112 protein-coding genes, 2 tRNA genes and 1 riboswitch (2 of these 115 only partly in view) are annotated in these 113,781 nt (G+C 69.8%); of the genes, 44 read left to right on the top strand and 70 right to left on the bottom strand.

The window, feature by feature from the left end; translation table 11 throughout:
• Positions 1–894, bottom strand: partial view of an NAD(P)H-dependent glycerol-3-phosphate dehydrogenase gene (locus tag ABZX02_RS04720; RefSeq protein ID WP_355294809.1) — the 5' portion only. Its footprint begins 117 nt before the window's first position; 894 of the gene's 1,011 nt are visible here — the first part of the coding sequence; it begins with the start codon at positions 892–894; its stop codon lies off the left edge, out of view.
• A 2-nt stretch (positions 895–896) separates the two neighbouring features.
• Positions 897–1,604, bottom strand: a complete 708-nt coding sequence (locus ABZX02_RS04715) for a lysophospholipid acyltransferase family protein (RefSeq protein WP_355294808.1) — start codon at positions 1,602–1,604, stop codon at positions 897–899.
• A gap of 71 nt (positions 1,605–1,675) precedes the next feature.
• On the opposite strand from ABZX02_RS04715, the gene cofC reads away from it, so the two are divergent.
• From cofC to ABZX02_RS04690, 5 genes are all read left to right on the top strand, one after another.
• The gene (cofC, locus tag ABZX02_RS04710; RefSeq protein WP_355294806.1) at positions 1,676–2,299 is read left to right on the top strand and encodes a 2-phospho-L-lactate guanylyltransferase; all 624 of its coding nucleotides are present in this window, start codon (positions 1,676–1,678) and stop codon (positions 2,297–2,299) included.
• A gap of 45 nt (positions 2,300–2,344) precedes the next feature.
• Positions 2,345–3,316, top strand: coding sequence for a hypothetical protein (locus ABZX02_RS04705; RefSeq protein WP_355294804.1), 972 nt, complete (start codon positions 2,345–2,347; stop codon positions 3,314–3,316).
• Positions 3,317–3,487: 171 nt separating this feature from the next.
• A complete protein-coding gene (locus tag ABZX02_RS04700) occupies positions 3,488–4,648 on the top strand; it encodes an acyltransferase (protein ID WP_355294802.1) in 1,161 nt (386 codons plus the stop codon).
• 371 nt (positions 4,649–5,019) lie between these two features.
• Positions 5,020–7,314 (top strand): RNA degradosome polyphosphate kinase, encoded by a 2,295-nt coding sequence (locus tag ABZX02_RS04695; RefSeq protein WP_355294800.1) that lies wholly within the window; start codon positions 5,020–5,022, stop codon positions 7,312–7,314.
• Complete coding sequence (locus ABZX02_RS04690) at positions 7,314–8,231, top strand: NUDIX hydrolase (protein WP_355295013.1); 918 nt, start codon at positions 7,314–7,316, stop codon at positions 8,229–8,231. Before ABZX02_RS04695 ends, ABZX02_RS04690 begins: the two co-directional genes overlap by 1 nt.
• 535 nt (positions 8,232–8,766) lie before the next feature.
• Here ABZX02_RS04690 and ABZX02_RS04685 read toward each other — a convergent pair.
• From ABZX02_RS04685 to leuC, 3 genes are all read right to left on the bottom strand, one after another.
• Positions 8,767–9,447, bottom strand: a complete 681-nt coding sequence (locus ABZX02_RS04685) for an HU family DNA-binding protein (RefSeq protein WP_355294798.1) — start codon at positions 9,445–9,447, stop codon at positions 8,767–8,769.
• A 187-nt stretch (positions 9,448–9,634) separates the two neighbouring features.
• Positions 9,635–10,237, bottom strand: a complete 603-nt coding sequence (gene leuD / locus ABZX02_RS04680; RefSeq protein ID WP_355294796.1) for a 3-isopropylmalate dehydratase small subunit — start codon at positions 10,235–10,237, stop codon at positions 9,635–9,637.
• 2 nt (positions 10,238–10,239) lie between these two features.
• A complete protein-coding gene (gene leuC, locus ABZX02_RS04675; RefSeq protein WP_355294794.1) occupies positions 10,240–11,646 on the bottom strand; it encodes a 3-isopropylmalate dehydratase large subunit in 1,407 nt (468 codons plus the stop codon).
• 73 nt (positions 11,647–11,719) lie between these two features.
• On the opposite strand from leuC, the gene ABZX02_RS04670 reads away from it, so the two are divergent.
• Entirely contained in the window at positions 11,720–12,421 is a 702-nt protein-coding gene (locus ABZX02_RS04670; protein WP_053736944.1) for an IclR family transcriptional regulator, read from the top strand.
• Between the two features lie 1,298 nt (positions 12,422–13,719).
• Here the strand turns inward: ABZX02_RS04670 and ABZX02_RS04665 are convergent.
• From ABZX02_RS04665 to ABZX02_RS04655, 3 genes are all read right to left on the bottom strand, one after another.
• Positions 13,720–13,792, bottom strand: a tRNA-Glu gene (locus ABZX02_RS04665).
• A 137-nt stretch (positions 13,793–13,929) separates the two neighbouring features.
• Positions 13,930–14,001: transfer RNA gene (locus ABZX02_RS04660), tRNA-Gln, on the bottom strand.
• Between the two features lie 151 nt (positions 14,002–14,152).
• Positions 14,153–14,890: an HAD family hydrolase gene (locus ABZX02_RS04655; RefSeq protein ID WP_355294791.1), complete on the bottom strand. Its 738-nt coding sequence runs from the start codon at positions 14,888–14,890 to the stop codon at positions 14,153–14,155.
• A gap of 379 nt (positions 14,891–15,269) precedes the next feature.
• Here ABZX02_RS04655 and ABZX02_RS04650 point away from each other — a divergent pair, with 379 nt between their 5' ends.
• Positions 15,270–16,526, top strand: coding sequence for an FAD-dependent oxidoreductase (locus ABZX02_RS04650; RefSeq protein WP_355294789.1), 1,257 nt, complete (start codon positions 15,270–15,272; stop codon positions 16,524–16,526).
• Here ABZX02_RS04650 and ABZX02_RS04645 read toward each other — a convergent pair.
• The 6 genes from ABZX02_RS04645 to ABZX02_RS04620 form a co-directional block, all read right to left on the bottom strand.
• Entirely contained in the window at positions 16,516–17,175 is a 660-nt protein-coding gene (locus ABZX02_RS04645) for a response regulator transcription factor (protein WP_355294787.1), read from the bottom strand. The genes ABZX02_RS04650 and ABZX02_RS04645 overlap by 11 nt on opposite strands.
• A gap of 67 nt (positions 17,176–17,242) precedes the next feature.
• Positions 17,243–18,001: a fumarylacetoacetate hydrolase family protein gene (locus ABZX02_RS04640; RefSeq protein WP_355294785.1), complete on the bottom strand. Its 759-nt coding sequence runs from the start codon at positions 17,999–18,001 to the stop codon at positions 17,243–17,245.
• A gap of 17 nt (positions 18,002–18,018) precedes the next feature.
• Positions 18,019–19,602, bottom strand: coding sequence for a citramalate synthase (cimA, locus tag ABZX02_RS04635; protein WP_355294783.1), 1,584 nt, complete (start codon positions 19,600–19,602; stop codon positions 18,019–18,021).
• Between the two features lie 202 nt (positions 19,603–19,804).
• The gene (locus ABZX02_RS04630) at positions 19,805–20,785 is read right to left on the bottom strand and encodes an ABC transporter substrate-binding protein (protein ID WP_355294781.1); all 981 of its coding nucleotides are present in this window, start codon (positions 20,783–20,785) and stop codon (positions 19,805–19,807) included.
• Positions 20,782–21,522, bottom strand: coding sequence for an ABC transporter ATP-binding protein (locus ABZX02_RS04625; RefSeq protein WP_355294779.1), 741 nt, complete (start codon positions 21,520–21,522; stop codon positions 20,782–20,784). Before ABZX02_RS04625 ends, ABZX02_RS04630 begins: the two co-directional genes overlap by 4 nt.
• Positions 21,522–22,544 carry an iron ABC transporter permease gene (locus ABZX02_RS04620; protein ID WP_355294777.1) on the bottom strand — a complete coding sequence of 341 codons (1,023 nt, stop codon included), beginning with the start codon at positions 22,542–22,544 and terminating at the stop codon, positions 21,522–21,524. The genes ABZX02_RS04625 and ABZX02_RS04620 overlap by 1 nt, the downstream gene beginning before the upstream one ends.
• Positions 22,545–22,576: 32 nt before the next feature.
• A riboswitch (cobalamin riboswitch) is annotated at positions 22,577–22,715 on the bottom strand.
• An 89-nt stretch (positions 22,716–22,804) separates the two neighbouring features.
• Here ABZX02_RS04620 and ABZX02_RS04615 point away from each other — a divergent pair.
• A complete protein-coding gene (locus ABZX02_RS04615; RefSeq protein ID WP_355294775.1) occupies positions 22,805–23,224 on the top strand; it encodes a YciI family protein in 420 nt (139 codons plus the stop codon).
• Between the two features lie 66 nt (positions 23,225–23,290).
• On the opposite strand, the gene ABZX02_RS04610 is transcribed toward ABZX02_RS04615, so the two are convergent.
• From ABZX02_RS04610 to serA, 3 genes are all read right to left on the bottom strand, one after another.
• Complete coding sequence (locus ABZX02_RS04610) at positions 23,291–24,328, bottom strand: 3-isopropylmalate dehydrogenase (RefSeq protein ID WP_355294773.1); 1,038 nt, start codon at positions 24,326–24,328, stop codon at positions 23,291–23,293.
• Positions 24,329–24,606: 278 nt separating this feature from the next.
• The gene (locus tag ABZX02_RS04605; protein ID WP_355294771.1) at positions 24,607–27,936 is read right to left on the bottom strand and encodes a S8 family serine peptidase; all 3,330 of its coding nucleotides are present in this window, start codon (positions 27,934–27,936) and stop codon (positions 24,607–24,609) included.
• A 185-nt stretch (positions 27,937–28,121) separates the two neighbouring features.
• The gene (gene serA, locus ABZX02_RS04600) at positions 28,122–29,711 is read right to left on the bottom strand and encodes a phosphoglycerate dehydrogenase (RefSeq protein ID WP_355294769.1); all 1,590 of its coding nucleotides are present in this window, start codon (positions 29,709–29,711) and stop codon (positions 28,122–28,124) included.
• A 721-nt stretch (positions 29,712–30,432) separates the two neighbouring features.
• On the opposite strand from serA, the gene ABZX02_RS04595 reads away from it, so the two are divergent.
• Positions 30,433–30,999 (top strand): AAA family ATPase, encoded by a 567-nt coding sequence (locus ABZX02_RS04595; RefSeq protein WP_355294767.1) that lies wholly within the window; start codon positions 30,433–30,435, stop codon positions 30,997–30,999.
• Here ABZX02_RS04595 and ABZX02_RS04590 read toward each other — a convergent pair.
• The 4 genes from ABZX02_RS04590 to ABZX02_RS04575 form a co-directional block, all read right to left on the bottom strand.
• Positions 30,932–31,195 (bottom strand): DUF397 domain-containing protein, encoded by a 264-nt coding sequence (locus tag ABZX02_RS04590; protein WP_090066479.1) that lies wholly within the window; start codon positions 31,193–31,195, stop codon positions 30,932–30,934. The two genes, ABZX02_RS04595 and ABZX02_RS04590, sit on opposite strands and share 68 nt — an antisense overlap.
• 113 nt (positions 31,196–31,308) lie before the next feature.
• Positions 31,309–32,322 carry a ketol-acid reductoisomerase gene (ilvC, locus tag ABZX02_RS04585; RefSeq protein ID WP_086660705.1) on the bottom strand — a complete coding sequence of 338 codons (1,014 nt, stop codon included), beginning with the start codon at positions 32,320–32,322 and terminating at the stop codon, positions 31,309–31,311.
• 22 nt (positions 32,323–32,344) lie between these two features.
• Positions 32,345–32,851: an acetolactate synthase small subunit gene (gene ilvN, locus ABZX02_RS04580; RefSeq protein ID WP_030467896.1), complete on the bottom strand. Its 507-nt coding sequence runs from the start codon at positions 32,849–32,851 to the stop codon at positions 32,345–32,347.
• On the bottom strand, positions 32,851–34,593 hold the full coding sequence (locus tag ABZX02_RS04575) for an acetolactate synthase large subunit (protein ID WP_355295011.1): 1,743 nt from the start codon (positions 34,591–34,593) through the stop codon (positions 32,851–32,853). Before ABZX02_RS04575 ends, ilvN begins: the two co-directional genes overlap by 1 nt.
• Before the next feature lie 322 nt (positions 34,594–34,915).
• On the opposite strand from ABZX02_RS04575, the gene ABZX02_RS04570 reads away from it, so the two are divergent.
• The 3 genes from ABZX02_RS04570 to ilvD all read left to right on the top strand — a co-directional run bounded on the left by ABZX02_RS04570 (position 34,916) and on the right by ilvD (position 37,725).
• Positions 34,916–35,380: a PH domain-containing protein gene (locus ABZX02_RS04570; protein ID WP_355294764.1), complete on the top strand. Its 465-nt coding sequence runs from the start codon at positions 34,916–34,918 to the stop codon at positions 35,378–35,380.
• Positions 35,377–35,802, top strand: a complete 426-nt coding sequence (locus ABZX02_RS04565; protein ID WP_355294762.1) for a vitamin K epoxide reductase family protein — start codon at positions 35,377–35,379, stop codon at positions 35,800–35,802. The genes ABZX02_RS04570 and ABZX02_RS04565 overlap by 4 nt, the downstream gene beginning before the upstream one ends.
• A 78-nt stretch (positions 35,803–35,880) precedes the next feature.
• Positions 35,881–37,725 (top strand): dihydroxy-acid dehydratase, encoded by a 1,845-nt coding sequence (gene ilvD, locus ABZX02_RS04560; protein WP_355294761.1) that lies wholly within the window; start codon positions 35,881–35,883, stop codon positions 37,723–37,725.
• On the opposite strand, the gene ABZX02_RS04555 is transcribed toward ilvD, so the two are convergent.
• From ABZX02_RS04555 to ABZX02_RS04545, 3 genes are all read right to left on the bottom strand, one after another.
• Positions 37,722–37,964 (bottom strand): hypothetical protein, encoded by a 243-nt coding sequence (locus ABZX02_RS04555; protein WP_355294759.1) that lies wholly within the window; start codon positions 37,962–37,964, stop codon positions 37,722–37,724. The two genes, ilvD and ABZX02_RS04555, sit on opposite strands and share 4 nt — an antisense overlap.
• Positions 37,965–37,973: 9 nt before the next feature.
• Positions 37,974–38,702, bottom strand: a complete 729-nt coding sequence (locus ABZX02_RS04550) for a DoxX family protein (RefSeq protein WP_355294757.1) — start codon at positions 38,700–38,702, stop codon at positions 37,974–37,976.
• A gap of 69 nt (positions 38,703–38,771) precedes the next feature.
• Positions 38,772–39,686 carry a 2-hydroxyacid dehydrogenase gene (locus tag ABZX02_RS04545; protein WP_355294755.1) on the bottom strand — a complete coding sequence of 305 codons (915 nt, stop codon included), beginning with the start codon at positions 39,684–39,686 and terminating at the stop codon, positions 38,772–38,774.
• A gap of 28 nt (positions 39,687–39,714) precedes the next feature.
• Here ABZX02_RS04545 and ABZX02_RS04540 point away from each other — a divergent pair, with 28 nt between their 5' ends.
• Both ABZX02_RS04540 and ABZX02_RS04535 read left to right on the top strand, forming a co-directional pair.
• Positions 39,715–40,593: an alpha/beta hydrolase gene (locus tag ABZX02_RS04540; protein ID WP_355294753.1), complete on the top strand. Its 879-nt coding sequence runs from the start codon at positions 39,715–39,717 to the stop codon at positions 40,591–40,593.
• Positions 40,594–40,629: 36 nt separating this feature from the next.
• On the top strand, positions 40,630–41,790 hold the full coding sequence (locus tag ABZX02_RS04535; RefSeq protein WP_355294751.1) for a PQQ-dependent sugar dehydrogenase: 1,161 nt from the start codon (positions 40,630–40,632) through the stop codon (positions 41,788–41,790).
• Here ABZX02_RS04535 and ABZX02_RS04530 read toward each other — a convergent pair.
• Positions 41,787–42,734 (bottom strand): LysR family transcriptional regulator, encoded by a 948-nt coding sequence (locus ABZX02_RS04530; RefSeq protein WP_355294749.1) that lies wholly within the window; start codon positions 42,732–42,734, stop codon positions 41,787–41,789. The two genes, ABZX02_RS04535 and ABZX02_RS04530, sit on opposite strands and share 4 nt — an antisense overlap.
• A gap of 146 nt (positions 42,735–42,880) precedes the next feature.
• Between ABZX02_RS04530 and ABZX02_RS04525 the strand changes: the two genes are divergently transcribed.
• The 3 genes from ABZX02_RS04525 to ABZX02_RS04515 are packed head-to-tail and all read left to right on the top strand — an operon-like array spanning position 42,881 to position 44,135.
• On the top strand, positions 42,881–43,405 hold the full coding sequence (locus ABZX02_RS04525; RefSeq protein ID WP_355294747.1) for a hypothetical protein: 525 nt from the start codon (positions 42,881–42,883) through the stop codon (positions 43,403–43,405).
• On the top strand, positions 43,402–43,770 hold the full coding sequence (locus tag ABZX02_RS04520; RefSeq protein WP_355294745.1) for an SgcJ/EcaC family oxidoreductase: 369 nt from the start codon (positions 43,402–43,404) through the stop codon (positions 43,768–43,770). The genes ABZX02_RS04525 and ABZX02_RS04520 overlap by 4 nt, the downstream gene beginning before the upstream one ends.
• Complete coding sequence (locus ABZX02_RS04515) at positions 43,767–44,135, top strand: VOC family protein (RefSeq protein ID WP_355294743.1); 369 nt, start codon at positions 43,767–43,769, stop codon at positions 44,133–44,135. The genes ABZX02_RS04520 and ABZX02_RS04515 overlap by 4 nt, the downstream gene beginning before the upstream one ends.
• Before the next feature lie 101 nt (positions 44,136–44,236).
• Here the strand turns inward: ABZX02_RS04515 and ABZX02_RS04510 are convergent, their stop codons facing one another.
• The 7 genes from ABZX02_RS04510 to gatC form a co-directional block, all read right to left on the bottom strand.
• Positions 44,237–46,591 (bottom strand): M14 family zinc carboxypeptidase, encoded by a 2,355-nt coding sequence (locus ABZX02_RS04510; RefSeq protein ID WP_355294741.1) that lies wholly within the window; start codon positions 46,589–46,591, stop codon positions 44,237–44,239.
• 333 nt (positions 46,592–46,924) lie between these two features.
• Complete coding sequence (locus ABZX02_RS04505) at positions 46,925–49,507, bottom strand: CHAT domain-containing protein (RefSeq protein WP_355294739.1); 2,583 nt, start codon at positions 49,505–49,507, stop codon at positions 46,925–46,927.
• 84 nt (positions 49,508–49,591) lie between these two features.
• Positions 49,592–49,885, bottom strand: a complete 294-nt coding sequence (locus ABZX02_RS04500; RefSeq protein ID WP_355294737.1) for a hypothetical protein — start codon at positions 49,883–49,885, stop codon at positions 49,592–49,594.
• A 184-nt stretch (positions 49,886–50,069) separates the two neighbouring features.
• A complete protein-coding gene (gene gatB, locus ABZX02_RS04495) occupies positions 50,070–51,572 on the bottom strand; it encodes an Asp-tRNA(Asn)/Glu-tRNA(Gln) amidotransferase subunit GatB (RefSeq protein ID WP_355294735.1) in 1,503 nt (500 codons plus the stop codon).
• The gene (locus tag ABZX02_RS04490) at positions 51,569–51,766 is read right to left on the bottom strand and encodes a hypothetical protein (RefSeq protein ID WP_237048299.1); all 198 of its coding nucleotides are present in this window, start codon (positions 51,764–51,766) and stop codon (positions 51,569–51,571) included. The genes gatB and ABZX02_RS04490 overlap by 4 nt, the downstream gene beginning before the upstream one ends.
• Complete coding sequence (gatA, locus tag ABZX02_RS04485; RefSeq protein WP_355294733.1) at positions 51,763–53,247, bottom strand: Asp-tRNA(Asn)/Glu-tRNA(Gln) amidotransferase subunit GatA; 1,485 nt, start codon at positions 53,245–53,247, stop codon at positions 51,763–51,765. Before gatA ends, ABZX02_RS04490 begins: the two co-directional genes overlap by 4 nt.
• Positions 53,244–53,543, bottom strand: coding sequence for an Asp-tRNA(Asn)/Glu-tRNA(Gln) amidotransferase subunit GatC (gene gatC / locus ABZX02_RS04480; protein ID WP_189154510.1), 300 nt, complete (start codon positions 53,541–53,543; stop codon positions 53,244–53,246). Before gatC ends, gatA begins: the two co-directional genes overlap by 4 nt.
• Positions 53,544–53,773: 230 nt before the next feature.
• Here gatC and ABZX02_RS04475 point away from each other — a divergent pair, with 230 nt between their 5' ends.
• Positions 53,774–54,427, top strand: coding sequence for an ACT domain-containing protein (locus ABZX02_RS04475; RefSeq protein ID WP_355295009.1), 654 nt, complete (start codon positions 53,774–53,776; stop codon positions 54,425–54,427).
• A 120-nt stretch (positions 54,428–54,547) separates the two neighbouring features.
• Positions 54,548–55,186: a hypothetical protein gene (locus ABZX02_RS04470; protein ID WP_355294730.1), complete on the top strand. Its 639-nt coding sequence runs from the start codon at positions 54,548–54,550 to the stop codon at positions 55,184–55,186.
• Between the two features lie 70 nt (positions 55,187–55,256).
• On the opposite strand, the gene ABZX02_RS04465 is transcribed toward ABZX02_RS04470, so the two are convergent.
• A complete protein-coding gene (locus tag ABZX02_RS04465) occupies positions 55,257–55,940 on the bottom strand; it encodes a 3-keto-5-aminohexanoate cleavage protein (RefSeq protein WP_355294728.1) in 684 nt (227 codons plus the stop codon).
• A 60-nt stretch (positions 55,941–56,000) separates the two neighbouring features.
• On the opposite strand from ABZX02_RS04465, the gene ABZX02_RS04460 reads away from it, so the two are divergent.
• Positions 56,001–56,123, top strand: coding sequence for a hypothetical protein (locus ABZX02_RS04460; RefSeq protein ID WP_355294726.1), 123 nt, complete (start codon positions 56,001–56,003; stop codon positions 56,121–56,123).
• Positions 56,124–56,185: 62 nt separating this feature from the next.
• Positions 56,186–56,419, top strand: coding sequence for a hypothetical protein (locus tag ABZX02_RS04455; RefSeq protein WP_355294724.1), 234 nt, complete (start codon positions 56,186–56,188; stop codon positions 56,417–56,419).
• Here ABZX02_RS04455 and ABZX02_RS04450 read toward each other — a convergent pair.
• A complete protein-coding gene (locus ABZX02_RS04450) occupies positions 56,416–56,850 on the bottom strand; it encodes a GNAT family N-acetyltransferase (protein ID WP_355294722.1) in 435 nt (144 codons plus the stop codon). The genes ABZX02_RS04455 and ABZX02_RS04450 overlap by 4 nt on opposite strands.
• Positions 56,851–56,888: 38 nt before the next feature.
• On the opposite strand from ABZX02_RS04450, the gene ABZX02_RS04445 reads away from it, so the two are divergent.
• Positions 56,889–57,305, top strand: a complete 417-nt coding sequence (locus ABZX02_RS04445; protein ID WP_355294720.1) for an SWIM zinc finger family protein — start codon at positions 56,889–56,891, stop codon at positions 57,303–57,305.
• On the opposite strand, the gene ABZX02_RS04440 is transcribed toward ABZX02_RS04445, so the two are convergent.
• From ABZX02_RS04440 to ABZX02_RS04415, 6 genes are all read right to left on the bottom strand, one after another.
• Entirely contained in the window at positions 57,294–57,812 is a 519-nt protein-coding gene (locus ABZX02_RS04440; RefSeq protein ID WP_355294718.1) for a hypothetical protein, read from the bottom strand. The genes ABZX02_RS04445 and ABZX02_RS04440 overlap by 12 nt on opposite strands.
• A gap of 72 nt (positions 57,813–57,884) precedes the next feature.
• Positions 57,885–58,385, bottom strand: coding sequence for a GNAT family N-acetyltransferase (locus ABZX02_RS04435; RefSeq protein WP_355294716.1), 501 nt, complete (start codon positions 58,383–58,385; stop codon positions 57,885–57,887).
• Positions 58,378–60,495, bottom strand: coding sequence for an NAD-dependent DNA ligase LigA (gene ligA / locus ABZX02_RS04430; RefSeq protein ID WP_355295007.1), 2,118 nt, complete (start codon positions 60,493–60,495; stop codon positions 58,378–58,380). Before ligA ends, ABZX02_RS04435 begins: the two co-directional genes overlap by 8 nt.
• A gap of 24 nt (positions 60,496–60,519) precedes the next feature.
• Positions 60,520–61,173, bottom strand: coding sequence for a hypothetical protein (locus ABZX02_RS04425; protein ID WP_355294714.1), 654 nt, complete (start codon positions 61,171–61,173; stop codon positions 60,520–60,522).
• A gap of 5 nt (positions 61,174–61,178) precedes the next feature.
• Positions 61,179–61,736, bottom strand: a complete 558-nt coding sequence (locus ABZX02_RS04420; protein ID WP_355294712.1) for a YdeI/OmpD-associated family protein — start codon at positions 61,734–61,736, stop codon at positions 61,179–61,181.
• Positions 61,733–62,248 (bottom strand): hypothetical protein, encoded by a 516-nt coding sequence (locus ABZX02_RS04415; RefSeq protein WP_355294710.1) that lies wholly within the window; start codon positions 62,246–62,248, stop codon positions 61,733–61,735. Before ABZX02_RS04415 ends, ABZX02_RS04420 begins: the two co-directional genes overlap by 4 nt.
• A gap of 63 nt (positions 62,249–62,311) precedes the next feature.
• Between ABZX02_RS04415 and ABZX02_RS04410 the strand changes: the two genes are divergently transcribed.
• Entirely contained in the window at positions 62,312–62,791 is a 480-nt protein-coding gene (locus ABZX02_RS04410; RefSeq protein ID WP_355294708.1) for an N-acetyltransferase, read from the top strand.
• Here ABZX02_RS04410 and ABZX02_RS04405 read toward each other — a convergent pair.
• From ABZX02_RS04405 to ABZX02_RS04395, 3 genes are all read right to left on the bottom strand, one after another.
• Positions 62,778–63,914, bottom strand: a complete 1,137-nt coding sequence (locus tag ABZX02_RS04405) for a hypothetical protein (protein ID WP_355294706.1) — start codon at positions 63,912–63,914, stop codon at positions 62,778–62,780. The two genes, ABZX02_RS04410 and ABZX02_RS04405, sit on opposite strands and share 14 nt — an antisense overlap.
• A 38-nt stretch (positions 63,915–63,952) precedes the next feature.
• Positions 63,953–65,809 (bottom strand): glycoside hydrolase family 9 protein, encoded by a 1,857-nt coding sequence (locus tag ABZX02_RS04400; RefSeq protein ID WP_355294704.1) that lies wholly within the window; start codon positions 65,807–65,809, stop codon positions 63,953–63,955.
• Positions 65,810–65,901: 92 nt separating this feature from the next.
• Complete coding sequence (locus tag ABZX02_RS04395) at positions 65,902–66,903, bottom strand: methionine synthase (protein WP_355294703.1); 1,002 nt, start codon at positions 66,901–66,903, stop codon at positions 65,902–65,904.
• Between the two features lie 192 nt (positions 66,904–67,095).
• Between ABZX02_RS04395 and ABZX02_RS04390 the strand changes: the two genes are divergently transcribed.
• Both ABZX02_RS04390 and paaI read left to right on the top strand, forming a co-directional pair.
• Positions 67,096–68,430: a cellulose binding domain-containing protein gene (locus ABZX02_RS04390; RefSeq protein ID WP_355294701.1), complete on the top strand. Its 1,335-nt coding sequence runs from the start codon at positions 67,096–67,098 to the stop codon at positions 68,428–68,430.
• A gap of 236 nt (positions 68,431–68,666) precedes the next feature.
• Positions 68,667–69,053 carry a hydroxyphenylacetyl-CoA thioesterase PaaI gene (gene paaI / locus ABZX02_RS04385; protein WP_355294700.1) on the top strand — a complete coding sequence of 129 codons (387 nt, stop codon included), beginning with the start codon at positions 68,667–68,669 and terminating at the stop codon, positions 69,051–69,053.
• On the opposite strand, the gene ABZX02_RS04380 is transcribed toward paaI, so the two are convergent.
• Together ABZX02_RS04380 and ABZX02_RS04375 are read right to left on the bottom strand one after the other, a co-directional pair.
• Positions 68,992–69,390, bottom strand: coding sequence for a hypothetical protein (locus ABZX02_RS04380; RefSeq protein WP_355294698.1), 399 nt, complete (start codon positions 69,388–69,390; stop codon positions 68,992–68,994). The two genes, paaI and ABZX02_RS04380, sit on opposite strands and share 62 nt — an antisense overlap.
• A 38-nt stretch (positions 69,391–69,428) precedes the next feature.
• Positions 69,429–70,571: a hypothetical protein gene (locus ABZX02_RS04375; RefSeq protein WP_355294696.1), complete on the bottom strand. Its 1,143-nt coding sequence runs from the start codon at positions 70,569–70,571 to the stop codon at positions 69,429–69,431.
• Between the two features lie 36 nt (positions 70,572–70,607).
• Between ABZX02_RS04375 and ABZX02_RS04370 the strand changes: the two genes are divergently transcribed.
• Both ABZX02_RS04370 and ABZX02_RS04365 read left to right on the top strand, forming a co-directional pair.
• Positions 70,608–71,111, top strand: coding sequence for a DUF6584 family protein (locus ABZX02_RS04370; RefSeq protein WP_355294694.1), 504 nt, complete (start codon positions 70,608–70,610; stop codon positions 71,109–71,111).
• Positions 71,108–71,959 (top strand): serine/threonine dehydratase, encoded by an 852-nt coding sequence (locus tag ABZX02_RS04365; protein WP_355294693.1) that lies wholly within the window; start codon positions 71,108–71,110, stop codon positions 71,957–71,959. The genes ABZX02_RS04370 and ABZX02_RS04365 overlap by 4 nt, the downstream gene beginning before the upstream one ends.
• Before the next feature lie 213 nt (positions 71,960–72,172).
• On the opposite strand, the gene mnmA is transcribed toward ABZX02_RS04365, so the two are convergent.
• The 9 genes from mnmA to ABZX02_RS04320 form a co-directional block, all read right to left on the bottom strand.
• The gene (mnmA, locus tag ABZX02_RS04360; protein ID WP_355294692.1) at positions 72,173–73,255 is read right to left on the bottom strand and encodes a tRNA 2-thiouridine(34) synthase MnmA; all 1,083 of its coding nucleotides are present in this window, start codon (positions 73,253–73,255) and stop codon (positions 72,173–72,175) included.
• Positions 73,252–74,421, bottom strand: a complete 1,170-nt coding sequence (locus tag ABZX02_RS04355; protein ID WP_355294690.1) for a cysteine desulfurase family protein — start codon at positions 74,419–74,421, stop codon at positions 73,252–73,254. Before ABZX02_RS04355 ends, mnmA begins: the two co-directional genes overlap by 4 nt.
• A complete protein-coding gene (locus ABZX02_RS04350; protein ID WP_355294688.1) occupies positions 74,421–75,764 on the bottom strand; it encodes an MFS transporter in 1,344 nt (447 codons plus the stop codon). The genes ABZX02_RS04355 and ABZX02_RS04350 overlap by 1 nt, the downstream gene beginning before the upstream one ends.
• Positions 75,721–76,593, bottom strand: a complete 873-nt coding sequence (locus tag ABZX02_RS04345) for a lysophospholipid acyltransferase family protein (protein WP_355294686.1) — start codon at positions 76,591–76,593, stop codon at positions 75,721–75,723. The genes ABZX02_RS04350 and ABZX02_RS04345 overlap by 44 nt, the downstream gene beginning before the upstream one ends.
• The gene (locus ABZX02_RS04340) at positions 76,590–77,363 is read right to left on the bottom strand and encodes a GNAT family N-acyltransferase (protein ID WP_355294684.1); all 774 of its coding nucleotides are present in this window, start codon (positions 77,361–77,363) and stop codon (positions 76,590–76,592) included. The genes ABZX02_RS04345 and ABZX02_RS04340 overlap by 4 nt, the downstream gene beginning before the upstream one ends.
• Positions 77,364–77,492: 129 nt before the next feature.
• On the bottom strand, positions 77,493–77,822 hold the full coding sequence (locus ABZX02_RS04335) for a hypothetical protein (RefSeq protein WP_355294682.1): 330 nt from the start codon (positions 77,820–77,822) through the stop codon (positions 77,493–77,495).
• A 96-nt stretch (positions 77,823–77,918) separates the two neighbouring features.
• Positions 77,919–78,335 (bottom strand): Imm10 family immunity protein, encoded by a 417-nt coding sequence (locus tag ABZX02_RS04330; RefSeq protein ID WP_355294680.1) that lies wholly within the window; start codon positions 78,333–78,335, stop codon positions 77,919–77,921.
• A gap of 127 nt (positions 78,336–78,462) precedes the next feature.
• Positions 78,463–79,416: an electron transfer flavoprotein subunit alpha/FixB family protein gene (locus ABZX02_RS04325; protein WP_355294678.1), complete on the bottom strand. Its 954-nt coding sequence runs from the start codon at positions 79,414–79,416 to the stop codon at positions 78,463–78,465.
• A 13-nt stretch (positions 79,417–79,429) separates the two neighbouring features.
• The gene (locus ABZX02_RS04320) at positions 79,430–80,212 is read right to left on the bottom strand and encodes an electron transfer flavoprotein subunit beta/FixA family protein (protein ID WP_355294677.1); all 783 of its coding nucleotides are present in this window, start codon (positions 80,210–80,212) and stop codon (positions 79,430–79,432) included.
• A gap of 215 nt (positions 80,213–80,427) precedes the next feature.
• Here ABZX02_RS04320 and ABZX02_RS04315 point away from each other — a divergent pair, with 215 nt between their 5' ends.
• Together ABZX02_RS04315 and ABZX02_RS04310 are read left to right on the top strand one after the other, a co-directional pair.
• A complete protein-coding gene (locus ABZX02_RS04315; protein ID WP_355294675.1) occupies positions 80,428–81,270 on the top strand; it encodes a DegV family protein in 843 nt (280 codons plus the stop codon).
• A gap of 64 nt (positions 81,271–81,334) precedes the next feature.
• Positions 81,335–81,484, top strand: a complete 150-nt coding sequence (locus ABZX02_RS04310) for a hypothetical protein (RefSeq protein WP_355294674.1) — start codon at positions 81,335–81,337, stop codon at positions 81,482–81,484.
• Here the strand turns inward: ABZX02_RS04310 and ABZX02_RS04305 are convergent.
• The 4 genes from ABZX02_RS04305 to ABZX02_RS04290 all read right to left on the bottom strand — a co-directional run bounded on the left by ABZX02_RS04305 (position 81,481) and on the right by ABZX02_RS04290 (position 84,412).
• Complete coding sequence (locus ABZX02_RS04305; RefSeq protein WP_355294672.1) at positions 81,481–82,290, bottom strand: isocitrate lyase/phosphoenolpyruvate mutase family protein; 810 nt, start codon at positions 82,288–82,290, stop codon at positions 81,481–81,483. The two genes, ABZX02_RS04310 and ABZX02_RS04305, sit on opposite strands and share 4 nt — an antisense overlap.
• A gap of 75 nt (positions 82,291–82,365) precedes the next feature.
• Positions 82,366–82,899: a hypothetical protein gene (locus ABZX02_RS04300; protein ID WP_355294670.1), complete on the bottom strand. Its 534-nt coding sequence runs from the start codon at positions 82,897–82,899 to the stop codon at positions 82,366–82,368.
• Between the two features lie 11 nt (positions 82,900–82,910).
• Complete coding sequence (locus ABZX02_RS04295) at positions 82,911–83,465, bottom strand: hypothetical protein (protein ID WP_355294669.1); 555 nt, start codon at positions 83,463–83,465, stop codon at positions 82,911–82,913.
• Entirely contained in the window at positions 83,462–84,412 is a 951-nt protein-coding gene (locus tag ABZX02_RS04290; RefSeq protein ID WP_355294668.1) for a hypothetical protein, read from the bottom strand. The genes ABZX02_RS04295 and ABZX02_RS04290 overlap by 4 nt, the downstream gene beginning before the upstream one ends.
• A gap of 315 nt (positions 84,413–84,727) precedes the next feature.
• Here ABZX02_RS04290 and ABZX02_RS04285 point away from each other — a divergent pair, with 315 nt between their 5' ends.
• Positions 84,728–85,570, top strand: a complete 843-nt coding sequence (locus ABZX02_RS04285) for a DegV family protein (RefSeq protein ID WP_355294667.1) — start codon at positions 84,728–84,730, stop codon at positions 85,568–85,570.
• Here ABZX02_RS04285 and ABZX02_RS04280 read toward each other — a convergent pair whose 3' ends face one another.
• Positions 85,571–86,206, bottom strand: coding sequence for a TetR/AcrR family transcriptional regulator (locus tag ABZX02_RS04280; protein ID WP_355294666.1), 636 nt, complete (start codon positions 86,204–86,206; stop codon positions 85,571–85,573).
• A 120-nt stretch (positions 86,207–86,326) separates the two neighbouring features.
• Between ABZX02_RS04280 and ABZX02_RS04275 the strand changes: the two genes are divergently transcribed.
• Genes ABZX02_RS04275 through ABZX02_RS04255 form a run of 5 tightly spaced genes read left to right on the top strand, consistent with a single transcriptional unit; the run spans position 86,327 to position 90,953 of the window.
• Complete coding sequence (locus ABZX02_RS04275) at positions 86,327–86,674, top strand: hypothetical protein (protein ID WP_355294665.1); 348 nt, start codon at positions 86,327–86,329, stop codon at positions 86,672–86,674.
• Between the two features lie 10 nt (positions 86,675–86,684).
• Complete coding sequence (locus ABZX02_RS04270) at positions 86,685–87,413, top strand: class I SAM-dependent methyltransferase (RefSeq protein ID WP_355294664.1); 729 nt, start codon at positions 86,685–86,687, stop codon at positions 87,411–87,413.
• Positions 87,410–88,876, top strand: coding sequence for a glycoside hydrolase family 57 protein (locus ABZX02_RS04265; RefSeq protein WP_355294663.1), 1,467 nt, complete (start codon positions 87,410–87,412; stop codon positions 88,874–88,876). Before ABZX02_RS04270 ends, ABZX02_RS04265 begins: the two co-directional genes overlap by 4 nt.
• A gap of 4 nt (positions 88,877–88,880) precedes the next feature.
• Positions 88,881–90,128 (top strand): glycosyltransferase family 4 protein, encoded by a 1,248-nt coding sequence (locus ABZX02_RS04260; RefSeq protein WP_355294662.1) that lies wholly within the window; start codon positions 88,881–88,883, stop codon positions 90,126–90,128.
• A 48-nt stretch (positions 90,129–90,176) separates the two neighbouring features.
• The gene (locus ABZX02_RS04255; RefSeq protein ID WP_355294661.1) at positions 90,177–90,953 is read left to right on the top strand and encodes an SGNH/GDSL hydrolase family protein; all 777 of its coding nucleotides are present in this window, start codon (positions 90,177–90,179) and stop codon (positions 90,951–90,953) included.
• Here the strand turns inward: ABZX02_RS04255 and ABZX02_RS04250 are convergent.
• Positions 90,950–91,702, bottom strand: a complete 753-nt coding sequence (locus ABZX02_RS04250) for an acyltransferase (RefSeq protein ID WP_355294660.1) — start codon at positions 91,700–91,702, stop codon at positions 90,950–90,952. The two genes, ABZX02_RS04255 and ABZX02_RS04250, sit on opposite strands and share 4 nt — an antisense overlap.
• Before the next feature lie 106 nt (positions 91,703–91,808).
• On the opposite strand from ABZX02_RS04250, the gene ABZX02_RS04245 reads away from it, so the two are divergent.
• From ABZX02_RS04245 to ABZX02_RS04230, 4 genes are all read left to right on the top strand, one after another.
• A complete protein-coding gene (locus ABZX02_RS04245; protein ID WP_355294659.1) occupies positions 91,809–92,663 on the top strand; it encodes a nucleoside hydrolase in 855 nt (284 codons plus the stop codon).
• A gap of 58 nt (positions 92,664–92,721) precedes the next feature.
• Entirely contained in the window at positions 92,722–95,979 is a 3,258-nt protein-coding gene (locus tag ABZX02_RS04240) for a GH92 family glycosyl hydrolase (protein ID WP_355294658.1), read from the top strand.
• A 64-nt stretch (positions 95,980–96,043) separates the two neighbouring features.
• On the top strand, positions 96,044–97,846 hold the full coding sequence (locus ABZX02_RS04235; RefSeq protein ID WP_355294657.1) for a hypothetical protein: 1,803 nt from the start codon (positions 96,044–96,046) through the stop codon (positions 97,844–97,846).
• 24 nt (positions 97,847–97,870) lie between these two features.
• Positions 97,871–98,596: a nucleotidyltransferase domain-containing protein gene (locus ABZX02_RS04230; RefSeq protein WP_355294656.1), complete on the top strand. Its 726-nt coding sequence runs from the start codon at positions 97,871–97,873 to the stop codon at positions 98,594–98,596.
• On the opposite strand, the gene ABZX02_RS04225 is transcribed toward ABZX02_RS04230, so the two are convergent.
• Positions 98,532–98,921 carry a DUF4267 domain-containing protein gene (locus ABZX02_RS04225; protein WP_355294655.1) on the bottom strand — a complete coding sequence of 130 codons (390 nt, stop codon included), beginning with the start codon at positions 98,919–98,921 and terminating at the stop codon, positions 98,532–98,534. The two genes, ABZX02_RS04230 and ABZX02_RS04225, sit on opposite strands and share 65 nt — an antisense overlap.
• Positions 98,922–99,009: 88 nt before the next feature.
• On the opposite strand from ABZX02_RS04225, the gene ABZX02_RS04220 reads away from it, so the two are divergent.
• Positions 99,010–99,597: a TetR/AcrR family transcriptional regulator gene (locus ABZX02_RS04220; protein WP_355294654.1), complete on the top strand. Its 588-nt coding sequence runs from the start codon at positions 99,010–99,012 to the stop codon at positions 99,595–99,597.
• On the opposite strand, the gene ABZX02_RS04215 is transcribed toward ABZX02_RS04220, so the two are convergent.
• The 4 genes from ABZX02_RS04215 to ABZX02_RS04200 are packed head-to-tail and all read right to left on the bottom strand — an operon-like array spanning position 99,556 to position 103,266.
• Positions 99,556–100,716, bottom strand: a complete 1,161-nt coding sequence (locus tag ABZX02_RS04215; RefSeq protein ID WP_355294653.1) for a class I SAM-dependent methyltransferase — start codon at positions 100,714–100,716, stop codon at positions 99,556–99,558. The genes ABZX02_RS04220 and ABZX02_RS04215 overlap by 42 nt on opposite strands.
• Entirely contained in the window at positions 100,717–101,673 is a 957-nt protein-coding gene (locus ABZX02_RS04210) for a class I SAM-dependent methyltransferase (RefSeq protein WP_355294652.1), read from the bottom strand. It abuts the gene before it with no gap.
• Positions 101,663–102,442, bottom strand: coding sequence for an enoyl-CoA hydratase-related protein (locus ABZX02_RS04205; protein WP_355294651.1), 780 nt, complete (start codon positions 102,440–102,442; stop codon positions 101,663–101,665). Before ABZX02_RS04205 ends, ABZX02_RS04210 begins: the two co-directional genes overlap by 11 nt.
• A gap of 56 nt (positions 102,443–102,498) precedes the next feature.
• Positions 102,499–103,266, bottom strand: coding sequence for an ABC transporter ATP-binding protein (locus ABZX02_RS04200; RefSeq protein ID WP_355295006.1), 768 nt, complete (start codon positions 103,264–103,266; stop codon positions 102,499–102,501).
• A gap of 164 nt (positions 103,267–103,430) precedes the next feature.
• Between ABZX02_RS04200 and glgX the strand changes: the two genes are divergently transcribed.
• From glgX to ABZX02_RS04180, 4 genes are all read left to right on the top strand, one after another.
• The gene (glgX, locus tag ABZX02_RS04195) at positions 103,431–105,545 is read left to right on the top strand and encodes a glycogen debranching protein GlgX (protein WP_355294650.1); all 2,115 of its coding nucleotides are present in this window, start codon (positions 103,431–103,433) and stop codon (positions 105,543–105,545) included.
• 244 nt (positions 105,546–105,789) lie between these two features.
• Positions 105,790–106,377 (top strand): cysteine dioxygenase family protein, encoded by a 588-nt coding sequence (locus ABZX02_RS04190; RefSeq protein ID WP_355294649.1) that lies wholly within the window; start codon positions 105,790–105,792, stop codon positions 106,375–106,377.
• Positions 106,374–106,763 (top strand): rhodanese-like domain-containing protein, encoded by a 390-nt coding sequence (locus ABZX02_RS04185; protein ID WP_355294648.1) that lies wholly within the window; start codon positions 106,374–106,376, stop codon positions 106,761–106,763. The genes ABZX02_RS04190 and ABZX02_RS04185 overlap by 4 nt, the downstream gene beginning before the upstream one ends.
• Positions 106,764–106,806: 43 nt before the next feature.
• On the top strand, positions 106,807–107,919 hold the full coding sequence (locus tag ABZX02_RS04180) for a hypothetical protein (protein WP_355294647.1): 1,113 nt from the start codon (positions 106,807–106,809) through the stop codon (positions 107,917–107,919).
• A gap of 71 nt (positions 107,920–107,990) precedes the next feature.
• Here the strand turns inward: ABZX02_RS04180 and ABZX02_RS04175 are convergent, their stop codons facing one another.
• The 5 genes from ABZX02_RS04175 to ABZX02_RS04155 form a co-directional block, all read right to left on the bottom strand.
• Complete coding sequence (locus ABZX02_RS04175) at positions 107,991–108,308, bottom strand: hypothetical protein (RefSeq protein ID WP_355294646.1); 318 nt, start codon at positions 108,306–108,308, stop codon at positions 107,991–107,993.
• A gap of 240 nt (positions 108,309–108,548) precedes the next feature.
• Positions 108,549–109,094: a hypothetical protein gene (locus ABZX02_RS04170; protein WP_355294645.1), complete on the bottom strand. Its 546-nt coding sequence runs from the start codon at positions 109,092–109,094 to the stop codon at positions 108,549–108,551.
• 301 nt (positions 109,095–109,395) lie between these two features.
• Positions 109,396–111,984: an alpha-glucan family phosphorylase gene (gene glgP, locus ABZX02_RS04165; protein WP_355294644.1), complete on the bottom strand. Its 2,589-nt coding sequence runs from the start codon at positions 111,982–111,984 to the stop codon at positions 109,396–109,398.
• Positions 111,985–112,060: 76 nt separating this feature from the next.
• Positions 112,061–112,486: an Imm10 family immunity protein gene (locus ABZX02_RS04160; protein WP_355294643.1), complete on the bottom strand. Its 426-nt coding sequence runs from the start codon at positions 112,484–112,486 to the stop codon at positions 112,061–112,063.
• A 2-nt stretch (positions 112,487–112,488) separates the two neighbouring features.
• On the bottom strand, positions 112,489–113,781 hold the 3' portion of the coding sequence (locus tag ABZX02_RS04155; RefSeq protein WP_355294642.1) for a protein kinase. It continues 288 nt past the right edge of the window; the window shows 1,293 of its 1,581 coding nt (coding positions 289–1,581); its start codon lies beyond the right edge, outside the window; its stop codon occupies positions 112,489–112,491.

Below are 113,781 nucleotides of genomic sequence, written 5' to 3'. Positions count from 1 at the left end.
CGCGGCGGCCAGCTCGCGGATCGACGAGCAGGACTTCACGCCCTCGGCGACCTGCCCGTGCGCGGCCTCCTGCGCCTGCGCGAGGGTGTCGCCCTTGCCGAGCCGTTCGCCGAAGGACCGGTTGCGCGACAACGGCGACGCGCACGTCGCGACCAGGTCGCCGAGGCCGGCGAGACCGGCGAACGTCAGCGGGTCGGCGCCCAGCGCCGCGCCCAGCCGCGCCGTCTCGGCGAGACCGCGGGTGATGATCGACGCCATCGTGTTGTCGCCGTAGCCCATGCCCGCCGCCATGCCGCACGCCAGCGCGATGACGTTCTTGCACGCCCCGCCGAGCTCGCAGCCGACCACGTCGGTGTTGGTGTACGGGCGGAAGTACGAGTTCGAGCACGCGTGCTGCAGGTCGACCGCGCGGTCGTGGTCCGTGCACGCGATGACCGTCGCGGTGGGCTGCTCGACGGCGATCTCCTTGGCCAGGTTCGGCCCGGACACCACGGCCACCTGCGACTCGTCGACGCCCGCGACCTCCCGGATCACCTCGCTCATCCGCTTGAGCGTGCCGAGTTCGACGCCCTTGGACAGCGACACGAGCGTCGCGTCCGGCGGCAGCAGGTCCTTCCAGCCGGACAGGTTGGCGCGCAACGTCTGCGACGGCACGGCCAGCACCACCGCGTCCGCCCCGTCGAGCGCCTTGGCCGGGTCGGAGGTGGCCGCGAGGTTGGCGGGCAACGAGATGCCGGGCAGGTAGCCGGAGTTCACGCGGGTCTCGGTGATCTCCGAGGCCACCTCCTGGCGCCGCGCCCACAGCACGACCTCGGGTCCGGAGTCCGCGATGACCTTCGCGAACGCCGTGCCCCACGAACCGGACCCCAGCACCGCAACGCGTTCGATCGCCATGGTCAGGCCTTCCTCGGTCCGTAGAAGCCCTCGGGGGCCGGCTCCTGGCGCAGCTCGGCCAGGTGGCGCTTGACCTCGCCCATCAGCAGGTCCGTCACCTCGCGCAGCAACGGGAGCGTCTCCTCCTTGCCGCGGTACGCGGAGAGGTCGACCGGCTCACCCACGAAGTGCGTGATCGTCTTGCGCGGGAACGGCCGGAACTTCTTCTGATAGTGGTTGTAGAGGTCGAGCGTGCCCCAGCGGGCGATGGGGATGACCGGGCCGTCGTGCTGCAGGGCGAGCCTCGCCACGCCGGTGCGCGAGTTCGCGGGCCAGCCGTCGGGGTCCTTGGTGATCGTCCCTTCCGGGTAGATCACCACGCACTTGCCGTCCGCCAGCGCCTCGTGCGCCGCGCGCAGGCTCTGCTGGGCGTCCGCGGTGCCGCGGTAGACCGGGATCTGCTTCGCGCCCTTCAGGATGGCGCCCATGATCGGCACGTTCCACAGGCTGTGCTTCCCGAGGAAGCGCGGCACCCGTCGGTTCTTGTGCACGAACATGGCGTCGTAGCACGGGTCGAGGTGCGAGATGTGGTTCATGACGAGCAGTGCGGCACCTTCGCGCGGGATGCGCTCGCCGTGCACCATCCGGTGCCTGCCCAGCACGAACGACAAGGGGTAGACGATCGCCGCGGCGACCCCGACCCAGAAGCCGCCCTTCTCCCTGTTGGCCACGAGGCCTCTCCTTACCTGCGTAGATCTGCGCCCGGGAGCACAGTAGTCGTCAAATCGTGGACTATGGCGAGGTGCGAGACGAAGTTGACCTCGTTGTCCCGGTCAAGACGCTGGACCGGGCCAAGACCAGGCTGACCAGCGCGACCGGCGGCGATCCGGTGTCCCACGCGGCGCTGGCGCTCGCCCTCGCGCTCGACACCGTGAGCGCGGCCCTGCGCACGCCCGGCGTCCGCCGAGTGGTGACCATCACATCCGACCCGGCGGTGGCGTCCGAGATGGCCGCGCTGGGCGTCGAGTCGCTGCCGGAACCGTCGCTGCCCGGCCTGAACGAGGCGCTGCGCCACGGCGCGCGCACGCTCCGCTCGTCCCGCGTCGGCGCGCTGCAGGCCGACCTGCCCGCTCTGCGCCCGGACGAGCTCGCGGCCGCGCTCGGGGCCGCGGCCGGGCGGCGCGCGTTCGTCCCGGACCGCCAGGGCACCGGCACGACGCTGCTCCTCGCCGCGCCCGGCGGAGAGCTCGACCCGCGCTTCGGCGTCGGATCGGCGGGACACCACCGGCTCTCCGGCGCGCTCGCGCTCGTCGGGCCGTGGCCTTCGCTGCGCTGCGACGTGGACACGGAAGAAGACCTGCGCCTCGCGCTCTCGCTCGGCCTCGGCGAACGCACCGCGAACGCCCTGCCCGCCTGGACAACCTGAGCACGCGCCACGCGTCTTCCGGGGTGATCACGACTTGGGAGACTGATGCGAGCGCTCATCGCGCTGGCGGGGATCACGGCCGTCGCGGGCTGTGTGGCCGCCTTTCCGATCGACCGGCCGTCCGACTACACGGCGGAGAGCAAGCTCGGCACGTGCCGGGTGGACTTACCCCAGAGCTGGAAGGACCTGCTGTCGCGGGACAGCACGGAGGCGGGCCCGCACGAGAAGGTCACCGTCGTGGCGGCGAACGGCGACGGCGGCACCACGCTCGTGAAGACGAAGCGCAACCGCACGACCGAGCTCGTGCTGCACGACCACGGCAAGCGCCAGCAGGTCATGGCGGTGCAGAACGACGGCCAGCTCTTCGGCGTCGAGTTCGACGGCCGCTGGGTGACGTTCTCCACGACGCCCGGTCCGTCCGACCAGACGACGACGTACGCGTGGGACGCGCGCGACGACGGCGCCCCGGTGCGGATCGGCGGCAGCGGTGCCGTGGTGCACAACGGGAAGGCGGCCTGGTCCGACAGCGCGGGCGTGCACCTCTTCGACCTGGCGCGGAAAAAGGACAGGGTCGTCGGACAGGGCAAGCGACCGGTCTTCCTCGGTGACGCGGTCCTGTGGCAGCAGGACGGGAGGTTCCGCTCGGAGAGCGCGGTGCCCGAGCAGCTGCGGAACGCCGAACCCGGTGACAGCGTGGCCTCGGACGGCCGCACCGTGGTGTGGGCGCAGGGCGAGAAGCTGATGGGCTGGCGGGAGGGCTGGCCGCAGCCCCGTGAGCTGGCGGCGATCAGGTCCGTGCCGCTGACGGAGGGCATCGTCTTCCCGCGGGTCAGCGGTGACTTCGTGTCGTGGCAGTCGGAGTCGTCCTACGTCACCGACATCCGCAGCGGCGCGACGACGCACACCACCGAGGGCGGTTACTGGCTCGAGGTGCACGGCGGTGCGCTGACCCGGCAGGGGTGGCGCGTCGCGGCCGCAGCGCCGCTGGAGAAGCTTTCTCCGCTTTATCGCTGCTGACGCGAGGTTTTCGCGATTTCCCTTCTCGCGGAGGGCGTGACGAAGACCACGAAAATGTTGGTTTGAGCAACGCAACGGGGAACCCCGGCACCTTTACATCCGTATCCCCCTGTACCGAAGGCGTTCCCCCAGCGCCGCATCCCCGACGCGTTGCCCCTGAGGTGTTCCTGCATGAGTTCATTGACGCACGCCGACTACCTGGCGTTGCGCCGCTTTCCCGCTCTCGACGGCCTGCGCGCCATTGCCGCGGTTCTCGTCGTCTTCTTCCACTACGGCGGTCCCGACTGGCTGCAGGGCTGGGCCGGGGTCCAGATGTTCTTCGTCCTCAGCGGATTCCTCATCACCACGCTGATGCTGCGCGAGGAACGCCGCACCGGCCGGATCTCGCTGCCCGAGTTCTACCTGCGGCGGGCGTTCCGGATCCTCCCCGTCTACTTCGTGCTCCTGCTCGTGACGGTCGTGGCGTCCGCGATCGCGGGCACGTTCCTGAGCAACGGCATCGGCCCCGCGCTGCCGTACTTCTTCTCGTTCACCAACGAGTTCGCCGGCGCCAGCCCGTACGGCCAGTCCTGGTCGCTGGGCATCGAGCAGAAGTTCTACCTGGTCTGGCCACTGGTCGCGATCGCACTGGGCACCGTCGTGCTGCGCCGCCGCGCCGGTGCCGCCGCCCTCGGCATGCTGCTCGCGCTCGTCGTCGTGAACTTCACGTCGTCGCACAGCAACCCCGGCTGGCCGTTGCACTACTTCTCGATCCTGACCGGCGTGCTGCTCGCGACCGCGCTGCACAGCCCGCGCGGATTCGCGCTGCTGCGCCCGCTCACCAGCCGGTTCGCGCAGATCCTCGCGTGTGCCGGATTCGTCGCGGTGCACCTGAGCGTGAAGCCGATCGCGAGTTCCCTCGACGGCCTCAACGGAATTCCCGGTCACGTGCTGGTCATTCCGGTCTACGCGCTCGCGACCGCGCTGTTGCTGACCTCGTTGATCGCTCCGGGACCGGCCACGACTTTCCTGTCCGTGAAACCGATGCAGTTCGTCGGTGAGCGTTCGTACTCGCTTTATCTGGTGCAGACGATCGCCGCGACGATCATCGCGTTCTTCTGGCCCGCTTTGTCCGGTGTCGGACAGTCCGTCGTGGTCACGGCGCTGGGATTGGCGCTCGCGAGCGTTCTCTACGTGACGGTGGAGATCCCGATGATCGACCTCGGCCGGAGGGTGATCACCCGCCGGCGCGCGAAGGCCGCGGTCCGGGCCGGCATCGCCGAGCAGGACCAGGCCCGGCAGGCTCCCGCCGAGCAGCCGCGGCTGGCCGCCACCGCGCAGTCGCCGCGCTAGCCGCAGTCCGGGGCGGGCGGACCACCGCTCGCCCCGGACGGGTGTGACCGGTGTTCCGCCTGGGGCCGCTGGGGTTCCGGCGCGGTCCACAGCGGACGCGGGCCACTAAGGTTCTGCTCCGTGCAGGCGACTGTGTCTACTTTTAACAGCGACGGTTCCGCCGCGGTCCTCCGAGATGACGGCGTTCTCGTCGACGTGAGTGCCGAAGCGGTCACGGCGGGTGGCTGGCGGATGCTGCGTCCGGGTCAGCGGGTGACCCTCGAACGTAGTCCCGACGGAGTCGTTACCGCTCTTCGCATGCCTGTTCTGTGACGAGGAGTTCACCAGACGGTCGTCCTGGTTGGGGGCGCTCACGGCGATAGTGCGACACAATGCGTGACGTGAGCACGGACGACAACGACGGCAAGGCGACACCCTCCCGACGCCGCTCCACGCGCGGCAGAACGGCGGCCACCCCGCGCACGGCGGCGCCGAAGAGGCAGCCTCGCGCGGCCACCAGGCGGGCGTCCAACCCACGGACGAAGGCCGAACCGCCCCAGGAGCCGGTCGCCGCGCCCACGCGCGGTGTGCCCTCCGCCCCGCCCGCGGTGACGCCCAGCTCGTTGCCCACGGACCTCCCGGACGACCGGTACTTCAACCGTGAACTGTCCTGGTTGGACTTCAACGCCCGCGTGCTCGCACTGGCCGAGGACTCCTCGCAGCCGCTGCTGGAGCGCGCGAAGTTCCTCGCGATCTTCGCGTCGAACCTCGACGAGTTCTACATGGTGAGGGTCGCGGGCCTGAAGCGGCGCGCGGAGACCGGGCTCACGGTGCGCAGTGCGGACGGGCTCACGCCGCTCGAGCAGCTCGTGGCGATCTCCAAGCGCTCGCAGGAACTCGTGGAGCAGCACGCCCGCGCGTTCCTCGACCACATCCGGCCCGGCCTGGAAGAGCACCGGATCAGCATCGTGACGTGGGGCGACCTCACGGACTACGACCGGCTGAGGCTCTCCAACTACTTCAGCGAGCAGGTGTTCCCGGTCCTCACGCCGCTCGCGGTCGACCCGGCGCACCCGTTCCCCTACATCTCGGGGCTGTCGCTGAACCTCGCGGTGACCGTGCGGGACCCCGAGGGCGGCGGCGAGCGGTTCGCGCGGGTGAAGGTGCCGGACAACGTGCCACGCCTGGTTCGCGTGGAAGCGGACCGGTCGTCCTCTTCGGCCACCTTCCTGCCGCTGGAGGAGCTCATCGCCGCGCACCTGGGCGAGCTGTTCACCGGCATGGAGGTCATCGAGTGCCACGCGTTCCGCGTGACGCGCAACGCGGACCTCGAGGTCGAGGAGGACCGCGACGAGGACCTGTTGCAGGCGCTCGAACGCGAGCTCGCGCGGCGCCGGTTCGGTCCGCCGGTCCGCCTCGAGGTGGCCGACGACATGACCGAGCACATGCTCGAACTGTTGTTGCGGGAGATGGACGTCGACCCGCACGACGTCGTGACGGTGCCCGGCCTGCTCGACCTGTCGTGCCTGTGGCAGCTCTACGGCATCGACCGCAAGACGTTGAAGGACCCGGCGTTCGTGCCGGCGACGCACCCGGCGTTCGGCGAGCGCGAGACGCCGAAGAGCGTGTTCGCGACGCTGCGCGAGGGCGACGTGCTGGTGCACCACCCGTACGACTCGTTCTCGACGTCGGTGCAGCGCTTCATCGAGCAGGCCGCGGCCGACCCGCACGTGCTCGCCATCAAGCAGACGCTGTACCGCACCTCGGGTGACTCGCCCATCGTGGACGCGCTGATCGACGCGGCCGAGGCGGGCAAGCAGGTCGTGGCTCTCGTGGAGCTCAAGGCGCGCTTCGACGAGCAGGCGAACATCAAGTGGGCGCGGGCGCTGGAGAAGGCCGGCGTGCACGTCGTCTATGGCCTGGTGGGCCTGAAGACGCACTGCAAGACGTCGCTGGTGGTGCGCCAGGAGGGCTCGACGATCCGCCGCTACTGCCACATCGGCACCGGCAACTACAACCCGAAGACCGCGCGGCTGTACGAGGACGTCGGCATCCTGACCGCCGAGCCGACGATCGGCGCGGACCTCACCGACCTCTTCAACGTGCTGACCGGGTACGCGCGCCAGGACGAGTACCGCTCGTTGCTGGTGGCGCCCTACGGCGTGCGCAAGGGGATCGTGGACCGGATCAACGACGAGATCCAGCACGCGCAGGCGGGCAAGCCGTCGGGCGTGCGCATCAAGGTGAACTCGCTCGTGGACGAGCAGGTCATCGACGCGCTGTACCGGGCGTCGCAGGCGGGTGTGCCCGTCGACGTGGTCGTGCGCGGCATCTGCGGCCTGAAGCCGGGCATCAAGGGGTTGTCGGAGAACATCCGGGTGCGTTCGATCCTCGGCCGGTTCCTGGAGCACTCGCGGGTCTTCCACTTCGTGGCGGGCGAGGAGTACTGGATCGGCAGCGCGGACATGATGCACCGCAACCTGGACCGCCGCGTCGAGGTCGCCGTGCGCGTGGCCGACCCGCGCCTGACCAAGCAGCTGGGCGACATGTTCGACTCCGCGCTCGACCCGCACACGCGCTGCTGGGTGTTGCGTTCTGACGGAGAATGGGAAGCCTCGCCGTCGGACGGCACGTCCGTGCGCGACCACCAGATGGAACTGCTGCACAAGCACGGAGCTCTTGGGTGATCAAAGCTGCTGGGGCGGTGCTCTGGCGTGACGCCGACGGTGACGTCGAGGTCGCGGTCGTGCACCGCCAGCGTTATGACGACTGGTCCCTGCCGAAGGGCAAACTCGACCAGGGCGAGACGATTCCCGCCTGCGCGGTGCGGGAGATCGAGGAGGAGACGGGGTTCTCCTGCGTCCTCGGCCGCCACCTGCGGCAGGTGTCGTACTCGGTGAAGGACGTGCCGAAGACGGTCGACTACTACGCCGCCCAGGCCGTCTCCGGCTCGTTCGTCCCGAACGAGGAGGTCGATCTGCTGCGGTGGCTGCCGGTCGACGAGGCCTCCGCGCTGCTGACCTACGAACCGGACCGGGACGTGCTGGCCGAGTTCGCCCGCCTGCCCGCGGACCTGCTGGTCGTGCTGCTGGTGCGGCACGCGAAGGCGGGCAAGCGGTCCGAGTGGGAGGACGACGACGACCTCCGGCCGCTCTCGGACGCCGGCTGGCGTCAGGCGGCGGCGCTGCGCGAGTTGTTGCCCCTGTGGTCACCTCTGCGGGTCCACACGGCGCCCAGGGTGCGGTGCGCGGACACCGTGCGGGCGGTGGCAACGGATCTGGCCGTCGACATGGTCGAGGAGCCGCGGCTGTCCGAGGAGGGCTACTGGCCCGACCCGGACGCCGGTCTGGTGCGGCTGCTGGAGGTGGCCGCCCTCGAAGGCCGTGCCGTCGTCTCCTCGCAGGGCGGCGTGATCCCGTCCGTCGTCGAGTCGCTGGCCGGACTGGGTGGTCTGAGGCTCGACGAGATCCCCTGCAAGAAGGGCAGCACGTGGGTGCTGGCCTTCACCAGGCCGTTCGGCACCTGGTCCACTTCGGACTCGCCTTCGCGCTGGCCAACGCTGGTGTCGGCGCACTACCTGGCCTCGGCGCTGCCGCGTCCCTGAGGCCGTCCGCACCGCCTTTCCCACCGCCGTCCGACGGCTCCGACGAAAGTTCGCCTCTGGCAACCAAGTCGGGCCGGAAGGCGGCGGTTTCGCTTGTGCCGGGGGCGTTCACCGGCGCGTGGGCGTTATTTCTATTGGCGGAGTGCGGGTTCGGTGAGTCGGTTCGGGCATTCGCCCCGGGCTGTTCCGGAATTGCGGCGAGTGGCCCGGGAGCCTTGCCGGCGCGCTCGCGGCGAACTCCCGCGCTATGCCCGCCGCACTTCCCAGCGAGCCCGTCCGCTCACTCGCCGGGCGCGGCCGCCGCGCATTCCCCAGTCCCCCGCCACGCATTCCCGACGCCCCAAGCGGACTTTCCCCCACCCGCCCCAGCCTTCAGGTGCCCCAACCACCTCAGCGGCGCTCTGACGCGCTTTCCTGCAGGCCAACGATGTTGCGCCGCCCATCCGGCCCCAGGCACGCGGAAGGCCCCGGTGTGCGCACACCGGGGCCTTCCGCGTGGTTCTGAAGTGACGCAGCCTCCCTCAGGAGGCCCGTCTCACTTCTTCTTGGCAGCCGTCTTGCGAGCAGCCGGCTTCGCAGCCGCGGTCTTCGCAGCGGGCTTCGCCGCAGCCGTCGTCTTGGCGGCGGGCTTGGCCGCGGCCGTCGTCTTGGCAGCAGCGGTGGTGCGCTTCGCCGGAGCCTTGGCAGCCGTCGTCTTGGTGGCGGCGGCGGTCTTCGTGGCGGTCGCCTTCGCGGGCGCCTTGGCAGCGGCGGGCTTCGCAGCGGCCGTCGTGGTGCGACGGGTCGCGGGCGCCTTGGTGGCGGCCGCGGCCGTGCGGGTGCGCGTCGTGGTCGCGCGGGTCGTCGCGGCCTTGGTCGCCGGAGCCTTGGTGGCCGCAGGCTTCGCAGCGGCGGCGGCCGGCTTCGCGGCAGCCTTGGCGGCAACGGCCTTCGGCAGCTTCTTCGCACCGCTGATGACGTCCTTGAACGTCGAGCCGGGGCGGAACGCGGGCACGTTGGTCTTCTTGACCTTCACGGTCTCGCCCGTGCGCGGGTTGCGCGCGGTGCGAGCCGCACGGGCACGCTTCTCGAAGACGCCGAAGCCCGTGATGTTGACCTTCTCGCCCTTGTTGACGGAGCGCACGATCACATCGACGAGCCCGTCAACAGCAGCACCGGCAGTCTTCTTGTCTCCCAGGCGCTCGGCGAGCGCCTCGATGAGCTGGGCCTTGTTCACCTTCAGTCCCTCCCAGGACGCTCACGGCCCATAAGCGTCGGGCCGACTAGAACGCAACGGTAGGCCCAAATCGCGAGAAATACCAATCGCCACGCCAAAATTTTCGTTGTGGCGTGGCTAATTGCGCCCCTTCGAGGGACAGGAGGCGCCGGATTCGCCCCTCTCAAGGGGAGAATCCGGCCCCCTCTCAGACCGCCGGAAGCGGATCCGTTGTGGGCAGCCAAGTCTGGCGATTGCCCTCGAAATCGCTGATCTCGGCCTCGTGGCGCAGCGTCAAAGCGATGTCGTCGAGGCCCTCCAGAAGGCGCCAGCGGGTGTAGTCGTCGATCTCGAAGGGGGCGACCAAGTCCTTGGCGCGAACGGTCTTGTCGGTGAGGTCGACGGTGACCGATGTGCCGGGCTCGGACTCCAGCAGCTTCCACAGCAGCTCGACATCGGACTGGCTGCACTGCGCCGCCACGAGGCCCTGCTTGCCCGCGTTGCCCCGGAAGATGTCCGCGAACCGGGACGAGACGACGACCCGGAAGCCGTAGTCCATCAACGCCCAGACGGCGTGCTCCCGAGAGGACCCGGTGCCGAAGTCGGGGCCCGCGACGAGGACGCTGCCCGCCTTGAAGGGCTCCTGGTTGAGGATGAAGTGCTCGTCACCGCGCCAGGCGGCGAAGAGCCCGTCCTCGAACCCGCTGCGGGTCACGCGCTTGAGGTAGACGGCCGGGATGATCTGGTCGGTGTCCACGTTGGACCTGCGCAGCGGCACACCGACGCCGGTGTGGGTGGTGAAGGCGTCCATGGTCAGTTCTCCAGGTCTGCGGGGGCCGACAGGGTGCCGCGCACGGCCGTGGCGGCGGCGACGAGCGGGGACACGAGGTGCGTCCGGCCGCCCTTGCCCTGCCTGCCCTCGAAGTTGCGGTTGGAGGTCGAGGCGCTGCGCTCGCCGGGCGCGAGCTGATCCGGGTTCATGCCAAGGCACATCGAGCAGCCGGCCTGCCGCCACTCGGCGCCCGCGTCGAGGAACACCTTGTCGAGGCCCTCGTCCTCGGCCTGCTTGCGCACCCGCATCGAACCGGGGACGACCAGCATCCGTACTCCTGAAGCGACGTGCTTCCCCTTGATGACGTCCGCCGCGGCGCGCAGGTCCTCGATGCGCCCGTTGGTGCAGGAGCCGAGGAACACCGTGTCCACGCGGATGTCGCGCAGCGGCGTGCCGGGCTCGAGGCCCATGTACGTCAGCGCCTTCTCGGCGGCCACGCGCTCGTTCTCGTCCGCGATCTGCTCGGGGTCCGGGATGGCCGCGCCCAGCGGCAGACCCTGGCCGGGGTTGGTGCCCCACGTGACGAAGGGGGTGAGCTCGGTCGCGTCGATGGTGACCTCGGCGTCGAACGTCGCGTCGTCGTCGGTGCGCAGCGTCTTCCAGTACTCGACGGCCTTGTCCCAGTCCGCGCCGGACGGCGCGTGGTCGCGACCCTTGATGTAGTCGAAAGTCGTGTCGTCCGGTGCGATCATGCCGGCGCGGGCACCCGCCTCGATCGACATGTTGCAGACCGTCATGCGCGCTTCCATCGACAGCTTCTCGATGGCCGACCCGCGGTACTCGAGCACGTAGCCCTGCCCGCCACCGGTTCCGATCTTCGCGATGACCGCGAGGATGATGTCCTTCGCCGTGACGCCGGGACCGAGGTCCCCGTCGACGTTGATCGCCATCGTCTTGAACGGGCGCAAGGGCAACGTCTGCGTCGCCATCACGTGCTCGACCTCGGACGTGCCGATGCCGAACGCCAGCGCGCCGAAAGCACCGTGGGTGCTCGTGTGGCTGTCGCCGCACACCACCGTCATGCCCGGCTGCGTGAGGCCGAGCTGCGGCCCGACCACGTGGACGATGCCCTGCTCGAAGTCGCCCATGGGGTGCAGACGGACCCCGAACTCGGCGCAGTTGCGCCGGAGCGTCTCGACCTGCGTGCGCGACACCACGTCCGCGATCGGCTTGTCGATGTCGACGGTCGGGACGTTGTGATCCTCGGTGGCGATCGTGAGATCGGCCCTGCGCAGCTTGCGGTTCGCGAGCCGGAGCCCGTCGAACGCCTGGGGGCTGGTGACTTCGTGGAGCAGGTGGAGGTCGATGTAGAGCAGGTCCGGCTCCGCACCACTTCCGTGGCGCACAACGTGTGCCTCCCACACCTTCTCCGCGAGCGTGCGGCTCATCGCGACATCTCCCACAGTATGGACGTGCCGACAGATCTGGACTTCTCACTGCTTGGGAAGTTAGTATCGGCTTGTGGGACAGCATAGCGGGATCGGCGTGCTGGACAAGGCAGTGGCCGTGTTGAACGCCGTGGCAAAAGATCCTTGTGGCCTGGCCGAGTTGTGCAACCGCACCGGCCTCCCCCGAGCAACCGCACACCGCCTGGCCGTGGGCCTCGAGGTGCACCGGCTGCTGCGCCGAGGCTCCGACGGCCGCTGGCGTCCAGGTGCGGCACTCGCAGAACTGGCAGGCGGCGCAACGGACCCGTTGCTGGACGCCGCTTCCTCGGTCCTGCCGCGCCTGCGCGACATCACGGGCGAGAGCGTGCAGCTCTACCGCCGCGACGGGATGCAGCGAGTCTGCGTCTCCTCGGCGGAACCCCCGTCAGGCCTGCGGGACACGGTCCCCATCGGCGCCCGCCTCCCCATGACGGCGGGCTCGGGCGCCAAGGTCCTGGCCGCGTGGTCGGACCCGGGCACCCAACGAGCAGTCCTGGCCGACGCCGTCTACGGCGAACGCACCCTCCTGGAAGTCCGCCGCCGCGGCTGGGCTCAGTCGGTGGCAGAACGAGAGCCAGGAGTGGCCTCGGTCTCAGCCCCAGTACGAGACTCTTCAGGCGCCGTAGTGGCAGCAGTCTCCGTGAGCGGCCCCATCGACCGCATGGGCCGCCGCCCGGGAGCCCGCTGGGCAGCAGACCTACTGGCAGCAGCAGAAGCCCTGCAAAGCCGCCTCTAAAGCACCAACCACCCGAAGGCCGCCCACCCTCTCCAGGGACAGGGCGGCCTTTCGCATGCCCCCGACACGCCGCCCCTTCCCCCCGCGACACGCCCTCACCGTCTCAACAGGCACACCACCAACCGGCCGAACGCCGCTCACGCCGAATCCCGCCCAGCGACGGGAGAAGGTCGAACTCGAGCTGCGAGCAGACGGTTGCCGAGGGGTGGCTGGCGCGCGGCCGGAGGGACGGGGCCGAGGGGGCGACGGATGGGGGCGGCGAGTTGGGAGGGCGGGGCGGGCAAGGGCGAGGGAAGGGGGCGGCGGGCGAGGGCCGAGGGTGAGTGCCGGCGGGCGCGGAGGCGGCGGAGGGCGGCGAGAGCCAGGGACGAGGGCCGGAGCGAGGGCAGTGGGGGCGGCGGGCGAAGAGGCGGCGGGTGGGGACGGTGGGTGGGGACGGAGGCGGAGGCGCGGAGGCGGCGAGGGCCAGGGGTGAGGACAGGGTGGTGAGGGCCGAGGCGAGGGCGGGGGCGGTGGGTGGGGGCGGGACAGAGAGATGGGTTGGGGGCTCAAAGCAGGCGGAGCGGCGGGTGGGGACGAGAAAGCGGCGTGCGGGCGGTGGTGACGGGGCGGCGGGCGAGGGCGGCGGGCGAGGCGGGACAGAGGAATGGAGCGATGGATTGGAGGCGAGGAGGGGCGGGGCTGCTGACGGGGGTGAGGGCGGGCTGGGGGCGGCAAGGAGAAGGGCGGAGGTGAGCACGTGGGGGCGAGGGGGCGAGGGGGCGAGAGCGAGTTGAGGAGGCCGAGAAGGCAAGGGGCAGTGGGCCGGCGAGGGGCGGAGCGAGGCGGCAAAGGGCCTGGGCCTGGTTGGGGTGAGACGGCGAGACCTGGGGGCCGTGGGCGCAATGGATTGAGCCGCGGAACGCAGGCGCGGGCGCGGCACGAAAGGTGCGGCGCGGTTCGCGCGCAGTGGGTTCGAGGTCGAGACCGCACAGGCAACTCAAGATATGGACACAAGCTGCCCGGCGCACTAAAAACCGCCCGGAGGCGAACCCTCACACGAATGCCGCCGACGCGAAGCGAGGCCACCACGATTACTCGCCAGGTGATCCCCAGCACAATTCCCGCCCCCCGACGCGAAGCGAGGGCAGCAAGCCATTCGCGAGCGAAGCGAAGCCAACACCGAGCGACCCGGGTCAGCCACTACCGGGGGTCCGGGGGCGGAGCCCGCCAGCCGGGGGTCTGGGGGCTTGGCCCCCAGAGGACAATGCGAAAGAGGCCCGTCTGCGCTTTCCGCAGACGGGCCTCTCCCACCTCTGTAGCCCCGAAGGGATTCGAACCCTCGCTACCGCCTTGAGAGGGCGGCGTCCTAGGCCGCTAGACGACGGGGCCCTAGAACTTCTTGCTGGAGTGAACCTTATCAGATCTCTCTGTCCGGTCCAAATCCGGCTATTCAGTTCGTTTTCTTGCTGGGTCTTGCATTTTCAGCAGCTCCGGAAGCTTACCCTGAGGTAGTTCTTCCTTCGCAGCTGGGGTACCAGGACTCGAACCTAGACTAACTGAACCAGAATCAGTCGTGCTGCCAATTACACCATACCCCATTGGCTTTCACGATTGACTTCGTCTTCCCAGCGGGAGTTCCGAGGTCCTCGTTGCTGCCGAGAGAAATACTAGACCACGCCCCCACCAGAAGTGAAATCGGCCCCCACCTCAACGCATACGCGCAGGTGGGGGCCGGTCTCGGAGCCCAGATCAGGCGTGGGCGGTGGAGAGCTCGCACACGAGGAGCTCGGGCAGTTCCGCGAGCGTCGTGATGGACGAGAGGCCCGCGGGGAGGGTGCCGCCGGTCGGGCCGATGCGGTTGATCCACACGCCGTGCATTCCCGCGTCCCTCGCGCCGATGGCGTCCGCGTGCAGGCGGTCTCCCACGTGGACGGTGTCGCCGGGCGGGACGCCCAGGGCCAGGCACGCGGTGTGGAAGATCACGCGGTCCGGCTTGGCGCAGCCCACCTCGCCCGCGATCAGGACGGCGTCGAAGTACTCGGAGAGGCCGAGCTGGGCGATCTTCACGCGCTGGTGGTGGCCCGATGCGTTGCTGATCGCGGCGATCGGCAGTCCGGTCGCGCGCAGCCAGTCGAGCATCGGGATCGCGTCCGGGAACAGGCACCAGCCGGCGGTGAGGACCTCCTGGCGGCCGAGCTCGCGGCGGGTCGCCTCCTCCAGCGACAGGTCCTCGCCGAGCGCGGCGAAGAAGGCCTGCGTGCGGATGTTGCGCATGTCCTGGTACTGGAGCTCGCCGGCGAGCTGGCGGGAGACGTGGTCGTCGGTGATCCGCTGCCACAACGACCAGGCGTCGGCGTTACCGACCATCGAGGCCAACGCGGCTCGCGAAGAAGAGCTGTAGTCGACAAGTGTGTCGTCGACGTCCAGGCACACAGCGCGGATCTCGCCGGTTCTCTTACGCGTGAAAGTCGGGGACGCAGTTGTCACCCCGGAAGGTTAGGTGCGAGGGGGCCTCGTCCGATTCGGCTAACGAGGTGATTCCTATAGGTCCTTGCACGATCAAGCGGACCTTGAGGCCCCGAACGAACCAGTCAGACTCCTCCGGCCGCCGAAAGCAATCGCCCGGTCGAGTGTTTTCCCGCGAATCCGCGTCCGCCAGTTGAAACGCCGGTTCCGCGAGCGCGACACCCTAGCTCGCACAACGACATTTCGCACCAGCCGCAACCTTTTCGAGGCCTGGTCCACCAGACCGTCCACATTGGACGGACCCGAACGAGAGCCACGCCACTCGGAACTCCGCTTGACGGGACGGGCGATCACGAGCATGCTGAGTTTATTCAACACGAGTTGAAAAGAGGGGATCGACATGGAGAGGACGACCTGTCTCGTCGTCGGCGGCGGACCTGCGGGAATGGTGCTGGGGCTGCTCCTGGCGCGCGGTGGCGTCGAGGTCACGGTGCTCGAGAAGCACGGCGACTTCCTGCGCGACTTCCGCGGTGACACGGTGCACGCGTCGACGCTCACGCTGCTGGACGAACTGGGGCTCGGCCCGGCCTTCGCGCAGGTGCCGCAGCAGCGGGTGGACAAGATCGAGTCACTGCTGGAGGACGGCGGGAAGGCCGCCATCGCGGACCTGAGCCGCCTTCCCGGCGCCCACAAGCACATCGCGATGGTCCCGCAGTGGGACTTCCTGGACCTGCTCGCGGACGCGGGCAAGGTGGAGCCGACGTTCTCGCTGCGGATGAACACCGAGGTCACCGGGATCACCAAGCAGGGCAACAAGATCACCGGCGTCACGTATCGGGACAGGACGGACGGGCGCACCGGCGAGTTCGCCGCCGACCTCGTCGTGGCGGCCGACGGACGCGGCTCGATCCTGCGCGACGCCGTCGACCTGCCCGTCCACAGCTTCGGGGCGCCGATGGACGTGTGGTGGTTCCGCTTGCCGCGCAAGGAGAGCGACGACGTCAAGGGTGGCGCCGGCCGGTTCAGCTCGGGCAGTGCGCTGGTGCTGATTCCACGTGGCGAGTACTTCCAGTGCGCGTTCCTGATCCGCAAGGGGTCGGACCGGCAGCTGCGCGCGGAGGGCGTCGAGAAGTTCCGTGAGCGCGTGACCACGCTGGTGCCGTGGCTCGCCGACCGCGTCGACCACATCGAGAGCATGGACGACGCGAAGCTGCTCGACGTGAAGCTGGACCGGTTGAAGCGCTGGCACGTCGACGGACTGCTGTGCATCGGTGACGCGGCGCACGCGATGTCGCCGATCGGCGGCGTCGGCATCAACCTCGCCGTGCAGGACGCGGTCGCCACCGCCCGGCTGCTCGCGAAACCGTTGCGGGAGGGCACCGTGAACGGCGCCGGGCTCGCGAAGGTGCGCCGCCGCCGCTGGTTCCCGACCGTGCTGATCCAGACGATGCAGCGGGTCATCCAGGGCCGGTTCCTCAAGCGAGTGGTGGAGGGCGACGCCGCGGTTGCGTCGAGCGGGGTGCCCGCGCCGCTGAGGCTCCTGCAGCGCTTCCCGCGGTTGCAGGCGATCCCGGCCTACATGGTCGCGATCGGGCCACGGCCCGAGCACGCGCCGGACTTCGCGCGCAGGGCACCGCAGACCATCGTCAGGTCGTGACGAACGCCTCGGCGTTCTCGCCGAGGACCATCGCCACGGCGTGGGCGCGGTCACGGGCGCCCAGCTTGCGCAGGATCGCCTTCACGTGGGTCTTCACGGTGTCGTTGCTGATGAAGAGCCGCTGGGCGATGCGCGCGTTGTCCATTCCCTTGGCCATTTCGGCCAGGACGTCGAACTCCCGCGCCGAGAGTCGGCCGAGCGACGCGGGAGGCGGCATCCGCGCGGGCAGGCGCGCGAGCGAGCCCACCCGCGCGTCGATCGTGGCGGGAGCCCCCCGCACCGCGGCCGCGATCAGCGGCAGCAGCTCGGCCACGGGCGAGGTCTTGAGCAGGTAGGCCACCGCGCCGGCGTCCAGGGCGGCGCGGGCCCAGCTCGGACTGTCCGCATTGGACAGGACGACGACGCGGGCGTTCGGCCGGTACTGCGCCGTGTCGCGCACGGTGCGCAGCGGTCCGGCGCCCGGTACGTCGAAGTCCGTCACCACCAGGTCCACGAGTGTGCCGCGCAGGCTGCGCGCAGCGTCGGCCACGGTGTGGGCGATCCCCACAACGCGGAAGCAGTGCGTGCGGTGCAGCGAGATCCGCAGCCCCTCGGTGATGAGCTGCGAACCGTCGACCAGCAGCACACGCGTGGACGCCTGGTCCGTCATGACACCGGGAAGTTACTCGCGGGTACCCGGGTGCGTAAGCTGCCGGACGCCGGATTGCTCCGTACGGCTACCTATTTGCGACCGGATTGGTGAGCGTGCCGAGGCCGTCCACAGTCACGGACACCGTCTGTCCGGCCGTCATCGGGCCGACACCGGCCGGGGTGCCGGTCAGGATCAGGTCGCCCGGCAGCAGCGTCATGATGCCGGACACGTACTCCACGAGCGACGGAATGTCGTGCACCATCAAGGAAGTACGTCCGTCTTGTTTGACTTCCCCGTCGAGCTCGGTGACGACGCGCACGTCGGAAGGGTCGAACTCCGTCTCGATGAACGGGCCCAGCGGGCAGAACGTGTCGAACCCCTTGGCCCGCGTGAACTGCACGTCCTTCTTCTGCAGGTCGCGCGCGGTGACGTCGTTGGCGATCGTGTAGCCCATGATCACGCTGGTGGCCTTCGCGCGCGGCACGTCGCGGCACGGCTGGCCGATGATGACCGCGACCTCGCCTTCGAAGTCGACGCGCTCGGACGCGGCCGGGAGCTTGATCTCCACGTTCGGGCCGATCACGGACGTGTTGGGCTTGAAGAACAGCAACGGCTCCTCGGGAACCTCGTTGCCCATCTCCTTCGCGTGGTCGGCGTAGTTCCGGCCCACCCCGATGATCTTGGTGGGGAGGATCGGGGCGAGCAGCCGCACGTCGGCGAGCGGCCACTTCCGGCCGGTGAACGTGGGGGTGCCGAAGGGGTGTTCGGCGATTTCCGCGGCCTCGTCGCCTTGGACGGCGACGAAGGCCACGCCTGCGGGATGAGCAATTCGGGCGATGCGCACGACCCCAGCTTACGAGGTCAGCCGCTCCTCATGCTCTTGTGGACGAGCGCATCGCACAGCGCGAGCCACGAGGCCTCGACGATGTTGCCGTGCACGCCGACGGTCGTCCACTCGCGCTCGCCGTCGGTCGACTCCACGAGCACGCGCGTCACGGCGTCCGTGCCGGGGTGCTCGGTGAGGATGCGCACCTTGTAGTCGGCCAGCTCCACGGTGTCCAACCAGGACAGGTGCGGCAGCAACGCCTTGCGCAGCGCGGCGTCGAGCGCGTGCACCGGACCGTTGCCCTCGGCGGTCGCGATGACCCGCTCCCCCGCCACGTGCACCTTGACCGTGGCCTCGGACACGATCTCGCCGTCGGAGCGGTGGTCGAGCACGACCCGGTACGACTCCAGCGTGAACGGCGGAGTGTCCAGTTCGGACAGCTCGCCCCGCAGCAGGAGCTCCAGCGACGCGTCGGCGGCCTCGAACGACCACCCCTTGGACTCCAGGGACTTCACGCGCGCCAGCGCGCTCCCGACTTCGGATGACCGGCCGGCCAGGTCGAGCCCGAACTCACGTCCCTTGAGTTCGAGGCTCGCCCGACCGGCCATCTCGGTGACCAGCACCCGCATGTCGTTGCCGACGATGTCCGGATCGATGTGGTTGTACAGCTCCGGATCCACCTTGATCGCGCTCGCGTGCAGACCCGCCTTGTGGGCGAATGCTGACGACCCGACATAAGCCTGGTGGGTGTCGGGTGCGATGTTCGCGATCTCGGCCAACGCATGGGAGACACGGGTGAGCTCGGCCAGCGCCCCGGTCGGGAGCACCTCCATGCCGAGCTTGGTCACGAGGTTTCCCACGACGGCGAACAGGTCCGCGTTGCCTGCTCGCTCGCCATAACCATTGGCGGTGCACTGCACGTGAGTCGCCCCGGCCTGCACGGCCGCGAGCGTGTTCGCCACCGCGCAGGACGTGTCGTCCTGGCAGTGGATGCCCACCCGGAAGCCCGTCTTCGCGACGACCTCCGCCACGGTCTCCGCGAGTCCCAGCGGCAGCTGCCCGCCGTTGGTGTCGCACAGCACCACCACGTCCGCCCCACCCTCCACAGCGGACTCCAGCACGCGCAGGCTGGTGTCCGGGGAGAAGGCGTAGCCGTCGAAGAAGTGCTCGGCGTCGAGGAAGACGCGCCGGCCGTGGTCCTTCAGGAACCGGACGGTGTCGCGCACCATCCGGAGGTTCTCGTCGGTGTCCGTGCGCAACGCCCGTTCGACGTGCCGCAGGTCCGACTTGGCCACCAGCGTCACCACCGGTGCCTGGGAGTCGAGCAACGCCTTGACCTGCGGGTCTTCCTCGACCCTGACCCCGGCCTTGCGCGTGGCGCCGAACGCGACGAGCTTGGCGTGCTTGAGCTCCAGGTCCCCCGCCGCGGCCCGCGCGAAGAACTCCGTGTCCTTGGGCAGAGCGCCGGGCCAGCCGCCCTCGATGAACCCGACGCCGAGCCCGTCCAGCAGCCGCGCGACCGCGAGCTTGTCCGTGACGGAGTACGAGATGCCCTCACGCTGTGCACCGTCGCGCAACGTCGTGTCGTAGACGTGGAACTCGTCGGTAGGGCCGGCCATCGGGGTCATCTCCTCATCCGGGCAAACAAAAAGACCCCCCGCGGGATGCGAGAGGTCTGCGCGTCGGGTGCCAGGGGCGGCAACTACCCGACGCGCTCGTCAATAATGATGGCGGTGAACTGAGCCATGTCCGGGATGGTGCCACAGCTCAGTTCGACGTACCAAGCCACGGGAGGAAATCTCCCACTATCTGGTCACGGGTTCACGCCTGTGACAGGAACTTCGCGAAGGCCTCGATGGACGCCGCGTTGCGCGGCGACTCGACCAGAGCCGCGTACGGGAGCGAGTAGAACCGCTTGTTCCTGACCGCCGGCGAGTTGGCCAGAGGCGCGTAGCCCTCCAGGAAGCGCTGCTTCTCCTCGGGCGTGTTCGCCTCGCCGTCCGCGTAGTCCACGATCAGCACGACGTCCGGGTTCCGCTGCACCACGGTCTCCCAGTTGACGGTCGTCCAGCTGTCGTTCAGGTCCCCGAAGAGGTTGTCCCCGCCCGCCTTCGAGATGACGTCCTGCGGCGCGGCGTTCTTCCCGGACGTGAACGGCTGGTCCTGCCCGCTGTCGTACAGGAACACCTTCGGCCGGGGCTTGCCCTCCATCAGCTTCGCGGCGCGGGCGATCTGCTCCTGGTACCCCTTGATGAGCTCCTCGGCCTTGGCCTCGACGCGGAAGATCTTCCCGAGGTTGCGCAGGTCCGTGTACAGCGCCTCCAGCGCCGGCATGATGCCGCGCTGCTTGCCCACACCGTTGCGGCACGCCTCGGTCAGCAGGTAGCTGCCGATGCCGAGCTCCTTCAACGCGTCCGGGGTGAAGCCCGTGCTCTCGCTGAAGCCGTAGTTCCAGCCCGCGAACACCAGGTCGGCGTTGGCGCCCTGCACGACCTCCTTGGAGATCTTGTCGGCCAGGTGCTTGCCGCTCTCGAAGTCGGCCTTCCACGGGGAGGTCTGCACGTCGACGGTCTTGAGGCCGTTCACCACGTACCCCGCCATGCGGTCCTTGAGGCCCAGCGCGAACATCATCTCGGTGATGCCGGTGTCGTTGGTGACCACTTTGGACGGCACGCGGTCGAACGTGACCTGCTGACCGCAGTTCGTGACGGTCACCGGGTCGGTGGCGGAGGTGTCCTGGGCCACCGTGGCGCCGCAGCCGGAGACGAGCAGCAGGGCGGCTGTGACGAGTGCGGTTCTCAAGGGGTGACCTCCTGGTCGAACAGGAGCTGGGGAACTCCCGTGGTCGGGTGCCGCACGACGTGCGCGGTGACGTGGAAAACCTTGGCGACCAGCTCGGGGACGAGGACCTCCGACGGTGTGCCGGAGGCGACCAGCCGCCCCTCGTCGAGCACGTGCAGGCGGTCGCAGTAGGACGCGGCGAGGTTCAGGTCGTGCAGGACGGTGAGCACCGTGACGCCCAGGTCGCGCGCGAGAGCCAGCACCTCCAGCTGGTGCCGGATGTCGAGGTGGTTGGTGGGCTCGTCCAGCACGAGCACGCGGGGTTCCTGGGCGATCGCGCGGGCGATGAGCACGCGCTGGCGTTCACCGCCCGAAAGGCTCAGGAAGCTGCGCGGAGCGAGGTGCGCGACGTCCACTGTGTCCAGTGCGTCGGTCACCACGCGGCGGTCGCGGACGGAGTCGCGTTCGTGCGGCAGGCGGCCCATCTCCACCACCTCGGCGACGGTGAAGTCGAACTCGACCTGGGACTCCTGCGACAGGGCCGCGAGGTCGCGGGCGACGTGCTGTCGCTTGTGGACGGCGACGCCGTCGAGCAGCACGGCGCCCACGTCCGGTTTCAGGGCGCGGTAGACGCAGCGCAACGTCGTGGACTTACCGCTGCCGTTCGGGCCGACGATCCCGACGACCTCGTCCTCGGCGTGCAGCGTGATGTCCGTGATGATGCCGCGGACGGTGACCTGCTCGATGTCGACGCGCATCAACGTCCTCCGAACACGTAGCTCTTGCGGCGCATGAGGAAGATGAAGCACGGCACGCCGATCGCGGCCGTGATGACGCCGAGCGGGAGCTCCTCGGGTGCCGCGAGCATCCGCGCGGCCACGTCGACCCACACCATGAACGACGCCCCGGCCAGGGGCGCGAGCGGGAGGACCTTGCGGTGGTCCGCGCCCACGACCATGCGGGTGAGGTGGGGCAGCATCAGCCCGACGAAGCCCACCGCGCCGCTGACGGCCACGAGCACGCCGGTGATGCCGGCGGTCACGACGAAGAGGTGCGTGCGGAACCGGTTGACGGGCACGCCGAGCGTCGTCGCGGTCTCGTCGCCCATCGCCAGCGCGTTCAGCTGCCGGGCTCTGGTCATCAGGTAGGCGATGCCCAGCACCGTCACGGCGGCGGCGATCGGCAGTGCCGTCCACGTCGCGCCACCGAGGCTGCCGAGTAGCCAGAACATGGCCGCCCGCGCCGCCTCCCCGTGCGGCGCCTGGAACACCAGCAGCATCGCCACGGCGGAGAACCCGTACGCCAGCGCGGTCCCGGTCAGCACCAGCCGCAGCGGTGTGAGCCCTCGGCTCGTGCGCGCGGTGATGTAGACCAGGGCCGTGGCGCCGAGTCCGGTGGCGAACGCGCCGACCGACAGCGCGTAGACCCCGAGGCCGGACAGGATCCCCATCGTCGCCACGGCCGTCGCGCCGACGCTCGCGCCCGAGGAGATGCCGAGCACGTACGGGTCGGCGAGCGCGTTGCGAACCATCGCCTGGATCGCGACGCCGACCGCGCTCAGTCCCGCGCCCACGACGGCGGCGAGCAGGACGCGGGGCAGCCGGATGTCCCAGACGATGTGGTACTGCCCGGCGAGGTGGGCGGGGACGGTGCCGCCGGTCAGCGCCTCCCACAGCAGCTCGGTGGTGACACCGAACGGCACGGAGACGGGGCCGAGCGCCACGCCGGCCACGATGCTGACGACGAGCACGCCCACGAGCGCGCTGATCTTGGAGATCACTTGGTCCTTCCCGCAGTCCACGGCGGAATCGGAGTTCCTGGGGCATCGCACGCGGGTGTTCGGGCTCGTCCCCCGGCTCGGGGGACCTACCGTTGCGGGTCAGCGCCGGACTCAGACCGGTCTTCCCCCACGCACGACTTCAGTGACCCTACCTGCGAAAACAGAAAGTTCGGAAATTTCTCGGGTGTGATGTCGATCCGGCACCGCGCCCGTTCGACCTGTGGACGACACCGAACGAGAGACATCCAGGGAGACACACCGTGAAGTACATGCTGATCATGCGCGCCACCGACGAGGCCTTCGCCAACATGGGCGAGTTCGACTTCGACAAGATGCTGGAGGAGGTCGGCGCGTACAACGAGGAGCTGATCCGCGCCGGCGTGCTGCTCGCCGCGGAGGGGCTCTCCGACACCTCCGAGGGCGTCGTCGTCGACTACTCGCAGGAGCCGCCGGTCGTCACGGACGGCCCGTACGGCGAGACCAAGGAGCTGTTCAACGGCTTCTACCTGCTCAACGTGTCCTCGATCCAGGAGGCGGTCGAGTGGGCGAAGCGGATGCCGATGACCGGCCCCGGCTTCAAGACCGAGATCCGGCGCGTGCCGACCATCGACGAGTTCCCGCAGGACAACGAGTGGATCCAGAAGGAGCGCGCGTGGCGTGAGGCCAACGGCCAGCTCTGACGCACCTCCGGAAACACCAAGGCCCCGGTCGACTCGACCGGGGCCTTAGTACGTGCCTTGGAGAACTCAGCCCGTGCGCACGTTCGACGACACGAGCGCCGCGAGCCGGTCACCGATCGCGTAGGTCGCGCCCGGCGACTGGTGGTCGCGCGTCGCCAGGTCGAACGCCACGGAGGCCTCGATCCGGCGCGACGCCTCGTGCTCGCCCAGGTGGTCGAGCAGCAGCGCCACCGACAGCACGGCGGCCGTCGGGTCGGCGATGCCCTGGCCCGCGATGTCGGGTGCCGACCCGTGGACCGGCTCGAACATCGACGGGTTGCGGCGCGTGACGTCCATGTTCCCGGACGCGGCCAGGCCGATGCCGCCCGTGACGGCGGCGGCGAGGTCGGTCAGGATGTCGCCGAACAGGTTGTCCGTGACGATCACGTCGTAGCGGCCCGGGTCGGTGACCATGTGGATGGTCGCCGCGTCCACGTGCTGGTAGGCCACGGTGACGTCCGGGTGCTGCAGCGAGACCTCCTCCACCACGCGCGACCACAACGAGCCGGCGTGCGTGAGGACGTTCGTCTTGTGCACCAGCGTCAGGTGCCGGCGCTGGCGGTTCGAGGCACGCGCGAAGGCGTCCCTGACCACGCGCTCGACGCCGAACGAGGTGTTCAGCGAGACCTCGGTGGCGATCTCGTGCGGCGTGTCCTTGCGGAGCAGGCCGCCGTTGCCCGCGTACGGGCCCTCGGTGCCCTCGCGCACCACCACCATGTCGATCTCCGGCGGGTCCGCGAGCGGGCTGCGGACACCGGGGTAGAGACGAGCAGGGCGGAGGTTCACGTGGTGGTCGAGTTCGAAGCGCAGCCTGAGCAACAGGCCCCGCTCCAGGATTCCGCTCGGCACCGACGGGTCGCCGACCGCGCCGAGCAGGATCGCGTCGTGCTGGCGAAGCTCCCCCAGCACCGACTCGGGCAACAACTCTCCCGTGGCGTGCCAGCGCGCCGCGCCGAGGTCGTAGCGAGTGATCTCGGCCGCCGGAACGACCTCACCGAGGACCTTCAGGGCCTCAGCGATGACCTCGGGCCCGATCCCGTCTCCTGGGATCACTGCGAGCCGCATCCACACACCTCCCAGGTGTCAGTCCCCAATTGGTGGGACTATTTTCCTCACGCGAAAGGCTACCGGCATCGCGGCCGTCCGCCGCATGCCGGACACCCCATCGGGGTGTTATCTCCCGTACTGCGGGACACCCACACGGCCCATACCAAACTTTCGAGTGTCACTCGACCGCAGGAACGGTGTCGCGTCAAGGGGTGACGGCAGGCAGTTCCGGGCCGTGACAGACCGAGAGGCCCGGTCCCCTGGCGGAGAACCGGGCCTCTCGTGAAACATCCGATCTAGTAGGCGCCCCGCCCACCGGACTTCACCAGGACGACCGACGCGCGGTCACCGTTGGCGTTGTGGTGGTTGAGCACCAGCAGGCCGTCGGACCTGTCGGCCTTCAGCGAGGCCTCGTCCTTGTTGACGACGAGCGCGGTGCCCGGCTTCGCGAGGTACGAGAGCGCCGCGTCGCCGCCGCCCTGCGCCCACAGACCCGGCTTGAGCGGGTCGAAGGACAGCTTGCGGTCGACCACGTCGATCAGCTTGTTCGCGTTGCCCGGCGCCGGGTAGTAGCCGGCGGTGCCGACCGTGTACGAGACGCGGGCCGTGTCCTTCGTCGCGTCGATGCCGAGAGCGCTCAGCAGCACCGGCAGGACGACGACGTTGGTGTCCTGGACGTTCGCGTCGACGTCGCCGAACAGGCCGTTCACGCCCTGGATGTCGACGGTCTCGCCCGTCTTCAGGTCCACGGTGGTCGCGACCAGCAGGTCGGTGTCGGTCAGGCGGGTCGCGTACACCTCGAAGTCCGCGGTGCCGTCACCGTTGGTGTCGATGTCGACGAACGGGATGGTGTTCTTGCCCAGGTTGTACCAGTTGCCCCAGGTTGCGACACCGAACGCGAGCAGCGCCTCCTCGGGCTTGCCCTGCGCCTTGGCGAGCGGGGCCGTGGAGGCCGCGCCGACGTAGCGGAGGTCGCCGCCCTTGGCGGTCTCGTTGAGCGCGCAGTTCTCGGTGACGTTGCGCTTGCAGTCGCGCAGCTTCGGCGACTGGGCCTGCAGCTCGAGGACGCTGATCAGCGAGCGGTAGGCCTGCGAGCCGGTGCCCTGGTCGATGCCCTTGCCGGACACGTTGAGGACGGCCTGCTTGCTGTTGCCCGGGAACTTGAGGCTGGACGCGGTCTTGATGTCCGCGACCGGCTTCGGCGCCGAGTAGACCGACAGGCGCAGCGGCACGGTGGCGCCGGCGGTCGGCGTGAAGGTCACGCGACCGGAGGCGTCCGCGAGGAACTGGCGCGGCACGTCGAGCTGGTTCGGCTCGACCGTCGAGTCGACCGTCTTGCGCAGGGCCTTCGGGTCGGTGATCTTCAGGGTGACCTTGACCTTCGCGACGCCGCGCGGGCTGAGCTTCACCTTGTCCTGCGAGAGCACGTAGCTCACGCCGGGGATCGTCGTGGCCGCGGTGTAGCCGACCTTGTACTCGACGGACTTCGTGGACTTGTTGACCAGCTTGATGGTCTTGGACTTCTCGACCGGCTTCGAGACCTCGACGACGCCGAAGTTCGCGCTGACGTAGCCGTTGTCCTCCTCGACGTAGGCGAGGACCTGGTTGTCGAGCGCGGACTTGCCGTCCACGCGTCCGGTGCCGACCCGGTTCGGGGCGAAGGTCTTGCCGTTCTCCTTCACGTCCGCACCGGCGGTGTTCATGATCGAGGCCTTGACCTCCTCGAGCGACCAGTCCGGGTGCGCCTGGCGGACCAGGGCGGCGATGCCCGCGACGTGCGGGGACGCCATCGACGTGCCCGAGATCACCAGGCGGTCGTTGCCGGAACCGACGGCGGTCGACGAGATCGTGTCACCGGGGGCGGCGACGTCCGGCTTGATCGAACCGCTGCGGGTGCCGCGGCTGGTGAACGAGCTCGGGGTGTCCGAAATGGACTGGTCGTACGTCGCCGTCGAGGTGCGCAGGTCACCCGCGAGGCGGACGACCAGCGTGCCCGCGTCGAGCGCCGGACGGACCGCCGCGGTGGCCGAGCCGGTGAACTGGAACATCGGGATGGCCGCGTTGCCCGCGATGCCCGCCGCGAAGTTCTCCAAAGTGGACGACAGGAGCACGCCCTGGCCGCCGGCGGCCTGGACGTTGTTGGCCCGCGCGCCGGAACCGCAGCGACGCGTGGCGTCGTTGTCGTCCCACTCCAGCCAGACGAACTTGCCCGCGACGGTGTCGGTGAGCGGCTGGCAGCCGTCGAGGTTGCCCGCCTGCGTCAGCTTCACGACCGGCAGTTCCTTGTTGTAACCCAGGTAGCCGGTGAAGTTCTGGCTGTACTGACCGGGCTTGAGGCCCTGGCCCTTGACCTCGGCGCCGTCGCGCAGCACGTACGAGTCGCGCGTGGAGGCGACGGTCAGCGCCTCGGGCGTGTTGCCCGGCGAACCGCCGATGTCGTAGAGGTCGCCGCCGTTGCCCGCGGAGAAGACCGGCATGACGCCGACCTTGTACAGCTTCTTCACGAAGAGGCTGTCGGGGTCGTCCGGGGCGCCGTAGTCGGAGCCGAGCGACAGGTTGACCACGTCGAGGTGGTCGGAGAAGTCGCCGTCGCCGTCGGGGTCGAGCGACCAGTCGAGCGCCTGCGAGGTGACGTTGGTCGAGCCGTCGCAGCCGAAGACCTTGAGCGCGAAGATCTGGGCCTTCGGCGCGGTGCCGGGGCCGATCTTCATCTCGTTCAGCTTCGCGGCGTCGAGCTTGGTGTAGTCGCCCTTGAACGTGCTGCCGTCGGCGTTCTCACCGAAGCCGGCCGTGGTGCCCGCGACGTGCGAGCCGTGGCCGTTGCAGTCGATGGGGTTGGGGTCGGGCTTCGGCGTGTTGATCGCCGGGTCGGTGCTCTCGCCGTCGTAGGCCTCGCCGACGAAGTCGTAGCCGCCGACGACCTTGGCGGTCGGGAAGTTCGGGTCGGCCTTGGTCGGGTCGACGGCCTTGAACGCCTCGACCGTGCCGGGACCGCCGAAGTTCGCGTGCGTGTAGTCCACGCCGGTGTCGATGATGCCGACGCGGACGTCGTCACCGAGCTTGCCGTACTGCTGCCAGACGTTGACGGTCCTGGTGAGCTGGACCGCGTTCGAGTTCTGGCGCTTCTTCGGCACGACCGGGTAGACCGCGAGGACGTCGCTGCGCTGGGCCAGGTCGCGCACCTTCTGCGCGTCGGCCTTCACGACGACGCCGGGAACGCCGTTGGACGTGCGGTAGAGCTCCTTGGTCTGCGTGTCTGCGCTCTTCAGCTGACCGACGACCTGGTCCACCGTCGCGGAGGTGTCGTTCTTGGCCTGCTTGGCGGCCTGCTTCGCGACCTCCTTGCCCTGGCTCTTCTTCTCGTCGAACGCGTCGACGGCCGGCTTGCGGTCGAGCGCGACGAACGCGGTGACCGTGCCCGCGGCGTTGAGCCTGGGAGAAACCTTGAGGTGCAACGCTTTCGCGTCCAACCCCTGTGCACCCTTGACCGGCTGCGCGAGCTCAGGGCTCTGCGCCTGTGCGGTGGCGGGTGCGATCAGCAGTGTGGTGATGGCAGAGAACACCACCAAACTCGATCGTCTCTTCACAACGTTGCCCCAACCGAGGTGTGTGCCTTCGACCCGCATCCAGATGTGCCGTGCCCTCTACGGCACCGGGTCAACCTCGTGGGGACGCTAATCGCTGATCGTGTCTTTGCGACTGCCCCGAAAGTATGAATGTTGTCTACGGATAGTTGCCTGTTACGACTTCGTTGTGAATGACGATGTCTACGGGAAGGGGATTTTGCCCATCCCCTTCCCGTATGTCGTGACTATCCGAAGTCGACAGAGCGGACCGTGCGCGCGCCGACGGCGGCACCGATCGGGTCGAGCACCTGGGTGTCGACCGGACGGTCGACGCGCAGCACCATGACGGCGTCGGTGCCGGTCTGGCTGATCTGCGCGGCCTCGATGTTCACGCCGGCCTCGCCGAGCAGCGTGCCGACGGTGCCCATGACGCCGGGGCGGTCCGGGTACTCGAGCAGCAGCACGGTGCCCTCGGCCCGGAGGTCGAAGTTGCGGCCGTTGATGTTCACCAGCTTCTCGACCTGCGCGATGCCGCTGACGGTGCCGGACACGGTGTTCGTCGTGCCGTCCGCCTGCACGGCCTTGACCGTGACGAGGCTGCGGTGGTTCGGGCTCTCGGTCTCCTTGACGAGCTCGACCGTGACGCCGAGGTCGGCGGCGAGGCTCGGCGCGTTCACGAACGTCACCTGCGACTCGACGACCTTGGTGAAGACACCGCGCAGCGCGGCGAGCGGCAGGATCTCGACGTCCTCAGTGGACAGTTCACCGCGGACCTCGACGGTGACCGTGGTCGGCGCCTTGGGCGCGAGCGCGCTGAGGACCGTGCCGAGCTTCTGCACGAGCGGCAGGTACGGGCGCACCTCCTCGCCGACCGCACCGCCCTGGACGTTGACGGCGTCCGGCACGAACTCGCCGGCGAGCGCGAGGATGACGCTCTTCGCGACGTCGGTGCCCGCGCGGTCCTGCGCCTCGGCCGTGGACGCGCCGAGGTGCGGCGTGACGACGATGCCCGGAACGTTGAACAGCGGGCTCTCGGTCGTGGGCTCGGTGGAGAAGACGTCGATGCCGGCGCCGCCGACCTGACCCTCCTTGACCGCCTCGGCGAGGGCTTCCTCGTCGATGAGGCCACCGCGGGCGGCGTTGACGATGATGACGCCGCGCTTGGCCTTCGCCAGCTGCTCGGCGCCGATGAGGCCCTTGGTCTCCGGCGTCTTGGGCAGGTGGATGCTGATCGCGTCCGCCCGCTCGAGCAGCTCCTCCAGCGTGACGAGCTCGATGCCGAGCTGCGCGGCGCGGGCGGCGCTGACGTACGGGTCGTAGGCGATGAGCTCGACGCCGAACGCGGCGATGCGCTGCGCGAACAGCTGGCCGATCTTGCCGAGGCCGACGACGCCGACCGTCTTGCCGTTGATCTCGACGCCGTTGAACTTGGAGCGCTTCCACTCGTGGTTCTGCAGCGTCTCGTGCGCGGCCGGGATCTGGCGCGCGACGGACAGGAGCAGGGCCACGGCGTGCTCGGCGGCGCTGACGATGTTGGACGTCGGGGCGTTGACGACCATCACGCCGTTCTGCGTGGCGGCCGGGACCTCGACGTTGTCCAGGCCGACACCCGCGCGGGCCACGACCTTCAGCTTGCGGGTGGCCGCGAAGACCTCGGCGTTCACCTGGGTGGCGGACCGGACGAGCAGGGCGTCGGCGTCTTGGACGGCCTCGAGGAGGGCCGCGCGGTCGGTTCCGTCCACGTGGCGGACTTCCACGCCGTCACCGAGAGCGTCCAGGACGGACGGCGCGAGCTTCTCGGCGATGAGGACAACAGGTCGGCTCGTGTTGCTCACGGACATCGCTCCCAGGAAGGGTCGGATCGTGGGGCGCGGGCGTGGTCGGGGGCGGCTGGCCCGCGCCGACCGGAGCACCGCAATGTGTCCGGACTGTTAACGAGCATAGACAGGGGGCTTGCGCGCGCATTCCGCCGGGTGGTTCAGGTCACTGCCCGCGTCTTGGAGTATGGGACTCCGGTGGGGTGGACGTGGCGTTCGCTCTTCAGGGTGACGCCCAGGGGTTGGGACGTGGTGGAGCCCGGGTCGGCTTGCGTGGGCTGGCGCCTGTTTGTCGGGGGTTGGTTGCGTTGGGTTGGTTCCCGTCACCTTGCGAGGGTGCTCACGCGGGCCGGGACGATGTAGTGGGTTGCGATCGGGGCTTGACTTCGGGGCCCTTGCGAGGCGCTGGTCGGCCTGGAAAAGCCGGGCTGAAAAGCGCCCGGCCGATCCGCGAGGGGTAGCACCTCGCACCCAAAGTCAAGCCCCGATCGCCGAGGCCGGGGCCTTATCGCCTCGCAGCGCGCCGAGGTTCAGACGGCTCGCTTCGCATCGCCACGCCAGGCTGCGTGCGTGGTTGGCCTTCGTCGTCGGCTTCCGGCTGGCACCGCGCGCCGGGCCTGCGTCGTGGTCGCCTTGCTTTGGCGGGTGCGGTTGGCACCGTGGCTGGGCTTGCGTCGTGGTGCCGCGCGGGGGTGCGGTTGTTGCGTAATTCCCTTGGCGCCGGTGGCACGCTTGGTGCGTGCCACTCGTGTGGGTGACCGGCGTGTCCGGCGCTGGTAAGTCGACGGTCTGCGAAGTGCTCAAGGTGCGTGGAGAGGTGGCGGTCGACACCGACTGGGAGGGCTACAACCACTGGGTCGACCGGGAGACCAGGGAGGTCGTCGTCGATCCGCCCGATCCGGTGCCCGCCGGGTGGCTCGACCGGTACGGCTGGGAGATCAGCCGGGAACTGGTCGAAGACCTCGCCGCGCGGTCTCGGGATCGGGACGCCTACCTGTTCGGCGGCGTCGAGAACGAAGCCGAGGTGGTGGACCTCTTCGAGCTGGTGGTGTGTCTGGTGATCGACGACGAGACGGTGCGGCGGAGGTTGGCCACGCGGATCGGGAACTCGTTCGGGAAGCATCCCGAGGAGTTGGCTGCCTCGTTGTGGCACAACGCGCGGATCGAGGAGCGCTACCGAGCGATGGGTGCTGTGATCGTGGACGGGACGCTGCCGTTGGAGGACGTGGTGGAGGCGGTCACCACGGCTCGTCGAACTCGCCGTCCTTCGCGCCCAGCACGAACGCGTCCCACTCTGCCATCGTGAAGGTGAGGACCGGTTCCAACTGCTTGGAGTTGCGCATCGCCACGTAGGTGGCGCCGTCGGTGTGTTCGATGAACGCGATCTCGACGTGGCCGTCCTCCGGTTCGGGCTCCGGCGGGCGCTTCCACTCCGCGTTGCGGAGGTCGAGCTTGCCCCGGACGTGGGCCTTGTCGTCGTAGATCGGCGCACTCTCGGTCATGCTGAGAAGTTAGCGGATGGAAGCGAACGAAAAGCGGAAAGGCCCGCGGAGCGTCACACGCGCTCCACGGGCCTCCCTTGGGGAAAGACCTGCGAGAAACCTGAACGGAAAGGTCAGGCGGTCTCGGTGATCGGGCGGTCGACCCACGACATCATGTCGCGGAGCTTCTTGCCCGTTGCCTCGATCGGGTGGTTCTCACCCTCCTGCTGCAGCTTCTTGTAGTTCGCGCGGCCGTTGTCGTCCTCGGCCACCCACTCGTTCGCGAAGGTGCCGTCCTGGATCTCGCCCAGGATCTTCTTCATCTCCTCCTTGACCGCAGGAGTGATGACGCGCGGGCCGCGGGTCAGGTCGCCGAACTCCGCGGTGTCGGAGATCGAGTAGCGCATGCGGGCGATGCCGCCCTCGTACATGAGGTCGACGATCAGCTTGAGCTCGTGCAGGCACTCGAAGTACGCGACCTCGGGGGCGTAGCCCGCCTCGGTGAGGACCTCGAAGCCCGCCTGGACGAGCGCCGAGGCGCCACCGCAGAGGACGGCCTGCTCGCCGAAGAGGTCGGTCTCGGTCTCTTCCTTGAACGTCGTCTTGATGACGCCGGCGCGCGTGCCGCCGATGCCCTTCGCGTACGACAGGGCGAGCGCCTGCGCGTTGCCCGAGGCGTCCTGCTCGACCGCGATGAGCGCCGGGACGCCCTTGCCGTCGACGAACTGGCGGCGGACCAGGTGGCCCGGGCCCTTCGGGGCGACCATGGCGACGTCCACGCCGGACGGCGCGGTGATCAGGCCGTAGCGGATGTTGAAGCCGTGGCCGAAGAAGATCGCGTCGCCCTCCTTGAGGTTCGCGGCGATCTCGTTCGCGTAGATGTGGCGCTGCGCGGTGTCCGGCGCCAGGATCATGATCACGTCGGCCCACGCGGAGACCTCAGCCGGCGTGCCGACCTCCAGGCCCTCTTCCTCGGCCTTGGCGCGGGACTTGGAGCCCTCCTGCAGGCCGATGCGGACCTCGACGCCCGAGTCGCGCAGGGACAGCGCGTGGGCGTGGCCCTGGCTGCCGTAGCCGATCACGGCCACCTTGCGGCCCTGGATGATGCTCAGGTCGGCATCGTCGTCGTAGAAGATCTCAACGCTCACTGTATTTCCTTCTGTCTGGTTTCTAGCGAACCGCGGTGGCAGTGATGGAACGTGCGCCACGGCCGATGGCGACCATGCCGGACTGGACGATCTCGCGAAGCCCGTAGGGCTCCAGCATGCGCAGCAGCGCGTCGAGCTTCTCGGACGTGCCCGTCGCCTCGATCGTGACGGCCTCGGGCGAGACGTCGACGACCTTCGCGCGGAAGAGCTGGACGGTTTCGAGGACCTGCGACCGCACCGTCGCGTCCGCCCTGACCTTAATCAACACCAGCTGCCGCTGAACGGAGGCCGTCGGCTCCAGTTCCACGATCTTGATGACGTTGATGAGCTTGTTGAGCTGCTTGGTGACCTGCTCCAGCGGCAGCTCGTCGACCGACACCACGATGGTCATGCGCGAGATGTCGGGGTACTCCGTGCGGCCGACCGCCAGCGACTCGATGTTGAAGCCGCGGCGGGAGAACAGACCGGCGACGCGTGCGAGCACACCGGGCTTGTCCTCGACCAAAACGCTCAGCGTGTGCCTGGTCATCAGATGTCCTCGTCGAACAGGGGGCGGATGCCGCGGGCGGCCATGATCTCGGAGTTGCCGGTGCCCGCCGCGACCATGGGCCACACCTGGGCGTCCTTGCCGACGACGAAGTCGACCACGACCGGCCGGTCGTTGATCTCCAGCGCCTTCGCGATCACCTCGTCAACCTCCTCGCGCGACTCGGCGCGGAGGCCGACACAGCCGAGGGCTTCCGCCAGGAGCTTGAAGTCTGGGATGCGGTGCTTGTGCGTCCCCAGATCCGTGTTGGAGTACCGCTCGCCGTAGAACAGCGTCTGCCACTGGCGGACCATGCCCAGGTTGCCGTTGTTGATCACGGCGATCTTCACCGGCAGGCCCTCGATGGCGCAGGTGGCGAGCTCCTGGTTGGTCATCTGGAAGCAGCCGTCGCCGTCGATCGCCCACACCGTGCGGTCCGGCTCGCCCGCCTTGATGCCCATCGCGGCGGGGACCGCGAAGCCCATCGTGCCGAGGCCGCCGGAGTTGATCCACGTGCGCGGGTGCTCGTACTTCACGAACTGCGCGGCCCACATCTGGTGCTGGCCGACGCCCGCCGTGTAGATCGTGTCGGACGGCGACAGCGCGCCGATCCGCTCGATCACGAACTGCGGGGACAGCGTGCCGTCCTCCGGCCAGTCGTAGCCCAGCGGGAAGGTCTCGCGCAGCGACTTCAGCGTGTCCCACCACGGCGTGAGGTCGACGGCCTTGGCCGTCTCCCGCTCGGTGCGGACGGCGTCGATCAGCTCGGTGATGATCTCCTTGCAGTCGCCCACGATCGGGACGTCCGCGCGGCGGTTCTTGGAGATCTCGGCCGGGTCGATGTCGGCGTGGATGATCTGCGCGTCGGGGGCGAACGAGCCGAGCTGGCCCGTGACGCGGTCGTCGAACCGGGCGCCCAAGGCGACCAGCAGGTCCGACTTCTGCATCGCCGCGACGGCCGCGACGGTGCCGTGCATGCCGGGCATGCCCAGGTGCTGCTCGTGCGAGTCCGGGAACGCGCCGCGCGCCATCAGCGTCGTGACGACCGGGATGCCGGTGTCCTCGGCCAGGCGCAGCAGCTCGGCGTGGGCGTCCGCCTTGATGACGCCGCCACCGACGTACAGCACGGGCTTGCGCGCGCTGACGATCAGCTTGGCGGCCTCGCGGACCTGCTTGCCGTGCGGCCGGGTCGTCGGCCGGTAACCGGGCAGGCGCATCTCGGGCGGCCACGAGAAGCTGGTCTGCTCCTGCAGCACGTCCTTCGGGATGTCGACGAGGACCGGGCCGGGTCGGCCGGTCGCCGCGATGTGGAACGCCTCCGCGATCGCCCGCGGGATCTCCGCGGCGTCGGTCACGAGGACGTTGTGCTTGGTGATCGGCATCGTGATGCCGCAGATGTCCGCCTCCTGGAAGGCGTCCGTGCCGATCAGCGGCCGCGACTGCTGGCCGGTGATCGCGACGACGGGCACGGAGTCCATGTTCGCGTCCGCGAGCGGGGTGACGAGGTTCGTCGCACCCGGTCCCGAGGTCGCCATGCAGACACCGACCTTGCCGGTGGCCTGGGCGTATCCGGTGGCCGCGTGTCCTGCGCCCTGCTCGTGGCGGACCAGGATGTGCCGGACCTTCGTGGAGTCCAGCAGCGGGTCGTACGCGGGGAGGATCGTCCCGCCGGGAATGCCGAAGACCACTTCGCAGCCGACCGCCTCAAGGGACCGGACAAGCGACTGAGCACCGGTTACACGGATCGGTGCGCCCGTGGGCGGGGCCGGTTTGGGCCGCGGACCTGGACGTGGCGACGTGGGCTCGGGAGCCTGTCGCGATGGTGCGCTGGTCATCTCATTGCCTCGTGGGTATCGGGGTCCGGACACGAAAAAACCCTCGACAACCCGAAGTTGGGTCGTGCGAGGGTCGCGCGTCGACGCAGGCTGTTCGGCTCAGGCGTCGACGCGCCTGAGAAGTACGAGAACGAGCGTGCGCTGCATGGCCGGGACGTTATCGCCTCTGGCAAGAGGGCGTCAACTCTGCGAGACGGAATTCCCGGATCGTGGACGTGGAACAATCGACCGGGTGAAGAAGCTGGTCTTTCGCATCCCGGCAACGGCCCTGCTCGCAGCGGCTTTGATCGTCATCTGCGTCACCCCTGTGGCGTGGCTCGCTCCGGGGCTGCAAGCGCTCTACCTCCTGCCGCTCGCCTACGCCTACTGGGTGCTGCGCAACCGCACGACGGTCACCGAGGAGGAGATCGTCGCCCGTGGTGTGTTCGGCACGACGACGCTGCGGTGGGACGAGGTGAAGTCGATCCGGCTGGTCCAGAAGGGCTGGCTGCGGGCCGTGAAGACCGACGACTCCGAGGTGACGCTGCCCGCGGTGCGGTTCATGCACCTGCCGGCGCTGTCGGTGGTCAGCGGCGGGCGCGTGCCCGACACGACCGTCCCGGTGCGGGCCGAGGAGCCCGCCGAAGAGGCCGTGGAGGAGGCCGTGGAGGAGCCTGCCGAGGAGAAGTCCGGCGAGGTCGTGGAGTCGGAGAAGTGATCCGACGAGTTCCTCTGCTGAGCCTGCTGCTCTCCATCGCGGGCCTGCTGACGTCGGCTTATCTGACGTACACGCACTTCAACGCCAACGCGCTGCTGTGCTCGGCGGACGCCGTGATCGACTGTGAGACCGTGACCACGAGCGAGCAGTCGGAGCTCTTCGGCATCCCGGTCGCGTTCCTCGGACTGGCGTTCTTCGCCTTCCTGACCGTGATCTGCCTCCCGTTCGCGTGGCGGATCGGGACGCTCAAGTGGGTGCGCCTCGCGTCCGTCGGCGTGGGCGTGCTGATGGTGGTCTACCTGGTCGCGGCGGAGTTCCTCGTCATCGGCAAGATCTGCCTCTGGTGCACCGCGGTGCACGTGATCACGCTCGCACTGGCCTGTCTGCTGGTCTCGGCGAGTCTGCGCACGAGTAACCTTTGAGGCACCGCTCCCAGACTTGGTGACGCCTCACCCGGCCGTCCCGCGCGCACTTTTTCTTGAACTGAATCTGGAGGAGCAGTGCCTCAGCTCCGCTCTCGCACCACCACGCACGGTCGCAACGCAGCCGGTGCCCGCGCCCTCTGGCGCGCGACCGGCATGACCGACAGCGACTTCGGCAAGCCCATCATCGCGATCGCCAACTCCTACACGCAGTTCGTGCCGGGCCACGTGCACCTGCGCGATCTCGGCGACATCGTGGCCGAGGCCGTGCGAGAAGCGGGTGGCGTGCCGCGCGAGTTCCACACGATCGCGGTCGACGACGGCATCGCCATGGGCCACAGCGGGATGCTCTACTCGCTGCCCAGCCGCGAGATCATCGCCGACTCCGTCGAGTACATGGTCAACGCGCACCAGGCCGACGCGATCGTCTGCATCTCGAACTGCGACAAGATCACGCCCGGCATGCTCAACGCGGCCATGCGCCTCAACATCCCCGTCGTGTTCGTGTCCGGCGGCCCGATGGAGGCCGGCAAGGCCGTCGTCGTCGAGGGCGTCGCCGTCGCGCCGACCGACCTGATCACCGCGATCTCCGCGTCGGCCTCCCCCGCCGTGAGCGAGGACGGGCTCTCCGAGGTCGAGCGCTCCGCGTGCCCGACCTGCGGCTCGTGCTCCGGCATGTTCACCGCGAACTCCATGAACTGCCTCACCGAGGCCCTGGGTCTCTCGCTGCCGGGCAACGGTTCGACGCTCGCCACGCACGCCGCGCGCCGGGAGCTGTTCTCCGAGGCCGGCCGCGTGGTCGTGGAGCTGTGCAAGCGCTGGTACGGCGAGGACGACGAGTCGGCGCTGCCGCGGTCGATCGCGAACCGCCAGGCGTTCGAGAACGCGATGGCGCTCGACATGGCCATGGGCGGCTCGACGAACACCGTGCTGCACATCCTCGCCGCCGCGCAGGAGGGCGAGATCGACTTCACGCTGCAGGACATCGACGACCTGTCCCGCCGCGTGCCGTGCCTGTCCAAGGTGTCGCCGAACTCCGACTACCACATGGAGGACGTGCACCGGGCCGGCGGAATCCCCGCTCTGCTGGGCGAGCTCTACCGGGCCGGCCTGCTGAACGACGACGTCACGTCGGTGCACACTCCGACGCTCGCGGAGTGGCTCGGCAAGTGGGACATCCGGGCGGAGAACCCGTCGCCCGAGGCGATCGAGCTCTTCCACGCCGCCCCCGGTGGTGTCCGGACGACGCAGGCGTTCTCGACGTCGAACCGCTGGTCCTCTTTGGACACCGACGCGGCCGGTGGCTGCATCCGCGACTTCGAGCACGCCTACACCCGTGAGGGCGGCCTGAACGTGCTGCGCGGCAACCTGGCCGAGCGCGGCGCGATCATCAAGTCCGCGGGCATCGACGAGGAGCTGTGGCACTTCGAGGGCCCGGCGCGCGTCGTCGAGTCCCAGGAGGAGGCCGTCTCGGTGATCCTGAAGAAGGAGATCCAGGCGGGCGAGGTGCTGGTCGTGCGCTACGAGGGCCCGTCCGGCGGCCCCGGCATGCAGGAGATGCTGCACCCCACGGCGTTCCTCAAGGGCTCCGGCCTCGGCAAGAAGTGCGCGCTGATCACGGACGGCCGGTTCTCCGGCGGGTCGTCGGGCCTGTCGATCGGCCACATCTCGCCGGAGGCGGCGGGTGGCGGCACGATCGGTCTGGTCGAGAACGGCGACCGGATCCTGATCGACGTGCACGAGCGCCGGCTCGAACTGCTGGTGGACGAGGCCGTGCTGGCCGAGCGCCGCGCCAAGATGGAGGCGTCGGAACGGCCGTGGCAGCCGGTGGACCGGATCCGCCCGGTCACGGGTGCGCTGCGGGCGTACGCGCGGATGGCGACGGACGCGTCCACGGGTGCCGTGCGCGACCCGAGCCGTTAAAGAGCGAAGGCGAGCGCCACAGCGGCGCCGAACACGAGCCAGCCCGTCAGCGGTCCGCTGACGGGCTGCTCTGTCTTCTTGACCATGACGCCGCTCACGATGAGGCCTGCCAGGAGGCCGAGCGGCGGGAGCAGGGACTGCGCGGTGAGACCGAACGGGAACGCCACCAGGTACACGACCGGGATGCCGATCACCAGCAGGGCGAGCTGGAGCACCGCTCCCGTCACGTTCTTCCGCATCCGGTGTTCCTACCGGAAGACGAAGTAGGTCACCGCGGCGCCACCGGCTCCGATGAGCAGCGCGATGAACCCGGCCGCCAGCGGGTGGCGGAACCAGCTGCGGTTGTAGTCGAGCGCGGCCCGGCCGGGACCGGCGAACAGCGCGGCGAACGCCATGCCGGCGAGCGCCAGCTCCAGCTCCACGCCGTTGGGGCCGAAGAAACCGCCCTTGTACTGCAGCGCGATGACGTTGGCCATCACGGCGAGCAGGCCCGCCGCGGCGAGCGGGGTGAAGAGGCCGAGCACGAGCAGTCCGCCGCCCGCGAGCTCGGTGATGCCGGTGACCCAGGCGAGGACCACGGACTCGCGGTAGCCCATCTTCTCGAGCGACTGCGCGAAGCCGTTGATGCCGGGGCCGCCGAACAGGCCGAAGACCTTCTGCAGGCCGTGCAGCAGGAAGATGCCGCCGAGCACCGCCCGCAGGCCGAGCAGGCCGATGTCCGGGCCGGCGGTCCAGCCGAACTTCTTGCGGTCGTCGGAGAACGGGTCCTCGTCGCGCGTGTCCACTGTGGACGTGTCGAGCGGGGTGTAGGCCGTCGTGTCGAACGACTTCGTGGTCGAGTCGTACGGCGACAGGACGTCCGACCCGGCTCTGGTCGTGCCGTCGTCGAAGTGGTGCACTCCCCCTCCGCTGCCCGAGTAGAACGAGTCGTCGGAGAAAGCGCTCGAACTCGTCGAGCCTTTGTCGTGAGTAGCCACGCCCGCACGCTAGGAGACCTCGCGCGGGCGCGCGAGGTCCGAACGGCAGCCCAGTTTCACCCAGTTGGACTAATAAGTCCCGTGGACCAGATTGCGAGGTTCCTCCCCGGCCGCGAACCGCGAGATCTCCGCGATGGCGACGGCGTAGGCGCGATGTCCGCTGCCGGTGCACGAGCCGGCCACGTGCGGCGTCAGGAACAGGCCCGGCGCCGTCCACAGTGGATGATCGGCGGGCAGCGGCTCGGGGTCGGTCACGTCCAGTGCCGCGCGCAGCCGTCCGGAGGTGAGTTCGGCGAGCAGCGCGTCGGTGTCCACGACGGGGCCGCGCGCGCCGTTGACCAGGATCGCGCCGTCCTTCATCGCCGCCAGGAACTTGGCGTCGACGAGGTGCCGGGTCTCCTCGGTCATCGGCGTGAAGACGACCACGGCGTCGAACCCGGGCAGCAGCTCCGGCAGTTCGTCCTGGCCGTGCACGCCTTCACGGGCGGTGCGGCCGACCAGTGTGGCCGTGGCGTCGAACGGCTCCAGGCGGCGCTTGAGCTGCTCCCCCAGGTCTCCGGCGCCGACGATCAGGACCTTCTTGTCCTGCAAGGTGTCCGTGCCGTGGTAGTCCCAGCGGCCCTCGGCGCGCGCCCGTTCGAAGACGAAGAAGTCTCGATAGATGGCGATCAACGCACCGATGGCCCACTCCGCCGTGCTGCCGCCGTGCGCGCCCCGAGCCGTGGACAGCATCACGCCGTCGGGCACCCTGCCGATGAAGTTCTCGGCGCCGGCGCTCAGCAGCTGCACCAGCTTGAGGTTCGGCAGCTGCTCGAACACCTCACGCGGGTCGGTGCCGGAGAGGAACCGCGGGATGAGGACCTCGGCGTCCAGCCCGTCGGAGGGCAACGGCTCCCCCGGCGTGTAGCGGACCGCCCGGACACCGTCCACCTGGGACAGCGCTTGAACTCCGAAATCATCTGGCACGAGCACGGTGAGCGTCACGACGCCAACGTACGTCAGAATGTTCGGCATGCGGGAGCACGACATCATCGCGTGGGACGGCACGAAGATCCGGACGTGGCAGGCCGCGGGTGAGGGCACACCGGTGTTGCTGTGCCCCGGCGTGGGCTCCGGCCCCGAGTCGTGGCCGTCGCTGACCGACCGCGGCGGCGTCCTCAGCTGGTACATGCGCGGCACCATGGGCTCGGACCGGCCCGTCGACGAGCGCAACATCTCGCTGGACGACCACGTGGCGGACGCGATCGCCGTGCTGGCCGACGCGGGCGTCGAGCGGTGCGTCGTCATGGGCTGGTCGATGGGTGTGACGATCGCGGCCGAACTCGCGTTGCGCCACCCGGACCGGGTGGCGGGCCTGCTGCTCGTCGCGGGCGCGCCGGGTGACTCGTTCGACGCGATGCTGCCGCTCGTGCCGAAGACCGTGCGCCGGTTCGTGGGGCTGACCGGCACGAGGCTGCTGCAGCAGGCCGGTCCGGTGCTGGACCAGGTGCTGCACCGGGTCCCGGTGACGGACGCGACGGCGTTCCTGCTGCGGCACAGCGGCGTGATCAAGCCGTCGAGCGACCCGAAGGCCGTGACGCACGCGGTGAGCCGGTTCCTGCAGCACGACTGGCGCTGGTACTTCACGCTGGCGCTGGCCCTCGGCACGGCGCCGCGGCAGGACCTGGGCCCGATCGTGTGCCCGGTCACACTGCTGGCCGGCCGCGACGACGTGCTGGCGACGACGGAGAGCATGTCCGGTCCGGTCGGCGCGCTGCCGCAGGCCCGGTTGCGGGTGCTGCCGTGCAGCCACTACCTGCCGCTGGAGGCGCCCGAGGTGGTGTCGGCCGAGCTCGACCTGCTGCTCGACCGGGTCCGGTCCGTGGACTTCGCGACTTCGGAGAGAAGTTGACTTCGGGTTCACGGTCGCGCACCTAACCTGGGAGCCGTGGTTCGTTCCGTTGCGTTGCTGACAGCCGCCTGCCTGCTGGTGGGGGGTTGCGCGAGCTTTCCCGACGAGCCGGCGCCCACGCAGTGGAGCGCGCAACCGCAGCTGACCCCGCAGGCGGGGCCGAAGCCGGAGCTGCCGGGCGAGTACCGCCCGACGCCCGGTGACCCCGGCCGCAACCCGGCGCCGCAGAGCGTGCCGCCGCCGCAGGGCTGCAAGGACTACCACCCGGCCGTCGTGGCCACCTGCCTCAACACCGTCACCGGCGTCGCCCCGATCGGCGCGGACGCCCAGGGCGGCGTCGCGGCGTACGCGACCGAGCGCGGTGGACGGCTGCTCAAGGTCACCAAGGACGTCGACCCGGTCGTGATCGCGCAGCTGGAGGTCGACGCGTCCACCGACGGCGGGCTGACCGGGCTCGCGCTGTCGGCGACGTTCGCCGAGGACCAGCTCGCCTACGTCTACGTGACGACGGCGACGGACAACCGCGTGCTGCGCATCGCCCCCGGTGACACGCCCAAGCCGATCCTCACCGGCATCCCGAAGGGGCCGTCCGGCAACCGCGGCGTGCTGGCGAGCGACCGCAAGGGCGCGATCCTCGTCGCGACCGGGGACGCCGGGAACCCGGCCCTGGCCGCCGACCCGAACTCGCTGGCCGGCAAGGTGCTGCGGATCGACGGCTCCGGCCAGCCAGCCCAGGGCAACCCGACGGCCGGCACCGCGGTCGTGTCGTCCGGGCTGCGGCTGCCCGGCGGCCTGTGCGTCTCGGCCGACACCACGAAGGTCTGGGTGACGGACTGGGCCGCGAGCGGCGACGTCGTCTACCGCGTCGCACCGGGCAAGCTCGGTGAGGTCGCGTGGGCGTGGCCCGACCGGCCCGGTGTGATGGGCTGCGCGTCGTACTCGGACCAGCTGTCCGTGGCGACGTCCAAGACGCCCGGCTACCAGTCGCTGTCGATGAACGCCACCGGCGCGTTCACGGGCAAGCCGGAGATCGCGCTGGCCGAGGACGGCTTCGGCCTGCTCGGGCCGATGGAGATGCTGAACGAGTCGGCGTCGCTGGTCGGCACGGTCAACAAGACGGGCGGCGCGCCGATCTCGTCCGACGACCGGGTCGTGATCATCGTGCGGCCGAACAACGGCGGCGGCACGAAGGACTAGTGGCCGAGGGCGAAGCTCTCGCCTCCGTCACGCCACCACCGCGCGTAGACCTCGCTCTCCTCGACGAGCTTCAGGTACCCGGCGGCGACCTGCTCGCACAGGTCGTCGACCTCTTCGGCGACCGGCGCGTCCGTGCGCCAGGCCAGCACGACCTCGCGGACCAGCGGGTTCCCGGTGAGCGGCAGCCGGGCGATGCCCGCCGGGGTGCCGCCGACCGGGTAGAGCGGGCAGACCGCGCCGGACTCCCTGATCAGCGTCAACGCGACGTGGGCCTCGCTGCTGAAGTGCGCGATCCGCTGCTCGAACCCGCGGGCGGCGCACTCGCGCGCGAAGTGGGCGTTCATGCCGCTGTCGTCGGGCTCGGGCATGACCCACTTGTCCTGCGCCAGGGCCTCCAGCGCGATCTCGGGCTCGTGCGCGTGCGGATGCTGCCCGGGGACGCCGACGAACAGCGGTTCGCGGGTGAGCAGCCGGTGTCCGACGTTCGGCGGAAAGGTGAGCGGAGTACCGGGAAATCGACGCATCACCGCGATGTCGAGTTCGCCCGTGGTGAGCAACGCGGTGAGCGTGCCGGTCTCCTTGACGGTGCGACTCGTGACGTTGTCCTTTAACGCGCCGACGAGTAGTCCGAAGTGATAGGCGGGGATTCCGGCGAGCCTGGTCGGAGCGTTGCCGCATTGCGCGTTACGGCGCGTTACGCGTTCCAGCGTGACCAGTTGGGTGAGCATCGACCGGGCCTCCTGGACGAAGTCCTGACCGGTCGGGGTGAGCGTGACGCCGTCGGCCGCACGCAGGAACAGCGTGCCGCCCAGGTGCTCCTCGATGCGCTTGAGCTGCGTCGTCACGGCGGGCTGGGTGAGGTGCAGGCGGGCGGCGGCCTTGCGCAGGCTGCCGCAGTCGGCGATCGCCACGACCAGTTCGAGATGCCGCACTTCCAGACGCATGGCCGCGATGTTATCGCTGAATGTAATAGGTCCAACACCCTTCGCTATCTGTCGTGAGACGTCGTGGTCTCGATACGTTCGCTCGCGTGATGGAATTGGCCGAGCGCCCGACGCGCACCGACGCGGTGCTGTTTTCGGATCGCGCTGTGAAAACGTTTCTGGAGGCCGCGTCCGCCGAATACTCGTTCATCACCGAGGACGAGCCGAGACCGTGTTTCGCGGTGCTGCTCGGGCGCGTCGAGGGCACCGAGGCCGTGGTGTCCGAGGTGGCGTTCGGCCGCAACGCGCGCCTGACGGACCCCTCGGCGCGGGAGGAGTTCTCGACGACGATCGTGCCCCGCTTCGGCACGGCGTACGAGAACCCGGTGCGGGCGTGGTGGCTCGACCCCGCCGACCTGCTGACGATCACGCGGGCGGCCGACGCGCGCGACCTCGACGTGCTCGGGTCGATCCACCTGCACCCCGACTGGCACCGGCTGGGGCCGGAGTGCGAGCGGAACCGGCCGTTGAGCGACAGTCCGACGCCGATGGACGAGCACATGTTCCGAAGCAGCGGGTGGCCCGTGAACGTCGTCTGCTACCTCGAACGCCGCCACGGCGGCCTCTACTACTCGCTCGCCGCGTGGGACGCCTCGTGCCTGCGCCTGCCGTTGAGGACGAACCACGCATGAGTGAACAGATCTACGCGCTGTGGCAGCGCATGGAGCAGGGCTGGGCGCAGGGTGACGGCGCCGCCTTCGCGTCCGTGTTCGCCGAGGACGTCGACTTCGTGACCGTGCGCGGCGAGGAGCTGTTCGGGCGGCGCGCGGTGGCCCTCGGGCACGCCCAGCTCTTCGCGGGCCCCTACCGCGACACCAAGCTCACCGCCGAGATCAGCCTGATCAGGCCGTTGACCGACGACGTCTCGGTCGTGCACGTCACGTCGTCCATCGCCCCGGCGGGCATCACCACCCACGCCCAGGCCGTCGTCGTGCGGCGGGCCGATGGCTGGGAGGTCGCCGCGTTCCACAACATGATCCCGAAGGGACAGTCATGAGCAGGCCCAGGTTGCGCCACCTCGCGTTCGTCGTGCAGGACGCGAAGGAGATGGCCGACTTCTACACGTCGAAGTTCGGGATGACGTTGTTCCACACCGACCCCGACGGCAGCCACTTCGTCACCGACGGGTACCTCAACCTGGCGTTGATCCAGCAGCGGCTGGACGGGGACGTGCCGACCGGCTTCAACCACTTCGGGTTCCAGGTGGAGTCCGTCGAGCCGTACCTCGAGACGCTGGAGCCGAGGCCCGCGCTGCGCGGGGGTGACCGGCCGTTCGCCGAGTACCGGGCGATCGACCCCGAGGGGAACTGGTTCGACCTGTCGGCGCACGGGTTCCTGCCGCCGGGCGCCGGGGAGTCCTGACCAGGGGTTTCTCTTGCGGGCCTGCGGGGAACTCTTCTAGTGGGGTATTGCAGGAAGGGGCGGGATCGGCTGTCGGGGCCGTCCCGCCCCTAATACTTTGCCTAGCGCGAACCGCTCCAGAACAGAGCGCGCGCGACCTGCGCGTACAGGCCCTTCGGGTGGTTGCGGAACATCGGCTCGGTGCCGAACAACACGACCCTCGCGCCGTTGGCCGCCGTACCGGACACCACTGCCGCCTGACCTGCTGCCGCGTCCTGTCCGCCCGTGCCGTTGTCCCGTGCGTGCCAGTGGCCCGCCGCGATCACCGTGCTGCCATAGCGCTGTTCGACCGTCACGCCCGTGCCGAGGTTCGTGAACCACTGCGGTGCGTAGACGAACGAGTGCGGCAGCGCTCCTGCGCCCACCGGGCCGGTGCCGTTCACGACGTTCACCACGCCGTTCGCGTCCTCCCAGCCGGCGACCGGCGTGGCCTGCAGGAGCTTGGCGTCGGTGTTGAAGCGGCTGCCCGTGGCGCCGCGCGTGACCACACCGCCGCGCTTGAGGAACTCGTCCAGCGCGGCCTTCGCGGTGGCGTTGAGCTGCGCGTAGTTGAGCCCCGCGCCCACGTACAGGACATCGATCCTCGACCAGTCGAAGCCCGAGTTCAGCACCACCGTGGAGATGGTGCGGACGTCGAACCCGGACTCGCGCAGCACCTGCAGCTCGTCGGCGGAGACCGCGGCCGCGACCACCTTGCGCTGCACCGGCGTGCCGCCCGGCTTCGCGGTGGTGAAGCGCACGCCGTAGCGGTCGGCGACCTCCTGCGCGGCGGCGCGCTCCTTCGCCGGGACGACGATGGTGCCGTCGTCCTGCCGCCGCAGTTCGAGCCCGCGCGACAGCAGGTCGTTGACGGCGCTGACGTCCTTCTGGTCGGTCAGGGTGACGGCGAGGTCGGCACCGGGCGCGGCGTCGACGGCCCCGGTCGGCGCGGCGGCCGTGACCGGCTTGCCGTCGAAGCGCAGCTGGCCGCTCTTCAGGATGTCGACCGAAGCGCCCCAGAGCAGGCGGTGGCTCCAACCGGAGATGTCGTACATGACCGGCGCCTTGTCGGAGATGTCGCTGCCCTGCTCCAGCATCACGTTCGCGAGGCCGCGCTTGGGCTGGTGCATGTCCACGACGTACGAGCCGGCCGGGTAGCGCTTGCCGCCGAGCGTGAACGGCCTCTCGGCGCGCTGCACCCGGACGTCGTGCCGGACGAGCTGGTCGACGAGGCGCGCGGTGGCGGCCGCGGACCGTTCGTTCGTGATCACGTAGGCACGCGGGAACTCGGTGCTGAAGCGGTCCTCCGGCCCGAAACCGGGCACGAAGCCGTCCGGGATGTACCGCTGCTCCTCGCCCGCCGCGCCCCTGCGGAACATCTCCGTCTGGTTCGCGATGAGGCTGCGCCGGTTGTCGTCCACGTAGTCGAGCGTGGTCTTGATGGTGGCCTCGACGACGTCCGTGTTGATCTTCGAACGCCGCTGCAGCTCGGCCGCGGGCAGGGTGTCGTAGTCGGAGCGGTTGACCCGCATCGGGATCTCGATCGTGTACGAGACGGCCCCGTGGTACATCGAGTACTGCGCCGTGTAGATCGGCGCCCAGCCGTCCCACTCGCCGACCGGGTAGTCGCGGAACGGGATCTCCGGCTTCGCCGCCTCGGGGTGTCCGAGGGCCTGCACGGCCTTCTCCATCCGCAGGCCGTTCTCGTACCCGTGCTTGATGTACAGGTCGAAGTCGTAGTTCTGGCCGTGCGGCGGCGTGGTCGGTTCGATGAGCGTGTTAGCCACGTACCCGTGCTGGTCGAGCATCATCAACGGCTGGGTGCGCTCCACGATGTCCTGCATGGCCCGGTTCTCGGGCTGGGAGCTCGTGACGAAGTCGCGGTTGAGGTCGAACCCGGCGTTGTTGGCGCGCGTGCCGGCGACCCGGCCGTCCGGGTTGGCCGTGAGGTTGAAGTAGATCCTGCTGCGCTGCAACAGGTTCTTCGTCTCCCGGTCGTCGCTCGTGGCGAGGTGCTCGATGACGCGCAACGCGCCGTCGGTGCCCTCCCACTCGTCGCCGTGGATGTTGTTGTTGATCCAGATCGGCGCCTTGTAGAGGGGGTGCGGAACGCTCCGCCCCTCCTCGATGGACGCCCGGAACCGCTCCTGGACCCGCGTCTCGGCCGCGCTCTCCGGCGCTGTCAGCGTCACGAGGTACAGGTCGCGGCCGAGCGTCGACTGCCCGACGACCTCGACGGAGACCCGGTTGCTCCTGCGCTGCAACGCGTTCAGCGTCGGCGCGAGCGAGTGGTAGGGCGCGAGGCCGAGCTTGATGGACCTGTCGGCGGCGTTCTCCGGGTACGTCCGCAGCGTCGTCCGGCGCGGGTACCCCTGGTACCGGTCGGCCTGGTTCTCGCCCTGGGCCAGTGCACTCCGCGCCTGGAAAGCGCTGTCCACGGTGGCGACGTCGTTGCGCTCGGGCCCGTTCCCGGGCTCTCGGTCTGAACTCGACGGTTGCGCGGTTCCGTTGACAGGCGCCGCCACCACAGCGGCGGCCGCCAAGAGAACAGCGAGCAGGGTTCTGCGCATACGGACTTTTCTCGCACAACGGCCCGCGCATCGACTAGAGCCGATAGGCGGGCCGTTGCATCCCCTCGGTCCAGTCCAAGATGGCACAGACGCTCGATGATCGGCGGAAAAAGTTCACCAACCACCGGGTCGATATGGGGTACAAATCACCGCTGACCAGCACGTTCACTTCCCTGAACGCCGGACAACCACTCGAACGGCCTAGCCCGACCCCAGGCACAGGAACGGCCGCCGGAACGGGTCCTTCGCCATCGCCTCAGCGAGCGCCACGGCAGGCGCGGCCCCGGCGACCAACGCGCGGTGGTAGTCGGCCATCGCCGCCGCGCTGACCTCGTCCCCGACCTTGCTGGCCGCCGCCACCACGGTCCGCGTCCCGCCGGCGAGCATGGCCCCGGCGAACCCGAGCGCCTCGTCGCCCGGCCGGATCCGGTTGAGCGCCAGCTCGCACGCCGCGAGCACCACGTGCGCGGGCGGCTTGCGCAACCGGCCGAGCTCGTGGGCGAACAGCGGCCCGTCGAAGAGCTCGAGCCGGGAGAACAGGGCGTTCTCGGTCTCGTGTTCGCCGTGTGCGGCCACGTGCACCAGGTCGGCCCCGTCGAGATGCGCCATGACCTCGGCGGCGGTCGCGGTGTTCCCGGACAGCATCGTGGCGTTGGCGTGGTAGGTCGCCAGCTTGTCGACCTCGTCGTGCCCGAAGAGCAGCCCCGGCCCCTGCACCACCAGCACGCGACCGGTCCTTGCCTCCTCGGCCTGCGTCGCGGCGAGCCACGCCGTCGCCGAGGGGGCGGTGACGACGGGCCTCCCGTGCAGGCTCGGGATGACACCCCACGGCACCGCGTACAGCGTCCCGGTCGGCACCACCACCAGCTCGCGATGACCGATGAGGCGCCGGAGCGGCTTGATCAGCATGGTGTCGAGCCGGTCGGCCTGCTTGTGTGCCGAAGCGCCGATGACCTGCACCAACGGCGGTGGCAGGTGATCAGGCGCGAGGGCGTTGAGGTCGAAGTGGAGCTTCTGGGCGCTCTCCAGGGCCTCGGCGGCCGCACCGAGCCGCACGAGGCTGACGCGCCCACCGGCGACGACGACGGCGGCCATCTCGCCACCCGACACGACGTAGCTGACCATGGCCCGCTCGCCCAGTTCCGCGATCACCTCGCGGAGCCCCGCGACGGGCCGCGGCTTGCCCCACCGCTGCGAGTGCCAGCCGAGCCGGTTCGCCTCGCGCTGCGCCTTCACGAGCTTGCCGCGCAACTCCGCGGTCGGCTGCCCGGACAGACCGTGCCGCAGGATCGCCCAGCTCAGGTTGCGCACCTCGGTGATCCGCTCGGCGACCTCGTTGTTCTCCGTCGCCTCCAGCGGCTCGTACCGGTAGGTCTGCGCGCGGGTGCGTTCCAGCCAGGCGAAGAGCCGGCGGGCGTCCGCGTCCTGCAGCGCGAGGGTGATCGCGAGCTCGCTCAGCTCCCTGCCGTGCACCGCCGTGGCGGACACCAGTTCCAGGCCACCGAGCTGATCGCGGACGCGCCCCAGTTCGTCCAACGCCTGCCGCGCGTGCACCAGCGCGGCGCGACGACTTCCCTTGGCCAGCGCCAGTTCCGCCAGCACGAGCCTGCGCTGCATGCGGTGGTCGAGCGGCGTGACGGCCCTCGGCCCCGGCACCTTCTTCAGCAGTTCCTCGGCGTCGGCGAGCCGCCCCCGGCGGATCTCCAGCCTGGTGGCGAGGAGCAGCGCGAGCCGCGACTCGTCCAGGAGGTGGTTCGCCGCCAGTTCGTCGGAGAGCGTCAAAGCCTTCTGCACCAACGCGTTGGAGATCCGCCCGGTCCGCATGGCGTGCCGACCGTGGGCCCACAGCTCGATCAGGCCGGCCATCATCCACCAGGTGCTGCCGCGGCGGACGAGCTTGCGTTCGGACCGCTTCGCCATGCGCCGGGCGAGGTCCAGCTGGTCGTCCAGCAACGCGGCGGAGGCGCGGAACATCTCGACCTCGGCGATCTCCTGGCCGAACTTCTCCCGGCGCATCACCGGGAGCGCCTCGTCGAGGTGCTTACCGGCCTCATCGGACAGTCCGATCATGAGCATGGCCTCGGCCTGGTCGAGCTGGAGCCGCGCGAGCAGTGCCGGCTGGTCCTCGGCGCGGAAGATCCGTTCCGCCTCCTCGTACCGGCGCAACGCCTCCGCCAGCTCACCGCTCTGCTTGTGCACGTTCCCCAAGGCGTGCACCAGGAACGGTTGGAGGTGGAGCAGATCGTGCTGCCTCGCGAGCCGGATGCCGCGCTCGAGATCGGTGATCGCCCGTTCACTCCGGCGCACCGCCGCCAGCGCGAACCCGCGGTTGAGCAGCGTGGAGACGAATCCCTGCACCAGTGCCCGGTTCTCGCCGGGAGGGGTCTGCTCGACGTCGTGTTCGACCGACTCGATGAACCTGTTGAACCACTCGACCGCGCGTTCGGGCTGGCCCATGCGCATGACCATGAGGCCCTGGTTGTGGTCGACACCAGCGCTCAGGAGCGTCCTGGTCGCCGCGTCCTCAATGGTCTCGATCTCCAGGCGAGCGGCGTCGAAGGCGCCGACGGCGACGTCCATGCCACTGGTCTCACCCTGGCACAGCCCCAACGTGTAGAGGATGCGCGCACGTGTGGCCGCACGCTCCTGGCTCGGTTCAACGCGCTCGATGTGCACGAGCGCACGCTTGAGCGACCGGATGGCCGAGGGGAAGCGGAACTTCGCTTGCTCAGCCCATCCCTTCTCGTACGACTCGCGCGCTCTCTCCAGGGGACGAGCGGGCATGTGATCATCACACCACACGTGTCCACACAGCGCTGCCCGCCAACCAGGCATTGGAGCCGGTGGCGGGCAGAACACGCTGAGTGATCACACGGCGATGTTGTTCGGGTTGTTCGGGCAGTCGTGCGCGTGCTCGACGTCGCCACCCGAGTCCTCGCCGGAGAGCAGCGTGCGGGGCTTGACCAAGAAGCCGGGTCCGCCGCCACAGCACATCGGCGTGACCTCGGGGTCGTCCTTCTTCACCGGCGGCGCGTCCGGCACCTCGGTCGGCGGCGCCGGGATCGGGTCCGGCTCGGTCACCGGCGTGCCCTCGAGCACGGACTCGGCCTCCTTGATGACCTCGTTCGCCGCGTGCTCCAGATTCTCGCGCTGGAAAGCCATGAGGTTTCCCCCCTCGTTTGGACTATTACCTTCCATCCCCCCAGATGGATTGCTCCGAGAGAGTCGCACACACGGCTACAGACATACGTCTCATTTAGCTAACAGCCACTCAGACGGCCTAAGATCACAAAGGGCCACCTGCACAAACAGGTGACCCTTTGTGATTTTTATGGCCTATGTGTATCTAGGAGCAGCGAGCGAGCACGATCTCGCGCACGCGGGCCGCGTCGGCCTGCCCCTTGGTCGCCTTCATGACCGCTCCCACGATGGCGCCGGCCGCCTGGACCTTGCCGTCGCGGATCTTCTGCGCGACGTCCGGCTGGGCCGCGAGGGCCTCGTCGACCGCCTTCTCCAGCGCCGAGTCGTCCGAGACGACCTTGAGGCCGCGCTTCTCGACGACCTCGTCCGGGTCGCCCTCGCCCTCGAGGACGCCGTTGACGGCCTCGCGGGCGAGCTTGTTCGTCAGGGCGCCGGAGTTCACCAGCTCGATCACGCGGGCCACCTGGACCGGCGTGATCGCGAGGCCGGACAGCTCGACGCCGCGGGTGTTGGCCTGCTGCGCGAGGTACGACACCCACCAGGAGCGGGCCTCGTCCGGCTTCGCGCCGGCGACGACGGTGGCCTCGATGAGGTCGAGGGCGCCGGCGTTGACGAGGTCGCGGAGGACCTCGTCGGTGAGGTTCCAGTCCTTCTGGATGCGCGCGCGGCGCTCCCAGGGCAGCTCGGGCAGCGTGCCGCGGAGCTCCTCGACCCACTCGCGCGACGGCGCGATCGGGACCAGGTCGGGCTCCGGGAAGTAGCGGTAGTCCTCCGCCGTCTCCTTCTTGCGGCCCGGCGACGTGCTGCCCGACGACTCGTCGAAGTGACGGGTCTCCTGGGTGACCTCGCCGCCCGACTCGAGCACGGCGGCCTGGCGCGTCATCTCGAAGCGGACGGCGCGTTCGACGCTGCGCAGCGAGTTGACGTTCTTCGTCTCCGTGCGGGTGCCCAGGGCGCCGGTGGTCTTCGGCGACAGGGACACGTTGGCGTCGCAGCGCAGCGAGCCCTGGTCCATGCGGACGTCGGACACGTCGAGCGCCTTGAGCAGGTCCCTCAGCGCCGTGACGTACGCACGAGCGACCTCGGGGGCGCGCTCCTTGGTGCCCGGGATCATCTTCGTGACGATCTCGATCAGCGGCACGCCGGCGCGGTTGTAGTCGAGCAGCGAGTGCTCGGCGCCGTGGATGCGACCGGTCGCGCCGCCGACGTGCAGCGACTTGCCCGTGTCCTCCTCCATGTGCGCGCGCTCGATCTCGACGCGGATGACCTCGCCGTCGTCCAGCGTCACGTCGAGCCAGCCGTTGAACGCGATCGGCTCGTCGTACTGCGACGTCTGGAAGTTCTTCGGCATGTCCGGGTAGAAGTAGTTCTTCCGGGCGAACCGGCACCACTCGGCGATCTCGCAGTTCAGCGCGAGGCCGATGCGGATCGCGGACTCGACGGCCTTGCCGTTCACCACCGGCAGCGAGCCCGGGAGACCCAGGCACGTCGGACAGGTGTGCGTGTTCGGCTCGCCGCCGAACTCGTTGGCGCAGCCGCAGAACATCTTCGTGTTGGTGTGCAGCTCGACGTGCACTTCCAGGCCCAGGACGGGGTCGTACTTCTCGATGACCTCGTCGTAGTCCATCAGCTCAACCAGGGAGGTCATGCCAACTCGTCCTTCCGCAGAGCACGCGCGGCCAGAGCCGCACCGGTGATCGCCACGACGAAGCTCGCGATCGCGTTGGCCAGTGCGAGCTTGTCCTTCTTCTCCCGGGCGACCTTCAGGCCGGAGAACGCTCCCACGGCTCCGACGACGGCGCCGGCGAGGCCGAAGAGACCCCGTGCCTTCTTGATGTTCACAGCGACGGCCCTCCAAACGCGCCACGCGCCGCCTCGTACGCCGCGGCGACGCGGTACATGCGGTGGTCCTGCAGTGCGGGAGCCATGATCTGCAGGCCGACCGGCAGACCGTCCTCATCGGACAGACCGCTCGGCACGCTCATGGCCGGGGTGCCCGCGAGGTTCGCGGGGATGGTGCAGAGGTCGGCCTTGTACATGGCCATCGGGTCGTTCGCGCGCTCGCCGATCTTGAACGCCGTGGTGGGCGTGGTCGGGGAGATGAGCACGTCGAAGTTCTCGAACGCCTTCGCGAAGTCCTGCGTGATCAGCGTGCGGACCTTCTGGGCCGAGCCGTAGTACGCGTCGTAGTAACCGGACGACAGCGCGTACGTGCCGATCATGATGCGGCGCTTGACCTCCGGGCCGAAGCCGGCCTCACGGGTCAGCGACATGACCTCCTCGGTGCTGCGCGTGCCGTCGTCGCCGACGCGCAGGCCGTAGCGCATGGCGTCGAACCGGGCGAGGTTCGACGAGCACTCGCTCGGCGCGATGAGGTAGTACGCCGGGAGCGCGTAGTCGAAGCTCGGGCACGACACGTCCGCGATCTCCGCGCCGAGCTCCTTGAGCTGCGACACGGCGGCCTCGAAGCTGCGCAGCACGCCCTGCTGGTAGCCCTCGCCGCTGAACTGTGTGACGACGCCGATGCGCAGGCCGGACAGGTCACCGCTCAGGCCCTCGCGGGCGGCGGCGACGACGGGCGGCACGGGCGCGTTGATGGACGTGGAGTCCATGTGGTCGTAGCCCGCGATGACCTCGTGCAGCAGCGCGGCGTCGAGCACCGTGCGCGCACACGGACCGGCCTGGTCCAACGAGCTGGAGAACGCGACCAGGCCGTAGCGCGACACACCGCCGTAGGTGGGCTTCACGCCGACGGTGCCGGTGACCGCGCCGGGCTGGCGGATCGAGCCACCGGTGTCGGTGCCGATCGCGAGCGGGGCCTGCAGGGCGGCGAGCGCGGCGGACGAACCACCGCCGGAGCCGCCGGGGATGCGGTCGAGGTCCCACGGGTTGTGCGTGGGGCCGTACGCGGAGTTCTCGGTGGACGAGCCCATGGCGAACTCGTCCATGTTCGTCTTGCCGAGGATGACGACGCCGGCTTCCTTGAGCTTGCGCGTCACCGTCGCGTCGTAGGGCGGCAGCCAGCCTTCGAGGATCTTGGAACCGACGGTGGTCGGCACGCCCTCGGTGGTCATGACGTCCTTGAGCGCCAGCGGCACACCGGCGAGCGGCGAGACCTGCTCACCGGCCTTGACGGCCTCGTCGACCCTGCGGGCCTGCGCGAGCGCGCCCTCGGTGTCGACGTGCAGGAAGGCGTGGACCTTCCCGTCGGTCTCGGCGATGCGGTCCAGGTGGGCCTGCGTGACCTCGACCGAGGAGACCTCACCGCTGTGGATCTTCGCGGCCAGGTCGGCCGCGGTGGCGTGGATCAGGTCGTTGGTCATGCTTCCTCACCCAGGATGCGGGGCACGCGGAACCGGCCGTCCTCGGCCTCAGGAGCGCCGGAGAGCGCCTGCTGCTGACCGAGGCTCGGACGGACCACGTCCTCGCGGAAGACGTTGGTCAGCGGAACGGCGTGCGACGTCGGCGGGATGTCGGCCGTGGCGATGTCGCCAACGGAAGCCACCGACTGGAGGATCACGTCGAGCTGGCCGGCGAACAAGTCGAGCTCGTCCTCGGACACAGCCAGCCTGGCGAGCTTCGCCAGGTGCGCGACCTCGTCGCGGGAGATGCTGGGCACTCCTGTCAACCCCCGTAGGGTCGGGATACGGATCGGGAACCCCGTGAGTCTATGGGCTGGTCAGACACGCCTTCGAACCGGTTACCGCGTCTACCGTTGACTGGCACGTCAACTTAACCGTTCCGCAACGCGGACAGCAGGTCATGCGTTGACGATGCGTCTGCGAGAATCACCGACCGGCAACGGCGCGAGACGCGGGGTCTCTCGCACGAGCTATGGAGGCGTTCACCTTGTCGTTCCTGATCCGGGTCCAGCTCCCGGACCGTCCCGGCACCCTCGGCGCGGTCGCTTCGGCATTGGGCGAGATCGGGGCGGACATACTCTCCGTGGACGTGGTGGAACGCGGTTCCGGCCTCGCCATCGACGACCTCGTGGTGGAGCTCCCGTCGGGCCGCCTGCCGGACACGCTGATCACCGCCGCCGAGTCCATCGAGGGCGTCGAGGTCGACGCCGTGCGCCCGTACGCGGGCATCCTGGACACGCACCGCGAGCTGGAGCTGGTCGAGGAGATCGCCGAGGAGCCCAAGAAGGGCCTCGAGATCTTCACCGAGGGCGTCCCGAAGATCATCCGGGCCGGCTGGGCCGTCGTGGTCGGCCCGAACGGCACCGGCATCCACCGGCTGACCGCGTCGTCCGCCGCCCCGGAGACCCGCATGCTGGACGTGCCGTGGTTCCCGCTGGAGCGCGCGACCGTGCTCGACGGTGAGGACGAGTGGGTGCCCGAGACGTGGCGCGAGCTGGGCACCGAGCTGGCCGCGACGCCGCTCGGCAAGCCGGACCGCGTGCTCGTGGTGGGGCGTCCCGGCGGGCCGATGTTCCGCGCGGCCGAGGTGGCGCGGCTGGCGCACCTGGCGGGCATCGTCGCGGTGGTGCTCCCCGACTAGCTCGGGGCGCGTTCGTAACGAAACAGGCTGCCTGTGCGTCCGATGACGCACAGGAGGTCGCTCGCACCCCGCTTCCCGGGTTCCATCGCGTCAACCGCGAACCCGAGGGACTTCGAACGCATGAACAACGACGACCACAGCTTCAACGTCGGTGGCGACTTCTCCCTAGAGGGGTCGAACTTCGCAGGTCGCGACCAGCACTTTGGTGATCACGTCGGCGGCGACAAGATCGGCGGCGACAAGGTCACGAACACCAAGGTCCGCCTGGGAGTCGGCTTCCTGGCGCTCCTGCTGGTCGGTGGCGGCGGCTACGTGATCAGCAGGCAGCTGGACTCGTCCCCCACCGACGTCGTGCGCGAGGCGGGCCTCGACGGCGCGGTGAAGACCGTCGCGGCGATCAAGCAGGCCGAGGCCGACCTGAACGCGACCGACTGGTGCCTGCTCGCCTCCGCCGGCTCCGGCGACACCTGCCGCGACATGATCGCGTCCGCGTTCACCGCGAACCCGCAGCTGCGCGGCGAGATCGCGGACGTGGGGATCGGCGCGGTCAGCGGCTCCAACAACGCCGCGGAGGTGGACGTGTCGTTCCGCGGGGCCAAGGTGGGCGTGGTGCCGATGCGGTGGGACGGCGAGCGGTGGGAGGTCGCGCCGGCCGCCTACCTCCTGGCGGTCAACAACGGCGGGCTCGCGATGACGGCCGTGTTGAACGCGCATCAGTGCGGGGCGATCCTCGGCACGACCACGGGGTGCAAGAGGTGAGCGCCGGTCGTCCGGCACGAACACCGGCGCCGCGAACCGCTGTCCTCGACGTCTACCGAGGACGAGCTCGTCATCGGGGCGCCTTGGACCTCTGGTTCCGCTTCGCGTAGGCGACCAGCTCGACGTTGTTCTTCGCGAGCTGTCCGTCAGGCCTTCGGAGCGTGTCCTCCAGGCCCATGCGCACACCGTGTTCGAGCCTCGCGGCGTAGGTGAAGACCGGCCAGGCCTCGGCGTCCTTGCCGTGCAGCAGCACGGGCAGCCCGAGCGGTTCCACCGCGGCGAGCACGCTCTCGGCGTTCTCCCGCGTCGCCGCGACGGTGACCCGGCTGACGCCCGGCGGCAGGTCCGTCAGGTCTGTCGGGGCCGCTAAGACCAGTTCGACCTGGACGTTGACGCGGTGCAGGGCCTGGGCGAGGTCGCGCCAGGCCGGGTCGGCGACGTGGACGCTCGCGATGTCCGGACGGCCCGCCGCGAGCGGTGCCCAGCTGCCGATGAGCGCGGTGCGGTTGCCGGGCACGGCGGTGGACACGCTGATCTCGATGCCCGGCACGGCGGCGCGGACCGTGGCGATGGTCGTGGCCACCTCGGAGCCGACGAGGGTGGGGGCGCCGATGACGTCCCTCGGGTGGATGTGCACGGACGTGACGCCGAGTGCGGCGACGTCGGCCGCGTCCTCCGCCAGGCGCTCGGGGGACAACGGCAGGGCCGGGTGCTCCTCGGCTGTGCGGGAGCCGTTCAGACAGGCTTGCAGCACACCTCATACGGTCCCACACAATGCCGCGCACGGCGTTGCTCCAAGGGCTAGCTTGGAGTCATGCGAGTGGCTCTGGTGCTGGCTCAGGGGAACGACCTGGCGATCGGCGACCTGGCGTTGGGGCTGGGTGGGCTGGTCGCGGTGGTGGCGGTCATCGTGGTGGCGTTGCGGCGCAAGCGCTGAAGTTCTGCGGGATTCGCGAACTCACCCCAGAATCTGCCGTGATCGCCCCACTCCCTGGAGGTATGAAGATCATGGCCGTCACCGTGAACCTCGACTCGCTCCTCGACAAGGCTTACGAGGACAAGCCGCTCACCGACATCCTGGACGCGCCGGTCGACGCGCTGCAGGGCGTGAGCCCCGGCGACGCGGAGAAGCTGAAGGCCGCGTTCAACATCAAGACCGTGCGGGACCTGGGCACCAACAAGTACTTCCGCGCGGCCGTGACGTTGCTGGACCTCGAGACGACGGCTCGTTAGAGCTCCTGGCGGTAGAAGACGAACGGCTTGCGCTCCGCGATCCGGTCGTAGAGCCGCTGAGCCGTCTCGTTCTGCTCGTTGGTGTGCCAGTAGACGCGGCAGCAGTCCTGCTGTCGCGCCCAGTCCGCCACCGCCTCGATGAGCGCGCGGCCGACGCCCCGGCCGCGCGCCTCGGGGGCCGTGAAGAGGTCCTGCAGGTAGCAGACGTCCTGGCTGGTCGTGCTGGGGTGCTTGAGGAAGTGCACGATGCCGACGACCTCGCCGCCGGCGCGGGCGCACAGGGCGTGGATCGTGTCGTCCGCGAGGAACGCCTTCCACTTCTCGTCGTAGGTCTCCGGTGGCAACGTGCGTTCGTAGAAGGTGTTGTAGCCCTCGAAGAGCTGCTGCCAGGCGGCTCGGTCCGCCGGGTGGAGTGGGCCGATCGCGATCATGTTGATCCTTTCTGTGGTCACCCGGTTGGATGACCCCCGTGTCGACGACCCTCACCACCGAGTTGCTGCTGCACCGCGCGGGCACCAAGTCGTACTGGCGCGGCCTGACCTACCGCGAGGCGGTGCTGTCCCTGCGGGTGCACAGCCGCCACGTGGCAGCGCGGGTGCGGGGCGGTGACGAGGACGCCTACGTGGTGGAACTGTCCTGGTCGGGGGCGCAACTGGTGGGTTCGTGCAGTTGTCCGCACGGGGCCGAGGGGTTCTTCTGCAAGCACTGCGTGGCCGTCGGGCTGGTGCTGCTGGACCGCGGTGAGACGGTGCCGCCGCCGGACGCCGAGGACGTGGAGCTCAAGGACGTGCTGAGATCGCTGCCGCCCGAGACGTTGCGGGAGCTGCTGTACGAGCAGGCCGCCGGCGATCTCAAGCTGCGGGCGCGGATCATCTCAGCACTCTGACGGCTGCTGCGTCTCCGGCAGCAGCGCGCAGTGCTTGTAGTAGCCCAGCGCGACGTCGGCGAGCACCCACCCGTCGCCCGACCTGGTGAATGTGAGCAGGTGGGGCAGGCCGTAGCTGGTGGTCGGCGCCGTGCCCGGCACGGAGTAGTGCATCTCGGCGCCCTCGTGCACGCTCGCCACGACGGTCCGGCCGGTCCGGCCGACCTCGAACCACTCGGCTCTCACCGTCACCGCCGCCGCCCGGTAGAGGACGACCGCCTTCGCCCTGGCCGCGGCGATCTTCGCCTCGTGCACGGCCAGTTTCGCGGCGAGCTCCGGGGTGACCGGGACGCCGAAGCCCGGCGTCTGCGGACCGTTGACCACCTTCTGCGCCCTGTTGTGCAGGTAGCGCTGGGCGATCGCGAGGAGCTCGCCCTGGTCGGACTCGGCCAGGGCGACCGGTGCGGCCGGCAGGGCCGAGGCGCTCGTCAGCCCCGCGGTCACGAGCAGCACAGCGGTCGTTCTCACGCCCGAACCCCCATCCGTCGACGACTACCTCGTTGACGTCCGTCGGCCGTGGCGGTTGCGCGGTCCGGCCGCTCAGACCGGTAAGCCGTACGCGTAGGCCACCAGCTTGAAGCCCGGTAACGGCGACCAGTCGCGGTCCGGCAGGCGCGTGAACCCCATCCGCTCGTACAACCGGTGCGCCGCCAGCATCTTCTCCGACGACGACAGCACGACGTGCGTCGCGCCGGCCTCGCGCGCCTTGTCGATCACCGCGCGGACCAGGGTCTCGCCGACGCCGCGACCGCGGGCCGCCGCCGTCACCGCCAGCATGCGGAACTCCAGCTCGCCCGGCCGCGAGATCTCCGCGTAGGGCGTGCCGGGGCGCACCACCGTGACCGAGCCCAGGACCGTGCCGGACTCGTCCTGCGCGACGAGCAGCTCGGCGTCGCGGAAGCGGGACTCCGAGTCGGCGAGCACCTTCGCGTAGTCGTCGTGGTCGCCCACGAAACCGTCCTCGCGGTACGCCTCGACCGTCACCGCGCCGATCACCGGCAGGTCGGCCTCGGTGGCCGGACGGATGATCAGGTCAGCCATCTGCACCTTCTTCCACGGGAAGAGCGACCTCCCTCGCCGCATCCGGGCCCTGCTCCAGCAGGACGCGGAAGCCCGCCTCGTCGAGGACCGGGACCTTCAGCGAGACGGCCTTGTCGTACTTGGATCCTGGCGAGTCGCCGACCACCACGAAAGCCGTTTTCTTGGACACCGACCCCGCCGCCTTGCCGCCGCGGGCGAGGATCGACTCCTTGGCCGAGTCGCGCGAGAAGTCCGTGAGCGAGCCGGTGACCACGATGGACAGGCCCTCGAGGTTGCGCGCGATGGACTCGTCGCGCTCGTCCTCCATCCGCACGCCCGCGGCCCGCCAGCGCTCGACGACGCCTTGGCGCCACTCGGTCTCCCGCCACTCGACGACGGCGGTCGCGATGGTCTGGCCGACGCCCTCGGCACCCGCCAGCGCCTCCTCCTCCGCCTCGAGGATCGCGTCCATCGAGCCGAACTGCTGCGCCAGCGCGCGGGCGGCCGTCGGGCCGACGTGGCGGATCGACAGCGCGACCAGCACCCTCCACAGAGGACGCTCCTTGGCCGCCTCCAGGTTGTCGATCAGCTTCAGCGCGTTCGTCGACAGCTCGCCTTTCACCGTCATGAAGCGCTCGACCTGCCGCAACGCGTCCGCGTCGAGGTCGAACAGGTCGGCCTCGTTCGTGTAGATCGTGGACTCGGTGATCGCCGCCGCGGCCTCGTAGCCGAGCACCTCGATGTCGAGCGCGGCCCGGGAAGCCAGGTACGCCAGGCGTTCGCGCAGCTGACCGGGGCACGTCTCCGCGTTGGGGCAGCGGATGTCGACGTCGCCCTCCTTCATCGGGCGCAGCACGGAGTTGCACTCGGGACAGCGGGTCGGCATCTCGAACTCGCGCGCGTCGGCCGGCCGCGCGGCCAGCACCGGCCCGAGGACCTCGGGGATCACGTCGCCCGCCTTGCGGATGACGATGCGGTCGCCGATCAGCACACCCTTGCGCTTGACCTCCGACCCGTTGTGCAGCGTGGCGCGCGCGACCGTCGAGCCGGCCACCTTCACCGGTTCCATCACCGCGAACGGCGTCACCCGGCCCGTGCGGCCCACCTGCACCTGGATGTCGAGCAGCGTGGTGGTGGCCTCCTCCGGCGGGTACTTGTACGCGATCGCCCACCTCGGGGCGCGCGACGTGGTGCCCAGGCGCCGCTGCAGCGCCACCTCGTCGACCTTGACCACCAGACCGTCGATCTCGTGCACGGCGTCGTGCCGGTGCTCGCCCCAGTACTCGACCTTCTTGCGCACGTCGGCCGGGTCGGTGAGCACCTCGGTGTGCGTGGAGACCGGCAGGCCCCACGACTTGAGCGCCTCGTAGGCGAGTGACTGGCGCGCGACCTCGAAGCCCTCGGTCTTGCCGATGCCGTGGCAGATCATCCGCAGCTTGCGCGAGGCGGTGACCTTCGGGTCCTTCTGCCGCAGCGACCCCGCCGCGGTGTTGCGCGGGTTCGCGAACGGCGGCTTGCCCTGCTCGACCAGCGAGGCGTTGAGCGCCAGGAAGTCGTCCACCGCGAAGAAGACCTCGCCGCGCACCTCCACCAGGTCCGGCACCGGGAACTCGGCGGAGCCCTCCAGCACCACCGGGACGTCCCTGATGGTGCGGACGTTCAGCGTCACGTCCTCGCCCGTGCGGCCGTCACCCCTGGTGAGCGCCCGCGTCAGCTTGCCCTTCTCGTAGAGCAGGTTGATCGCGAGACCGTCGATCTTCAGCTCGCACAGGAAGTGCGTGCCCTCGCCGATCTCCTTCTGGACGCGCTCGAACCAGCCCGTCAGCTCGTCCTGGGCGAAGACGTTGTCCAGGCTGAGCATGCGCTCCAGGTGGTCGACCGCCTTGAACTCGGTCGAGAAGGTGCCGCCGACGAGCTGCGTCGGCGACTCCGGCGTGGCGAGACCGGGGTGCTCGGCCTCCATCGCCTCCAGCTGCTTGAGCAACGCGTCGAACTCACCATCGGTGACGATCGGGTCGTCCAGCACGTAGTAGCGGAACTGGTGCGAGCGCACCTCTTCCGCGAGCACGGCATGCCGCTCGCGCACCTCGGCGGGGACGTCTTCAAGGCTCTCGCTGGTCACGTCCGACAGCTTAGTGACCAGGTCCGACAGTTTTCAGCGCTCGGCCTGCCCGGCGAGCTCGCGCACCAGCGTCCGCAGCTCCAGCAGGCTGATCGTGCCCTGCGGTTCGAGCTCCGCGGTCTCCACGCGCCGCAGCCGCTCCCCCGCCAGCCGCTCGCCGAGAGTGACGTCCAGCGGCAGGAACGTCATGGTCTGGCGGCGTTCCTCGCTCAGGTCCGCGAGCGCCGGGTGGTAGACCGCGACGTCGACGACGTCACCGTCCACCTGGGCCACCACGCGGTAGTCGCCGAGCCGCACCTTCACCTGGCCGAGGTTCACGACCACCTCGGTCGGGTCGGGCACCGGCGGCACCGAGTCGTGGAACTCCCAGACCATGTCCGACGGCGGCGCGGCGTCGATCCACGCGTCGGTGTACGGGCGCAGCCGCGGGTCCTCCTGACCCGTGACCACCAGCGCGTACATGGCCATGTGGCCCTGTTCGAGGGAGAACACGAGATCGGGGTGCAGCGAGCTCACCAGGTCCCGCAGGTCGTCCTCGACGCGGTGCGGCTCGCCGTCGCCGAGCGCCGCGCTGACCACCGGTACCAGCTCGAACCACCGTTCCCAGAAGCGCTGCGCGGCCTCCTCGGCGTTCGGCAGGTGGGCCGGGGCGACGTCTTCCGGGGTGCGGCGGCGGAACCACTTCATGATGTTCAAGAGTAGAGCTTTCGTCCCTCGGCCAGCATTTCCACGAACTGCGCGATGCGCTTCTGCCGGGTCTCCGGCCTTTTCGCGTCGTGGATCCGCAGCAGCACGGCGTACCTGTTCTGGCTGTTGAGCGTCTTGAAGAACTCGGCGGCCTGGGGATTGGCGGCCAGCGCCGCGGTGAGGTCGTCCGGCACCTCGATCGTGGCCGGACCGGCGTAGGCCGCGTCCCACCGCCCGTCCGCCTTGGCCTTCTCGATCTCCTTCAGCCCGGCCGGCAGCATCTTGCCCGCGGCGATCAGTTCCTCGACCTTGCCGCAGTTGCGCTTGGACCACTTGCTGCGCGCCGTGCGCGGTGTCCAGCGTTGCGAGTAGTAGGTATCGTCCACGGACCGCACGAGCCCATCGATCCACCCGTGGCACAAGGCGACGTCCAGCGCCTCGTCGTAGGTGATCGTCTTGATCCCCTTGCCCTTCTTGGCGTACTTGATCCACAGCTCGGTCTCGCTCGCGCCGTTCTCGTGCAGCCACGCGTCGAACTCCGCGGGACCCTCGAAGACGATCAACGCACCCTCCTCAGGCAGAGCGTCATCTCCTCATAGGGAACACCGAGATCGGCCTCCGCGGGGCAACTTTCCGCGGTTATCCCGACGACCTGCACGTTCGCCCGTGGTGCGGCGCAGTCGAACTTGGACACGACGGACCGTTGCAGGTCCTCGGTGTCGAACTCGAAGCAGTCGCCCTTGGCGGCGTTGGGCAGCAGGCAGAGCGCGGCGTTGTGCCTGGTGTCGCGCAGGACTTTGTAGTCACCGCGCGGGCAACGACCGTTGGTGTCGCCCAGCACGCTGCCGACCTTGAGCGCCGCCTTGGTGCCGGCGCAGTCGACGACGGTGAGTCCCTGGTCGTTCTCGCCCGGTCCGGTGAACTTGACGCAGCTGCCCTTCAAGGCTTGCGAGTAGTCCGTGAGGAACACAGGTCCTGATGCCCTGGGTTCTTCTTCGTCGCTGAAGACCCACCACACGGCGAGATAGGCCACCACGGCAAGTACGCACACCATCACGGTCTGTCTCACGACCACGCCGCGGATTATGGCGCGGGAAACCCGGTGGCGCGCGGCGGCGGTTCCGGCCACAGTGCGGTCATGCTGATCCGGCGGGAGACGCCCGCAGACATCACCGCGATTCGCGACGTGACCGACCTGGCCTTCAAGAACGGCCCCGAGGGTCCGCTGATCGACCAGCTGCGCGCCGACGAGGGCTGGATCCCCGAGTTGTCGCTGGTGGAGGACGGCGTGCGCGGCCATGTCGTGTGCACGCGCGGGTACGTCGGCGACACGCCGGCGCTCGGGCTCGGGCCGATCGCGGTGCACCCGTCGCACCAGCGGGCGGGGATCGGGTCGGCGTTGATGCACGCCGTGCTCGGTGCGGCGGAGGCCCGGGGTGAGCGCGCGGTGATCCTGCTGGGGTCGCCGGACTACTACTCGCGGTTCGGGTTCCGGCTCGCCTCGGAGTTCGAGATCACGCCGCCGGACCCGGCCTGGGGACCGCACTTCCAGGCGCGGTTGTTCGGGGAGGTCGAGCCGGGGCCGTTCCGGTACGCGGAGCCGTTCAACCGGCTTTGACGACCGCACCTTCGGCCGTGCGCGCGTAGATCGTGCCGTCGGGTTGGGCGGACACGGTGTCGATGAAACGCGTCTCGCTCAACGGTTCCCATGTGGTCGTGAGGCGGTGCACGCGGCCGTCGATCAGGGTGTACACGCCGACCGTCCCGTCTGGACGGAGAACTGCCTCGGGCGAGCCCTCGATGGACGGGGCGATCTCGCGCCACGCTCCGGCGGCACTGGCCACGAGCTTGCCGCCGGAGCGGACGTAGACGGTCACGGAGCCGTCGGGCAGGACGAGGGCGGACGGCTTGCCGGTCGCGAAGCCGGCCGGGCTCACCGGAATCGATCCGGACTGGCGGGCCCCCTGGGGGAGCGCGGGCCCCATCCCTATCGTCCCAAGAGGGTCTGACAGTTTCGCGACGCTGCCGTCGGCGAGCACCGCGTACACCTCGACCGTCCCGTCCGGACGGGCCACCGCCTCGGGATCGCCCGCCACGCCCGTGGCCACCGCGCGCCACGCCCCGTCGGCCAGCACCCGGACGTCGCCGCGCACCGTCCGCGCGAACACCAGCCCGCCCGCCACCGAAGGCCGCCCCACGAAGTCGCGTGAGGTGCTCAGGCGCGTGCCGTCGGCGCGGACGTCGCCGTCCTCCACCACGTGCACGACGCCGCCCACGACCTCGGGACCGCCCTGCCAGGCCTGCCGCAGCATCGACTCGGCCCGGTCCACCGAGGCGTCGTACCGCTCCGGGCAGCACGAGCGCTGCACCGCGTCGGCGAGCAGGCCCGCCGTGAGCTCCGGCCGGTCCACCTTCACCGCGTACTCGAAGAACCGCCGCGCCGCGTAGGAGACGTCCATGATCTGCTCGGGTGTCCCCCAGCCCATCGACGGCCGTTGCTGGAACACGCCCAGCGAGTCGCGGTCGCCGCACGACAGGTTGTTCATGTGCGACTCGACCCACCCGGCCTCGAAACCGGCGAGCATCACCTTGTCGCTCACGCGCAGGGAAAGACCAACGGCGTGCACGGTGCGGATGACCTCCGCGTCGTGCACGCCGGGGACTCGGCACCTCACGTCCTGGGGCAGGGCGTGTGCCGTACCGGACATGAGCAGCACGAAGACCAGCGCGAGCCTGAGCACAAGTCCGAATTGGACACCCAGGCCCGCGCCGGCGCCACTCAGGAGTGGGCGATGAGCGAGAAGCCGAGCACGCCGGTCGCCGTGAAGTCGATGGCCGGCTCGGAGCTCGGCCAGGACCGCAGGTCGTCGGCGAACACGGACTTCGCGGAGTTGAACTCGAGCGTGTAGGGCTTGGTGCAGTCGACGGACCCCGCCGGCATGTCACCGAGGTCGCCGAACAGCGAGGCGTCGTTCGGTCCGTTGATCACCGCGCCGACCAGCACCTTCGAGCCGCCGTTGACGGAGCCGGAGAGGTTCGCGGCCTGGTGGTGCGGGCACTCGGGGAACTTCGTGCCGACGCCGACGATGAGCGACGTGCCCCACGCGTTGGTGCCGAGGGCGAAGCCGCGCTGCTGCGTGCCGAAGGTCTGGTACTCCTTCGACCCGGTGAGCTTCTGGTACAGCGCGGCGGTGGTGATGTACCCGAACGTGCGCGAGCCGACGTCCCAGGTCTCGACGTTGGCGGCGGTGCGGAACGGCGAGGTGCGCGCGGCGTCCGCGCCCTTCTGCAGCTGGCGCTTGATGTCGCCGACGACCTGCTGCTCCGTCACCTCGGCGCCGGGGACACCCTTCTTCAGCAACGGGGCGAGGTCGGCGTGGCCGAGGGCGGAGATGTTGTAGACGTTCAACGTGTCCGGGTCGCCCGTGGCCAGGAACTCCTTGGCCCAGTGCGTGGCCGCGCGAGCGAACTGGGTGTACCGCTTGTCGTGCAACGCCTTGGCGGCCAGCGCGAGCTGCGTCGCACCGAACTCCATGTCGTCGGTCCACGACTCCTCGGGGTAGTACGCGTGCGGGAACGCGGTGACGAGCTCGCCGACGTCCGTGGTCTTGGCCAGCGCGAAGAGCTGCGCGGCCTTGTCGAGGTACGAACGCGCGAGGCGCGGGTTCTTGTGCGCCTCGATCTGCGCGGCCAGCGCGAACGACCCGGCCACGCGGCCGACCAGGTTCGGGCTGATCTTCTCGCCGGCGACGTTCGCGCGGAAGACGGGACGGTGCTTGATGAAGTACTCGCTGTCGCCCGGCTTCACGTTCAGCTGGTCGTCGGCTTCGGGCAGGCGCCACACGTCGTGGTCACCGACGAAGCCGAACTCCTCGGAGCCGGTGCCGATGCCGACCTGCGCGTAGAGCGTGCCGGTCTTCTCGTCCCACGCCTTGTCGAGCCACTTGAGGCCGAACTTGGCTTCCTCGTACAGGGCGTCGTTGTGCTTGTTGCGCAACGCCAGCAGCATCGAGGCCGTGGAGTACGACGAGGCGTGCGTGAACTTCACGAAGTCGCCCGCGTCGAACCAGCCGCCCTCGAGGTCGACCTTCGCGCCCGTGGGCTTCAACGGCGCCGCGATCTGGTCGCCACCCTCGCCCGCGAACACCGGCGCCTCGTAGACCAGCGCCTCGCGGTCGGTGAGGTGCGCTGGCTTGCGGTTCAGCCTGCCCGGGATGACGTCGGCGCCGTCGCGCTGCGCCTGGAAGAACTCGACGGTGTTGTGCGCGACCGGCGAGAACAGCTTCTTCAGCGAGTCGACCTGGAACGCCGGGGAGGTCGCGGAGCCGACCTTGATCCGGTACGTGCCCGACTTCGTGAGCTTGGAGAAGTCGATCGGGTGCACGGCGGGGAACTTGTCGCTCCACGACCCCGTCGAGGCACCCGTCCTCCCGGTCAGCACGGTCCTGCCGCGGCTGTCGACGACGGAGAACTTGGTGTTCGCGGCGCCGCCGAGCACGTAGGCGTGCTTCTGCTCGGAGGTGCCGAACCCGACCTGGTCCAGCCGGATCTGCCCGGCCGCGGTCTGGGCCTGGGCTGGCGCCACGACCACCCCGGTGAGCACTGCGGCGACCAGGGCCGCACGTCTGATGCGCATGAGAGGAACTCCCGATCCAGGCCTCGGCGTCCGGCCTTCGGTTAAGAAAGTTTCCTAATAGTTCGCAGCAGACTAGCCGCCCAAACCGGACATCACCAGCCCTCGGGCGGCTCCAAAAACGACGAGGAGAGGTCGCGGGTCAGCGACAGCGCGCGCTTGACCCAAGTGGACGTCGCACCCGCCAGACCGCACGTCGGAGTGGGCAGCGCCTTCTCGGCGAGGATCGACCGCGGGAAGCCGAGGCGGTCGACCAGGGTGAACGCCCGCTGCCCGACCTCCTTGAGCGGCACGGGCACGCCGGGGTCCGTGCTCGGCACGAGCCCGAGCGCGAGCGTCGTGCCCGCCTCCCAGGTCTCGCCGATCTCGTCGAGCGCCTCTGCACCCTTGATCAACGTCGTGTCGAACGCGATCGCCGTCGCGCCCGCCTCGCGCAACAGCGTCAACGGCGGGTGCGGCGCGCAGCAGTGCACCATCACCTCGTGGTCCTTCAACGCCTCGATGACGGTCGCAAGGACCGCACGAGCCTCCGGCCCCGGCACGGCGGGCACGGTGCCGAGCTTGGACGGCGTGGGCAGCAGGCCCTGGAGGACGGCGGGCAGCCCCGGTTCGTCGAGCTGCACGACGACCTTCGCCTTGGTGCGCTTGGCGACCTCGGCGGCGTGCAGTTTGAGCCCCTCGGCCAGCGACTCGGAGAACTCCTTGACGGCCCCACGATCCGTGAGCACCCGATGGCCGCGCATCAGCTCGATGTTCGACATGAGCGTCCACGGTCCGACGGCCTGCACCTTGACCGTCTCCGGCTGCGCCCCCGCCCGTTCCAACGCCTCGTCGAACGCGTCCAGGTCGCCACGCAGCAAGTCGACGGCGCGGCGGTGGTCCCGGCCGGGCCGCGGGTTCACGCGGTAGCCGGACGTGATGACCTCGATCGCGAGGTCGACCAGCAGGCCGGCGGTGCGGCCGATCATGTCCGCGCCGACGCCGCGGCCGGGCAGCTCCGGCACGTGCGGCAGCTCCGGCAGCTCGCCGACGACGATCCTCGCCGCCTCGTCGATGTCGGTTCCGGGCAGCGATCCGATTCCAGTGGCTCCACGCACCCGCCGAATTGTTCCACTGTCCGGCAGACAAGAGAGGTCTAGACCCATTGACGCTATGGTCTAGGCCACTTACCGTGATTGAGCAGGCGCTGAACGTACGGGCGCCTCCCTGCACGTGGTGCAGGACCGCGACGCGCCCCGTGGTCCTGCACCACTCCCACCCCTTCCTCCCCTGCCGGAAGGACTCACCCGATGTCCCGCTTCGCCCTCGTCGCGGCCGGGGCCGCCACCGCACTGGTGGCCGGCCTCGTCGCGATCGCCCCGACAGCCTCCGCCGCCGGCGAGTCCGCCGCCTTCAGCCAGGACTCGTCCTGGGGCTCCGGCTACCAGGGCAAGTTCACCATCAGCGCCGGCTCGACCGCGCTGAACGGCTGGAAGCTCGAGTTCGACCTCCCCGGTGCGACCCTCGGCTCGTACTGGGACGCCACGGCGACCAGCAGCGGCAGTCACCACACGTTCACGAACCGCGAGTACAACGGCAACCTCGCGGCGGGAGCGTCGACGAGCTTCGGCTTCCTGGTGAGCGGCTCGGCCGTGCCCACGAACTGCAAGCTCAACGGAGTGCCGTGCAGCGGCGGCGGTGGCACCACGACCACCACGACGACGACCACGACCGGCGGCCCGACCACCACCACTGGGTCCGATGTGCCGCCCACGCCCGGTAGCGCGCGCGTCGCCCCGTACATCGACATCACGATGCCCACGCCGTCGCTGATGGACGTCGCGAACGCGACCGGCCAGAAGCACTTCACGCTCGCGTTCGCGCTGGGCTCGTCGGCCGGCTGCGACCCGGCCTGGGGCGGCACCGTGCCGCTGAACGACAGCCGCATCGTGAACGACACCAAGGCGTTGAAGGCCGCGGGCGGCAGTGTCATCGTCGCGACCGGCGGCGCCATGGGCCCGTACCTGGAGCACGTCTGCTCGACCGCTGACGCGCTGTACAACGCCTACGTGAAGGTGCTCGACGCCGTCGGCTCCAACAGCATCGACGTGGACGTGGAAGCGACGATCCCGCAGGCGATCGTCAACACCGCTCTCAAGCGGCTGCAGGACACCCGCGGCACCACCGTCAGCTACACGATGCGCATCCAGGGCCAGGACTACGGCATGGACCCGTACTCGGTCGACGTGCTCAAGGACGCGGCCGCGAAGGGCGTCACGGTCCTGGTGAACCCGATGCTGATGAACTTCGGCTACACGGGCAACTGGGGTGACGCGATGGTCGCCGCCTCCAACGCGACCCTCGGGCAGATGCGCGCCATCTGGCCGTCGAAGACCGACGCGCAGTTGAAGGCGTTGCTGGGCCTCACGCCGATGATCGGGCGCAACGACACCGGTCCGACGACCACTCAGGACGACGCGCGCAAGGTCCTCGACTACGCGAAGGCGAACCACGTCGGACGGGTCGCGTTCTGGTCGGCCGGCCGAGACAAGGGCTGCCCCGGCGGCGGCGTTTCGCCCACGTGCAGTGGAATCTCGCAGGCCAACTGGGAGTTCACGAACCTGTTCAAGACCTACACGGGCTGACCGCCCTCCGTTGAGCGAAGGCCGTTGCGGGAACTTCCGTCCCCGCAACGGCCTTCCTCACTTCATCAGGGCGCTCAGCAGGAGCTGCAGCATCCGCAGCCCGGACCCGTGCACCCGCCGCAGCAAGAACAACCACCCATGGTGACCACCTCCGATGTTGAGCGATCATGCAATCGGACAGTAAGGCGACGTGAACGCGGCGTGACACCACCGCCAGGGTGATTACGCTGCCACGAATGAATGGTCCTGCTGAGATGTTGGCCGCAGACAAGGCCTCGACCGGACTCGGCATAGCGCCGATCGAGCTGCGCGACGGTTACGCGCTGCTGCGCATGACCGTCGCGGAGAACATGATCAACGGTCACGGGATCGCGCACGGCGGCTACGTCTTCCTGCTCGCGGACACCGCGTTCGCCTGCGCCTGCAACAGGGCCGGGTCCGTCACCGTCGCCGCCACGGCGGAGATCGACTTCATCAAGCCCGTGCACGAGGGCGACGAGCTGGTGGCGGAGGCGGTGGAACGGACCCGGTTCGGCCGCAGCGGGATCTACGACATCACGGTCAGGCGAGGGACCGAGATCGTGGCTGAGTTCCGGGGACGGTCGCGGACCCTGCGCTCCTGAGGCCGACGAACTGCAGCACCGCGAACCCGAGCACGGCGAGGCCCTGGGCGAGCACCAGCGCGACGCCGACACCGGTCAGCGGGAACCAGTCCATCGTGGCGGTGAGAACGCTGTCGGCGGCCCACACCACGTTGCCGATGATGACCAGCAGAACGATTCGGCGGTCCGGAACGGCGCGGGTTCCGAGGAAGAACACGCCCAGTCCGTACACGACGCAGAAAGAACCGAGACCGATCTGCCAGCCCACCGGCATTCCGACCTCGGGGCGGATCAGCAGGGTCAGCAGACCGAGACCGAAAGAAGCGACACCGTCGAGTTTCAAGGCGAATTTCAACATGGCTCGACGATGGCCCGGCCGGTGCTGCCAAAACCACGTCAAGCGCTGCCAACTCCTGCCATCAGGTCCGCCGCGACCAGGCGTGCGGCGGCGTTCTGCCAGTTGTGCAGCGTTCGTTCCGGCACCTGGGTCACGAACCACTGCAACGCGCGCCGGTCCTCCGCGTCGAGGTCCTCGCGCTTGGTCCGGACCGAATACGGCCGGATTCCCTTGACGTAGTAGAAGTAGACGGCGTTGTAATAGCGCCATTCGTCACTCGTGCCGAAGTCGCCGTCCGCGGGTTTGAGCCGTTGAATGCTCGCGAGCAGCATGCTCTTCAACTGCCCGGCCCGATCCAGTGGCGGTCCGTCGTCGGTCAGCGCTATCAACGGACTGGCGACGAGCTTTCCCAGATCGCCGTAATGGCTCAGCGCCTTGCGGGTGAGCCGGGCGAACTCCGCCTCGTCCTCGGTGACCAGCGGCCGGCGTTTGGGCAACGCCTCGGCGGCGTCGCGGAGCTCGGCCCGTTCGGCTGCCACGGCCGGCACGGCCAGACGGTCGGCCACGGCGGCGAGGGGGTTCGCGAGCACCTGCACCGCGATGGCCGCCGCGACGGTCGTGTACGCAAGCAGGTCCGGTCCGCCGAAGAAGATCACCTGCGAGCCGAACAGCACCGCCGTGAAGCCGGAGACGACCAGCGACCGCAGCATGTCCGCGCGGATCGCCTCGCCCTCCTCGACCGCGTCCGTGACGGCGATCAGGACGCCGAAGACCACGACGTCGATCCCCAGCGACGGCAACGTGATCTCGGTGGGCAGCAGTCCCAGCAGGAACGCACCGGCCGAGAGCCCGAACATCACTCCAACGAGTGAAAAGTAAGCACGTTTTCTTATGGCTAGAGCCGTGGCGGCGGCCAGCGGGAGCAGTACGACCCACGGTACGAAGAACGACGCCGCGAAGAACAACGGCAGCGCGGCCAGCCACCACCTGATCAACTCGGGGCGCGCGAGCAACAGCACGGCGCCCGTCCAGGCGAGCGCCGGCACCCCGATGACCACGGGATGTGGCGCGACGACGGCGACCGAATAGCCGATCATCCCGGCGCCCGCCCACCACAACAGCGGCTTGCGGGGGTCGCGGGCGAGCAGGTACAGACCCAGCCACCAGGCGAGCCCGGAGACCAGCAGCGATAGGCCGAACACGGGTCAAAGCTAGCCCTACCTGCAAAACTGGTCTTCATGCCGGTAGAGCTGACGCTCCACAAAGCGGCCGAGGAGTTGCAGCGGGGCGACCTCGCGAGCGTGCTGCGCGCACGTCAGCGCGTCGCCGGACTGGTGGGCACCTTCCCGGACCGGCTCGACCTGCGGGAACGTCTCGCCGAGGTCTACCGCGTGCTCGGCCAGCCGGCTCAGGCGGGCCGCTGGTCCTACCTCGCCGAGGAACGCGATCCGGACGAGCTCCAGGCGTTCGAACGCGCCTACCGCCGCGCGGACACCCGGCTGGTCGCGCTCTCGTGGCAGGGCAGCTTCGACGAGGCGCCGACCGAGACCGCGCGCACCCGCCTCGCGTCGCTCTACTCCGAGGCGCGGCTCGAGCTGCAGCACGACCTGGACGCCACCCCGAACGAGGAGACGTCCTGGGGCGCGTGCCTGATCGTCATGGCCGGTGGCACGTTCGTGCTGGTGTGTTTCCTGCTGGGGATCGTGACTCTCGTGCAGTTCTTGTGGAAGCTGTTCTCATGAGAACGTTGTCGCACTACGTCCGCCGCACCCCGGTCATGCGCGCGGTGGTGGACGGGCGCCCGCTCGTGTTCAAGCTGGAGCACCTGCAGCTCACCGGCTCGTTCAAGCTGCGCGGAGCCGTGAACACGCTGCTGTCGCTGAACGTCTCCGAGGTCGTCACCGCGTCCGGCGGCAACCACGGCATCGCGGTCGCCCAGGCCGCGCAACTGCTCGGTGCGCACGCCACCGTGTTCGTCCCGGTGACCGCGCCCGAGACGAAGACGCGGCGCATCGAAGCGTTGGGCGCCAAGCTGATCCGCCACGGCACCACCTACGCCGAAGCCGCCGCGGCCGCGCGCGAGCTGGACCTGCCGTACATCGAGGCGTACAACGCGCAGACCGTCATCGAGGGCCAGGCCACGGTCACGCAGGAGATCGTGGAGGACGCCCCGGACGTGGACACGATCTTCGTGGCGGTGGGCGGCGGTGGCCTGGTCGCGGGCGCCGCCCTGGCCTCCGGTGGCCGTCACATCGTCGCCGTGGAACCCGAGAACTGCCGCGCGATGCACAACGCCCTGGAGGCGGGCGAGCCCGTCGACTCGGTGGTGGACTCCATCGCGGCCGACGCCCTGGGCGCCACCCGAGCGGGTTCGCTGTCGCTGGGGATCCTGCAGCGCCACAACGTGTCCTCGGCCCTGGTCACCGACGAGGAGATCCTCGCGGCGCGCGACCGGCTGTGGGAGGAGTTCCGGCTGGCGGTCGAACCCGCTGCCGCGGCGGCGTTCGCGTCGTTCCTCAGGGGCGACGTGACGACTGAGCTGCCCTGCGTGCTCCTGTGCGGAGCGAACTCGGAGTGGCGTCCCAGCTAGAGCGGCGGAACCGGCGCGCTCCGAGGCGGCGCAACGGTGACACCACCCACACGGGCATCTCGTCGCGACGGGCCTGGCCGGTCAGCTTCCGCCGGTCCGCAGGGCTGACGAAGCACCGGAACGCGGTACGAGCCCGCGCGGCGAGGTCGAACTCCGTGTCAATGAACGTCACCCGGCGAACGCTAGATCCGCTTTCCCTGCGCTACAACCGAATTAGCCGGTCGCGTCGATGGTCGCGCTGGCCAGGACGACGTCACCGGCCGCGTCCTCGCGGTAGATCGCCACGGCCTGGCCGGGAGCCACGCCCTTCAGCGGCTCCCGCAGCTGCACCCGCAGCACGCCGTCGACCAGCTCGGCCACGGCCGGAGCCGTTCCGCCGTGCGCCCGCACCTGGGCCACGCACTCGACCGGACCGTCGAGCTCGACGTGCGCGACCGGTGCGGAGGCGGAGATCTCCGTGACGGCGAGCTTCTCGACCGAGCCGACGCGGACGTTGCCGGACACGGGCTCCAACGCCAGCACGTAGCGCGGGCGGCCGTCGGGCGCAGGGCCGTCGATGCCGAGGCCCTTGCGCTGGCCGACCGTGAACTCGTGCACGCCCGCGTGCCTGCCCAGGACCGCGCCGGTGGCGTCGTCGATCAGCAGGCCCGGCTTGGTCTCCATGCGGCCGGCGAGGAACTTCTGCGTGTCGCCGTCCGGGATGAAGCAGATGTCGTGGCTGTCCGGCTTCTTCGCGACCGAGAGGCCGCGGGTGGCGGCCTCGACGCGGACGTCGTCCTTGGTCGTGTCGCCCAGCGGGAACATGGCGTGCGAGAGCTGCTCTGCGGTCAGTGAGGCCAGCACGTACGACTGGTCCTTGCCGAGGTCGGCGGAGCGGCGGAGTTCCGGGCGGCCGGCGACCATCTCCAGGCGGGCGTAGTGGCCCGTGCAGACGGCGTCGAAGCCCAGGGCGATCGCCTTGTCCAGCAGTGCCTCGAACTTGATGCGCTCGTTGCAGCGCAGGCACGGGTTCGGGGTGCGGCCGGCCGCGTACTCCGCGACGAAGTCCTCGACGACCTCTTCGGTGAAGCGCTCGGCGAAGTCCCAGACGTAGAACGGGATGCCCATCAGGTCGGCGGCGCGGCGGGCGTCGTGGGCGTCCTCGATGGTGCAGCAGCCGCGGGCGCCGGTCCTCAACGTGCCGGGCTTGGCCGACAACGCGAGGTGCACGCCCGTCACGTCGTGTCCCGCTTCGACGGCGCGTGCCGCCGCCACCGCGGAATCGACACCACCGCTCATCGCCGCGAGGACCTTCACTGCTTGACCACCTTCCGGGAACGCCTCATGCCTGCCAGTCCTGCCGTACGCGCGCGCTCGACCACCGGGCCGATCACGGACGCGAGTTTTTCAACGTCGGCGTGCGTCGACGTATGCCCGAGGGAAAACCTCAGGGAGCCGCGTGCCAACGCCGGTTCCACGCCCATCGCCAGCAGCACGTGTGACGGCTGCGCGACGCCCGCGGTGCACGCGGAGCCCGTGGAGCACTCGACGCCGCGGGCGTCGAGGAGCATCAGCAGGCTGTCGCCCTCGCAGCCGGGGAACGTCAGGTGCGCGTTGCCGGGGAGGCGGTCGGCCGGGTCGCCGTTCACGACCACGTCCGGGACGACGGCGCGGACGGACGCGATCAGCTCGTCGCGCAGCGCGGCCAACTCCAGCGCCCGAGACGCCTGTTCCTCGACAGAGATCCGCACCGCGCGGGCCAGGCCGACGATCGACGGCACGTCGAGGGTGCCGGAGCGCACGTCGCGTTCCTGGCCGCCGCCGTGCAGCAACGGGGTGCACTTCACGTCGCGCGCCAGCAGCAGCACGCCCACGCCGTACGGGCCGCCGACCTTGTGGCCGGTCATGGTCAGCGCGGAGGCACCGGAAGCGGCGAAGTCGACCGGCACGGCACCTACGGCTTGCACCGCGTCCGTGTGGAACGGCACACCTCGTTCGGCGCACACGCGCGCGATGTCGTGCACGGGGTTGATGGTGCCGACCTCGTTGTTCGCCCACATCGTGGTGACGAGCGCGACGTCGTCGTCCAGCGCCTCCTCGACCGACTCCGGCGAGACCCGCCCGAAGTGGTCCGTGGGCAGCCAGGTGACCTCGGCACCCTGCTGCTCCAGCCACTCCACGGCGTCCAGCACGGCGTGGTGCTCCACGGCCGATGCGAGCACACGGCGCTTGCCGCCGGCCCAGTAGATGCCCTTGACCGCGAGGTTGTCGCTCTCCGTGCCGCCGCCGGTGAACAGCACCTCGGACGGCCGGGCGCCCAGGGCGTCGGCGATGTTCTCGCGCGCTTCCTCGACCGCCCGGCGGGCCCGCCTGCCGGAGGTGTGCAGCGACGAGGCGTTGCCCGTGGTGGACAACGCCTCGGTCATGGCCGCGACCGCCTGCGGGTGCATGGGGGTCGTGGCCGCGTGGTCGAGATAAGCCATCAGGGCTCAAGGGTAGCCCGCATGCGGGGCCCGGTCAGAATCGCTCCCACCACCGCCAACGCCGCCATCGACAGGTTGAGCGCCACCACGCCCCCGGTGGGCGCGGTCGCCACGACGAGCACGCCGCCGAGTCCGATCATGGTCGCGGAGAAGAGCATGTCCGAGATCTGCAGCGCGGCGGAGTTGAACCCCCGGTCGGCCTCGGGCGATGCGGCCATCATCAGCACGCCGACGCTGGACGTCGCGATGCCCATGCCCGCGCCCGCGACGGCCCAGAAGGCCAGCGTCAGGTACGCGGGCCCCCACGCGGGTGCGATGAGCGTCACGGCCGCGATACCCGTCGCGGAGAGCAGGAACCCGGAGCGGACGAGCGTGTGGCGCTCGATCTCGGGGTGGCGTGACGCCCACATGGACGCGCTCGCCCAGCCCAGCGCGCTCAGCGTGAGCGGGATGCCCGCCTCCAGGGGCGAGTAGCCGTGCACAACCGTCAGGGTCAGCGGGATGAAGCCCTCCACCGCGAAGAACGTGCCCGCGAGCAGGCCGCGCGCCAGGATCGTGACCGGGAGGCCGCGCCGGGCGAGGAGCGTGCCTTTGGGCAGCAGGATGCGCAGTGCGGGCGCGAGCAGCAGCAGCGCGGCCACCAGCATCCACCAGGTGCGGTGCTGCAGTGACCAGCTCAGGCCCGCCACTCCCAGACCGACCGCCACGGCCGCGATGGGCAGGTGCTTGCGCTGCGGGGGCGTCTCAGCGTGCGGTGGGAGCTTCTTGAGGACGGGGATGAGCAGCACGCTGCCGATGAGCACCAACGGGATGATGCCGACGAACACGAGCCGCCACGTGAGGTGCTCGGTCGCCCAGCCCGCCACCGCCGGCCCCACCATCGACGGCACCACCCAGGCCGCGGACAGCGCGCCGAACACGGCGGGCCGGTCGTCCTCGGGGTAGACCAGCGCGATCAGCACGTAGATCGCGACGATCAGGAAACCGACGCCGAAACCCTGCAGGACGCGGCCGGCGAGCAGCACCGCCATGTTCTCGGCGATGCCCGCGACCACGAGGCCGGCGAGGAACAGCACCACGCCGATCAGGATCGCGGGCTTGGGGCCCCTGCGGTCCGAGAGCCGCCCGGAGAAGACCGTGGCCATGACGCTCGCCGCGAGGTTCGCGAGGAACGGCCACGCGTACAGCGCCTCGCCCTTCAGTTCGCGGACCATGGTGGGCATCGCGGTGCCGACGCCCATCACCTCGAAGGCGACGAGCGTGACCAGCAGGAGGATCCCCGTCGTGGGCCAGCGGCGTTCAGGCGACCAGAGGCGTGATGGTGCGGGCTCGGTGAGTGTCACCTGTAGATGGTGCAATCTCCAGTTCGGTCGAGGTCAAGCGGTTTGATTGTTCTTCGGCAAGTTTCGCCAGTTCGCGCCTGGTCGCGGCGCGTCCGGGAGCGATCTCGTCCAGCACGTGGACCTCGACGACCAGATCGCGGACCTTGAGCACCCGGCGGATGGAGTCGACCAGGGTGTCGCTGCCGACGAACGCCGGCTGCGTGGTCAGGTGGCCGCCGATCCGGTAGCGCAGCACGATCGGCCGCACCGGCACCCCGGCGTCGAGCGCGGCCTGGAACAGCGCGGGCTTGTAGTGCCCGGACGCGAGGCCGCACCACGTGGTGCCCTCGGCGTGGATGCCGACCGCGCTCCCGCCCCGCAGCGTCGCGGCGAGCTCGTCGACGGTCCGCGGCAGCTCGCGCAGCTTCTCGCGGTCGAGGTAGACGGTGCCGGCGGCGGTGATGATCGGGCCGAGCACGGGCCAGCTCTTGATGTCCTTCTTGGCCACGATCTTGATGGGCTGCACGGAGTCGATGGCGAGCTCGTCGAGCCACGAGACGTGGTTGCTGGCGACGAGCACGCCGCGCTTCGGCACGGCCTGGAACTTCCGCGCCCCGTGGATCTCGAGCCGCACCCCGAACGCGCGCAGCACGGCGTGGAACCACAGGCGCACAACGCTTTCCCGCTGCTTGCCCGGGAGCAACAGCGCCAGCGCGATCCACGCGCCGCACAGGATCGCGGTGACCGCCGTGATCGCGCGCCAGGTCTGCCGGAGCCTGCCGACCTCGCCGGGCGTGCTGCCGACGCACCCGTCACCGCACGGCGACGTGGGCATCCAGGCGTGGCTCATGGTGTCTCCCCCAGGAAGAACTTGAGGTAGCGCTGGTCGATGTGGTCCATGCCGAGCAGAATGAAGAGGTCGGCGACGCCGAAGTCCGCGTCGAGCGCGGGCCGTCCGCAGATCTTGGCGCCGAGCCGCAGGTAGCCCTTGAGCAACGGCGGCAGCGCGGCCTTGGCGGGCCGTTTGATCGCGTCGACGTCCCACGGGTTGTGCGGCGTGACGCGGTACTCCTCGGGCGCGTAGTGCTTGGCGTGCACCGTGTCCCACACTCCGGCGGCGAAGCTGCCCCCGTCCTGCAACGGGATCGAGGCGCACCCGACGAGCCACTTGTGACCGCTCAGCAACATGTACCGCGCGATGCCCGCCCACACGAGGCTGACGACGGCGCCGTTGCGGTGGTCGGGGTGCACGCACGAGCGGCCGGTCTCGACCGTGCTCGACCGGATCACGTCGAGGCTGGAGAGGTCGAACTCGCCGTCGCTGTAGAGCCTTCCGGATTCCTTGGCGCGCTCCGGCGGCAGCATCCGGTAGCCGCCGACGATCTCGCCGGTGCGGTCGTCGCGGACCACGAGGTGGTCGCAGTGCGCGTCGAACTCGTCGACGTCGTGGCCGGGCACGCTGGTGTGCAGCGTCGCCCCCATCTCACCGGCGAACACCTCGTGGCGCAGTCTCTGCGCGGCGACGACCTCGTCGCTGTCCCGGGCGACGAGGAGGGAGTAGCGAGGTGCGTCCCCGTCCTGCTGGACGGGGGTGCTGACAAGCAGTTCCGGCTGCGTCATGCGAACCAGGGTGAAGCCGGGTTGGCGAATGACAGCAGGTCAGAACGATGACCGGTCAGTGGCAGTCGGGTTAACCCCGGGAGATGCCCGAACCCCCTCCCGCGGGAGGGGGCTGTCAGGCGTCGCGGGTCAGCACCACTTCGGCTTGTTGTACTCCGCGATCCCCTTGAGGCGGTTGTACTCGAAGGACCGCGTCTCCCCGAACGGGATGCTCTTGCAGTCCGGGTCGAAGCCGCGCGAGACGTCGATGCTCGCCTTGCGCTTCGTCGCGTGGCAGTTGAGCAGCGTGACGATGCCGCTGCCGCCGAAGTTCGCGTCCTTCTCGCCCATGAAGTAGAGCTTCTGCTGACGGCCGGTGCACGGCCGGTCGGCGCTCGCCGGCGCGGCGGCGAGCGTCATGAAGCCGGCGGCCATCGTCAACCCGAGCACGACGGACGCCAGGCGCTTGATCTGTCCCATGTGGACCCCTTCGATCGGTTCTAACGGGGACAGACTTCACCAATGCCCTGACAGATCACTGACGACGCTTAGCATCACGAAGCGGACAAACAAGACTCAGGCGAGATCGCCGCCGAGCACCGGCCGGAAGCTCTCCCGCCCGAACGTGAACACGCGCCGGTAGCCGTCCTTCAGCTCCGCAACGACGTCCGGGGCGAGGTCGAACTTCAGCGTGAGAACGGGGTCGGCCAGCTCGAGCTCGGCGACCGCCTTGTCGGTGAACTCCAGCACGAGCACGCCGTCGTCCAGCTCCGCCCGGCGCACACCTCCGTACGTGCAGCGGTGTTCGTCGTCGACGACGCAGTACGTGTCCATGTCGTGGTCGGCGTCCTCGAGGTCGTCCTCGCTCGCGGTGACCATCAGCTGCCGGCCACCGCCGTCGGGCTGCTCGGCGACGCCGACCGTGAACATGGTCTGCTCCTCGTCCTCGAAGCCCATGCCGTGGCCACGAACGACGAAGCTGGTCTCGGTCAACGCTTTCTCCCCTTCGGTCACCACATCCCGCACCGTTCCCGGACGGGAGTCCGGTGCACCCTAACGGCGCCTCCACGCAGAACGGCCGCCCCACCGAGGTGGGACGGCCGTTCGTGAGCGGGAGTGCTCAGCCCTTGCGCTTCTTGACCTCTTCGGTCAGCTGCGGCGCGACGTTGAACAGGTCGCCCACGACACCGAAGTCGGCGATCTCGAAGATCGGGGCCTCAGGGTCCTTGTTGACCGCGACGATCGTCTTCGAGGTCTGCATGCCCGCGCGGTGCTGGATGGCACCGGAGATGCCCAGCGCCACGTACAGCTGCGGCGAGACCGTCTTGCCGGTCTGACCCACCTGGAACTGGTGCGGGTAGTAGCCCGAGTCGACGGCGGCGCGCGAGGCACCGACGGCGGCACCGAGCGAGTCGGCCAGCTCCTCGACGGTCGAGAACTTGTCGGCCGAGCCGACACCGCGGCCACCGGAGACGACGACCGAGGCCTCGGTCAGCTCCGGACGGTCGCCGCCGACGACGGCTTCGCGCGAGGTGACCTTCGCGGACTTGGCGGCGTCCACGGAGACGGTGACCGACTCGTCCAGCACGGCGTCCGCGGCGGACTCGACGGCCTCGACGCCGCCGGGGCGGACGGTGATGACCGGGGTGCCCTTGCTGACCTTCGCCTTGACGACGAACGCGCCACCGAAGATGGACTGCACGCCGGTGCCGTCGGCCTCGACGTCCACGACGTCGACCAGCCAGCCGGAGTCGATGCGCACGGCGAGCCGGCCCGCGACCTCCTTGCCCTCGATCGTCGCGGAGACGAGCACCGCGGACGCGTTCGGGACGAGAGCGGCCAGCGCGTCGACCTTCGGGGTGACGAGGAAGCCGGCGGCGTCGTCGGACTCGACGGCGTAGACCTTCGCGGCGCCGTACTTGCCGAGCGACTCGCGGATCTTCGCCGCGGTGCCGGGCGCGCCCACGACCACCGCGGACGGCGTGCCGAGGCGGCCGGCGGCCGTCAGCAGCTCGTAGGTGACCTTCTTGACGTCGCCGTCGACGTGGTCGACGAGGACAAGGACTTCAGACATGTCTTCCCCTCCCTCAGATGAGCTTCTGGCCGACGAGGAACTCGGCGATCTTCGCACCGCCGTCGCCACCGTCCTCGACGCGCTGACCCGCGCTGCGCGGCGGCTTCGGGGAAGCCTCCTGCACCTGGGTGTACGCGCCGGACAGGCCGACCTCGGAGGCGTCGATGCCCAGGTCCGCCACGGTGAGCGTGGAGACGGGCTTCTTCTTCGCGGCCATGATGCCCTTGAAGGACGGGTACCGCGGCTCGTTGATCTTCTCGGTCACGGAGACCACGGCCGGGAGCGACGCCTCGAGGAACGCGACGCCCTCGTCGGTCTCGCGCTCGCCCTTGATCGTCGTGCCCTCGACGGTGACCTTGCGCAGCTGGGTGACCTGCGGCAGGCCGAGCAGCTCGGCGAGGATGGCCGGGACAGCGCCCGCGCGGCCGTCGGTCGCCTCGTTGCCCGCGATGACCAGGTCGACGTTCTCGACCGTGCCGATCGCCTTCGCGAGGACCTTCGCCGTCGCCAGCACGTCCGAACCGTGCAACGCCTCGTCGCTGACGTGGATCGCCTTGTCCGCACCCATCGACAGCGCCTTGCGAATGGCGTCGGTGGCGCGGTCGGGACCCATCGCGATCACGGTGACCTCACCGCCGTGGGCTTCCTGCAGCTGCAGGGCCTCTTCGACGGCGCGCTCGTTGATCTCGTCGAGCACGGCATCCGCGGACTCGCGGTCAAGGGTGTGGTCGGCGTCGGTGAGCTTGCGCTCGGACCAGGTGTCAGGCACCTGCTTGACCAGGACAACAATGTTCATAGGTCCTCTTCGACCTCCTGCGGACGGGCGGCGACGCTTACGCAGAGGACTGTAGGACTGCGCCGCCGGGTGTTCACGACCCTGCCATCACCCGGATGTTACCCGCCAGTAGCAGCGGTGCAAACAGGAGCAAGCACCACGCTAGCGTGACAGTTATCACCGGTTAACTCCACCAACTGAGACCTACCCCATTCGAGGGACTAGGCTCCGCTGACATGTACCGGCGAGTAGCGATCGTGACAGACTCCACCGCTTGTCTCCCGGCGCAGCTGACTGATCAACTCGGCATCGAAGTGGTGCAGATCCAGGTGCGGATCGGCGACCACACCGACGACGAGTCCCGCATCCCGGTCCCCGACCTGGTCTCGGCCATGCGCTCCAACGTCCCCGTCGCGACGATCCCCCCGGATCCGAACGCGTTCTTCTGGACGTACAACGAGCTGGCCGCGCAGGGAGTTCGCTCGATCGTGTCGGTGCACGTGTCGAGCCGCCAGTCGGCGACGGTGGAGGCGGCGCGCGAGGCGGCCGCGAAGGTCCGCGTGCCCGTGCACGTCGTCGACACGCACACCTGCGGGATGAGCATCGGCTACGCCGTCCAGGCCGCCGGCAAGGTGGCCGAGGCGGGCGGGAGCGTGGAGAAGGTGCTCGCGACCGCGCAGCGCCGCTTCGACAGGTCCACCGAGCTGATCTACGTCGACACCCTCGAGTACCTGCGCCGCGGTGGCCGCATCGGCGCCGCCGCCGCGATGGTCGGCGGCATGCTGTCGATGAAGCCGCTGCTGACCATGGCGGACGGCCAGATCACCCCGCTGGACAAGGTGATCGGCGCCGACCGCGCGCTCAACCGGATGATCGACATCGCGATCAAGCGCGCGGGCACCGACACCGTGGACGTCGCCGTGGAGCACTTCGATGCCGAGGAGAAGGCGTCGCGGCTGCTGCGCACGTTGCGGCGCAAGGTGCCCAACGTCCGCCAGTTCATGTTGACGCAGGTCAGCTCGGCCATCGGTGCCCACGTCGGCCCCGGTGCGCTGGGCATCACCGTTTCGCCGGTCTGATCGTCGGGAACTCCGGGTGCGGTTTCGTCCGTTGAAATGGACGTAACGGACACCTGGAGGACCGATGGCCGGCTTCATGGACAAGATCACCAGGTTCCTGCGCAGCCCGCAGGGCCACAAGCTGCAGATGAAGGCAAGGCAGATGGCACAGGACCCGCGCAAGCGCGCCCAGGCCGAACAGCTGCTGCGCAAGCTTCGGGGCAGGAAGCACTAGTGCTGTAGGAAAAGCGCGTTGAGGTCGCCGTACGCGATGCCACCCTCGACGCTGTCGTATGTGCCCTTGGTCAGCATCTCCTCCGCTGCCCGCCTGGCAACGGCGTAGGCGGCCTCGGCGACCGCAGAGCCGAGGCTGACCCGCGCCACGCCCGCCTTCGCGAACTCGGCGACGGCGGGCGCGCCGGGCCCCACCAGGACGTTGAGCGGCGCGTCGATCCCCTTCGCCAGCGCCGCCGCGGTCTCCAGGTCGGTCACGCCCGGCACGAAGATGCCGCTGGCACCGGCCTCGAGGAACCTCGCCGCGCGCTCCAGCGTGCGGTCGAGCCGGGTCTCCGGCTCCCCCACCCCGCGCAGGAACGTGTCGACGCGCGCGTTGATGTAGATCTCCGGCGCGGCCGCACGCGCCGCCGCGTACCGCTCGGCCTGCTCCGCGACGTCGCGCTGCCCGGCGCCGAGCCCGTCCTCGATGTTGACGCCGGACGCCCCGGCCTCGCTGACCGCGCGCACGGTCTCGCCGACCTCTTCCGCGTCGCTGCCGAACCCCGTCTCGATGTCCGCGCTCACCGGAATCCTCACGGCGGCAACGATCCTGGCGACGAGGTCGACCGCCCGGTCGCGGGCGATGTGGTCGCCGTCGGCGGCGCCGAGACTCCACGCCACCCCGGCGCTCGTGGTGGCGACGGCCTTCGCGCCGGCGGCCTCGACGACGAGGGCGGACGCGACGTCCCAGGCGTTGGGGAGGGCGAGCGGGCCCGGCCGGTGCAGCGCGTGGAAGAGCTTCGTTCGATCAGTGGCGGAGGTCATGATCGATTGATATCAGCGGGCAGGGGCGGAAGTCCGGCGATATTCGGACAGGAACCGACGACTTTCCGACACGCGTCAGTTGCTGCCGGCCTTGCGGCGGACCTCTTCGAAGGTGCGGAGGTAGCGCTGGCGGAAGTCCTCGCGCTCGACCCACGTCGTGTGCTCGGCCGGTTGCGGGGCGGCGGGTGGGGGCAGCTCGGTGCGCACGACGGGCGGCGGGGTGGGTTCGGGTTCGGGCTCCGGTTCCGGTTCCGGTTCCGGCTCGGCGACCGGCTCCGCCTCCTCGACGGGATCCGGCTCGACCTCGGGCTCTGCTTCCACGACCGGTTCTGCCTCGACCACCGGCTCGGCCAGCGCTGCCAGCGCCGGTTCCATCTGCCGCAGCCCCATCACCGGGGCGCGGTGGATCGGCCGCGAGTCGTACTCGGCGTCCACCGGCTCCACCACCACGGGCTTCGCCACCCACGTCGGGTCGGCCGGCGCCGCCGCCTCGGGTGCGACAGCGGTGTCGGCGTCCTCGCGGCGCCGCACCAGCACGTACATCAGGGCCGCCCCCAACGTGAAGGACAGCACGCACAGTCCGAAGACGATCCCGACTGCCCCTGCCATTGCGAAGGCTCCTAGCTGACGAGGACGTCGATCTGAGGTCCGAAGTCCGAGGGCGGGCCCCACACGGGGTCCACGATCACGCGCGTGGCGACGACCCTGTCCACGCCCTGCTCGGCCAGGTACTGCCGCAGCAGGCCCGCCCGTTCCATCGCGAGGACGTCGCAGCGGTGCGACGCCGTCTCGCCGTTCCACGCGTGCGCCACCAGCGTCACCGAGCCCGTGGCGTTGCGCAGCACGCTCGCCAGCGACCGCCGCACGTCCTCGCCGCGCCCCACGAGGGACGCGGTGCCGGGTGCGAAGGTGACGCCCTTGACCGAGTGCGCGGTGAACAGTTCCCGGACGGCCTGCTGGGCGACGTCCGCGGTCAGCACGACCGGTGCGGCCGGTTCCATCCGCAGCGGCACCGCGAAGTCGGACACCGGAATCGGACCCGCGATGACCTCCGGCACGGCGGGCGACGACGACAGCGCCGTCTCCAGTTCCTCGCCGTAGACGGAGAAGCCGAACGCCGTCACGGACGCCGGCACCATCAGCGCGCCGACGAGGAGCGGGACCCAGCGCTTCACGAGGCGGCCACCTGTTCCGGGATGTGCAGCGGCGCGACGCGGTCGGCGGCCACGGCGAGGGCCGCGCGGGCGGCGGACAGCTGCGCGTGGACGGCGCGCTTGAGCTCGTGCAGCTCGTCGGTGCGGTCGGCGACCTCGGCGAGGCGGCGCTGCGCCTCGCGGGACGCCATCTTGACCACGAACTCCGAGCGCGCCCTTGCGAGCGCCTCCTGCTCCTGCAGGTGTTGCGCGGCCTCGTTGCGGCGCCGGGTCATCGTGAGCTCGAAGAAGTTCTGGGCCTTCTCGCGCTTGCGTTCGGAGTCGGCCTCCAGCGCGTTGCACTGCAGGGCGGTCTCCCGCAGCAGCATGTCCGCGTCGGCCTGCGCCTGGGCGACGGCCTCGGCGCACTCGCGCTCGACCTCGTCGGCGCGCTGGCGGTGCTGGGCCTCGAGATCGGCGCTGCGGCGCTCCATCTCGAGCTCGCGCCGTTCCATCGCGGCGGCACGGGTGGCGCAGTCCTGGCGGCTCGCGTAGAGCTCGGACTCGGCCTCCGCGCGCATCGCCGCGGACTCGCGCTGCGCCTCGGCGCGCAGCGCGGCGACCTCGATGTCGGTGCGCGTGCGGAGGTCGGCGCACTCGCGTTCGGCCTGCAGGTGCATCTCCGCGGTCTCGTCCTCGGCGAGGCGGAGCATGCGGTGCATCCGTTCGGTGGCGCTCGCGTGCGTGCCCGAGGTGGACTCGAGGCGTTCGATCCTGGCGCGCGCCTCCTCGAGGTCCTGACGCGTCATCTCCAGGAGCTTGCGCAGATCGGCGGCCTGCGCCAGCGCCTCGGCCCGGTCGAGACTCGTGAAGCGGAGCTGCTCCTCGAGATTCTCGATGTGCTCGATGACCTGACGTCGATGAAAACCTCGGTAGACAACGTCAAAACCGGCGTGCAGCGGAACTAGTTCCTGCTCTTTTGCACCCATGGTCACCTACTCACTCAACCGGGCTGAAGATTGTGCGAGCTTACCCACGGCCGCAGGGCCCAACCAGCGTCGAAAGTGGACGGACGCGCTTGCTGTAACACGTGGAATAACGCTTGTTTCCAGCGCAAATGGGGCGTCCCTAGATCAACACCGAACAACGTTCAGTCACCCGATTGTGTCAACTCGGGCGCCATTCCAGGGTGTTCACTCCGTGCGTTCGGCGAGCACGGAAAGCAACCATCCAGAGCTAGATCACACGAATTGCCTTCCATCGGTCGTGGCTACTTCGATCACGCTTAGCTAACCTTCTCGTTCGTGTCCTCACGAGTAGCCGTCGTCACCGACTCGACCGCGTCGCTCCCCGCCCGTCTGGCGGACCGGTTCAACATCATCACGGTCCCCATGCAGCTCAAGATCGGGTCGGAGTTGATCGACGAGGCGTACGTGCCGACCGACCGGCTGCTGCAGGCGATGGAGGCGCAGATCCCGATCACGACGCAGCCGCCCGCGCCGGACGCGTTCTTCTGGGCCTACCAGGACGCGTGGGCCAAGGGCGCGGAGACGATCGTCTCGGTGCACGTGACGCCGAAGCTCTCCCCCGCGACGGACGCGGCGAAGGCGGCCGCGGCCAAGTCGCGCGTGCCGGTGTTCATCGTGGACTCGCACTCGTCGGGCATGACGCTCGGCTTCGCGGCGCTCGCGGCGGCGCGGATCGTGCAGAGCGGCGGCAACGTCCAGAACGCCCGCAGCGTCGCCGAGCAGCGCGGCCGGGACGCCCAGGTGCTCATCTACGTGGACACGCTGCACTACCTGCGCCAGGCGGGCCGGGTCAGCGCGGCGGCGAAGCTGTTCGGCGACGCGCTCTCGGTCAAGCCGCTGCTCACGGTCGTGAACGGCGAGGTGGAGCCGTTCGACAAGGTCGTCGGCCGCGACCGGGCGCTCGCGAAGCTCGCGGACAAGGCGGTGGCCCTCGCCTACGGCCGCAACGTCGACCTCGCGGTCGAGCACTTCGCGGCCGAGAAGGAGGGCCACGAGCTGCTGCAGATGCTGCAGAAGCGGATCCCGCACGCCCGCGACGTCGTGCTGACCCAGGTGAGCGCGGCGATCGGCGCCAACGTGGGACCGGGCGCGCTGGCCGTCACGGTCTCGCCGTTCTGATCAGAGGTCGGCGACCTCCTCCGCGAGGAGCAGGCCCGGGTCGAACCCCATGGGCGTGAAGTGCCCGGCGAGCTCGAGCGAGAGCACGCCCTGCACGCGCGTCCAGAACGACAGCGCGCGGTGCACCGTCGGCGACGGCGCCGCGACCGTGCTCGCCCACCCGCGGTCCATGCCCAGGAAGACGTCGAACGGGCTCTGCGGCGCGTCGTGCGGCGAGCGGCAGACCTCCAGCAGCACCGCGAGGATCTCGTCGGAGATCGCGGTGATGTCGTCGGGCGCGTGGTAGCCGGGCACGGGCGTGCCGTAGATGAGCAGGTACCGCTGCGGGTCGCTCAGCGCCCACTCCCGGATGACCGCCGCGAGCGCCACGACCGTGGTGCCGGCCTCGTGCGCCGCGCGGACGGTGTCGGCGAGGCTGCGGTAGGCGTCCCGGATGAGCGCGGTGATCAGCTCGTCGCGACCGGCGAAGTACCGGTACAGCGCCGGCCCGGTCATCCCCATCTCCTTGGCGATGGCGTTGAGTGACAACGCTGTCACGCCGTTGGCCGCGATCTGCTCCCATGCGCGCTGTTTGACCTCGTCACGCACCTGGGCGCGGTAGCGCTCGCGGGGCTTCCGCGTCGACTCTGTCGTCATAGTTAGACCCTCTCACACTTGTTATTGACACTCACGCTGCCTTCACGTTAGCTTCTGCATGTCACAACAGTTAGAAGTTATAACCAACGCAAGCACCACTAACGAACGAAGGAGCCCGTCATGACCGCTCGTACCGCCACCGCCGTCCACCCCTCGAAGTCCGTCCTGGTCGCGGCCTGGGCCGCGCCGGTCATGGTGATCGGCAAGTTCGGCCTCCTGTCCGGCATCCCGATCGCCGTCGTGCTCGTCGCGAGCCTGCGCAAGGGGCGCTCGAAGGCCCTGCGCTGGTGGTCGGGCGCGCTGACGGTGGCCTACGCGACGCCGTTGACGATGTGGCTGACCGGACCGAGCGAGGCGCCGAGCCTGTCGAAGTACATGGACACGCCGACGACCGCGGTCCTCGCCGCGACGGGGGTCGCGACCGCCATCGCGCACCAGGTAGTTCGCAGGAGGACTACTGACAAGTAACCTGGCGGGCGTGACCCTCCCCCTGACCGGCGAACGCACGGTGCCCGGTATCGCCGAGGAGAATTACTGGTTCCGCCGACACGAGGCGGCCTATCTACACCTCATCGGCCACTGCGCGGACGCCGTCGTGCTGGAGGCCGGCTGCGGCGAGGGCTACGGCGCGCAGCTGATCCGCACGGTCGCGCGCCGGGTGGTCGCGCTCGACTACGACGAGCTGACGTCGCAGCACGTGGCGCGCGCGTACCCCCAGCTCGACGTGCTGCGCGGGAACCTCGCGACCCTGCCGCTGCGCGACGGCGCCGTCGACGTCGTGGCGAACCTGCAGGTCATCGAGCACCTGTGGGACCAGGAGCAGTTCCTCGCGGAGTGCCGGCGGGTGCTGCGGCCCGGCGGCAAGCTGATCGTGACGACGCCGAACAGGCTGACGTTCTCGCCCGGCCAGGACACGCCGCTGAACCCGTTCCACACCAGGGAACTCGCACCGTCCGAACTGGACGAGATGCTGCGCGACGCAGGTTTCCGCGTTGACGAACTGACGGGGCTGCGTCACGGACGCAGGCTTGACACGCTCCTGAACGGACAGATCATCGACGCACAGGTCGAAGTCGCCCTGTCCGGCGCGCCGTGGCCGGCCGAGCTCAAGGAGGCAGTGGAGTCGGTGACGGTGGAGGACTTCGACATCACCCCTGACGACATGGACGCCTGCCTCGACCTCGTGGCCGTGGCGGTGCGCGCGTGACGGGGAGCACCAGGTCCGAGGGGACGTTCTGCCTGGTCCTGCACAGCCACCTGCCCTGGCTCGCGCACCACGGCGCGTGGCCGGTCGGCGAGGAGTGGCTCTACCAGGCGTGGGCGCACTCGTACCTGCCCGTCGTGGACATGCTGCGGCGGTTCGCCGACGAGGGCCGCGAGGACGTGCTCACGCTCGGCGTCACGCCGGTCCTCGCCGCGCAGCTCGACGACCCGTACTGCCTGCGTGGCATGCACGACTGGCTCGGCAACTGGCACCTGCGCTCGCACTTCGCGGGCGAGCGGCTGCGCGACCTGTCCGCGTACGAGCACCGCGCGTCCTCGTGGGCGTTGGACAGGTTCGAAAGCCAGTGGCGGCACGGGTTCTCGCCCGTCCTGAGGTCCCTTGTGGACTCCTCGACGATCGAGCTGCTCGGCGGACCGGCGACGCACCCGTTCCAGCCGTTGCTGGACCCGCGGGTCCGGGCGTTCGCGCTGCGGACCGGCCTGGACGACACCGCGCTGCGCCTCGGCCGTGCACCGGAGGGCATCTGGGCGCCGGAGTGCGGCTACTCACCCGGCATGGAGGCCGGGTACGCGGCGGCGGGCGTGCGGCGGTTCATGGTGGACGGGCCCGCGCTGCACGGCGACACCTCGGCGGCGCACCCCGTCGGCTCGTCGGACGTGCTGGCGTTCGGGCGCGACCTCGAGGTCTCGTACCGCGTGTGGTCGCCGAAGGTCGGCTATCCGGGTGATGCGGCCTACCGGGATTTTCACACTTACGATCACCCGACGGGCCTCAAGCCGTCGCGCGTGACGGGCAAGAACGTGGCGCCCGAGGACAAACGGCCTTACGACCCGTTGTTGGCGCGTGAGGCGCTCGACCGGCACGTGGCCGATTTCGTGGACACGGTCGTGCGGCGGCTACGGGCGATCGACGGCGGACTCGTCGTGGCCGCCTACGACACCGAGCTGTACGGGCACTGGTGGCACGAGGGTCCGTTGTGGCTGGAGGCCGTGCTGCGCGCGTTGCCGGAGGCCGGGGTTCGCGTCACGACGTTGCGCGGCGCGGTCGAGGCCGGGCACGTGGGCGCGCCGGTCGAGCTGCCGGCGTCGTCGTGGGGCAGCGGCAAGGACTGGCGCGTGTGGGACGGCGCGCAGGTCGCGGACATCGTGTCGCTGAACGAGTCGGTGCAGAAAGAGCTGCTGGGACTGGACTTCTCCGCCGTGGCGCGGAATCCGGTGCTGGACCAGGCGGTGCGCGAGGCGCTGCTGGCGTTGTCGAGCGACTGGGCCTTCATGGTCACCAAGGACTCGGCCGCCGACTACGCCCGCTACCGCGCGAAGATTCACAGCGACCGCTTCAGCGAGCTCGCGGCGCTGGCGCGCGGCGGTCGTGGTCAGGCGAGGGCGGCGGAGCTCCGCGCGGCGGACGGCCCGTTCGGGCACCTGGACGCGCGAGGAATGGGGTAACGGGATGCGCGTGCTGATGTTGTCGTGGGAGTACCCGCCGGTGGTCGTCGGCGGGCTGGGCAGGCACGTCCACGCGCTCGCGACACAGCTGGCCGCGCAGGGGCACGACGTCGTCGTGCTGTGCCGGCAGCCCTCCGGCACCGACGCGATCACGCACCCGACCACCGACGTGGTGAGCGAGGGCGTGCGGCTGGTCCGCGTCGCCGAGGACCCCGCGCACTTCGTGTTCGAGAAGGACCTGCTGGCCTGGACTCTCGCCATGGGCCACGCGATGACGCGCGCCGGGCTGGCGCTCGAGTCGTGGCGCCCGGACGTCATCCACGCGCACGACTGGCTCGTCGCGCACCCGGCCGTGGCGCTCGCGGAGGCGTTCGGCGTGCCGCTGGTCGCGACGGTCCACGCGACCGAGGCGGGCCGGCACTCGGGCTGGCTGTCGCACCCGCTGAACCAGCAGGTGCACTCGGTGGAGTGGTGGCTCGCGAACCGCGCCGACGCGCTGATCACGTGCTCGTCGGCGATGCGCGGCGAGGTCGGGCACCTGTTCGAAGTGGACACCGCCGACGTCTCCGTGCTGCACAACGGCATCGAACCGGGTGGCTGGAAGGTGCGGGCGAAGGACGTCGGCGCGGCCCGGCGCACGTACTCGCCGCACGGTGACCCGCTGCTGCTGTTCTTCGGCCGCATCGAGTGGGAGAAGGGCATCCAGGACCTGATCGCCGCGCTCCCCCGGATCCGCCGGCACCACCGCGGCACGCGCGTCGTCGTCGCCGGCGGCGGTTCGCAGACCGAGTGGCTGCAGGAGCAGGCGCGCAAGCACCGCGTGCTGCGGGCCGTGGAGTTCGTCGGCCACCTGTCCGACCGCTCCCTCGCCGCGTTGCTGACCGCGGCCGACGCCGTCGTGCTCCCCTCCCGCTACGAGCCGTTCGGCATCGTGGCCCTGGAGGCCGCCGCCGCCGGCACTCCCCTGGTCGCGTCGACCGCCGGCGGACTCGGCGAGGTCGTGCTGGACGGCGTCACCGGACTTTCGTTCGCACCTGGTGACGTCGATGGACTCTCTCGCGCCGTGCGTGACGTGCTGTCCGATCCGACGTCCGCGGCGGCTCGTGCGCGCGCTGCGAAGGCACGGCTCGTGACGGACTTCAACTGGGCCACGATCGCCACGGACACCGCGTCCGTGTACGCGAGTGCTGCCGTGCGCGAACCACGGGTCCTAGGGCGCCCCAAAATCGCGACGGGAAATCTGTTCACCTAGGTCCGCTACAGTCGCCGGTCCCGTTAACAAGAGGTGACCGAGGACTGAATGACATACCAACGCTTCGTGGCGCTCGGGGACAGCTGCACCGAGGGCCTGGACGACCTGCTGCCCGACGGCCGGTACCGGGGCTGGGCGGACCGCGTCGCGTCGGCCCTGGACGCGCCGGGCTTCCGCTACGCCAACCTCGGTGTGCGCGGCCGCCGTCTCGACCAGATGCTGGTGGAGCAGGTCCCGTCCGCACGAGCGCTGGAGCCGGACCTGGTGGTGCTCTTCGGCGGCGGCAACGACGTGATGTCAGGCGCTTCGGCCGCGCAGTTGGCTGAACGAGTCGATGCCGTCGTACGCGCCGTGACTTCGTTCGCGCCGACCGTCGCCGTCTTCACGTTGAGCGACATCTCGCACCGCATGCCGTTCGGCTGGCGCATGCGCCCACGCATCGAGGCCCTGAACACGGCCGTGCGCGTGGCCTCGGAGCGTTATGGCGCGGTGTTGGTCGACGTCGAAGCCGACGAGTGCGTGCACGACTCGCGGTACTTCGGGCCGGACCGCCTGCACCTGTCCTCGTTGGGGCACAGGCGGTTGGCGGGACACCTGCTGTCGGCGCTCGACATCCCGTCCGACCCGGCGTGGCTGACGCCGCTCGACGGGGTGGCGGCGCGGGCGTCGATGTTGGAGCACTGGCGGTGGCTGCGCGACCAGGTGCTGCCGGTGGCGTACACGCGGACGCGCAACAAGCTCATCGGCCGACAGCCGGGTGACGGGTTCGTGCCGAAGCGCCCGCAGCTCGCACCGCTGACCTGGCAGCAGCACGCAACGCGTTAGGCCGGCGCGTCCTCCGCCCGCTGGGCCAGGGCCTCCTTGGCCTTGCGGGCCATGTCGGCGATGTCCGCCCGCCGCTGCGCGTCCGCCTCGTAGTCGGCCCGCCGGTCCCGCACCACCCGCGCCGGCATCCCGACCGCGATCTTGAAGTCCGGGATGTCCCCGCGCACGATCGCGTGCGCCCCGAGCACGCACCCGCGCCCCACCCGAGTCCCGCGCAGCACCGTCACCTTCGCGCCGAGCCAGCAGTCCGGCCCGATCCGCACCGGGGACTTCACGATGCCCTGGTCCTTGATGGGCAGCGTGATGTCCTCGACCTTGTGGTCGAAGTCGCAGATGTAGACCCAGTCCGCGACCAGCGACGACGCGCCGATCTCGATGTCGAGGTAGCAGTTGACCGTGTTGTCCTTGCCGAACACGACCTTGTCGCCGATGCGCAGCGACCCCTCGTGGCACCGGATGGCGTTGCCGTCGCCGATGTGCACCCAGCGGCCGATCTCGAGGCGGCCGAAGCCGGGGCGGGCCATCACCTCGACGCGCTTGCCGAAGAAGACCATGCCGCGCAGCACGACGTGCGGGTTGAGCAGGCGGAACTTGAGCAGCCGCCAGTACCGCACGAGGTACCACGGGGTGTAGGCGCGGTGGCGGAGCACCCAGCGCAGCGACGCCATCGTGAGGAACCGCGCCTGCATCGGGTCACGGCGCGACCTGCGCCAGCGGGTCCAGACCGGTGCGCCCCACATGCTCGTCATGGACGAAGACTCTAACTTCGCCCGGCGAGGGCTCCGGATGTGGTTGTGGCGTGGTCCCCGCGGAGGTGAGAGGCGCGGCACCCCGGCCTTGAGGCAGGCTGACGGCATGGCCACTCCTCTCATCATCGACACCGACCCCGGGGTCGACGACGCGTTCGCGATCGCGCTCGCGGCCCGCAGCCCCGAGGTCGAGTTCAAAGCGCTGACCACGGTCTTCGGCAACGTCGGGCTGGACCTCACGACCGCCAACGCGCTGCGGCTGCTCGCGCACCTCGGGCGCACCGACGTGCCGGTGATCAGGGGTTCGGAGGGGCCCGGTGGCGCGGCGGACGTGCACGGTGCGGACGGGCTCGGCGGGCAGGCGCTCACGTTGCCGGAGCACCCGCAGGGGATCAGCGGCGACGACGTCGTGCAGTTCTTCGCGGACACCATCACGCCGGACACCGTCGTCGCGGCGATCGGGCCGCTCACCAACATCGCCAACGCCCTCGACGCCGGCGTCGAGTTCCCGCGGCTCGTCGTCATGGGCGGCGGTCTCGGCATCGGCAACATGACGTTGCGCGCCGAGTTCAACTTCTGGGCGGACGCGAAGGCCGCGCGGACCGTCATCCGCAAGGGCAACCCGATCGTCGTGCCGCTCAACCTCACGCAGCGGTGCATCGCGGACACCGAGTTCCTCGCGAACGTCGACCCCGTGCTCAGCAACCTCACCGGCACCTACCGCGCGTACCTCGCGGCGCACAAGGACCAGAACCACTCCGACCGCGAGGAGGGCATCCTGATCCACGACGCCGTCGCGGTGGCCGAGGCGATCGTGCCGGGCAGCCTGGAGCTGCGGACGCACGGGCTCGACATCGACGACGAGGGTGCGCTCGTCGAGGGAAAGCACCAGGTAGAGGTCGCGGAGGACTGCGATTGGCCCGCGCTGCGGGCCTTCATGGAGCAGCGCTTGTCCGTTTGACGACAGGTTCGCGTCGCTCTCTGGGGTTGCGCGGGCACGGTAAGTAGGGTCCGCGACCATGCAGCGAAGAGTCCTCACGACAGCTGCGGTAGTGGCGGCCATGACGTTCGGAGTGGTCCCTGCCTCCGCTCAGCCCCAGATCCAGGTGGTGCCGGACCCGGCAGCACACGTGAACCCGTTCATCGGCACGACCAACCTCGGGAACACCTTCCCCGGCGCGGTCGTGCCGTTCGGCATGTTCTCCTTCAGCCCCGAGGCCAGCCGCGGCAACACCCTGCGCGCCGCGGCACCCGGCGGCTACCGGTACGACGCCACGAAGATCCGCGGCTTCAGCCTCACCCACATGTCGGGCACGGGCTGCGCGGGCGGCAGCGGTGACATCCCGATCTTCCCGCACGTCGGGACCGTCACGACCAGCCCGACGACCGACGCGACGGACGCGGTCTACGCGAGCGAGTTCGCGCACACCGACGAGGTGGCCAAGCCCGGCCGCTACGACGTGACGCTCAAGTCCGGTGCGAAGGCCGAGCTGTCCGCCACCGAACGCACCGGTGCCGCGCGGTTCAGCTTCCCCGCCGACAAGCCGGCGACGGTGCTGGTCAACACCTCCAAGTCGCAGGTCGGCTCGTCCGACGCGCAGACCGTGGTGGACAAGGACAAGCGGACCATCACCGGCTCGGTCACGTCCGGCAACTTCTGCGGCTACATCAACCAGGTCGGCCGCCGCAGCTACTACACGCTGCACTTCGTGGCGGAGTTCGACCAGGCGTTCACCGAGGTCGGCACGTACCAGGACAACGTTGTCACGCCCGGCAGCACGTCTTCCAAGGGCGGCACGACGTACGGCACGAACGGCTGGCCGGTGCTCGGCAAGGGGTCCGGCGCCTACCTCGGGTTCGCGCCCGGCTCGCAGGTCGGTGTGAAGGTCGGCATCTCCTACGTGAGCCTGGAGAACGCGCGGGAGAACCTGAAGGCCGAGAACAAGGGCCAGTCCATCGAGGACATGAGGGACAACGCGTACATCGCGTGGCAGAAGCAGCTCAAGCGCATCGAGGTCGGCGGCGGCTCCGATGACGAGCGGACCAAGTTCTACACCGCGCTGTACCACTCGCTGTTGCACCCCAACCTCTACAGCGACGTCAACGGCGAGTACGCCGGGTTCGACGGCAAGACGCACAAGATCGACAAGCGGCGGCAGAAGGCCCAGTACGGAACGTTCTCCGGCTGGGACATCTACCGCTCGCAGCTGCAGCTGCTCACCATGCTCGAACCGCAGATCGGCTCGGACATCGCGCAGTCGCTGCTCAACCAGGCCGAGCAGAACAACGGCGTCTGGGACCGCTGGACGCACAACGGCGGCGGCACGCACGTCATGAACGGCGACCCGGCGCCGATCGCGCTCGCCGCCATCTCGGCGTTCGGCGGCGACAAGTACGACCTAAAGTCGTCACTGCGGAGTCTGGTCAAGGCCGCGACCGTGCCGACGGCGCTGGACCTGAGCAAGGACGGCTGGGCGGTCATGTCGGTCGGGCAGCGGCCGTCGCTCGACAAGTACCTGAAGCACCAGTACATGCCGGCCGTGTCGAACGCCTGGGGTGGCGCGGCGGAGACCCTGGAGATCTCCGCGGCGGACTTCGCGATCAGCCAGCTGGCCGAGCGCGCGGGCGAGAAGAAGACCGCGAAGACGTTCGCCGAGCGCGCGCAGTGGTGGCAGAACAACTTCGACCCGGTCGCGGACTCGACCGGCGGGTACATCCGCAACCGCAACGCCGACGGCACGTGGGTCAAGGACTTCACGCCGGACACCGGCAACGGGTTCGTCGAGGGCAGCAGCGCCCAGTACACGTGGATGGTCACGCACAACGTGGCCGGACTCGTCGAGTCGCTGGGCGGCCGTGAGCGCGCCAACAAGCGGCTGGACGACTTCTTCCACAACGCCGACGGCAGCTGGGCGTTGACGGGTCGCGGCGGCGCCAAGTCCGAACTGGACAACGAGCCGTCGGTGAACGTGCCGTGGCTCTACAACTACACGGGCGCGCCCGCCAAGGCGCAGGAGACGTTGCGCGAGACCATCAACACCCTGTGGAAGAACGCCCCCGGCGGCATTCCCGGCAACGACGACCTCGGCGCCATGTCCTCGTGGTTCGTGTTCACCGCGATGGGCATCTACCCGCAGGTACCGTCGCGCGCCGAGCTGGTTCTGAGCGCGCCGCTGTTCACCTCGGTGAAGATCAACCGCGGTGGCGGCAAGGACATCACCATCACCGCCCCTCAGGCGAACACCGCCACGAAGTACGTGCAGTCGCTGAAGGTCAACGGTCGCGCGTCGACCAAGACCTGGCTGCCCGAGTCGTTCGTCGAACGCGGCGGCAAGCTGGACTTCGTGCTCGGCAAGACCGCGTCGAACTGGGGCACCGGGGCTTCCGACGCGCCGCCGTCGTTCCGCGACGGGGAGAAGCCGATCGAGCACGACCAGCCGTACTTCCTCACGGTCGAGCCGCGCCAGCTCGTGGTGGAGCCCGGCAAGTCGGTCCCGGCGAAGGTCAACTCGGTCAAGCTCTACGACGGCGACCCGAAGGCGGCCTACACGATCACCGGTCCCGCCGGGCTGACGTTCACACCGGCGACCGGCACCGTGCCCGCGGAGTTCACGGTCGCGGCCGATCCCGCCACCGCCCAGGGGTTCTACGACATCACAGTGACGGTGACCGTCGAGGGCGCGGCGAAACCGGTGGTGCTGCCGCAGATCGTGAAGGTCGCGCCGGCGGGAAGCATGCTCGCCGCCGTGAACAACGTCGGTGCCTCGGCGGACGCCGACGGTGAGGGCGACTTCGACGGCGGCGGCTACAGCTACTCGCGCGAGGCGCTGGCCGCGGCCGGTCTCCAGCCGGGTGGCACGGGCACCGTCGACGGGCTCACGTTCACGTGGCCGTCGTCGCCTCCCGGCCGTCCCGACAACGCGACGGCGGCGAAGCAAACGCTTGCCCTGTCCGGGACCAGGCTCGCGTTCCTCGGCTCCGCGGCGAACGGGGCGCGGACGAAGCCCGCCACGGTGACGTTCACGGACGGCACCACGGCGTCGGTCGACATCGGCTTCAGCGACTGGACGCTGGGCGGCGGCGGGGCGGCACCGAGCTTCGGCAACGTGGTCGTCGCGAACACGCCGTACCGCAACCAGTCCGGTGGCGGCAACGAGAAGGTCGCCACGCACATCTTCGCGACGAAGACGTACGTGGCACCGGAGGGCAAGACGCTCGCCAGTGTGGTGCTGCCGGAAGACGGCAACATGCACATCTTCGCCGTGGCACTGGGTTAGGCCATCCCGGTGGGGCGGTCCGGTTCGCTGACCGGGCCGCCCCCGCCGCGGGCATGATCCGCCGGTGAGCGACAACGAGCAGCGGCTCGTCCAGGCGGCCCGCGACGGCGAGTGGCTGGTCGGCGACGTGGTGCGCGCCGGCCTCGTGCGGGAGCTGCTGCTGGGGCGGCACGGCGAGATCGACCCCGCCGGGCTGCGGCTGGACAGCGTGCGGGTCGAGGGCGTGCTCGACCTCAACCGCGTGAAAGCACTGGCAGGACTGGTCTTCAGCAACTGCGTGATCGTCGAGCCGATCAAGGCCCGGTACGCGAGCCTGCCCGACCTCGTCTTCGCCGGAGGCCGGTGCGGCGGGATCCACGCGAACGGTCTCCAGGTCGACGGCGACGTGTTCCTGCGCGGTGGCACCGAGTTCGCCGGGGACGAGCCGGACAGCAGCACCGTCAGGCTGATCGGCGCCCGCATCGGGGGCGACCTCGAGCTCTCCGGCGTGCGGATCTCCAACGCGCGTGGCCGAGCACTGGACGCTGCCGACCTGACCGTCAACGGCACGGTGTTCCTGCGCGACGGCACGAAGATCACCGGCACCGGACCGCAGAGCGCGGTCAGCCTGGTCGGCGCGCGCATCGCCTCGAGCCTCGAACTGGCGGAGGTCGAGATCGGCAACGCCACCGGCCCCGCGCTGAGCCTCGACGCGAGCGCGATCGGCGGGATGCACCTGCGCCGCGCGGTCCGGATCACCGCGCACACGCCGAAGAGCGCGGTCCGCCTGGTCAGCGCGACCATCTCGGGACACCTGGAACTGTCGGACACCCGGATCACCAACCCCGCGGGCATCGCGCTCGACGCCAACGGCGCCCGCGTCGACGGTGCGTTGTTGCTGCGCGACGAGGTCTTCATCACCGCGCACAGCGAGGTCGGCGCGGTCGACCTGGTGAGCAGCCGCATCGGGACCGCGTTCGAGCTCGCCGGCACCGAGATCCGGAACGCCGCCGGTGCCGCGATCACCGCCGACCGCATCAGCGTCGACGGCCCGTTGACCGTGCGCGGCGGCACCAAGCTCACCGCGGGCGGCGGCGATCCCGCGCTCAGCCTGATCGGCGCCCACCTGCGCGACAGGTTCGCGTGCTCCGACGAGGTCGTGCTGGAGTCGACCCCCGCGCTGGTCCTGCGCGACGCGACGGTCGGCACGTCGGTGCGCCTGCCGCACGAGGCGTTGTGCCCCGACCGCGGCCGCGGACCGACGTGCCCGCACGGGAACCTGGTGCTGCTGGACGACTTCACCTACTCCTCGCTGGCCAGGTGGGACTGGCAGGAGTGGCTGCACGTGATCCGCTGCCACACCCCCGCGTACCACGCGTCGGCCTACCAGCGGCTGGCCGCGGTCGAGCGGGCCGCCGGGCACGACGGCACCGTGCGCCGGATCCTGATGGCACAGCAGACGGACTTGCGGCGACGCAGCCCGCAGTCGCTCGGCGGACGCCTGACGCGCTGGTTCCACTGGCTGTGGGGAGTGCTCGCCGGCTACGGGTACCGGGCGCGGCGGACGGCGGCGGCGTTGCTGCTGGTGCTCGCGGTCTCCGGGGCGCTCGGCTGGTGGGCGGGCCAGGTGCCGACGCGGCCCGGTCACCTCGCGGCGGAACGGGTCTCGTCGGCCGCGCCCTGTTCAACTGTGGAGCTGATCGGGCTCGGGCTCGACCGCGGCCTGCCGCTGGCGATGACCGGGATGCGGGCGCGGTGCGACCTCGACACCTCGTCACGCAAGGGCCAGGCGTTCACCGCGGCGATCTGGCTCGTGCAGCTCGCGGTGTGGGGCCTCGCGACCCTGGCGCTCGCCGGGTACACGAACCTCGTGCGCAAGCCAGGCTGAAGTGGCGACCCATAAGGTTGGAGCGTGTTCTCGGTTTCCGAACGTGAGCAGCTGCGCCGCGACCTGGTCAACGCCGCCGAGGTCGACCCGAGGGTGGTCGGCGCGGCACTGACCGGCTCGGCCGCGGTGGGTGCGGAAGATCGTTGGTCCGACCTCGACTTCGCCCTGTCCGTCGACCGGGAGACGGACGCGGTCGTCACCGACTGGACCGCGCTGATGTACGCGTGCGGTGCGGTGAGCCACCTCGACATGAGGCGCGGCAACGTCCTGTTCCGCGTTTTCTTGATGCGCTCGACGTTGCAGGTGGACATCGCCTTCTGGCCGTCGGACGAGTTCGGCGCCACCGGACCCACGTTCAAGCTGTTGTTCGGGGAGACGAACCAGTTGCCGCCTGCCGGGCAGCCCGACCGGGACGGGTTGATCGGGCTCGCCTGGCTGTACGCGCTGCACGCCCGGTCGTCCATCGCGCGCGGACGCAGGTGGCAGGCCGTCTACATGATCAACGGGATGCGCGACCACGTCATGTCGCTGTGGTGCCTGCGCGAGGGCGTCGACGCGGTGCAGGGGCGCGGGCTCGACGACCTGGCGGACGCGGACGCCTTCGCCGGGACGCTGGTGCTGTCCACGCACCCCGGCGAACTGCTGCGGGCGTTCCAGGCGCTGACCGCGCTGCTGCTGGGCGAGATCAGTGAGCCTGAGCTGCGCGAAGCCGTCCGGGCGCTGTCTCTCGCAGCAGCAGACCAGCCGTGATCAGCACCAGCACGGCCGCCGAGCCGTGGACGGCCAGCGCGTAGCCGACCGTGCCGCCGTGGGTGATCACGGCCAGGCAGTCGCCGATCGGGATGATCGCGTCCGCCAGGACCACCCAGCCCAGGGCTCGGCGTTGGTTCATGAGCAGCAGGATCAGCGCTGTCAAGGCGTAAGCGAGGTCGCGGACGCCCTTCACGACGTAGTAGCCGGTCGGGTCGACGATGCCGAAGCCCGCTGCGGCGCCGTCGCCGTTCAACAGGTAGCCGAGGCCGAACCAGAAGCCGGCCACCACCACGAGCCACCCCATGATCGTGGTCAAGCGCATTGCGTCCTCCAAGATCTAGCGTCGCTAGCGAATGGAGCGACGCTAACACCACGGGCGCTCGGATGTCTAGCGGTGCTAGATTTTGCGGGTGAGCATCCAGAACCGGCGTGAGCGCGAGCGGGCCGAGCGCCATCAGCTGATCATCGACGCCGCCCGCGACCTGGCCGAGGCCGAAGGGTGGGACGCGGTCACCACCCGGCGGCTCGCCGAGAAGGTCGAGTACAGCCAGCCGGTGCTGTACAGCCACTTCAAGGGCAAGGACGCGATCGTGCGCGCCGTCGCCATCCAGGGCTGCGGCGACCTGGCGCGGGTGCTGCGCAAAGCTCGCCCCTCGCGTGGCGAATCGCGGTTGCGGGCGGCTGCGGAGGCGTACCTGCGGTTCGCGCGGGAACGGCCCGCGCTCTACGACGCGATGTTCGTGCAGCAGTCCGACATCCCGTGGGGCACGGAGGAGGTGCCGCAGGAGCTGCTCGACGCGTTCGGGGAGCTCGTCGCCGCGGTCGAGCCGGTCCGGGGCGAACGGCACCTGGAGGCGTTGACGGAGGTGTTCTGGAGCTCGCTGCACGGCATCGCGACGCTCGTGCAGGGCGGCAGGCTGCGACCGGCGTACGACGACACCCGGCTCGACCTGCTCCTAGGTGCGCTCAGCCTCGCACAGCACGAAGACGGGCTTTGAGCCGATCCTGGTCAGCACCACCGTGGCCGAGCCGGGGCCGGAGAGCTTGAGGCGCTTGCGCATCGTGTTCGGGTCGACGTCGAGGCCGCGGACCAGGATCTCCAGCCGGCCGATCGACCGCGTCTTCAGCAACGACTTGAGCGACTTCTCCGTGTAGTGCCCGTGTTCGAGCACGCGGAACGCCCGGATGCCCGGCGGCGGCTCGGAACCGCTCAGGTACGCGATGCGCTCGTCCAGCTGCCACAACCCGTGCCGCGCGGCGTAGTGGCGCACCAGGCCCGCCCGCACCACCGCGCCGTCCGGGTCGATCAGCCACTCGCCGGGGGCGGCGACCGGGCAGTCGTCGGGTTCGACGTCCGTCAGGGTCCACGACGACGTGCCGTGCAGCACCGAGGCGCGGCGCGACACACCCGGCGTGGCCAGGCCTCTCGTCCACAGGCAGGCCTCGCGGACGGCGCCGTCCAGCGACACGACCTCGATCTCGTCGGCCCACGGCGCGACGGCGAAGTCGATGCCGGGAGCGCACTTCACGGCCAGGTCGACGTCCGCGTACACCGCCGACAGCTCGTCGAGCGGCGGCACGAAGTCCGACGGGTTCCACTTGCGGCGGCCGGCGGAGTCGCGGCGCGCGGGGTCCGCGGTGACCGCCGAGGCGCGCGACACCGGCCGCAGGGCGTCCGCGACCACCACGAGCTGGTCCGGAACGTTGTTGCGCGCCATGGCAAGGCGCACCGGGTCGAGGTCGGAGCCGACGCAGGCCGACGCCACCTCGCTCAGCGCGGACAGGTCCGCGCCGACGGAGCACGTGACGTCGTGCACCGACCGTCCGGCGAACCGCGCGGCGCGGTGCCGGGCGACCGCGGAGGCCGTGGCCTGCTGCAGCGCGTCGTCGGTGAAGAGCCATGACCTGGCGGAGTCCAGTTTGGACACCGCACGACGGCGCAGCAGCACCGTTTCCACGACGGGTGCGAAGGACGGGCCCAGCTTCCGCCGGGCCGTCTCGACGTCGCGGACGCGGGAAACGTCCGAAAAGGACAACGCGTCCACCCAGGCCAGCGCGGCGGTTCCGGCGTCGGAGCGCAGGAACGCCACGTCGGCCGTGGTGAACGCGTAGCCCACTTACGAGGACTTCTTGCCGGTGATCGACACGTTGTAGAACACCTCGCGCGGCAGGACCTTCGCGAGCACGTTCTGGTCGACCCACGAGAGGTTCTGCCAGGTGCGGTAGGCGAACATCGCCCAGCCGAAGCCCAGCTTCTCGCGCGGCACGGCGGCCTCGAACGTGCGCACCGGCCAGCCGAACAACGCGGCCGACAGCTCGTCCGTCACCGCGCGCACGCCCACGGCACCGGCGCGACGGGCGGTCGCCTCCAGCTGGTCCGGGTCGAACGTGTGCAGGTCCACCACTGCTTCCAACGCGGCCGCGCGGGAGGACTCGTCGAGCTCCTCCTGCGGGCGGCGCCAGTCGCCCAGCACCGGCACGGCCTTGGTGATGTTGGTGGTCAGCCACCACGTCGCCTGGCCGAGCTTGCGGGCGTAGAAGTTGCCGATGTTCGTCGGGTCGCCCGCGAACACGAACTTGCCGCCGGGCTTCAGCACGCGCAGCACCTCGCGCATCGCCGCCTCGACGTCGGGGATGTGGTGCAGCACCGCGTGGCCGACGACGAGGTCGAACGTGTTGTCGTCGTACGGGATGCGCTCGGCGTCGGCGACCCGGCCGTCCACGTCGAGTCCGAGGTGCTCGGCGTTGCGCAGCGCCACCTCGACCATGCCGGGCGACAGGTCGGTGACCGACCCCTTCTTGATCACCTCGCCCTGCATCAGGTTCAGCAGGAAGAAGCCCGTGCCGCAGCCCAGTTCCAGCGCGTGCTCGTACGGGCCGACGTCACCGGCGGCGGCGCGGAACCGGTCCGTCGCGTAGGTGATGCAGCGGTCGTCGTAGGAGATCGACCACTTCTCGTCGTACGTGCCCGCTTCCCAGTCGTGGTAGAGCACCTGGGCGAGCTTGGTGTCCTTGTAGGCCGCCTCGACCTCTTCGGCCGTCGCGTGCGGGTTGGGTGCCGGGTCAGTTGCCACTGAACTTCGCCTTTCCGGGACCGTTCTCGATGAACGACTCCACGCCCGCCTTCTTGTCCTCCGTCGCGAACAACGCCGCGAAGAGGTGGCTCTCCAGCTTCAGGCCCGACTCGAGGTCGGTGTCGAGGCCACCGTCGACGGCGGCCTTCGTCGCGGCCAGCGCGAGCACCGGCCCGTTGACGAACTGCTTGGCCCAGCGCACGGCCGCGGCGTACACGTCGTCCGGCGCCACGACCTCGTCGACCATGCCGATCTCGAGCGCCTCCTGGGCGCCGACGAACCGGCCGGTGTAGAGCAGGTCCTTGGTCTTCGACGGACCGATCAGCCGGGCGAGGCGCTGCGTGCCGCCACCGCCGGGGATCAGGCCGAGCAGGATCTCGGGCTGGCCGACCTTGGCGTTGTCGCCCGCGATGCGGCGGTCGCAGCCGAGCGCGACCTCGAACCCGCCGCCGAGCGCGTAACCCGTGATGGCGGCGACCGTCGGCTTCGGCACCGAGGCCAGCGCGCCGAGCGCGTCCGACAGGCCCTTGGCCCGCAGCGTCATCTCGGCGTGGGAGATCTGCGCGAACTCCTTGACGTCCGCGCCGGCCGCGAAGACCTTCGGGCCGCCGTAGACGATGACCGCGTAGACGTCCGCACGCTCCGAGGCCTCCTTCGCGGCGGCCTGGAGCTCGGTCTGCACCTGCCGGTTCAGGGCGTTCATCGGCGGCCGCTCCAAGCGGATCGTGCCGATCCCGTCCGAGACTTCGAGCCGAACGAACTCAGCCAAGGGAGCCCTCCATCAGTTGTCGCGACGTCGATGTCACGTTACCCGGCGGTAGCTTTTCAGACTTTGCGGCGGGCGAAGAAGCGGTCCCCGGACTTCTGCAGCTCCAGGTCCTGCCCGAACGTCTTCGAGAGGTTCTCCTCGGTGAGGGTGTCCTCCAAGAGCCCTTGGGCGACGACCGAGCCCTCGCGCAGCAGCAGCGCGTGCGTGAAGCCCGGCGGGATCTCCTCCACGTGGTGCGTGACCAGCACCATCGCGGGCGCGTCCGGGTCCATCGCCAGCTCGGAGAGCTTCGCGACCAAGTCCTCGCGACCACCCAGGTCCAACCCCGCGGCCGGCTCGTCGAGCAGCAGCATCTCGGGGTCGGTCATCAACGCGCGGGCGATGAGGGTGCGCTTGCGCTCGCCCTCGCTGAGGGTGCCGTAGAGGCGGTCGGCGAGGTGGTCCATGCCGAGGGTGCCGAGCAGCTCGCGGGCGCGGTCGGTGTCCTGCTTGCCGTACTCCTCGCGCCAGCGGCCGAGGACCGCGTAGCCGGCGGAGACGACGAGGTCGACGACCGTCTCGTCGGGCGGGATGCGGCCGCCGAGGGCGGCGCTGCACAGGCCGATGCGCGGCTTGAGCTCCTGCACGTCCGTCTTGCCCAGGCGTTCACCCAGGAGGTGGACCTTGCCCTTGGTCGGGTGCAGGTCGGCGCTGGAGAGCCTTAGCAGGGTGGTCTTGCCGGCGCCGTTCGGGCCCAGCACCACCCAGCGCTCGTCCAGTTCCACGCTCCAGTCGATGTTGCCGACCAGCGTGTTCTTGCCTCGGCGGACCGACACGCCCGCCATGTGCACGACCAGATCTGTCACGTCGACGTCCGCCACGCCCCCATTGTTCCGAACGGCCCCCGACCGACCACACGTCGGGGTGCACCTCACGCCGGGTGAGGGCGCTGCGCCGCCTGTGTGAACTCTCAAGTTCTATGTCGGTGTCGGATGCCAAGATCGGAGGCATGGCTACTCGACCCGAGTCCGAGGTGCTGGCAGGCCGTCCGTTCCCGCTGGGGGCGCACGCCGAGGCCGGCGGTGTCCGGTTCGCGGTGACGTCGCACGTCGCGGACGCGGTCGAGGTGTGTCTGATCGGCGACGACGGCACCGAGAAACGGGTCGAGCTGACCGAACGGACGTTCGGCGTCTGGCACGGCCTGGTGCCCGGCGTCACACCGGGGCAGCGGTACGGGTTCCGCGTGCACGGGCCGTACGACGCGGGGCGCGGGCTGCGCTGCAACCCGGCGAAGCTGCTGGTCGACCCGTACGCGCGGCAGATCGAGGGCGGGATCACGAACCTGGAGGCCGCGCTCGGGTACGTGGGCGACCCGATGCACGGGCCGCCGTCCGCGGTCGACTCGCTCGGCAGCGTGCCGTTGAGCGTCGTGAGCTCGCCGGGCGGCGCGGACACCGGCGTGAAGCCGGACGTGCCGTTCGAGGAGGCCGTCGTCTACGAGATGCACGTCAAGGGCTTCACGAAGAAGCACCCGGAGATCCCGGAGAAGCTGCGCGGCACGTACCTCGGGCTCGCGCACCCGGCGGCGATCGAGCACCTGACGCGGCTCGGCGTCACCAGCGTCGAACTGCTGCCGGTGCAGGCGTTCCAGGACGAGCCGTCGCTCATCGAGAGGGGCGCGCGCAACTACTGGGGCTACTCGCCGTTGGGCTACTGCGCGCCGCACGCCGCCTATGCGAGCGAGCCGGGCAACGAGATCCAGGAGTTCCGCACGATGGTCGCCGCCCTGCACGCGGCGAACATCGAGGTGCTGATCGACGTCGTCTACAACCACACCTGCGAGGGCGGGCCGGGCGGGCCGACGATCTGCTTCCGCGGTTACGACGCGCCGGGCTACTACCTGCACGCGGGTGGCGGCAGCACGGTCGACATCACCGGCTGCGGCAACACGCTCGACGCCGGGTCGCCGCAGGTCGTGCGCCTCGTCACCGACTCGCTGCGGTACTGGGCGGAGGAGATGGGCGTCGACGGCTTCCGGTTCGACCTCGCCTCCACCATGGGGCGGCCGGGCGGCGGGTTCTTCGACCGCGACAGCGCCCTGCTGACCGCGATCACGACGGACCCGGTGCTGTGCCGGGCGAAGCTGATCGCCGAGCCGTGGGACGCGACGGGCGACGGCTACCGGGTCGGCGACTTCGGCATGCAGTGGGCCGAGTGGAACGGCCGTTACCGCGACACGGTCCGCGACTTCTGGCGCGGCCACACGTCCGTGCGCGACCTCGCGTACCGGCTGTCCGGGTCGAGCGACCTCTACGCGGACGACCTGCGCCGGCCGTGGCAGTCGATCAACTTCATCACCGCGCACGACGGGTTCACGCTGCGCGACCTGGTGTCGTACAACGACAAGCACAACGAGGCCAACGGCGAGGAGAACCGCGACGGCACGAACGACAACCGGTCGTGGAACTGCGGCGCCGAGGGTGAGACGTCCGACCTGGAGGTCCTCGCGCTGCGGGCGAAGCAGGCGCGGAACCTGCTCGCCACCCTGCTGCTGTCCACCGGCACGCCGATGATGACGGCGGGCGACGAGATGTGGCGCACCCAGGGCGGCAACAACAACCCGTACTGCCTCGACGACGACGTGTCGTGGGTCGACTGGACGACGAGCGACGCGAGCGAGGCGCTGCTGGGCTTCACGCAGCGGCTGATCGACCTGCGGGCGTCGTCGCCCGCGCTGCGGCAGCCCGAGTTCTTCGAGGGCCGCACGACGCCGAGCGGCAACCCGGACCTGGTGTGGTTCCGCCCGGACGGCCACGAGATGGCCGAGACGGATTGGTTCGACGAGGGCCGCCGCACGCTCGGCATGTTCATCGACGGCTCGAACTGCCTGTCGCGCACCAGGGACGGCGAGCTCGTGTCCGACGACTCGTGGCTGATGCTGATGCACGCCGGTGCGGAGGCGATCACGGTGACGCTGCCGCACGAGCGCTACGGGCCGTCGTACGAGCCGTTCCTCGACACGACGACGGCGGACGGCTCCCCCGCGCACCCCGGTTCGCTCGCGCCGCGCGGCAAGCTCGAGGTGCCCGCGCGCTCGTTGCTGCTGCTGCGCATTCCACGCTGAAGTCCTTGCGGTTACTTGACTCTGTGTCCGACGTTCTTCCGCCAAATGGACGCTCTAGCCACACTCAGAGTGCGTCTGGCACCATCAGGCCCGTGGTCGTCTACTGCTGGACCGACCGCACGATCGACCTCGTGCTCGTGGCGTCGTGCGGGTGTAGCTCGACGCGACGCACGCGCTGACCGGAGCGCCCTGCGTCGCGTCTTGATCGCTACCCCAAGACGACGCGGCCTTCAGGAGCGAGTGCGTGACCTCGACGTATGCAGATCAAGATCAATTCGACCTCCACCCCGTGCTGGACAGCAGGCTGCTGCGCGACGTGATCCACCCGTCGCGCGACCTGTGGACGCCCCGCGAGCTGCGCGACCTCACCTCGTTCGTGGCGAGCGAGCTCACCACCGGGCTGCTGCAGATCCTCGACTACTCGACCGAACGCCGCTGGTGGGCGCGCCTGGGGCTGACCGAGGGCGTCGAGCTGTGGCTGCTGTCGTGGCTGCCCGGCCAGGGCACCGAGCCGCACGACCACGGCGGGTCGGCCGGGTCGTTCACCGTGCTCACCGGGAAGCTGCGGGAGGACTACCGCTACCCCGCCGGGCCGATCCGCTCGGCCGTGCGCGACACCGGGGACGCGCTGGGCTTCGGGTCGGGGCGGGCGCATCAGGTGCTGAACCCGTTCGACGCGCCGGCCGCGACCGTGCACGCCTACTCGCCGCCCCTCGTGCCGACCCGCGAGTACGCCTCGCTGGCCGACATCCCGGACTCGATCCCGCCACTGCCCGCACAACGCCTGCCGCTGGCGCAGCTTCGTCAGCTCGCCGACCTGGAGGGCCCGTGAGCAGCCTCGACACCATCCTCGACGAAGCCCGGTCGCACCTGAAGCGGCTGGAACCGCACGAGGTCCTGGCGCTCGAGGACGCGCTCGTCGTCGACATCAGGCCCGCGCACAACCGGCTGGCCGAGGGCGAGATCGAGAACTCGGTCGTGGTCGAGCGGATCGTGCTGGAGTGGCGGCTCGACCCGGAGGGCGACTGGCGGCTGCCGGGCTTCACGGCCGACACGACCGTGGTCGTGGTCTGCAACGAGGGCTGGGCGTCGTCACTCGCGGCCAGGGACCTGCAGCGGATCGGCCTGCCGAACGCGACCGACCTCGTCGGCGGGTACCGGGGCTGGCGCGCGGCCGGGCTGCCGATCCGCGAGGGCGGCTCCGCCCCCGTGGTCTGAGGAACCGCGGACCCGCCGGTAGCGTCTGCTGATCGTGACAGTCGTGCGCAGGGTCGTGGTGGCGCTGGTGCTGGCCGGCACGGTCGCCTGGACGTTCCCCGAGGTACACCTCGGCCTCGCCGGTGCGCTGGTCGGCCTGCTCGTGGAACTGACGTCGGTGCAGGCGGGCCTCGCGCTCGGCGCCGTCCTCTTCGGACTCCGGATCACCCACCTGATCATCGGCGTCGGCGCCGAGCTCAAGTCGTGGACGCGGCCGCACCGGCGGATCGTGCTCCGGACCATCCCCCTGCTCGCCACGATCGGGACCACCGGGCTGAAGCCGGGGGTGCGGCGGCGGACCGTCCTCACCGGAGTGTTCGCGATCGTCTTCTGCGCGGCGGTCGCGGCCCTGCTCTGGCTCACCGCCGGGTCGTCGTTCGGCAAGGGCCTGGCGCTCGCCGCCACCGGCTGCTTCGTGGTGCAGCTCCTGCCGGTCGAGAAGGCCGGTCACACGAGCCTCGGCTGGTACCTCTTCCGGTTGCCGAGGCTGACCGGCCGGCCGCTGGACGAGCTGGAGGCGCGGCCGCGCGTGACCGCCGGCATGGACGCCTACCAGCGCGGCGACCTCGACGAGGCCGAGCGGATCCAGGCGGAACTGGCCCGCGACCACCCCGACCTGCTCGTCGTGGCCGGGTTGAAGGTCGTCACGTCGTGCGCCCGCGAGCAGTACCTCGACGCGCTGCAGACGGCGATCGGGCTGACCGGCCGCGAGGGCCTGACCACCCGTGAGCTGGCGTTCGTCATGGCCACGACCGCCGGGATCGCCGTGCTCGCGGTCGAGGCGGGCCAGTTCCCGGCCGAGGTCGGACTGGAGACCGCGCGCAGCATGTTCGACAACGCCTACGAGGCCGGGTACCCGAAGACGCGCGCCAACGGATCTCTCGCGATCATCGCGCTGATCGAGGGCGACACCGCGGAAGCCCGCCGGCTCGCGGGCCACTCGGCCGAGTCGAGCGAGGACGCGCACGGCCGCGCGGACGACCTGGTCACGATCGCGCGGGCGTGGATGGCCGACGGCGACAACGCGAAAGCCCGCGAACTCGTGGCCGAGGCGCACGAGCTCGCGGGCTGGAGTCCGCGGGTGGCGGCGACCCGCGCCCGCCTGGAGATCAGCTGACCTGGGGAAGGTGACCGCCCCGATTCGGGCGGCCGGAGAGCAGCCGATTCCGGCGATTCCTCCGCGGTGGGTCAGCCCGGGAAGCCCGGCGCGTTGTTGCCGTTGCCGTTGCCCGCGCCGACGTTGTTGCCGCTACCGCCGTTGCTGTTCCCGTTACCGCCGTTGTTGTTGTTCCCGACGTTGTTGCCGTTGCCTCCGATGTTGCCCGATCCGGTGACGTTGCCGTTTCCGGGAGTCCACGGGTTGTGCGAGAGCGCGGTGATCGAGATGGGACCCACCAGCTGCGTGTCCAGCACGTCGCGGCTCTGGGTGGGAGCGGCGTGCGCGGTCGACGCGAAGAGTCCCATGCCCGCGATAGCGGCGCCGAGGACGATTGCCTTCTTGATCATCTGCAGTTTGCCGTTCTTCGAGCAGCGGATCGAGCAATTGCAGATTAACCACAGATCGGAAGCGATTACGAATCAGTCGCACCATTGTGTGCTTTACTCGAAAACCCTTGAACTGCAACAAACGGGTGACGCCGCAGCTCGACCAGGTTATTCCGACCCAAACGGAATGTCACGCTCCGCACACGGCAAAGGGCCCGTCACCGAGACCGGTGACGGGCCCTTTCCCACCCCGCGAACGGACTAGCTCTGCTGGACCGGCAGCGGCAGACCGGGCAGCGTCGGCAGGCCGCCGGGAGGCGCCGGCAGGCCGCACTTGCTCAGCAGGTCGGTGACGGTCTTGAGCAACGTGGTCAGCAGGCCCGTGAGCTTGCCGACGTCAGGAAGGGCACCACTGGCGGCGCCCAGCACCGTGCCGCCGAGCCCGGCGATGCTCGAGATCAGGTTCATCACGACCGGGAGGCACTGGTCGACCGGACCGGTGTACTCGGCGGCCTTCGCCGGCAGCGGCACGCCCGGCACGCTCACCGGCGGTGTCGGCAGACAGCCGGAGCTCTGCATGGCTGTCACGAGGCCGAGCAGGTCTCCGATCAACGGTGTCACCGCGCCCACGTTGGGCAGGGGCAGCAGACTGCTGACTGTTTTCGTGAGCTTTCCGGCGAGGTCCTGGACGAGACCGGCGCAGGCGGCTGGGAGTTCTGGCGCGGCGGGCGACGCACTGGCAGCCGGGACGGCAGAGGCGGTGAACAATGCTGCGACGAGCGAGAGTGCGGTAATCGTCTTCTTCACGGCTACCTTCTTCCTCAATGCGCAATTCACTTGGAGCCGCCCCTGGAAATGCACTCAGCGAATTCCGGTGCGGTTCATTCCATGTCCAGGAGCGTAAGCCTGCATCCGGGCCCCTACCAGCGGAGATCACGAATTCACCCGCTCGAAAAAGTAGTCATTCGTTTGAGTTAAGGGCTTTGCGGGGTACAGGCCTGCGGCAGGTCACGAGCAGTGAACAGGCAACAAGGAAGACGAACAGATCAGGGCATCCAGCTCGCCGTTGGACGACGAACCGGATGCCCTGTGCGACCTCGTAAAACGGTCAACTAGCCAGGACGACCCTGCCCAGTTCCGCGGGGGTGGCCAGCAGGCCGTGGCGCGGCAGCACGCGGACGGTGTAGCCGAGCGACCCGGCGTGCGGCAGCGGCACCTCGGCCTCGTAGTTGCCGTTGCCCGCGTAGTTCATGGGCGCCGACACGATCTCCTTGAGCTCGTCGGAGTCGTTGGACAGCTTGCCGAGCACGACCTGGACGTCCACTTCGGACGGCTCCAGCCCGGCCAGCTCGACGCGCGCCCGGACGATGACCGGCGCCCCGAGCACCGGCACCGAGGACCCGCTGATCACCAGGTCGCTGTCGAGCACCCGGACCCGCGTCCAGGACGCGCGCAGCCGGTGCCGGTACGCGGACAGCTCCTTCGCGCCCCGGTAGCCCTCGCCCACGACGTTCTGCGCGGACGCGGCGGCCGGCGCGTAGTACGTCTCGACGTACTCGCGGACCATGCGCGAGGCCTGCACGACCGGGCCGAGCGAGGCCAGGGTGTGCCGGACCATGGACATCCAGCGGGTCGGCACGCCGTCCTCGCCGCGGTCGTAGAACAGCGGCGCGACCTGCGAGCCGAGCAGGTCGTACAGCGCGTTGGCCTCCAGGTCGTCCCGGCGGACCGGGTCGTTGACGCCGTCCGCGGTCGGGATGGCCCAGCCGTTCGAGCCGTCGTACAGCTCGTCCCACCACCCGTCGCGGATGGACAGGTTGAGGCCGCCGTTCAGCGCCGCCTTCATGCCGGAAGTGCCGCACGCTTCGAGGGGGCGCATCGGGTTGTTCAGCCACACGTCGCAGCCCCAGTACAGGTACCGGGCCATGGACATGTCGTAGTCCGGCAGGAACACGATCCGGTGCCGCACGCCCGCGTCGTCGGCGTAGCGCACGATCTGCTGGATCAGCGCCTTGCCACCGTCGTCGGCCGGGTGCGACTTGCCCGCCACGACGAGCTGCACGGGCCGTTCGGGGTGCAGCAGCAGCGAACGCAACCGCTCCGGGTCACGCAGCATGAGCGTGAGGCGCTTGTACGTGGGCACGCGCCGTGCGAAGCCCACGGTCAGCACGTCCGGGTCGAACACGCCGTCGGTCCAGCCCAGCTCCAGCGCCGACGCGCCGCGCTGCAGCCACGACTCGCGCAAGCGCCTGCGCACCTCGTCGACGAGCCGGCCGCGCAACGTCGACCGCAGCTCCCACAGCCCCGCGTCGGTGACCGGCTCGAACGAGCCGATGCCGAACCCGGACGTGCTCTGGGTGTCCGCCTCCGAGGCTCCGAGGAGCTTGTTCATCTCGGTCGCGGCCCACGTCGGCCCGTGCACGCCGTTGGTGACCGAGCCGATCGGCACCTCGGTGGCGTCGAAGCCCGGCCAGAGGCCGCGGAACATGTCCCGGCTGACCTCGCCGTGCAGCTTCGACACGCCGTTCGCGCGCTGGGCGAGCCGCAGCCCCATGTGCGCCATGTTGAACATGCCGGGGTTGTCCTCGGCGCCCAGCGCGAGGATGCGCTGGGTGTTCACGCCCGGCACCAGGTTCTCGGCGCCGAAGTAGTGCTGGACCAGGTCGACGGGGAACCGGTCGATGCCCGCGGGCACGGGCGTGTGCGTGGTGAACACCGCACCGGCGCGCGCGGCCGTAAGTGCCTGGTCGAAGTCGAGACCGTCGTTGGTGATGTACTCGCGGATCCGCTCGAGGCCAAGGAAGCCCGCATGGCCCTCGTTGGTGTGGAAGACCTCGGGCTGCGCGTGACCGGTGAGCTCGCAGAACGTGCGCACGGCGCGCACGCCGCCGATGCCCGCGAGGATCTCCTGGCGGATGCGGTGGTTCTGGTCGCCGCCGTAGAGCCGGTCGGTGACGCCACGCAGGTCCTCGTCGTTCTGCTCGACGTCCGAGTCGAGCAGCAGCAGCGGGACCCGCCCGACCTGCGCCTTCCAGATCTTGGCGCGCAGCGTCCGGTCGCCCGGCATGGCCACGTGCACCAGCAGCGGCAGCCCGGACGGCTCGGTCAGCAGCTCGAGCGGCAGCCCGCGCGGGTCGAGCACCGGGTAGTGCTCCACCTGCCAGCCGTCGAGCGACAGCGACTGCCGGAAGTACCCGGACCGGTAGAGCAGGCCGACGGCGATCAGCGGAACGCCGAGGTCGGAGGCCGCCTTGAGGTGGTCGCCGGCGAGGATGCCGAGACCGCCGGAGTAGTTCGGCAGCGCCTCGTGCACGCCGAACTCCATCGAGAAGTACGCGACGCTGGTGGGCAACGGTGTGTCGGGCGCCCCGTGCTCACGGCGCTGGGCGATCTCGTCCTGCCGGCGCTGGTACCAGCGCGGACCTCCGACGTACCGCTCCAGATCGCTCGCGAGCGCGTGGAGCTTGAGCAGGAACTGCTCGTCTCTCGCGAGGTGTTCCAGCTTCCCCGCGTCGACGACGGAGAGCAGGCGCAACGGGTCGCCACCGACCTCGGACCAGACGCGGGGGTCGATCGAGGAGAAGAGGTCCTGCGTGGCCGGGTGCCACGTCCAGCGCAGGTTGGTGGCGAGCGTGCTCAGCGCGGACAGGGGCTCCGGCAGGCTGGCTCGGACGGTGAACCGGCGAAGTGCTCGCATGACGAGCGAACTTACCTGCCACCCCTGAGTGCCTGACAACGTTCCCGGTCAGACCTGCAACGACTTGCAGAACCGGTCAAGACGGGGACGGGCCGTGAGCAGCCTGGATGCGCAGGTCGGGGCGTTTGGCGGACGCTCCCCGCTCCAGGAGGTCGTGGAGCCTGCCACCCAGCTCGGTGACGTCGGCGTCACCGAGCTCCACCTCGACGGACGGGGCGATCTCCAGCACCTCGGCGTCCTCAGCGACGAACTCGAGCGTGAGAACGGTCCCTTCGAGCAGCACGGCGCGCAGGCACCCGTAGAGCGTCGCGCCGCGTTCGGTCGACACGCAGTGGGTGTCCATTCCGTACTGGACGTCCTGCTCGTCCGGTTCACCGGTCGAGCACTGGATGGAGAACGACCGGCGCGCTCCGGACTCGTCGAGCCCCGCGACCGCGACCTCGAGGACCTCCTCGTCCTCGAGGTCCTCGAAGTAGCCGATCTCGGCCGAGGTCAGCCGCACCGTCAGTTCCGCTCCTCGCCGGTGATCAGGAGCTTCTCGCCCTTGCCCGAGATCGTGAGGATGTGCTCGGCGGCCACCTTCTCGTCGGTGTCCTTGACAGTCAGCTCCAGCGCCGTCGTGGCCGTGAACGTGCCGTCGTCGGCCTCGACCAGCGGCCCTTCCTTGATCACGACCTTCGAGTACTTGCCCCAGAACGCCTTCTCGCCCGCCTCGCTCGGCGCCTGGTCCGGGTCCCAGTCGGCGCGGGCGCCGGCGACGTTGCCGGGCAGCTTCCCGTAATGCGTCTTCACGAACTGGGTGACCTGGTTGGGGGTGAACTTGGGCGGCGGCTTCGTGGTGGTCGTGGGCGGCGGCTTGGTCTGGGAGGTCTGCTTCTCCGTCGTGGTCGTGGGCGCGGCCGTCGGCTTCTCGGAGGCGGGGTCCTGGGTCTGCGACGTGGCCTTCGGGGTCGACGACGTGCCGCCCTGGCCCGTGCGGTCCTGGTCGCTGCCGCTCGTGGCGATCGCGTAGACGATGCCGCCGATCAGCAGCACGCCCAGGACCACGGCCGCGATCACGAGGCCGCGGTTCTTCTTCTGCTCGGGCTCCGGCTCGTAGTCGTCGTACCGGTCGTCGTCGTAGGTCGCGGGCAGCGGCGCCGGCGGACGGGTGCGCGGGGCCTGCTGCGTCGGCATCGGTCGCGGGGTGTGCGTGGCGGGGCCGGCGGCGCCCATCACGGCGGTGCCGGACGGCGGCGTCATCGGGCGCGGCGGGATCACGCGCGTGGTGGGCACGGGCTGGCCCGCGGCGATCGCCTTCAGCTCCTCCGCGGCCTGGGCGGCGGTCGGGCGCTGCGACGGCTCGTTCGCGAGGAGCCTCGTGAGCAGGCCGGTGAGCGGGCCCGAGCGGACCGGCGGGCGGGTCTCGCCGCGCGCGACCTTGTAGAGCAGGCCCAGGTCGTTCGTGCTCTTGCCGAACGGCGGTTCGCCCTCGGTCATCGCGTAGATCGTCGCGCCGAGCGAAAACACGTCCGAGGGTGGCGCGGGCTCGGCACCGCGGGCCAGTTCCGGCGCGAGGTACGCGGGGGTGCCGGCGAGCATGCCGGTCTTCGTCACGGCCACGTCGCCGAGCGCGCGCGAGATGCCGAAGTCGGTGATCTTGACCGTGCCGTCGCGTCCAATGAGGACGTTGCCCGGCTTGATGTCGCGGTGCACGATGCCGGCGCCGTGCGCGGCGGCGAGGGCGGAGGCGGCCAGCGACCCGATGCGCGCGGCCTCCGCCGCGGGCATGGTCCCGCGCTCCGACAGGATCGACGA

It is taken from the genome of Lentzea sp. NPDC003310 (assembly GCF_040610935.1).
GTDB lineage: Bacteria > Actinomycetota > Actinomycetes > Mycobacteriales > Pseudonocardiaceae > Lentzea.
Note: the sequence above shows the minus strand (reverse complement) of the source record. Positions and strands in the feature narration are given on the sequence as shown.

Coding starts and splice junctions, on each gene's coding strand:
- ABZX02_RS04590 (WP_090066479.1), bottom strand. CDS start 31,195: ATGACCGAGAGTGCGCCGATCTACGACGACAAGGCCCACGTCCGGGGC.
- ABZX02_RS04240 (WP_355294658.1), top strand. CDS start 92,722: ATGCAGCGAAGAGTCCTCACGACAGCTGCGGTAGTGGCGGCCATGACG.
- ABZX02_RS04625 (WP_355294779.1), bottom strand. CDS start 21,522: ATGCGCGTCGACATCGAGCAGGTCACCGTCCGCGGCATCATCACGGAC.
- ABZX02_RS04700 (WP_355294802.1), top strand. CDS start 3,488: ATGAGTTCATTGACGCACGCCGACTACCTGGCGTTGCGCCGCTTTCCC.
- ABZX02_RS04225 (WP_355294655.1), bottom strand. CDS start 98,921: ATGCGCTTGACCACGATCATGGGGTGGCTCGTGGTGGTGGCCGGCTTC.
- ABZX02_RS04280 (WP_355294666.1), bottom strand. CDS start 86,206: ATGACGACAGAGTCGACGCGGAAGCCCCGCGAGCGCTACCGCGCCCAG.
- ABZX02_RS04400 (WP_355294704.1), bottom strand. CDS start 65,809: ATGCGCATCAGACGTGCGGCCCTGGTCGCCGCAGTGCTCACCGGGGTG.
- gatA (WP_355294733.1), bottom strand. CDS start 53,247: ATGACCAACGACCTGATCCACGCCACCGCGGCCGACCTGGCCGCGAAG.
- glgP (WP_355294644.1), bottom strand. CDS start 111,984: ATGCGAGCACTTCGCCGGTTCACCGTCCGAGCCAGCCTGCCGGAGCCC.
- ABZX02_RS04505 (WP_355294739.1), bottom strand. CDS start 49,507: ATGCCCGCTCGTCCCCTGGAGAGAGCGCGCGAGTCGTACGAGAAGGGA.
- ABZX02_RS04335 (WP_355294682.1), bottom strand. CDS start 77,822: ATGGGACAGATCAAGCGCCTGGCGTCCGTCGTGCTCGGGTTGACGATG.
- ABZX02_RS04605 (WP_355294771.1), bottom strand. CDS start 27,936: ATGCGGGTCGAAGGCACACACCTCGGTTGGGGCAACGTTGTGAAGAGA.
- ABZX02_RS04470 (WP_355294730.1), top strand. CDS start 54,548: ATGAACAACGACGACCACAGCTTCAACGTCGGTGGCGACTTCTCCCTA.
- ABZX02_RS04345 (WP_355294686.1), bottom strand. CDS start 76,593: ATGAGCCACGCCTGGATGCCCACGTCGCCGTGCGGTGACGGGTGCGTC.
- ABZX02_RS04540 (WP_355294753.1), top strand. CDS start 39,715: ATGCGGGAGCACGACATCATCGCGTGGGACGGCACGAAGATCCGGACG.
- ABZX02_RS04200 (WP_355295006.1), bottom strand. CDS start 103,266: ATGGCGGGCGTGTCGGTCCGCCGAGGCAAGAACACGCTGGTCGGCAAC.
- ABZX02_RS04425 (WP_355294714.1), bottom strand. CDS start 61,173: ATGAAGTGGTTCCGCCGCCGCACCCCGGAAGACGTCGCCCCGGCCCAC.
- ABZX02_RS04310 (WP_355294674.1), top strand. CDS start 81,335: ATGGCCGGCTTCATGGACAAGATCACCAGGTTCCTGCGCAGCCCGCAG.
- paaI (WP_355294700.1), top strand. CDS start 68,667: ATGAATGGTCCTGCTGAGATGTTGGCCGCAGACAAGGCCTCGACCGGA.
- ABZX02_RS04320 (WP_355294677.1), bottom strand. CDS start 80,212: ATGAACATTGTTGTCCTGGTCAAGCAGGTGCCTGACACCTGGTCCGAG.
- ABZX02_RS04450 (WP_355294722.1), bottom strand. CDS start 56,850: ATGATCGCGATCGGCCCACTCCACCCGGCGGACCGAGCCGCCTGGCAG.
- ABZX02_RS04650 (WP_355294789.1), top strand. CDS start 15,270: ATGGAGAGGACGACCTGTCTCGTCGTCGGCGGCGGACCTGCGGGAATG.
- ABZX02_RS04355 (WP_355294690.1), bottom strand. CDS start 74,421: ATGGCTTATCTCGACCACGCGGCCACGACCCCCATGCACCCGCAGGCG.
- ABZX02_RS04645 (WP_355294787.1), bottom strand. CDS start 17,175: ATGACGGACCAGGCGTCCACGCGTGTGCTGCTGGTCGACGGTTCGCAG.
- ABZX02_RS04435 (WP_355294716.1), bottom strand. CDS start 58,385: ATGGCTGACCTGATCATCCGTCCGGCCACCGAGGCCGACCTGCCGGTG.
- ABZX02_RS04315 (WP_355294675.1), top strand. CDS start 80,428: ATGTACCGGCGAGTAGCGATCGTGACAGACTCCACCGCTTGTCTCCCG.
- ABZX02_RS04410 (WP_355294708.1), top strand. CDS start 62,312: ATGCTGATCCGGCGGGAGACGCCCGCAGACATCACCGCGATTCGCGAC.
- ABZX02_RS04325 (WP_355294678.1), bottom strand. CDS start 79,416: ATGTCTGAAGTCCTTGTCCTCGTCGACCACGTCGACGGCGACGTCAAG.
- ABZX02_RS04610 (WP_355294773.1), bottom strand. CDS start 24,328: ATGCGGCTCGCAGTGATCCCAGGAGACGGGATCGGGCCCGAGGTCATC.
- ABZX02_RS04500 (WP_355294737.1), bottom strand. CDS start 49,885: ATGGCTTTCCAGCGCGAGAATCTGGAGCACGCGGCGAACGAGGTCATC.
- ABZX02_RS04370 (WP_355294694.1), top strand. CDS start 70,608: ATGCCGGTAGAGCTGACGCTCCACAAAGCGGCCGAGGAGTTGCAGCGG.
- ABZX02_RS04300 (WP_355294670.1), bottom strand. CDS start 82,899: ATGGCAGGGGCAGTCGGGATCGTCTTCGGACTGTGCGTGCTGTCCTTC.
- ABZX02_RS04555 (WP_355294759.1), bottom strand. CDS start 37,964: ATGCGGAAGAACGTGACGGGAGCGGTGCTCCAGCTCGCCCTGCTGGTG.
- ilvN (WP_030467896.1), bottom strand. CDS start 32,851: ATGACCAGGCACACGCTGAGCGTTTTGGTCGAGGACAAGCCCGGTGTG.
- ABZX02_RS04260 (WP_355294662.1), top strand. CDS start 88,881: ATGCGCGTGCTGATGTTGTCGTGGGAGTACCCGCCGGTGGTCGTCGGC.
- ABZX02_RS04520 (WP_355294745.1), top strand. CDS start 43,402: ATGAGTGAACAGATCTACGCGCTGTGGCAGCGCATGGAGCAGGGCTGG.
- ABZX02_RS04460 (WP_355294726.1), top strand. CDS start 56,001: ATGCGAGTGGCTCTGGTGCTGGCTCAGGGGAACGACCTGGCGATCGGC.
- ABZX02_RS04695 (WP_355294800.1), top strand. CDS start 5,020: ATGCGTGACGTGAGCACGGACGACAACGACGGCAAGGCGACACCCTCC.
- ABZX02_RS04455 (WP_355294724.1), top strand. CDS start 56,186: ATGAAGATCATGGCCGTCACCGTGAACCTCGACTCGCTCCTCGACAAG.
- ABZX02_RS04245 (WP_355294659.1), top strand. CDS start 91,809: ATGGCCACTCCTCTCATCATCGACACCGACCCCGGGGTCGACGACGCG.
- ABZX02_RS04380 (WP_355294698.1), bottom strand. CDS start 69,390: ATGTTGAAATTCGCCTTGAAACTCGACGGTGTCGCTTCTTTCGGTCTC.
- ABZX02_RS04705 (WP_355294804.1), top strand. CDS start 2,345: ATGCGAGCGCTCATCGCGCTGGCGGGGATCACGGCCGTCGCGGGCTGT.
- leuD (WP_355294796.1), bottom strand. CDS start 10,237: ATGGACGCCTTCACCACCCACACCGGCGTCGGTGTGCCGCTGCGCAGG.
- ABZX02_RS04365 (WP_355294693.1), top strand. CDS start 71,108: ATGAGAACGTTGTCGCACTACGTCCGCCGCACCCCGGTCATGCGCGCG.
- ABZX02_RS04175 (WP_355294646.1), bottom strand. CDS start 108,308: ATGATCAAGAAGGCAATCGTCCTCGGCGCCGCTATCGCGGGCATGGGA.
- ABZX02_RS04340 (WP_355294684.1), bottom strand. CDS start 77,363: ATGACGCAGCCGGAACTGCTTGTCAGCACCCCCGTCCAGCAGGACGGG.
- ABZX02_RS04530 (WP_355294749.1), bottom strand. CDS start 42,734: ATGCGTCTGGAAGTGCGGCATCTCGAACTGGTCGTGGCGATCGCCGAC.
- ABZX02_RS04275 (WP_355294665.1), top strand. CDS start 86,327: ATGACCGCTCGTACCGCCACCGCCGTCCACCCCTCGAAGTCCGTCCTG.
- glgX (WP_355294650.1), top strand. CDS start 103,431: ATGGCTACTCGACCCGAGTCCGAGGTGCTGGCAGGCCGTCCGTTCCCG.
- ABZX02_RS04250 (WP_355294660.1), bottom strand. CDS start 91,702: ATGACGAGCATGTGGGGCGCACCGGTCTGGACCCGCTGGCGCAGGTCG.
- leuC (WP_355294794.1), bottom strand. CDS start 11,646: ATGAGCCGCACGCTCGCGGAGAAGGTGTGGGAGGCACACGTTGTGCGC.
- ABZX02_RS04290 (WP_355294668.1), bottom strand. CDS start 84,412: ATGGGTGCAAAAGAGCAGGAACTAGTTCCGCTGCACGCCGGTTTTGAC.
- cimA (WP_355294783.1), bottom strand. CDS start 19,602: ATGGCCGGCCCTACCGACGAGTTCCACGTCTACGACACGACGTTGCGC.
- ABZX02_RS04255 (WP_355294661.1), top strand. CDS start 90,177: ATGACATACCAACGCTTCGTGGCGCTCGGGGACAGCTGCACCGAGGGC.
- gatB (WP_355294735.1), bottom strand. CDS start 51,572: ATGACCTCCCTGGTTGAGCTGATGGACTACGACGAGGTCATCGAGAAG.
- ABZX02_RS04305 (WP_355294672.1), bottom strand. CDS start 82,290: ATGACCTCCGCCACTGATCGAACGAAGCTCTTCCACGCGCTGCACCGG.
- ABZX02_RS04390 (WP_355294701.1), top strand. CDS start 67,096: ATGTCCCGCTTCGCCCTCGTCGCGGCCGGGGCCGCCACCGCACTGGTG.
- ABZX02_RS04515 (WP_355294743.1), top strand. CDS start 43,767: ATGAGCAGGCCCAGGTTGCGCCACCTCGCGTTCGTCGTGCAGGACGCG.